This window comes from Brevibacillus sp. M2.1A, assembly GCF_013284355.2.
Classification (GTDB): Bacteria; Bacillota; Bacilli; order Brevibacillales; family Brevibacillaceae; genus Brevibacillus.
The window spans coordinates 5485344-5600686 of record NZ_JABSUY020000001.1 but is presented as its reverse complement, the minus strand read 5'-3'; the positions used below and the strand labels follow the sequence as shown (position 1 = coordinate 5600686).

The following is a 115343-nucleotide window of genomic DNA, read 5'->3' as shown; positions in this document are numbered from 1 at the left end:
TGGATGCCCGTGTCGTTCAGAATACAGATGCGAAGACATGGATCTTTACGACAGATGCAGCCCCAAGGGAAAAGCAGGAGCTGCTTGCAGCAAGAGGAGTTAAGGTCATCACAATGGTAGGGCCAATTCGCGTGGAAAAGGTGCTGGATACGTTGGGGGAGCTGGGGATTACCTCGTTGCTTGTGGAAGGCGGACAGGAAGTAAACGGCTCCTTTTTGCAGGCGAGAGCGATTCAGAAGGTCGTGAGCCATATCGCGCTAAAGCTGATCGGAGGAAGCGGTGCGCCCTCGCCGTTCGGTGGTCAAGGCTTTGCAACGATGGGAGAAGCAGTGCAGCTGACAAATGTCATGATAACTCCGATTGGGAAAGGCGATGTACAGATTAGCGGGTACCCACAATGGGAGGATCAGACGTAGCAGGTGAGGAGGAGAGAGCATGTTCACGGGACTGGTCGAAGAAGTGGGCGTGATGGAATCGATTCAAGGGAACGAACAGGCGAGCCGACTGGTCATCCGCGCACAGCAGGTACTTGAAGGGGTGAAGCTCGGCGACAGTATCTCGGTCAATGGCATTTGCCTTACGGTTACTTCTTATACCAATCGTCAGTTTTGCGTCGATGTGATGCCAGAGACAATGAATAAGACGAGCTTGCGCCAATTACGCAGTGGACAGCGAGTGAATTTGGAAAGGGCGATGCGGCTGGGGGATCGATTCGGCGGGCATATCGTCTCCGGACATGTAGACGGGACCGGAATAGTTGCTTCACGAGAGGTGAATGCGAATGCAGTTGTGTTCCGGATTGAGGCCAAACCGCAGCTGTTGAAGTACGTCATTGCCCGTGGATCGATTTGCATAGATGGCATCAGTCTCACCGTGGTGGACGTAAACGATAACGGTTTTACGGTTTCGATCATTCCGCATACGCTGGCGAATACAAGTCTTGCAGACAGACGACCTGGGGACTTGGTGAATCTCGAAACGGATGTCATCGGCAAATATGTGGAGCGCTTGTTAGGTTATCAAAACCATGGCGGTACAGAAAAATCTGGCGGGCTCAGTCTAGCCTTTTTGCAGGAAAATGGCTTCGCGTGAGTAGGAGGGAGAAAGTATGTTTCATCGCATAGAAGAAGCATTGGAAGATTTGCGTCAGGGCAAGGCAGTCATCGTGGTAGATGATGAGGATCGGGAAAACGAAGGAGATTTTGTCTGCATGGCCGAAGCGGCTACGCCTGAAATGATCAACTTCATGGTCACGCACGGCAGGGGACTCGTGTGCGTGCCGGTGACAGAAGAGCACGCAACTCGCTTGCAGCTGGCTCCGATGGTGAATGCCAATACAGACAAGCAAGGAACGGCTTTTACCGTGTCTATCGATGAAGGGAGCACACACACAGGGATATCCGCTCACGAGCGCTCTCAAACGGTCTTGGCGATGCTCAATGAGCAGAAGACCGCAGAAGATTTCCGCAGACCGGGACATATTTTTCCGTTAATCGCGAAGTCTGGCGGTGTATTGCGCAGAGCGGGTCACACGGAGGCGGCAGTTGATTTGGCTCGCTTGGCGGGGGGCATTCCAGCGGGAGTCATTTGCGAAATTATGAACGAGGATGGCTCCATGGCACGTCTGCCGGAATTGGTAGAGATTGCACGCCGCTTTGAGCTCAAGCTGATTACGATTGCAGACCTGATAGCGTATCGGATGCGGACGGAATCCATGGTGAAAAAGGAAATCGAAGTGCAGCTTCCGACCGCCTACGGTGATTTTCGAATAGCGGCCTATACGAACGAGCTGGATGGCAAAGAGCATGTGGCTCTCATTAAGGGAGAGATCGGACCGGATGAGCCCATTCTCGTTCGCGTGCACTCGGAGTGCTTGACAGGCGATATTTTCGGGTCATACCGCTGCGACTGCGGTCCACAGCTGCACGCTGCATTGGAACAGATCGAAGCGAACGGACGCGGCATTTTATTGTACATGCGCCAGGAGGGCAGAGGCATTGGCTTGATTAATAAGCTCCGTGCCTACAAGCTGCAGGAGGAAGGCTTGGATACGGTTGAGGCCAATGAAAAGCTAGGATTCGCCGCTGATCTGCGAGATTACGGTATTGGTGCGCAAATTTTGCGGGATTTAGGTGTGCAACGCATGCGGCTTTTGACCAATAACCCACGAAAAATCCGTGGGCTTACTGGCTACGGTTTGACAGTAGAAGAACGGGTGCCGATTCAAATGCCGGAGCATCTGCACAATAAACAGTACCTGACAACAAAACAAGAGAAGCTGGGCCACCTGCTTCATCTGCACAGATAAGGAGAGGGAATAAGCGATGAGAACATTCGAAGGACATTTGGTTGGAACAGGTTTGCGTGTAGGGATTGTGGCAGGACGTTTTAATGAATTGATCGTAAGCAAGCTGGTCGGAGGGGCCCTTGATGCCTTGAAGCGTCATGGCGTAGAAGAGGAGCAGGTAGACGTGGCATGGGTTCCGGGGGCATTTGAAATTCCGTTGATCGCCAAAAAAATGGCGGAATCCGGTCGCTATGATGCAGTTGTTACATTGGGAGCTGTCATTCGTGGCTCCACTCCACACTTCGATTATGTCTGCAATGAGACCGCAAAAGGAGTCGCGTCCCTATCTTTATCCACTGGGGTACCCGTTATTTTTGGTGTTTTGACGACAGACAATATCGAGCAAGCCATCGAGCGAGCAGGAACCAAAGCAGGCAACAAAGGCTGGGAAGCCGCAACGGCAGCGATCGAAATGGCTAACTTATCTAAGCAGTTCGCCTAATCATTTCATATGGGTAGCGAGATAGTTCAACGGGGGCTTTGGCTCCCGTTTTCTATTTTTTTGGATAAAATCACCACGGGTAGGTCAAAGTAAGAAAGATTTTCCTGAAAAAAAGGGGGATCTAACGTGAAGCCGACTGATTGGTGGAGAGCGCAGGTAGAGGCCATACAAACAAAGCGGCGCATCAGTTCGGTACAAGCGCGGCGAAGCGAACAAATTACACCTGAAATGGTAAAACAGTGCATGCAAAACGTGGATGACCTCAGCAGCTTGTCATTGAAGATGAATGACGAAGAGGTACACGTTTTTTTTCTCGATACGCTGGTGGATGTGTCCCAGATTTATGAGAATGTCTTTCTTCCGTTGCAGCGTTCCGACGGGAAAGACCCGATGCAGGTGCTCCCTTTCTCACAGGAATGTCTTCTTGACGATATGGAGACGTTGATGAGTAACTTGCTACGCGGTCATACCATCTTGTTTTTCCTGGAAAGGGATCTCATTCTGCATGTGAATACATTTCAGGTCGCGCATCGTTCCATTACGAAATCCGAGACGGAGGCGACCGTCCTTGGACCGCAAGATTCCTTTGTTGAAATGCTGGAGATCAATTTGTCCTTGCTTCGGAGAAGAATGGCTACGCCTCATCTGAAAGTATCGAGCTACTCGATTGGCACCGAGGCGCACAACAAGGTAGCTGTGATTTATCTGGACAACATCGCGAGCGCAGAAAATGTGGAGCGCGTGAAAAAACGGCTCGACAATGTCATTTACCCTGGATTTGTCGGGATGCCTGTCTTAAAGCAAATGCTGGAGGACAAGCCGTACTCTCCGTTCCCGCAATTTGGCTTGACGGGTCGGCCTGACAATGCAACAGCAGCCTTATTGGACGGCAGAATCGTGATCATGCTGAATGGCAGTCCGGATGCTGCTATCTGTCCGACTTCCTTTCTGGAGATGTTTAGCAGCCCCGAAGACTTTTACAATCGATGGTCAACGGCGAGCTTGCTGCGGATGATTCGCTTTTTCGGTTTATTTATCACCATCATGCTTACCTCCAGCTATGTCTCTGTCTTGACGTATCATCCGGAAATGCTTCCACCCGCTTTGCTGACGATTTTGTCTGAATCGCGCAGTCGGGTGCCTTTTCCGCCAGTGATCGAGGTGCTCATTATTGAGCTCGTCATCGAGATTTTGAGAGAAGCAGGGATACGCATGCCGACTAAAATCGGTCAAACAATCGGTATCGTTGGCGGTATCGTGATCGGGACAGCCTCCGTACAAGCAGGGTTAGCCAGTAATATCCTGATCGTCCTTGTTTCTGTATCAGCGCTGCTTTCTTTTGTGCCACCCAATTTTTTGATGAGTAATGCGATTCGGCTCGTTCGCTATGGTTTTATCTTGATGGCAGGCGTATTGGGCATGTACGGCCAGATGCTGGCACTGTCGTTTTTATTCGCGCATTTGCTCAATCTGACTTCGCTCGGGACTCCGTACATGACCCCGGGAGTTCCGCGTCAATGGACCGATTTGATGAATAGTCTCGTACGTGCGCCATTGAGGTTTATCGTCAATCGAAACCGCATGTCCCGGGCAAAGCAAAAGCATGTCCGGCCAGTTGGGGAGGACTAGGGAGATGGATAGAGGGAGAATTCACAGCCTGAATCCGATCCTGGTAATCGGATTGATTATGAATACGATGGTGGGGGTCAATTTACTTGGACTGGCTCATTCTGCCAGCAAACTAGGCTACAATCTGTGGTGGTCTCCGATTTTGTTGGGATGCATCGTCAGCTTAACGTTAATTCCGATGATGGCCTTGTGCCGTCGCTATCCAGAGGATAATCTGTTTCGGATTCACGAAAAGCTGTTGGGAAAATGGCTGGGACGCTGTTTCAATATCTTGATTATCGTCTACGCCATTCTGAATGTATCTACCGCCAATGAAGGATATGTCAGGCTGGTGCAAACCTCCATGCTGAGCAATCAGACAGCCACATTGCCGTTGCTCGGATTGACTTTGACGATGGTCTACATTACAAATGGCGGCATCAAATTAATCGCGCGTTTTTGCCTGCTAACCTTCTTTTTTACCGGCTGGATGGTTTTTCTTTTGCAGTACGGATTTCAAAAGGGAGGATTCACACATATTTTTCCTCTATTTAATACAGATTGGCGCAGTATAGCCGAAACCGTGCACAATTCTTACGCGAGTATGCTTGGGTATGAATTGGTTCTGTTTTTCTACCCGTATATCCAAGAGAAGAACAAGGCACACAAGCATGTGCTGATTGGGGTATGGATCGTGGTTTTGTTGTATGTCATGGTCTTGCTCACAAGCGTAGCTTATTTTTCCGAATGGCAAATGGAAAATCTCATTTATCCCATTTTGAATTTGTTTAAGGCTGTAGAGCTGTCTTTTTTGGAGCGGATCGAAAATCTCGGGATTGGTCTCTGGGTCTTCCTCATTCTCAGCACGAGTACGGGATATTTGTGGGTTGCGCGTACAGGGCTTGAAGAAATGGCAGAAAAGACTCGGCTGTGGCATCTGCTTTTACCGACCATCATTTCGTTTTTATTCATTGTGGGGCCATTATCTGTAGAAAAACAACGCTACATTTATGACAAGGTGACTGTTTACATAGCCTATGGATTGATCTTATGGCCTATTTTTTTGTTATTGCTTCATTCCTTGAAGTTCGGTAGAGGAGAGCGGGTATCATGAAGAGGGCAAGCTGGTTCATTGTTACGGTTATCCTCTTACTCAGCCTTTGCGGGTGCGGACGCGAACTCGAACGGCCAGCACTGGAAGACATGGCCATGATTGGGGTTATGGGCTTCGATTATGTAGATCGTGAAAAAATAGATGTCACCGTATCTGTACCGGTTCCCTCCAAAAATAAGGAATCCACGCAGGTGTACTCGACTTTTGCTTCGATGACGAGCGAGGCGATGCTGAATCTCGCGACAAAAGCAGAGAGGAGCATGTCTCTCTCTCAATTGCGTGTGATTTTGTTCAGTGAAGAATACGCCCGCAAAGTAGGGATCGGAAAAGTCATCCTTGATCTCTACCGCAATCCGATTGTAGGAGAAAATGTATACATTGCCGTCGTACAAGGAAAAGCGAAAGATGTCATCAAAAAAACCTATAACCATAGGCCGGAAATCAACACGTATTTGAACAGCTTGCTTCGTCCGCGAGTGGAAACGGCCTTTTCGTCTTTTGCGACCATTCACGATTTTGTTTTTATGATGACCAGCAACACGATGGACCCCAATCTTCCTTATCTCATTCAAAGTGACGGAGAGATTCAGATCACCAAGGCTGCCCTTTTTCGAGTGGACAGGATGATCGGAATGTACTCACAGCGAGAGGGGAAGCTGGTTCAGGGCTTTCTGGGAAGAGAACGCTTGCCACGTATGAGCTTCGAGTTCCAGCACGAGACGAAAACAGGTAAAAAACAAAGGGAAAAGGTCGTCTTCGATTTTGTGCGGGCAAAAACGAAAGTAAGAAGCGAAGGCAGCCTGAAAAAGCCTGTTATCCACATCGATCTTAAGGTAAGAGGAATGCTGGTAGGCTATTCAGGCAACAAGGATTTGGAAAAGCGGGCTCAATTTCGGACCTTGATTCAAGAGCTTGAGAAACGGATCAAAAAGGAAAGCATGGAGATGTTGGTGCGTTTTCAAAAGCAAGGGGTTGACCCGGCGCAGCTAGAGGAGAGCATTCGCCAAAAATATTATGGCAAATGGACACGCGAAACGGGTCTCGCCCTATATAAAAAAGCGAAATTTAATGTCAGAGTTCATGTGGATATAGTCGGTTTTGGCACACTGAAATAAGGAGCAGCAGGATACCGGTGTGGTTAGAACAGACGCTTGAATTCGCGCCAGATCGCACCCAAAGTCCGGCGATTTACATTTTGGAGCTTGCCGTATAACAGGTTCGTCAAACCGATGAAGGTGAGCTCTTGATCTTTCGTATACGGATACCAGTTGAACTCGCGTTTGCGCTTGCCCGGATCGTGGATGACAGAGATGCTGTGTGTAAAGGCTTGCAGTCCTGAAGGTCCACGATAACGGCCAATACCGCTCTGTTTGACCCCGCCAAAAGGAAGATGGGGATTGGCGTAGCTGATAATGACGTCGTTGATGCACACATTGCCACTGTCGAGCTGACGAGCTACGCGATCCGCTTTTGTTTTATCGGCTGACCATACGGAGGCATTCAGTCCGTACGGTGAGCTATTAGCCAGGCGGACAGCCTCCTCTTCGGTGGAAAAAGTCATGATGGGCAGCACTGGACCAAAGGTCTCTTCCCGCATGATTTTCATTTCAGTCGTCACGTTTGTGAGAATGGTCGGCGCGATATACATGCTGTCAGAGGAAGGAAGTCCTCCGGTGACTGAAGTCGCGCCCGCAGCCAGCGCTTCGCTCACATGCTCACGGACAATGCCGATTTGTTGGGAAGACGTCATCGAACCGACCTCGGCCTCATTCGGATAGCTTTGGCGCAATGCTTTTGTTTTTTCAGTGACTAGCTTGAGAAACTCAGGATATACCTTTTCATGGACAAAAAGACGTTCAACAGACATACACACCTGTCCAGAGTTCGTAAAAGCCCCCCACACCGCGCCATTTGCTGCCCGTTCCAAATGAGCGTCTTCAAATACGATCATCGGGTCCTTCCCGCCCAGCTCCAATTCAACAGGGATCAAATGCTCCGAAGCTGCCGCCATAATTTTTTTGCCTGTCGCAACAGAGCCTGTGAAAAATATTTTATCTGGGCGCGCAGCTACCAGCGCCTGTCCAGCTTCGCGTCCTCCATGCAGGACGGTTACGACTCCATCTGGCATAGAAACAGCGGAAAAAACCTCTTCCATGAGCAGTCCGGTAGAGGCAGTCACCTCGGAAGGTTTTAAAATAACGGTATTGCCTGCTACCAGCGCAGATAATACGGGAATGATAGCAAGCTGAAACGGATAATTCCACGGAGAAATGACCGCGACGACACCCATCGGTTTGTAGTGGATATACGATTTCTTCGGCCATAGTACGATAGAGGTTGGTACTGGCTGATCGGCCAGCATCTGATAGGCATGTTTTTCATAAAAGCTGATCGTGTCGACAGTGACGAAAATTTCGGTCATATACGCTTCCAATGTAACTTTTCCGGTAGCCTCACTAATTTTTCGGGCGATTTCTTCGCCGTGATCGACTAAATAATGCCGCAACCGTGCCAAATAGTCCAGACGCTCGGCCAACGATGTCGTGGACCAAGCTGGAAAGGCAAGACGCGCACGTGCCATCGCGTCTTCTACTTGTTCTGGAGTCGCTTCCTGTAAAGCGCCAAGCAGTTCTCCAGTGGCGGGATTTTGCATGGACAGGACTGCCATCCTAATTCACCTCGATTCAGGAGATAAAGATTCAGAAGAGAAGAGTGTATCCATCAAATGGGCAAAGGCCTGTTCAAAATGAGCAATCGCTTCTTCCGGCTTCTGCAAGTCATCGAGCAAAAATTGAAAAAGGAATCCGTCGATTGCAGAGTAGATGAGTGAGATTGCGGAGTTTTCGTCAATGGTCAACGGTGATTGTTCTTCGCGCTGCAACCGTACGAGCATACGAGAGATGAGCTGATGCAGACGGGTTCGAATGATTTTTACCTGTTCACCAAAGGCGGGAACGTACATGGCCTGTACCTGCAAGTCATACCAGAGCCGATGCAGATTTCGATCCTCTTGTAGACTACGGCACAGGACACGGGCTAGAGCTGCTGACCATTTTCCAGATGGAGCTGCGAGCACTTCGCGTTCCAACTCCTCCATAAAACGTCCCTTGTAGCTAGAGATTACAGCGAGCAAAAGCTCTTCTTTGCTTGCAAAGTAATAATGCAGAATGCCAAGTGAGACGCCAGATTCCTTGGCAATGTCGCGCAAGGAAACATGAGCATACCCTTTTTCAGCCAAACAAGCAGTCGCTTGCTCAATCAAAAATGCCCGTTTTGCTTCGGCTTTTTTTGGGGTAGTCACTTTCTCACCTCGTTTTTGGACGACTGTCCAGTTTTTCTGTTTTTATTGTATTTTTACGGATGATGTCTGTCAATGAGAGAGCTGCCCATAAAAAAGAAGCGGCTTCATTACCGCTTCTTTTGCCGCTCCCAGCGTCGTAAATACGGATAAGGATCAAATGACCAATCCGCGCCACCTGTTTCTCTGTACATCCCGTAGTGCAGATGGGGAGGGAATTTTCCTGAAGTACCAGGCTTCCCATAACCAGAACTGCCGACATATCCGATCACTTCACCCGGTTCCACGATGTCACCCGGCTTCAATCCCTTTTTAAACGAGGACAGATGTGCGAAGTAATGATACACATTGCCCATGTCACGCATGCCGATTCTCCATCCGCCATACCTGTTCCAGCCGAGTACCTCAATGACTCCGTATGCTGTGCTGAGTACGGGAGTGCCGTGACTGGCAAAAATATCGGTCCCCTCGTGGATGCGACGTCCACCCCAGCCGCGTGGCGCTCCCCATGTACTGCGGTAGCTGTATTCGTACCTCGTGGGGATAGGAAAATGCCTCTCTTCTAGGGCCAGGTGCTGGTACTTTGCATACACCTGCGCGAACTGCCTGATCGTCTTCACGGACCGATCCCGCTGGTAGTAAGACCAGAGACCAATTTGCCAATCTTCATCGGAGAAGCCGTATTGAGATAGGTAATGAATGAAAGTAGTGAGTGCATCGAGATCGTTGTGCCGATCCGCTAGCCCATCGCCGTCGCCATCCATCCCGACCCCTTGAAAAAATTGAATGGATACCGGATTCGTATCTTCTGCATCGGGGTTGAACGCACCTGCCCAACGATCGCCTGGAATGTCCACGGCTGTTAGTCGCGAGACGTTTTCTTGCTCCTGCTTCTTCTTGCGTATTTTCATGGTTCGCTCGTATTGATCAACGGCTGCCAAATAATTCCACGGGATGCCGTACATCGATTCCAAGCGGAAAAAGAGTTGCAAACGTTCTTGAAGAACCGGGTCTTGTCCTTTGGCGGACGGAGCGATTCCGGCGGCGGATTCTAGTGGCGAAATAGCTGCAACCACGCACAAGCTGATCTGAATGATTAGGCGGAAAACTCGCATGCCGTCTCCCTCCAGCTTCTAGTCTTTTGTTGTAGTTTCTGCCAGTTGGAGTGGATTATCCAAGATACTTTTGGAAGAGCTTTTGGTTGTTATTGAGGAAAGTTTTGTAAATTTGCGGCAAAAAGAGGCAGGAGCACACCATATCGTCAAAGAATTGAAATCAGGAGGAGTGTATTCCTTAAAAATCGTCATGAGGAGGCTGTGTGATGAGCAAAAAAGTGTTGATTGTAACAGGCGACGCTGTAGAGGCACTGGAGGTTTTCTATCCGTATTACCGCTGCTTGGAAGAAGGGTATGAAACGGTTATTGCAGCACCCAGCGTGAAAACCTTGCACACCGTTTGCCATGATTTCGAAGCACACAGTGAGACGTACACTGAAAAGCCAGCTTATCAGCTTCCCGCCCATGTTGCATTCTCAGACATTAACCCGGAGGCGTTTGACGCCTTGATTATCCCGGGGGGACGAGCACCTGAGCATATCAGGCTCAATGAGCATTTGAAGCCGATTGTGGCGCACTTTTTCGAGACGAACAAGCCAGTCGCAGCCATCTGCCACGGCTCCCAAGTATTGACCATCGTTCGCGAGCACTTAGCCGGTCGTGAAATCACAGCTTACCAGGCTTGCAGACCCGACGTAGAAGCGTGCGGAGCGATCTACCAAACGGAAACGCTCCATGTCGATGGCAATCTTGTTTCCGGACATGCATGGCCAGACCTTCCAGGCTTCATGCGTGAATTCCTCCATTTGCTCAAGTAAACAACCAGTCCTCCAAACTTCCGTCATTGCTGGCGGAAGTTTTTTCGTTCTGACAGATGCTTTTCATCCAGCCTTTTCCTCTGTATCATAAAGGGAAAGTATGTTCGTCTGTTTTATGTGAGGAGTGGAATTGATTGTGCTGTCATTTATCCATACAGCGGATGTCCATCTGGATGCGCCGCTTCAAATGTTGGGGGAGCGTTACGAACTGCGTCAGGATGATTTTCGTCAAACGATGAAAAGAATCCGTGACCTCGTTCGCGAAAAGGAAGCAGACTTCTGGCTCATAGCCGGAGATTTGCTGGAATACCACGGAGGAAGACGATCCACTGCGATGTTTTTACGCGATCTTTTTTCCAGCATCGCACCAATCCCTGTCGTGATCGCACCTGGCAATCACGATCCGTGGCGAGCGGATTCGTTTTATCAAACATTGGAATGGCCGGGGAACGTCTACTGGTTTACACCCGAGTGGGGCGTGTATGAATTTCCCGAAAAGTCATGCGTGATCTACGGCTGGGGCTTCGGACAGCCACATGTGTATGAGTCGCCACTCGATACGTTTCCAGGCAAATTGGGAGGGTATGCCCATCATCTGATGGTTTTGCATGCCAGTGTGCTTTCCAATTCAGGAAATGAAGAGCATCATCCGTATGCGCCTGTCACCTTGCAGCAGCTCGTACAGACGGGCATGGACTATGTTGCGATGGGACACATCCACAAGCCGGAACAATTCATGCATCCTGTCAAAAAACAACCGCTTGCCGCTTATCCAGGCTCTCCGGAAGGGCTGACGAGCAAGGAAGCGGGAGAACGACATGTTTTGTATGGAGAACTGGATCATGACGGCAGATTGCAGCTCACGGCGATTCCTGTCCAGTCACGCAAAATTCAAAAGCTGGAAATCAAAGCGAATGGAGTCGAAACGACTGAGCAGCTCATTGATCGGATGGAGGAGCAACTCGCAGAGGAAAAGGATTCCGCTATCATGCACATCACGCTGACAGGGGAACGCGCAGCCCATTTTCAGCCTCCCTTGTCTGTCCTTCAACAGCGATTTTCACGTTTTTTTGTGCTGCAGCTGACAGACCGGACCTGGCCTGATGTAGATGAGGACAAGCTGATCGCAGATGGTGGCGTCTGGGGGAGATGGCTTTCCAAGCTGGCAGAGGCGGAGGCCCGTGCGCAAAATGAGGACGAACGAGAAATCGTCAGGTTAGCGAAGCAAGAGGCTTTGGCTCGGATTGGAGGAACCATTCGATGAAAATGGAGGAGCTAGTGCTAAGGGGCTTCGGAAAATGGCAGGATGCTACCTTCCGTTTTGCTCCAGGCATCAATCTGTTTTATGCCCCGAATGAGTCAGGAAAATCAACCATCCTTCATGGGATATTCGCTGCCTTGTATGGGATGAAGCGCGATTACGTCAAATCGTCGCGATACTTGCCCGAATATGAAAAGTACCGTCCGTGGCAGAGTGGCTCGTATGAAACGATCATTACATACAAATTAGCGGGCAGAACCTATCGTCTGCACCGTCAATTGACGAAGGAACGAGAGGAGGCGCGCCTCTTTTTGGACCCGGAATGGACGGAGCTGACTGATCTTTATTTGGAAGACAGGCGCAAGGAAAGGAATTTTATTGAAAAGCATACGGGCCTTACACGCAGTCTATTTACGGATTTGACGTGGATCAGGAGAGAACCGCTTCAAGCGGCTGAGCATTTGATTCCGACCTTTACGACTGCGGAAGAAGCCAATCCGGCTGTCCAACAAATTTTGGCGGAGCTGGATCGAGAGATTGCCCTCATCGGCAAAAAAGAACGGGCCGAAAATACACTTTTGGGAAAAGCCGCTACGAAGGTGGCGCAAAAAGAGCAGGAGAAGGAAAACGCAAAGGCAGCTTGGCGAACGATCAGCCAACTGACGCTACAAATAGCGGAAGCCACAGAAGAATGCCAGCAATTGGAACTGCGCCGCGAACGATTGCAGCAGCGTCTGGATCGCTCAACTGGACAAGCAAAAGCGTTGCAGGAACGATGGCAACGAAGCTATGCTCCCGTCAGTCAACAAGACTGGTCGTGGTGGGAGCAAACAGCTCGTTCAGAGGACGAGTTGGCCATTCATGAAGAGGCAAGACGAGCTCTCACTCAGGTAAACATGCAGACGGTAACTGTACACCAGGGGGATGACCAGCTCATTCCCTTACAACACGATTATGAAAAAGGAACACAATTGCTCAGACAGCGAGAAGCATTGCATATTCGTTTGGCGACATTGGCTGTATCCGCCCTTTCTTCAAGTCCGCGAAGATCAGCATCACGCAGCACCCGACAAGGCAATCAGGCAAAAAGGAAGCGCGGGGCTGCCCTTATGTGGGGCGGCGCAGGGATATTGTCTGTTCTCGGGTTAATCGGCTTCGTGAGTGGACATCCCATTCTGGGAGGAATTTCTGCGACTGCCGCTTTGTTGCTGTTCGGCTTTGGGGTTTTCTTGTTGCGAGTAGGCGCAAGTACGGGCGGAGCCAAACAGACAGAAGATCATGATGCGGTACAGGAAAGTCAAAGGATACAAGAAGAGATCGCCTCCATCGATGCTGAAATCGCCATACTCGTTCAGAGATGGGGGGCGAGTAATTGGGATACATTTTTGGAAAGACGGGAAGAGCTACTGAAAAGCACAAGCAAACAACAATCTGAGCATCTTCTATCGGAAATGGAGAAAACGAAGCGGGAGGCTGATCTGTCTGCAATCTGGGGTGAGGGACTTCGGAACTTGCTGGATCAGGAAAAAACCGCGCTTGAGACCGAGCAAGGAAAATTACGCATCGAGATAGTGGAGATTGAGGAGAGACTACAGGAGCTGCGAGAACACATGGCCAGAGGACATGGGGAGATGGCGGTTCATGAGAGCCTGTCATTAGCTCGCGCGACAGATGAGCTTGAGGAAGCGCAGGCAGCACTTCGTCAGCTGCAAAATAAGCGAGATGCTCTTCAGCTGGCACGGGAAATGTTGCAGGAGGCAGTAGGGGAATGGCAACGAGATAGCACACCCGCTGTGAATCAGCAGGCTTCGGAGATCATCGGGCATATTACAGGGGGAGCGTATCGGGATGTCAGACTCGATCCGCGTGACGGATTTGCCGTTCGTTTGCTTGATCCGACCAACCAAATGGTGCTCGAACAGGCTCAATGTTCCACTGGGACCGCCGATCAGCTATACCTTGCCCAGCGCTTGGCATTGGTGCATCATGCCAAGCAGTCGGAGCCATTGCCGCTCTTTTTCGATGATCATTTTGTCCATTATGATGAAGAGCGTCTGCATCGAACGCTTGACTATATCGCGATGCTGGCACAAGAACATCAAGTGTTTCTTTTCACCTGTCATGAGCGAGAGCTGCGCATACTTGGGCCATTGCTTCATAAAGGGAACCGCCATGCCGTGCATCGGATCGGGTAATTGTTTCCGGGGGAGGAAAGAGGTTGCCCCTCCGAAATCCAACCTCTATAATGGAGATTGTTATTGTCTTGTACCATGATGTCACATGAGGAGTGAGCCCTATGACGCAACGCAAGCCGGAGTGGCTCAAGATCAACCTTGTTTCAGGATCAGAACTAGCCAGCTTTAAAGAGCTTAAGCAAACCATGCGCACGAAGACGCTACATACCGTTTGTGAAGAAGCAAAATGCCCCAACATTCACGAATGCTGGGCAAGCGGTACAGCAACTTTCATGATTTTGGGTGATATATGTACCCGTGCCTGTCGGTTTTGTGCAGTAAAAACTGGACTACCTACGGAGCTGGATACAGCCGAACCAGAACGTGTAGCAGAAGCAGCCGAACAAATGCGTTTGAAGCATGTCGTTGTGACTTCCGTTGCTCGTGATGATTTGGCAGATGGAGGCGCACAGATTTTTGCCGATACGATCCGTGCGATTCGTCGTCGACTGCCGTTTGCCTCCGTAGAAGTATTGATTCCCGATTTTATGGGGAACTGGGATGCGCTAAAAGTGGTCATGGATGCAAAGCCTGACGTACTAAACCACAACATTGAGGCGGTTCGCCGAATGTCAGATCGCGTACGGGCAAGAGCCAAATACGATCGGACGCTGGAACTGTTGAAAAAGGCGAAGGAATTCCAGCCGAGCATTCCGACGAAGTCCAGTCTGATGATTGGGGTAGGCGAGACGATGGAGGAAATCATCGAAACGATGGATGACCTGCGTGCTGTCGATGTCAACATCATGACGATTGGTCAGTATTTGCAGCCGACCAAGAAGCATTTGAACGTAGAGAAATTTTACCACCCAGATGAATTTGCTCGCTTGAAGGATGAAGGAATGAAGCGTGGTTTTAGCCACGTGGAGTCAGGGCCATTGGTGCGTAGTTCGTATCACGCTCACGAGCAGGCGAGTGCCGCGAAGGAAACGATTGCGAAAGAATCCATGCCGAAAGCGCAATAATAAGTAACCCCCTCAGCCGCCCAATTCGAGCGGAAATGAGGGGGTTTTTTACTACCGGGGGAAGGGCTTTAGCGACTGGTTGTTGCCTTTGCGTTATGAGATGTTCCACCCATACGCTTGACGAGTGTGTCAATGCTTTTCGCATCTTCTGTACGCGCTGTACTCACGTTGCTGGAGCGACTTGCTACACGAGCGATTTCTTGGATGTCATTCGGATTATCGGTGACATACACTTTGTAATAGCGTGGTGACACCGATTCGGCGTTCATTCTTGCCTGTTTTTTCGCTGTGTGCGCATCTGCTCCTTGTGTGTGTAAGCCGACAAAAACTTCTTTGTCCGTTACCAAGACGGTAGAACGCTGTACGCCAGGGCAGCTGGCAGTGACATTTCCTACAGCTTTTGCCAATGCTTCACGGTCTACATAGACGTTGGCGACACTGGCAGTTCTCACATGCTGACGATCCGTCTGCACATAGCCCATGCGTGGCATTCCAGTTTGCATGACACCTGCTCCACCACGGTTTACACCATGCTGCTGATAAATAGAATGGTGTGTACCAGTTGGCGCATTGTAAACACCTGTGGTACCCATACCAGCTTTATGATCCGTAAAGGCATTGTACGGTCTCATTCCACTCGTGTAGGCATTGTAGTTGTTTACATGCGGGTAAGTACCATTTGGATATGCACCATAGTTATACCCAGCATTGTTGGTCAGTCCCATGCCATTGCGGACGTGAAGTCCATCACGAATGCCGTCGTAGTTGCGGACGTGGAGCCCGTCGAAACTAGTGGTTCCAGCACCAGTGGTGTAATTACGATTATGGTGGTACCCGTCAAAGTTCGTCGAGCGCATGCCATCGTAGTTACGGACGTGCATTCCATCAAAATTTCGAACGTGCGGAGCAGACTGGTACGACATCGTCTTGTTCGGATGCGTGTAATTAGGCGCAGCATTGTTGTTACAACCAGAAGCCAAGAGCACAATACCTGCAATTGCAGGATACAACCATGTCTTTTTCAATGGTAACACCCCCTACACGATAGAATGTCCAAAGGTACAGGTCAGTTATCGTGGGAAATTTAGCTCATGTTACGCGAAATATGATAAGATGGACATAGTATACATGCGTAAGGAGGAAGCGAGTTTGATTCGCACGCAAGCCGGTACTTATGAAGTCATGGAAGTAAATCGAGACGGCTGGAACCTTGAAGCGTTCAAGGAGCGCTATAGCGACATCCTCGACAAGTACGATTATATTGTAGGGGACTGGGGCTATGGTCAGCTTCGTCTTCGTGGGTTTTATACTGACGCTAATCGCAAAGTACCGTTCGAGCAGCGGATCGCCGCTTTGGATGAGTACCTGCATGAGTTCTGCAATTTTGGTTGTCCGTACTTCGTTTTGCGCAAGGTAAAAGCAAACGTCGGCAACAGTGACGACCAAAGCGGGCAAGACGAAGCTGGCTTTGATGTCATCATTGATATTCGTCAGGACATTCCTCGTGAAGAGGGTGGCTCTTCGCCTTATGTAGAACGAAAAGAACGCAGACGCTATCACCCGCGTCAAAATAAACAGGATCGCCAGAACAATGCTGGCGCTGATCGCAATGGGGCAGGGAGGAACGAACGCGGGGAGAAGCCAAAGTTCCAAAAGGATCGCCCCGATAAAAACGGTAAGGACTCCAACTCGCGAGAGCGCCGTCCCAATCAATTGAAACCCAATCGTGAACGCGATAAAGTCCCAACAGGACCAAACGCACCGAAGCGCGATTCCTAAAAACGCTAAAAAGAGCCCTGTATGCTAGGGCTCTTTTCGTTTTTCGATTTAATAACCTCCGCCAAAACCTTCAGGGGTTCAAAAACCACCGGGTCCACCGAAACCACCGGGTCCACCGAAGCCACCAGGTCCACCGAAACCACCAGGTCCACCGAAACCACCGGGTCCACCGAAACCGCCGGGTCCACCGAAACCGCCAGGTCCACCAAAACCACCGGGTCCCCAACCAGGCCAGCCCCATGTGGGCCAATAACCAGGCCAGCAAGTACTGCATCCCCACCAAGGATATGGCTGTGGGACGACAACGACCTCAGGACCGCGTCTTCTACGGAAAAAAACTGGATGAGCCTGATCTTCTGGAATGTATTGAAAATCCTGGTCTGCTGAGTAATAAGGTGGCTGGTCATATTGTGCAGGAACAAAGTGGTTTTGATCGTATTCGTTTGAATCATATTGAGTTTGATCGTATTGGTTTTGTTCATAAGTTTGGTCGTATGGATAAGATTGCATGATGCGATTCGCACTCCTCTCGTTATCTGTCTGTGCATCTGTGCAGTAGCAGTATACGAGGCATACGCCTGTAAGGAGCATTGTCCCGCAGGAAATGGGCGGGGGCTTCAAATAAAAAAGGAAGAGCCCGCAATAGCTCTTCCTTTCGGTGAATTAGATAGCTGCTTCCAAAAATGCTTTCAATTCTTCGGCTTCACGCTCATTCAAGTTGAACGCGAATTCCAGATAGCCTTCTTCTTCCAGATCATCATGTCCAATAATAGCGGAGCGTCCATTTTGAATGTTGATGACAATCGCCTTTCCATAAAAACGGTTAGTCGTTGTAATCGCCAGGTCAAAACGAGTAGCTTCGCCCGTGAAGCTGACGAAGCGCGTTCGAGTATCCTCCGCTTCGTCGTACAAGTAGAACAAATCGTTTGCCATATGGGTGTCCCTCTACTTCCATAAAAGATTTGGTTTGTGTTCGGTATTGTGTACAGCGCGGACAAAGCGAATGGTTTTGGTTTGGGCACGCATGACGATCGAGTGAGTTTCCACCATATCATCACCGAGGTAGCGCACGCCTTGCAACAGCTCTCCATCAGAAACGCCTGTTGCTGCAAAAATGGCATCATCGCCTTTTACCAGATCGTTCAGCGTCAAGAGCTGCTCTGGATTGTCGAGCCCCATTTTGATGCAGCGCTCGCGCTCGCTGTCGTTTTGCGGCTTGAGCTGGGCTTGCATGTCGCCACCCAGGCACTTGATCGCTGCGGCACTGATCACACCCTCTGGTGCACCACCGATACCCAAGAACAAGTCAATCCCTGTATGCGGCAGACAGGCAGCAATCGCAGCACCCACATCGCCATCTCCAAAAAGCTTCACTCGCGCACCCTTTTCACGAATGGCGTCAATAATCGCCTGATGGCGGTCGCGTTCCTGAATAATGACCGTCACATCTTGCACGCGCTTGTTGTTTGCTTTTGCTACAACCTCTATCATTTTATCCACGGGATCGTAAAGGTTGATTTGTCCGGCAGCACGTTTGCCGACGGCCATTTTCATCATGTACATGTCTGGTGCATGCAACAGTGTTCCACGGTCCCCGATGGCGATAACAGACATGGCATTGTTGTGACCCTTGGCGACAATCGTCGTTCCTTCCAGCGGGTCAACCGCCACATCTACCTCAGGCCCGCCTGCTTCCGGGTTACCGAGCTTTTCACCGATATAGAGCATGGGGGCCTCATCCAGTTCACCTTCGCCAATAACGACGGTACCCCTCATGTTGATCGTGTCAAACATGGCGCGCATGGCGCTGGTCGCTGCTCCATCTGCTTCATTCTTTTTCCCGCGTCCCATCCAGTGAGAAGAGGCAAGTGCAGCCATTTCCGTTACCCGCACAATTTCCAGAGCCAATTCGCGTTCCACAGTGTGTTCCTCCCCTTATGCTTGCCGACAAAAATTCACCCCATCATTGTAACATAAAGTGAACGATCAAAAAGTCGTCTTTTCAGCACCGAACGTGATTCGTGACAGGTCGTACAAATTTGGTATACTGAGGGATGAAAAGAGGTGAAACCGGTGAGCAATTCCTATTTGCAGGAAGGGGAATTGGTGCTTCTCGTCCTGGTGCTAACATTTGTGTTTACCGTTTACTACTCAAAACGCAAATCAAAAAAGCGAAAGTAAGGAGAAATATATGTACGACGTGAATACAAAACGAATCGACCAAGTATTGGAACATATGTCTCGTATGCTGGATCTGTTGGACAAGCTCAGCGAACGAGGGGCCAAAGCGGTTTTGGCAGATGAAGTAGCTGTTGCAGCGATGGAGCGAGCCCTGCACTTGTCTATCGAAGGAATAGTGGATGTCGGAAATGCACTGATCGATGGATTCATTATGCGAGATCCAGGTAGCTACAGCGACATCGTGGAAATTTTGCGGGATGAGCAAGTCATCACGGATGAACAGGCTTTGATCCTGACGCGTGTGACCGATTTCCGCAAGCATCTGGTCAATGATTATACAAGTGTGCCGGCTAATGAAATGTACAGCCTGGTAGAAGAAGCTGCTGGTACCATTCGTCAGTTTGAGCCACAGGTGAGAGCCTTCTTGAAAAAAGAACTGTTTTAAAAAGTGTTTTCAATCCATCACCAACGTAGCGGATATTTTATACAAAAGACTTTCGTTTGTTTACTAAAACGTCTTCATCCACTACAATAGGGAGAAAGGACGGTGATACGTATGACAAACGAAGGAACGTCCACTCGTGATCAAATCCTGCACATGCTCAAGGTCAAAGGTTCACTCCCTGTCAGCGACATGGCCGTCGAGCTAGGGATTACTGAAATGGCGGTACGGCGTCATTTGAACACCCTGGAGAGAGATAATTTGATCAAGTCTACGCTTGTTCGCCAAGCGATGGGACGCCCAACGAATGTTTATTCATTGTCGCAGGAAGCAGACGAACTGTTCCCGCGCAATTATTCTCATTTGACATTAGATTTTTTACAGGACATAAAGGAAATCGATGGTTTGTCCAAAATCGAAATGCTATTTAGACGCCGCGAGAATCGCTTGGAGGAGAATTATCGCTCCCACATGCAAGGCGACTTGGAAAACCGTGTAGCCAAGCTTGCCGAGCTGCAAAACGATAAAGGCTACATGGTGGAATGGGAAAAGGACGAAAATGGAGACGGCTATCGGATTCAGGAGTTCAATTGCCCAATCTCGCAAGTAGCCCGTGAATTCAACCAAGCGTGTAGCTGTGAGCTTTCCTTGTTCCGTCGGGTTTTGAAAGCCAATGTCGAGCAAACCACGTGCATGGCAAAAGGCGGAGACAAATGCGTGTTTCACATTAAGGAAGCGAAATAAATAGCCATAGCGAAGGTCCACTCAAGTCCGGGTGGATTTTTTCTTTTGTTTACTGGATTTTCCTGATATTGGGAGGATGGTGTAATACATTGGTGGTATTGTAATATGAAATTTAAAAAAGGAAGAAAACACCTCATGAAGAGATCATTCTCCATCATATTTGGTTTATCCCTCATTTTGGCCTCTTGTAGCACAACATCGTCGGAGCCTACGCATAATCAATTCCAAATTACTTTGAGCGACGTATTCAAACATCAACACACATCCTCTGTCTATCAGTTTGAACTTATTACGAAAGAACTCTCCAATGTAAAAGACAAAGAGAGGTTGGCATATTTATCAGGAATGATTGATAGCTATTTGATTCGTGACGTTGTACTGGAATAAAAAAGAATATCTAAAAAAGATTCAGTCATTAGTAAATGAGAATAACCTTATGGAGATCCAAGGGAAACAAGATGAATTCAAGAAACTTAGTGAACTTATGGGGAAAATAAATGATGATCGGCTTTTCAGTAAAGATAAGCAAAAGGTTGATTCATTTAAGAAAGATCTAGAAATTGTTATTCAGGCATTCCCAAAATAAGAAAATGATATTTTATAGAATCAAAAACAAGGGAGGTACAGGATTGGGTTAGGGTCCTGTGCCTTTTTTTCTATAATCAAGCAGGCATTAAGTACCTTTTTTCGTTATTCTCGCAATCTTAATGTTGGTTTAATGTTTTCTTTATGTTGGACATTTATTATTTGTGGTGTAAGAAAACAACCAAACACACATGAAAACAATTGAAAGGTGGAGTGATATCAGGAAAATACTAGAAAACCGGATAGCCGTCTTGACGAAAAACAGATGAGGAGAAATCCGTAATGAAAAAAATGGTATCTAGTATAGCTGCTTCTGCCATTTTGTTGGGTGGAATTCTGCCAGTCGTTGATTCCGCTCATGCAAAAGACAAATTTTCTGAGAAAAAGATGACGATGACATTTGACGTGATCAGTGACATCCAGGGAGACCTCAGAGATTTTAGTCACGTTTTGCAAGACATCGATGAGGAAAATCCAAAGTCCAAAGCGCTAATCATTAACGGTGATATTACTCCTCGCGGTTACGATTTTGAATATCAAGCCGTACAAGATGTGCTCGATAAAAATCCTCATCCTGAAAATGTGTGGTACAGCATCGGTAATCATGAGTTTTATGTGCCGAAGTGGAAGAATCCCCAAACGCTTGCACAAAGTAGCTGGCCAAACGGGACAACGGAAGAAGAGTTGTTCGATAACTTCTACCAATTCAGCGGAGAAGACAAAGTCTATCACCAAAAAGAAATCAACGGATATCCCTTTCTCTTCCTCGGCACAGAAAAATACATGAAATACCACGATCCAAAATTGTGGGATGAAGTATACATGAGTGACGAGCAACTGGATTGGCTGAAAGATAATCTGAAGCGTTATAGCAAGAAGGACAAGAATAAGCCCATTTTTGTATTCTCCCACCATGTGCTCCCGGACAGTATCTCGGGCTCCAGACAAAGTCCATACACGAACGATTACCTGGATGTGGACAAGCTCCTTGACATCTTGAAAGACTATCCGCAAGTTGTTTTCTTCTCAAGCCACACCCATTGGGACCTGAATCTGCCGGACTGGGCAGGCAAAAAGAAAGTCAAAGGCGGAGACAAACGCGGCTTTACCGTCGTAAACACGGCTGGCATTGAAACGGGATGGATGTCAGCAGGTCCAGACGGTGGAGAAAAAGTCACGCCGGATGGAGGGGCTTTCAAGCAAGGGCTGCGCTTGCAGGTGTACGGTAATGATGTCGTCATCCAAGCGTATGACTACCAACACGATAAAGTCATTAAGAAGCTCAGTATCCGTAATGGAAAAATCGAGCAGTTGCCGCCTGATGTACAGGCGGATGATGATAACAATGTGCTTGTCAACGCAACCCAATACATGGAGTACGCAGTTGGGAACCAAAAAAAATGGCGGGATTTTGATCCCGAAAATCCACCGACATTTCCAGGAAACCAGGTCGTGTATGTCCGTCATAAAGGGGAAATGAACCTGGAAGACGGCACGCCAATCATGGTCAAATTCAAGAAATAACGGAACTGCGGTGTATTGTTCGTCATAAGAGGGCCGATCGGGTCCTCTTTTATTTGTGCCCCACTCAACTTCGTTCGAGTATTCATACCAGTAGATGAAGAGCAGCTAGACAAAAAGCAGGGAGCGGTAGAAGGCCGTTTCCTGCTTTTTGCGATAGGAAGGACGAAGGTTTACACTAAGAGAGGAGAGCTTACGACAACAGATGGGAGATGGAACAACGTGAAACAATATAAAGGCTATTTGCTAGATTTGGATGGGACAATTTATCGGGGAAAAGAAGCGATTCCGGGAGCAGCAGCATTCATCACCCACTTAAAAACTCACCAGATCCCGTATTTGTTCCTGACAAATAATTCTTCTGCCTCTGCACAGCACGTCGCAGAACGGCTGGTAGCAATGGGCATAGAGGCACAGGCTCGGGACGTGTATACCACGAGTATGGCGACCGCTACCTATTTACAAGAGCAGGCACCAGCGGGTACACGCGTCTACGTGATTGGAGAGGCAGGCTTGCGTGATCAGCTGACGGATGCAGGCTATGTGGTGACAGAAGAAGATCCGGCTTATGTCATTGTCGGGATTGATCGTGCTTTCACGTATGAAAAGCTGGCGATCGCCGCACGTGCTATCCGTGCAGGAGCAGCTTTTATCGCTACAAATGCAGATGCAGCCCTGCCGACGGATGCTGGTCTGTTCCCTGGCAATGGTTCACTGGTGGCAGCCGTCTCCGTTGCCTCCGCGACCAAACCAATCGTGATTGGCAAACCAGAGTCCATTATCGTCCGTTACGCTCTGAATCAGCTTGGTACTGCTGCGGCTGACACGCTGATCGTCGGGGACAATTTATATACAGACATTGAGGCAGGTGCCAACAGCGGCTTGGACAGCTTGCTCGTTTTGACAGGCTATTCCACCCGCGAAGAAGCAGACCAGCATCACGTTGCGCCAACCCATATTGCGGAAAATTTGCCGGAATGGCAGCAGCGAATCTCCCTATGATTCAGCGCATTCTTCCTGCTGCTTCTGGCGGTGGGCAATGCGGCTGGAGGCAGCTGCTGCGACCGCACCGACGAGATCGTCCAAAAAAGTATGGACACCAAAACGCTTGTCGTTGAGATCAGCGAGTTTGCCGTGCTTCAGCTTGTCTACATAACCGAAGTTGGTGAATCCGATGCTCCCGTACAGGTTGACGATGGCGAGGGCGAGTACCTCGTCTATGCCGTATAGCGGCTCGTCTGTTTCAATAATCGCCTGGAGCGGGGGCAGCAGCTGCTTTTGTTCGGCGAGGATGTCGAGCTGAATCCCGGTCAGCAATGCGTTTTGGACCTCACGTTTTTTCAAGACGGACCCCACACTGTCGAGACACAAGTCCAAGGTGATGTCCGGGATATATTTTGACTGTAGGAACATGACAATTTCAGCAATGTCGTTCAAGCTGACTCCTCGTTTTTCCAACAGCTCAATAACGAAATCCAGACAACTCTCGCTATTTAGTGGATGCTCGCTCATGCTTGTCGCTCCTCCTTTTCGGCATGAATGTATCTAGTATCTGCATACAGATAGGCACCTATCCCGATCTACCGACATACAATGCCAGAAGAGCAGTATGCAAGGAGGGTGAACAACTGTATGGAAGAAAAAGAGCTACTTCAGGAGAAGTACGGTTTTGAACTCCAGGGATATCGCACGTCGGGGGCAAGCAAGATACTGGAAACGGATCGAGGCCTTTACTACATGTTCGAGGCGCCAGCCGGATATAAATACAAAAGCAAGTTTATTGAGAAAGTAAAAACGCATTTAAGCCAACAGCAAAACATTCGCTTGTTAAAGCTGGTGAACACAACAAGTGGGCAGGCTCACATCGTTGATGATGAGCAGCTTTACTATTTATACAGAGGCGTACGAGAGGCGGTTCCTGATAATCCACATTATGCCAGCGGGCAGTCGCTCGCACAGTTCCATCTGGCTACGAGTGATTTTTCATCTGACAAGATGTTTATCCCCTACAGCTCTCTTGGTAACTGGCCCAGCACGTGGCGCAAAAAGCTGCGGAATTTTCATGAGTATCGGGATGAGATGGATGAGGAAAATGTAGAGCTCGCGCCAATGGATGAATATTTGTTGACCTGCTTCACGTACATTACTCAGCTCGGGGAATTATCCGTTCAATATTTGTTGGATGCTGGATACGATAAAGTCGTGAAGGAAACAGCTGGTCTCGGTAAAGTAGCCTACCAAAATTTTGATCAAGGGTATATGCTATGGAAAGAGAAGGATGTACGTCTAATGGCCGGTGAATGGAACTGGGTTCTTGACATGCGTACTCGCGATGTGGGGCAGTGGATCAAAGCCGAGACAAAGCGAAACGGCTGGAATGAAGAGGCTGTATCCAGCTTTCTCGACGGCTACAACAGCGTCTCTGCTCTGCTGCCAGCTGAATATGCCGTGATTTATGCGCTCATGCTCTACCCCGGCAGATTTTTGAAGCTCGTGGAGACTTATATGGAGTTGCCGATAGAAGAGCGCCAGGAAGTCAACATCCAAGCATGGCAAACGCAGTTGGAAGACGAGCTAACCAAAATGGAAGACGGACTTCGAAAGTACCCGCTATTCATTGCCCAGCGTTATGACGTATCCATTCCACAAATTGATTGGTTGTGGAGGAAAAAAGATGATCAAGCAACAAGTTTTCGTAACGAGGAAACTCAATCCTGAAGTGATCGCGATGCTTGAAAAAGTAGCCGAGGTCGAGCAATGGACAAAAAATGCGCCGATCCCGCGTGAGTTGTTGCTGGAAAAGATTAAACATGTAGATGCCGTCTTGACCATGCTGACAGAACGAGTGGACGAAGAATTTTTGGCAAGTACAAAACGACTCCGTATCGTGGCAAACATGGCTGTCGGTTACGACAATATTGATTTGGAAGCGTGCAGACGACACGAGGTCATCGTAACCAACACGCCTGATGTGCTGACAGAGTCTACAGCCGATTTGGCTTTCGCTTTACTGATGGCGACAGGCCGCCGATTGACGGAAGCCAACCGATTTTTATTGCAGGGGGAATGGACATCGTGGAGTCCGACCCTCATGGCTGGGCAAAATGTATATGGTTCGACTCTGGGGATTATCGGGATGGGGCGAATTGGAGAAGCTGTGGCGAGACGCGCCAAAGGATTTGGCATGCGAATCTTGTATCACAACCGGAATCGCAAAACGCAGGCTGAGCAAGAGACAGGAGCACGGTATGCCGATTTGGCGGAGCTTCTGCAAGAGTCCGATTATGTCGTTCTGCTTACACCGCTGACAGAGGACACGCGCATGTTGATGGGGGAAAAACAGTTTTCGCTCATGAAAGGAACCGCTGTGTTTATCAATGTTTCTCGCGGTGGGACAGTCGATGAGTCCGCACTGTATCAGGCGTTGGTAGATAAAAAAATATGGGCGGCTGGCCTGGACGTTTTTGCGGTCGAGCCTGTCCCGATGGATAACCCGCTTTTGCAACTGCCGAATGTAGTCGCCTTGCCACATATCGGTAGTGCAACTGTGCAAACAAGGGCGGAGATGGCGAGGCTGGCTGCTGCTAACATCGTAGAGGTGCTAAGTGGAAGGGGACCACTGACTGCGGTATGACCACGTTCTTTGTTTTGATTTCAGGACTCTTCGTGCTTCTCTTGATTGCAGCAGTAGCCGTTTCGTTTCACGTAACCTGGCGCTTGACGCATCCTGTACGAAAACCGATTCACATGGAACCCAAAGACTTTGGAATCGAACAGGTGGAGCCTGTTGTTTTTTCGAGCAGGGAAACGACGATTTCGTTGGCTGGATGGTACGTGTCGGCAGAAAAAAATGGGCAGGTTTCAAATGGAAGTACGCTGGTCTTTGCTCACGGGTACAGTCAAAACAGATTAGAGCCACATCTGCCTGCTTTGTCACTAGCTGCAAAACTGGTTCAGGCCGGCTTTGATGTTTTGATGTTCGACTTTCGCAATGCGGGAGAGTCCAGCAAAGCACTGACTACAATTGGTCTTCGAGAACAGCAAGATCTCCTTGGGGCCATCGATTTTGCAGCAGCGAAGAAGCCGGAGCACAGACTCGGTCTCGTCGGATTTTCTATGGGCGCGGCAACCTCTTTGATGGTTGGTGGAGTGGATGAACGCATCACAGCAATTGTGGCAGATTCACCGTTCTATTCCTTGCGTGAATACTTGACTGAAAACTTGCCGCAGTGGACGGGCCTGCCCCGGTTTCCATTCAACTGGCTCATTCTGACCTTGTGCCCCGTTTTGCTCGGAGCCAATCCGCGAGACGTCAATCCGTATCAGGCAGTCCAGCAAGCGAGAAAACCGATTCTTTTTATACACGGGACAGGCGATACGACGATTCCTATGGTAAACAGCGAACGACTGTATGAGCTGACCCAAGACGACGATTCCGAGATTTGGATCGTACCGCGGGCGGGTCACGTCCGCAGTTATGCGTTAGTTCCTGAAGAGTATGAGAATCGTGTCATTGCCTTTTTGGAAAAAGGAATGGGAAAGGGAAAATGAAAAAAGCAGCTACGCGGTTGCTGTAGCTGCTTTCATGTCGATGTGACTGGATTAGAATACTTGTTGAACTTCTTTGATGCCTGGTATTTCTTCCACCAGTGCACGCTCGATTCCTGCTTTCAGGGTGATGGTAGAGGAAGGGCAGCTACCGCAAGCACCCATCAGGCGCAGCTTCACGATGCCATCTTCTACATCAACGAGTTGTACATCTCCGCCGTCACGTTGCAGGTAAGGGCGCAGTTTATCGAGAACTTCTTGTACTTGATCCATGATATCCATGTTACATTCACTCCTTTCCAACCTCTCCTTTATTATAATCATACCATGGTGAGAAATCCATGGCTTACATGCCCTGTTGACACTTTGAAGTTCAGTTGGCACACCGAAGTTTAGCAGCATGGACTTTTTGTAATCTTTGCATGTTATAATGAAAAAGAAAGAAGCAAGTACTTCAATATAAGGAGTCAGATCTTCGTGAACGTATTTCGCAATGTGAAGGAACTGATTGGTAATACGCCGATCGTCGAAATTACTCAATTTGAGCTTCCAGAGGGTGTCCGCTTGTTCGCCAAGCTGGAATATTTTAACCCGGGGGGCAGCGTAAAAGACAGACTGGGCATGGAGCTGATTCGTGCCGCAGAAGAGAACGGCCAATTGGCCCCAGGTGGTACCATTATTGAACCGACAGCAGGAAATACAGGAATTGGTGTAGCGCTGGCCGCTGTAGGAACTGGTTATAAAGTCATTTTCTGCGTACCAGCGAAGTTTTCCGAAGAAAAACAAGAGCTGATGCGCGCCCTCGGAGCAGAAGTCGTCAATACACCGACAGAGCTGGGGATTAAGGGTGCAATTGCGAAGGCAAAAGAACTCGCAGAATCGATTCCAGGTGCTTTTGTTCCACAGCAATTTGCTAACCCGGCAAATCCAGACGCACACTACAAAACAACAGGTCCGGAAATTTGGAGTCAAATGGACGGACAAGTAAACGTATTTGTGGCAGGCGCGGGTTCTGGCGGTACTTTCATGGGGGCTGCTCGCTACTTGAAAGAACAAAACCCAAACGTAAAAACGGTCATTGTCGAGCCAGAAGGTTCCATCTTGAATGGGGGAGAATCCGGCCCGCATAAAACAGAAGGGATCGGCATGGAGTTTTTGCCTCCGTTCATGGATACGAGCTACTTCAACGCCATTCACACGATTCTCGATGTGGAAGCATTCGATCTGGTCAAGCAGTTGGCTGCCAAGGAAGGCTTGCTAGTAGGCAGCTCCTCAGGTGCAGCCATGGCAGCGGCATTGCGCGAAGCAAGAGAAGCAGCTCCAGGGACGAATATCGTTACACTGTTTGCCGACGGCAGCGAACGTTATCTAAGCAAGAAAATTTACCAGGGAGGAATTTAAGATGCGTATCAAAACTCGTCTGATCCACGGCGGAATCGATGGAGATCCACATACAGGAGCCGTATCCGTTCCAATTTACCAGGTAAGTACGTATAAACAGGAAGCCATTGGCGTTCACAAGGGCTTTGAATACTCCCGTACCGGGAATCCGACCCGTCACGCATTGGAAACATACATCGCCGAAATCGAAGGCGGCGCACGCGGCTTTGCATTTGGTTCTGGTATGGCGGCACTCTCTACCATCCTCTCCATGTTCAACAAAGGTGACCATCTCGTGGTAGGTGACGATGTATACGGTGGTACTTACCGCGTCGTTACACGCGTATTCTCCCGTATGGGTCTGGAAGCAACCTACGTAGATACGAGCGATCTGGCAGCAGTAGAGGCGGCAATTCGCCCGGAAACCAAAGCAATCATCATGGAAACACCGACAAACCCTCTGCTGAAAGTGAGCGACATCAGCGCGCTGGCAGGCATCGCGAAAGCAAAAGGCGTGCTTCTCGTGGTAGACAACACGTTCATGACGCCATACTGGCAAAATCCGCTGGATCTCGGTGCTGACATCGTGTTCCACAGCGCAACGAAATATTTGGGTGGACATAGCGACGTAGTAGCAGGTCTGGTCGTAGCAAAAGATGCGCAAGTGGGCGAAGACCTCCATTTTGTACAAAATGCAATCGGCGGTGTGCTTGGACCACAAGATTCTTGGCTCTTGCTCCGCGGTATGAAGACGCTGGGTATTCGAATGGAAGAGCATGAGCACAATGCTCGTACGCTGGCAAAATGGCTGTCTGAGCGCAGCGACATCAAACGCGTCATTTATCCTGGTTTGTCTAGCCATTCCGGTCATGAGCTGATTAAAAAACAAGCGCGTGGATTTGGTGGCATGATTTCCTTCGACGTAGGCAGCGCAGAGCGTGCTGACGAAGTGTTGGCAAAGGTAAAATACTACACGCTGGCAGAATCGCTGGGTGCGGTGGAGAGCTTGATCAGCGTACCTGCACGCATGACACATGCTTCTATCCCGGCAGAGCGTCGTGCTGAGCTGGGCATTACGGATGGCCTGGTGCGCATCTCTGTTGGTATTGAAGATGTTCAGGACTTGATCGAGGACCTCGACCAAGCATTGTCCTAAGCTAGCTGACCCGGGGGAGGGCGGATATAGTGACTGTCGATATCAAGGTTTTTGGGACAGAGCAATTGTGCGCGAGCTGCGTCAAATTGCCATCTGCAAAGGAAACAGCCGAGTGGCTGGAGGCGGCACTCTCTCGCAAGTATGGGAGTGACAGCATCCGCATCGTTTATAGTGACTTTCAACAGCCGCAGACAGACGATGACAAAAGCTGGGCGAATCGCATTATCGAGGAAGATTTATGGTATCCGCTTGTCGTAATTTCCGGGGAAATTGTCGGTGAGGGAAATCCGAAATTAAAGGATATCTATGAAAAGCTGGAGAGCATGGGCGTGCAGCCGATTGCTTCGACAGCAGATGCCGAATAACAGCATAAGAGCAATGACAATTATCTTTTACAGCGACCAGATGCATGAGCCTGGTCGCTTTTTTCAATTGCGTATGGGACTGGAGCCGCGATCTCATCCACCAAAAGCAAAAAATCGTAGATGCCGTCTATCAAGCGGTCAGACAGCAATACCAAAAGTGTGCTGGATAACGACAAATAACGTGCTGTTTACTTTTTGTATATCATTCGTAAACATTCTGTAACGAACTAGAGCAGGCTTCGTCCTATAGTAGTAAATGTAACCAATAACTTACCATCTAGTGGAGGCCATAACGATGAATAAAAAATGGATGAAGCCTGTTACATATTTGCTGCTCGCAGGAGTTGTAGGCGTTACTGGATTTTCTGCAATGAATACACAAGTAGCTCACGCAGACTCTGAAAAAGGAAAGCTGTTCTCTGCCGCAACTGAATTGAAGCTCGCGAAAAACACCTATGTGATCGATCAAAAAACGGCTGACGTGAATGGCGATAAGAAGGATGATGTCGTATATCTGATTGGTGAAAAAGAAAAAGCGGATGACATCTATTCCTCCAATATGAACATTGTAGTGAAAGACGGAAAATCAGGCGCTTATAGCCAAACCGATATCAAAGAGCTGGGCGGCTATGAAGGCGAGCTGACTCTCGTAGACTTCACGGGTGATCATGTTGCGGATGCTTTCGTGAAAACAGCGACTGGCGGAAGCGGCGGTGTCTACAATCACGTAATCGCTACCTTTGAAAACAGCAAACCAGCCGTGATTTTTGGTGAAAAGGAAAACGAAGGAATTCGTTACGAGGGGAAATTCGTAGATGGCTTTAAAGTAGAGGGCAAAGGCTCCCACCTGGATAAGCCCCTGACGCTTGACGTAAGTGCGAACCAGGATGTATACGTAGCTGCCAAGCTGTATGACAAAGCAGGCAAAGTGCAGCCAACAGAAGATGCTGTTTCTGTATTCTCCTATCCATTCGGCTCTTTGACTCCAGTCGATATGGATGCGAACGGCACATTTGAGCTCGTCGGGGAGCAACGACTTGTAGGGATGAACAACACAGATACCGTTTCCCGCATCAATTCCGTATGGGGCTACCAAGGGGAAGGCAAATGGAATCCATGGGAAGTAGAGTATTCTACTTTCTTGAAAAAACACCCGGGTGAAGCGATCAACACGATAATTGAAAAATAATAATGGCAGAGCTTGACCGCAGCCTCCTATAAAAAAGGAGGCTGTTTTTCGTTGCCAGCGAATGGTTCTGCCAACGGACTTTTCCTCATAAGGATTTTGGGTACAGGGGTAACTAAAGGAGGAAAAGCGGATGGACCAACCGATTGCTCGCTACTACGAGTTGAAGGAAATTCAGAAGCAGGTAGAGGAAGAGTTGAACGAGCTGCGGAGTAAACTGATTGAAGCTTACAGCGAAGCAGGCAGCGCAGAAGAAGGCGAATACAAGCTGCTGATCTCCTATCAGGAGCGGCGAGAATACAACGATGATCGCCTTTACAACGCCTTGCCCGATCCTTCGCTTTGGCGCCTCATGTCGAAGGCGGATACCGGGAAAATTTCGAGCTTGCTCAAGCTGAATGTCATTCAAGAGAAGATACTGGCAGACACCTTTGAACCGAAAAAAGTGCCTGTTTTACGTGTCCAAAAGAGATAAAATAGCAAGATGAGAAAACCGTCAGGATTAGTCTTGACGGTTTTTACGTTCAAAGAGTTATCTTGTATAATGGGATGATATTTCCAATTTTTCTGAGAGGAGGATCGTGCAGATGAAAGTCCTATTTTGCGGTCAACCATTTCAAGAAAACAAAGTCGATGAAACCTATGAATATGAGTATACGTGCGCAAAACAACTCGGCTTGGACATTCATCTGATCAGCTTGGAACAACTGATATACCAGGACAACCCGTTAGGGGCAGTGAAACAAATCCAACCCTCTCCTGAAAAAGTAACGGCTATCTACAGGGGATGGATGCTAAAGCCGTTCCTGTACCAAAAATTGTACGACGCGCTGCTAGCCAAAAATATAGAGTTAATCAATACACCCGAAAAGTACGTGCATTGCCATTACCTGCCTGAATCTTATGAGATCATCAAAGATTTCACCCCGCTGTCGGTCTGGCTGCACAAAGAAGAGATAGACGCGTCATTTGAAAACGTGTATCGGATTGTAAAGAGATTTGGACAGGCTCCGATCATGATCAAAGATTTTGTGAAATCTCGAAAACACGATTGGAATGAGGCCTGCTATATTCCCGATGCCTCCGATAATGAAAAGGTACAGAAAGTGACAAGCCGATTTTTGGAGCTGCAACAGGATGAGTTGAATGAGGGAGTCGTCTTTCGAGAATTTCTGAAGCTTCAATTTTTGACCCATCACTCGCAGAGCAACATGCCATTATCCCAGGAATATCGCGTTTTCTTTTTGGATGGTGAACCCATGTACATGGAAAATTACTGGGAGGAAGGACAATATGACGAAACGCTGCCAGATCTCAAGCCATTTTTAGAGGTAGCGAAAAAAATCAAGAGCCGCTTTTTTACTATGGATATCGCCAAGCTGGAAAATGGCTCGTGGACCATCCTTGAGCTAGGGGATGCACAGGTGTCTGCTCTGCCTGAACAGGCTGATAGATTTGAATTTTTCACGAGGTTAAAAAGAAATTTTCTATAGAAAGAGGGATTTCCCATGAAAATAGGCCTGGCTCAGACGAGGTTCCCCCAATCAGCGGCGGAGGGGCTTGCAATCATTAAGCAGCAGATGATAAATGCTGCGCAAAACAATTGCGATCTGATTTGCTTTCCTGAATCGATGATTCCGGGGCTGCGCGGTGTTGGCTATGAAGTGGAAGCATACGATCATGAGGTACAACGGAGAGCTTTGGAAGAGATTCGTGCTCTGGCGAAGGAACGCCAGCTCGCCGTCATTTTACCGATGGAATGGAAGGATGAGCGCGGCTATCATCTAGTCGCCTTTGTGGTGGGGAAACAGGGAGAAGACCTTGGGCTGCAAATAAAAAATCAGATCGATCCAGATGAGGATCAGTTTGACTATATTCCCGGCGAAGGGCGGCAAATGTTTACGATAGAGGATGTGGCGTTTGGCATTGTCATTTGCCATGAAGGATGGCGATATCCAGAGACGGTACGGTGGGCGGCACGCCGTGGGGCGAGCATCGTTTTCCATCCGATGTTTACAGGAGAAGTCAGCAATCCCGATTTTTACAACGGGGCAATGGTTTGCCGAAGCTTGGAAAACAACATCTACTTCGCCAGTGTGAACTACGCGATTCCAAATCAACAAGTGACGACAGCTTTGATCTCACCGACCGGGGAACGGCTTTGTGTGGCGGTTTCAGGGAGCGAAGAGCTGCTTGTGTTCGAGATTGATCCTGCGAAAGCTACGCGATTATTGGCCCAGCGATTCCAGCCCAGGTTGGTTGAGTAGGAAAAGGCATCTTCTTACCAACCATAAAAAGCTGACGTCCATACGATCCCGACGTCAGCTTTTGTACCAGTCTACATCTCCATATCCACGTATCGTCCATACTTGGGAACAGCTATCCGATCAAACTCAGCAACCAATTGGACCAATCCATCGGCCAATTCCTGGCCATACATAGGTGGACCGTGACCAGTGATTGCATACGCAGGGGCGAGATTGGCAAGCTTTTCGACGGATTGCCAAGCTGCCTGCCAATCGGTTGTCAAATAAACAGGGGGACCGGTCAATTGCTGTTGCTGAGTCACGACTTGATACAACGAATCCTGCTTTACCGTAACAAAAGCGTCTCCTGCGAGAAGAGTTCTGTCTTCATCACGAAAGAACGAAATGTGCCCGGGCGAATGTCCAGGCGTATGTATCCAGCGCCATCCAGGCATTCCGGGAACACTCCCGTCTTCGGGCAAAGGATGAACATGGCTGCCCAAATCGATTGGTTCATTTGGAAACAACGGTGATATCTTCGCAAGCAGCCCGCCCTCAACCGTTCCATCTGGCTCCGGATAGTATTTTTGACCTGTCAAATAAGGGATTTCAAGCGAATGGGCATAGACGGGAACCCTCCACACTTTTACGAGCTCGACGACTGCCCCGACATGATCGAAATGACCGTGAGTGAGCAGGATGGCTCTTGGCTTTGCTTCTTCACCAAAGCGCTCCCGGGCAATCTCGATGATTTGTTCCGCCGATTGCGGCATCCCCGCATCTATCAGAACCCATGAATGTGAACCTCCGACCAGCGCGATGTTCACAATTTGAATGGTGTAGCATGCTACATCTGATCTGACTGTCTCTTCGACTCCACTTCGAAAGGAAGTCATCGGCATGTAGTTGTCAGCCAGCGTATCATTCATATCCTCATATGTGCTTGATTCCACTAAAAAAACCTCCAAGCTGGTTATTACGGTCTACGATATTATGCCGATTCAGCTTGGAGATTATATACAAAAAGAAAACCTGTTAGACCATCCGGCCAACAGGCTTGTACACTATCCCATATGCTTTTTGTACATCCATAGCTGACCGCTCTTGATGACACGAGCCATCTGACCGACCAGAGACATTTTCCCCATGCTGGCAAAGCCTTCCTTTTTGCCGAGGGAACCGAGGAAGCCTTTGTGCTTGAGAACAGGCAATGAGGCTGGATACTCCTCACCTTTGATGTCTTTTTTCAACATCAGGGCAATTTGATCGCCTTGGATCTCAGCTGTTTGTGCGCTCGGCGCAATGATGGTGCTTGCGCAGTCGCCTACCACATACACGTTCGTATGGGATGGGATTTGATGATACTGATTTAGTTTGGCGCGTCCGATGTTGTCTGTTTCGATCGGCAGAGAGCGCACGATTTTGTTCGCTTGAATACCTGCTGTCCATACGATAACATCACTTTCAACAGGCTGGTTGTGGTTGTACACGATCCCTTGCTCGATACCAGTGACATTCGCCATGGAAACAAGCTGTACATCGTGCTCAATAAACCATTGAGAAGCATATTCCTGAAGTTTTTTCGGGAATGGGCTCAAAATGCTTTGACCGCGGTCGATGATGCGTACATTCAGGTCGGGACGGCTCTCGCGCAGCTCAGCAGCCATTTCCACCCCGGAAAGACCACCGCCTACAACGCTAACCGTGCCGTATGGGTTCACATTATTGATTGCCATGTATGTGTTGCGAGTAGCTCCCATGGTTTGAATCGAACACGTAAATTGATCAGCACCAGGGATATCATGGTAACGATCCTCACAACCCAATCCGATTACAAGCCAGTCGTAGGAGAGGGTGTCCCCGTTAGCAAAATTGACGACCTGCTCGTCCAATTCCACGCCAGCAATTTCTCCGTATTTGACGGTCAGGCGTGGATCATTTGGAAAAGTAACACGCAGGTGGGATTCCGGTGTAGTACCTGCCGCCAGAGCGTAATACTCTGTTTTCAAGCCATGAAACGGCATACGGTCTACGAGGGTTATAAATACGTCATCTGGTAAATCAGGGGACAGGACTCGCTCAATAATACGAAGACCCCCGTATCCTCCTCCAAGGATCACAAGTCGTTTCATAGAAGGTCTAGTCCTTTCTTCTGTCCGTTTTTTACAGCACCCACTCTATTTTTAGTCTCTTTCACTAAAAATGCAAGCAGAATCTTTTTCCCGTTTTCTCCGCTGGATTTTTATCAAAGTCGCGGTACAATAAAGTACGTGATGATGTCGAAATAATCGGTAGGTGACAATAGATGAAACCACTAGTAGAATTTTGCGCGAGCAATGTTTCCTCTTATACGCAATCCGTCGTGGATGCATTGGAAAATGATCCTGATCTGGATGTGGACGTACTCGAGTACGGCTGTCTAGGGTATTGCGGTGAATGCTACATGGAACCATTCGCGCTTGTAAACGGCACATTGGTACAAGCTCCAACAGCGGATGAATTACTGGTGAAAATCAAGAATAAATTACGGGAGGAAGAAGAACTGCTGGATGCAGATTTTCCTCTGTAGATTGTTCTCTTAGGATGTTCATCGGGGAGCATGATCAACCGTGCACGTATCAAAATAGTAAAGCTGATGCCCAAGTGATTTGGAGCATCAGCTTTTTTATGGATTAATGTTCTTTGATCACGTTGTAGAAGGTATCGCGTTCCAGGGCGCGTTTTCCTGCGCCTTTGATCAACCAAACCAACTCATCTACTGTCAGAGCCTGCTGGGTAAGTGCACCGGCTGAGTGGCTGATTCGCTCCTCGATCAAGGTTCCGTGAGCATCGGAAATTCCCATTTGCAGAGAAAGCTGTGTGAGCTGGGTACCGATGTTGATGAAGTATGCTTTGATATGTTGGAAGTTATCGAGCATCAGACGGCTGATTGCCATTGTTTTCAAATCATCAATGGCAGAGTTGCGGCGTTTGATGCCAGCTGTTGCTTTGATCGGTTGAACAGCCAATGGAATGAAAACCATGAAGCCGTTTGTGTCATCTTGCAGCTCGCGCAGGCGGAGCATGTGAATCACGCGCTCTTCCAACGTCTCAATGGAGCCGTACAGCATGGTGGTATGTGTTTTCAAGCCCAACTCATGAGCCGTGCGGTGTACTTGCAGGTACATGTCTGTGCTTGCTTTTTCCGGGCTCATTTTCATACGATAGCGCTCAGTCAAAATTTCAGCGCCACCACCAGTAAGACTTTGCAGACCAGCTTTCATCAGCTCTTGCAAAACCTCGCGGATGGATAGACCGGAAATACGGGAGAAGAACTCGATCTCAGCACCTGTATACGATTTAATCGTCACATCCGGGTACGCTTTTCTCAAGGTACGAAGGGTGTCGAGGTAGTATTCAAATGGCTTGTGCTGGTTATGTCCGCCAACGATATGGAATTCACGGATACCCGGATGGAAGCGCGTTTCTACATAATGAAGCAACTCTTCCATGCTCATCGTGTAGGCACCTTCATCCCCTTCATCGCGGCGGAAGCCACAGAATTTGCAATGAGCTTCACATACGTTGGTTGGGTTGATGTACAGATTTTGCAAAAAGTAAACGTTATCCTGATTCTTGCGATAGTTAACAACGTTAGCCAATTGTCCAATCGTCAAAAGATCGTTGGAATTAAAAAGGGTGACACCGTCTTCCAAGGTAAGTCTTTCGCCATGCATAACTTTTTCTGCAATTCCGGCGAGAGATTTGTCTTGTATGGCAATCGTTTCAAGCGCCATTCCAAACACTTCCTTTCAAAGTCAATGGTTCTTAGATGAAAGAGCTTTAATCCAGTCGTACCCAATCGATATTCGTTCCATGGGAGTGGATAAGCTCTTAGGAATAAAGCGAATCTCGGGCAACAAGAGCACCTATATTATAAACCTCTTGGTAAGTACGAACAATATCATAAGTTCTCCAACTCTACACTCGGCTCCTCTTCGCCCGATTTTCCACTCCATTGTTCATGAAAAGTCGTTATTTCTATGTACGGAATATTGTAAAAAACTAACAAATATCGGCATTAATTGGGGAAAGTAGGAATTTTCCGTTTGCGAAATTCTAGCTGTTCTTGTAAAATATAGTAAGAAAGCCTGATCTATTATTAGGAGGAGCTTCAAATGCGGGACGTTTTGCTCGAGAAAATCGAACTCCTTCGACAGCGTATGGTATATATGGGGTTAGAGTTTGGGTTAGATCATCCAGATGTCCTAGAATACAGTATACAAATTGATCAACTACACAACGAACTGAACCAGATCGATCATAGTCTGTCTAAGGCAGGGAACCGGAAGAAAGCGTATAGATTTTATTTAATGGAAAACAATGCACATTTTGCATAGGAAGGGGAAACCCTTCTTTTTTATTTGGAAAGAGAGAATGAACGCGTAAAGTGCAGGGGAACCTTGTGGGAAGAAGCGTTTCTTAGTAAACTGAATATACTGGTTGTAACAAGTGCAGGAATGATGAGCCTGTGAAGGAGGGAAAGAAGCATGATTACATTGACAGAGCGCGCCAGTCTGAAAGTAAAAGAAATGCTGGCAGCAGAAGGCAAGCCCGATGTGTTTTTGCGGGTAGGTGTCAGAACTGGTGGTTGCAGCGGCTTTACCTACGGGATGGGCTGGGACGAAGAGATGAAAGAAGGCGACGAGACCTTCGAGCAAAACGGTGTGAAAATTGTTGTCGATAAGGACAGCTACCCATACATTAAAGGTACAGAGATCGATTTCAAGGAATCGATGATGGGTGGAGGCTTCTCCATCGAGAATCCGAATGCAGTCGCTTCTTGTGGCTGTGGATCTTCGTTCAAAACAGCGTTGGCTGAAGGAAAAGCGGAGAAATGTGACGACTAAGAAGGATAAGGACAGAACCCCTTCGACTTGTGTGAATGATTGCGCACGAGTTGAAGGGGTATTTTTTTGTACGAAATAAAAGAAATTTACAAAATATGAACTGACATTTATAGTTGGTAATAATCGGAAGTGAAATGAAAGGATGAGGGGCAGGATTGTTATGGTGAAGAAATTCAAATGGCTTACTGCTTGCGTATTTTCGACTATCCTTTTGTGTACGGCTATTCCAGCTACCATTGACGCGGCACCACAGATGAAGTCAAAAGGATATGTGGCAGGCAATCTGACGTTATTTCCACAACTCGATGTAAATGTGGGTGAGAAAGTCACGGTAACAGCAACGATTGCAAAACACGGGAAGATAAAAGGGGATGCGGAGTTTCACTTCACTGGTCCTGATGAGGATCTCGTGATGGAAGACGTGAAGGTCACGGAAGGAAAAGAGAAGTATGAGATAACAGGAACCTTTACTCCCTCGGAAAAAGGAAAATATGAGATTAAACTCACACTAACCATGAAGGGCGAGGACAAGCAGGAGATACAGGGTGCGGCGTCTGGCATCATTCGGGTAGGAGACGAGTGGAAATTCTTCTTTGTCGCAGATGCTGACAGCAAGCTGAAGGGTACGATCTACAAGGATAAATTGGTCAATGAGAGTCCGATGAAAGTGACTCCAGCCAATCAGGTGACCGGTAAAATCTATCGAGGAAATCAAGAGATTTATTACTTGCAGGTCAACGATCCAGCAGCGGAAAAAGGGCTGCAGCAAAGCTCTCTTTACAAAGTAAAGCAAGGTAGCAGCACGCCGGAAGCTGTGAAATTTGTGGGAGACAAGATTACGTCCTTTGTCTTGGATGAAAGCGATATGTACTTTACGGCTTATACGGACGACAACCGCGCGATGCTGTATAAAGCGAAAACCAATTCGGACAAAATAGAGGAAGTGCTTGAAAATGTAGACTTAGCAACGGTTTCGAATGGCTGGTATTACTTCCATGACAGCCTTGATCACGGACTTTATAAAATGAAGCTGAATGGGTCAGAAAAAACGAAGCTTACAAAAGATGACACGAAAATAGATGTAAGTAAAGGCGGCAGCTTTGAGGTTTATACCGACGCGATTTCCTACGTAGATAGCAACTTTCGGCATGTACTGATTTCAAAAGAGGGTAAACACTTGCAAGATGGCAAGCAGATCAAGGGAAAAATCGTCGATGTCGTAGGTGGAAACATTTTCTATCTGGACAGCGACAAAGCTTTATACCGGACACAGCTCGCTTCAGATCAAACAGAGAAAATCATGGACTTGAAGAGCGATGCGATTGTAGAGATAAACGTACCCGCACAATACATTCTTTATGCCAAAACGAACAATGAGCTTTACAAGGTTCAGTGGAAATAACACAAGGAATCCATACTTCGGTATGGATTTTTTTTTGCGGCAATCTGTCACAAAATGACGCCTTTGTTTGTTATACGTGCGAATCGGAGGTGAGAGGGCTTGGATCATAGGGAAATGGAGCAAGTGCTAAAGGAGGTCAGATCCGGGGATATCGACCAATTTGGTTTGATCATCGATGCGATGCAAAAGCCGTTGTTCGTGTATTGCTATCACATGCTGGGACACCGACAGGAAGCGGAGGATGCTGTCCAGGAGGTTTTCTTGAAGGCATTCGAGCAGTTGGACAGCTATCGACACAACGTTTCTTTCTCAGCATGGATGTATAAGATCGCGTATCATCATTGCTTGAACTTGTTAAACAGGGCGAAGCTCAATCGCGTGGTCACTTTTTTGCGAGCGGGAATTCAGACGGTTAGTCGCCATGAGGGTGAAAAGAAGATAGAAGATACCGAGTACTTGAACAACCCTCTTCATGTAGCGATATCAAAGCTATCCGTAAAGGAGCGGAATCTCCTGATCTTGCGGGTGGTGGAAGAACGCAGCTACGACGAGCTGGCCTTGTTGTTCGATACAAAGCCAGCTACGCTGCGAAAACAGTATGAGCGTGCATTGAAAAAATGTAAATCTTACATGCTCGTGAGTGAAGGCGGTGATAGACATGACTCGATCTCAGCAACCCGATGAATGGAAACAGCAGTTACTTGCAGCCGCCGATGATTTCGATGTCAAGGATCAAGTCCTTCAAAAAATCAAGGAACGAAAAAATATATCGGAGGGAAAACAGATGAAAAAAAGATTGGGATTACTGGTCGCTGCTATTCTTGTATTTGGAGGAACATCTGCATATGCAGCCATGAAGGTATACGAATTGAAGAATGAAAAAGGGGAAGCAGTAGTGAAAGTGGAGCAGACTACGACTCCACAGGAAAAAAGCAGCGCTGAAACAATGAAAACTTTTGAAGACGCACGAAACTCGCTTAAGCAAGGAGAAGGGGCAGCTATTTATATACCTGGACCGGACAATCCGAAAAAACGTGTTTCCTTCACATATATTCCTGTTGAACATTTGGCCACACCACCGTTGCAGAAAGAAGTGGGCAGCTTTTATGAGGTACCAGCAGAGATAGCGGGTGGCTACAAATTCTTAAAAGGACATGTCGAGTATCCATTTGATTATAGCCAACCAGAATTATTCGCAGAAATGCACAAGGAGGCGGAGAAGGACAAGAAACAAATCGTCATGCGAAAAGTATCTCCTAAGCCGACAATAAATAGAGTCTTTACGTTGTACAAAGGGAGTGAAGGAGCAGGGACGGACGGGGACGTGTACATTGCCATCACGAACTTTGAAGGTGTGAAATGGATCGAAGAAGCAGCAGGAGAGGATGCAATTGTAGAAAAAGTGAAAGTCCAGAAATATGAGGGAATGTATGTAGCTCAGAAGCTATTGGATGGAACCGAACAAAAACTTGTAAAGGTTTATCAAGAGGACAAAAACAGGCTCATTGAAGTGGGTGCCATGAATCCAGCGTTGACGAAAAAAGAATTGCTGTTGATTGCCGAGAATTTAAAGTAAAAACAGTTTGGGTAAAAATTGTAACATTTAACCAATTACGCACGTACTTACAAGAGCAGCTCTTTTATGGAGTCTGCTCTTACGTTATTTTTGGGGGCAAAAAGTCGTAAGGAGTGAAGAGCTTGGCTGATGTTACGCAAGAACAAAAAGGCTTGCAGTGGCTTTTGCTAGGGGCATTTGGGATCGGCATACTGTTTGACTGGATGTTTTACGGGAAAGGCTTTGGCATCTCTTATCTGTTGTTCGTAATGGGCCTGTACGGTCTTTTTATTTGGCAGGCTAGGCAACGCATTCATTTACGCTTTTCTCGAAAGCAAGTATTCGACTGGATATGGACGCTTCCGATTTTTCTACTGGCGCTAACCTTTTTTCTATTTTCCAATCCTCATTTTCATCTGTTCAACCTGGTACTGATTCCGTTTTTATTTGTGATCCAAACGATTCTAATCACCAAGCGTCATCAAGCGAAATGGTACGAAGCAGGCTTTTTCATGGAGATGGTGGAGACATTGCTCCTTTACACCCCGAAGTATACGCGCCTGCCATTTAGGCTGACAAAGGAACGGATCAAGGACAGGGTGGACCAGGAGAAGTATGGCGTAATGAAGAAGGTTTTCATCGGAATCGCCATTTCGGTGCCTCTTCTGGTGATTGTACTCTCCTTGCTTTCGAATGCGGATAGTGTGTTTGGACATTTTCTGGGGCAAATCCCGCGAAGAGTGATTGATGTCGATTCACTTGAAGCAATCTTTCGAATGATGCTAATCGGGCTCATTACGATCCTTGTGTTTGCTTACATGTATTCTCTTTTCGGGAAACGAGAAGAAGTAGTGGAACTGCCGGTACATGACAAAAAGATTGTCTGGGATGGAGTTATCCTTGTAACGATTCTGGCGATCATCAATATTGTGTATACAGCGTTTACATACATTCAGATATCGTATTTGTTCATCGGGGCGAAGCGAGTTTTACCAGATGAATTGACGTACGCCGAGTATGCTAGAAATGGATTCAATGAGCTGGTGACCGTCACTGTCATTAATTTCTTGATTCTCCTATGTACGATGCACTTTGCATCACGGGCAAAGCCAATGCTCTACCAGATCATTCAAATTCTGCTGAGTATGCTGACGATTTGTACGGGCTTCATGCTTGTGTCCGCCTATTTTCGCCTCTCGCTGTATGAGGATGCTTACGGGTATACGCATACGCGGCTGTTAGCTCACGTTTTCATGATCTTTCTGTTTGTGTTGTTTATCATTGCTCTTTTGAAAATTTGGAGAGACGGTTTCTCCTTGATCAAGTATTACGCGATTGTGACACTCGTGAGTTACGTTATTCTGAATTACATGAATATGGACGTCATTATCGCCAAAAACAATGTACAGCGCTATCATGCTACTGGACATATCGACATCGAGTATTTGAGCGAGCTGTCTTATGATGCCATACCAGTAGTTATGGAGCTTGTTCGGGATAGAAAGGTAGAAGAAAGGTTTATAGAGATGCTGCAAGAGCGGAAAGAGATTTTGTATGAGGACAATACCTGGCAATCCTTTAATCTCTCGGAGTACCGGGCAAAAGCTTATCTGAAATGAATTTAGAGGACGGAGACGATGGAGTTATCGTCTCCGTTTTGTTTGAAACAAAAAGAGATAGAACAAGATTCCTCCTGCGATGATGATGACAATTCCAGTGGATAAATAATTATTCCAATCGAGATTTGCTGAACGGACAGGCACTGTACCAGACCCCAATGCTTGCAAGTCTTCTCCTGCATCCGCTTTGAGGGCTGTTCGTGTACAGATATTGGTTTCTAGCTCATTTAGCTCCCAATAAGAGGCATAGACAAGATATTCTTGACCCGGTTGAAAAGGAATGCCGCATGCACCTCCAAGGCCGCTGGTGACGATCTGAACTTGTGTCTGATCTACTCCTTTCCACGTGGACTGCACCTCGAAAATAACATCAAAGCCTCCCCGCTCTGGTTTATCCCAAAAGGGGAGCCAACGAAGCCAGTCTGTTCGCTCATTTACCTGGAGCACCTTGCCTGTAAATACAGCAGCAGACTGATCTTTTGCTGTTAAAGGGTCAGGAGGTCTGGCACAACTACAGGCAGACGCAGGAAAAGGTTGGACGAAAAAGGTGAAAAGAAGCATGAACGAGAAAACGGTAAGAATACCTTGAGTGTTCCTCAAAATCATCACTGATCCACTCCTCTAAACCATAAGACGGAAGAAAGCGAGGATTGTTCCGAAAATGATGACAACGACAATTATGTGTATCCTGGTGGGAATAATCTTTCTCGCCTACCATACGACTTACGTCAAAACATCGACAGTGAAGCTGACAATTCCTTCTGTCCCTCCACTTACATTGGTCCATCTTTCCGATCCTCATGGACGAATACGATTTTGGAATGGAGAGCTGCACAAGCTGGTGAATGTCCACGATCCCGATTTGGTGATGGTCACGGGAGATTTGACACAGCACAGCGGGCAGTTGACGCGTGTGTTGAGCGAGCTAGCGAAAGTAAAGAGCAGGGATGGAATATTCTTCGTTCCTGGCAATTACGAGAGAGAAGCGGGGAGACTTCACAAAAAGGTCTATTCCGATGCTGCCTACCATTCGCAAAAAGAGGCCTGGGAGCAGGTAATGAAGGTGTTGGAAAACGAGAGTACCGTGATAGAAAAGGGCGGCCGTCGCATTTGGATATATGGCTTCGATAATTCGATTTACGGCAATGAACAGCGTCCGGAACAAGAGATCCAGCAGGCGAACATGACGATATTTTTGGCCCATTCCCCCAATATAATCTCATTGATTCACAACGAGGATTTGAAGGCTGATCTTCTCTTGAGCGGACATACCCATGGTGGACAAATTCGCTTGTTCAATCGGACTGTTGGCGCCTACAAGCATTTTCATGTCGGGCAAAAAGAGGATCAATCCGTTGGTGTATTTGGTATCAGTCGCGGACTAGGTACTTCCAGGCTGCCAATCCGGCTGAATTGCTTTCCAGAGATCACGGTATACATGATCAATCCAACATGAACGCTCATGTTCAACAATCGTTCCCCAATTCGTCACTGTTCGTTCACAAGATGTCAGATTTTGGATTGATCTCATCGAGTAAGATGGAAGTGTAGAAAAAGAAGAAAGAAGGGGTCAAAAGTGAACAAGAAGTGGGGTCTATTGATTTCTTCAGTTGCATTGTCTGCAATGTTGATGACAGCATGCGGTGGAGACAAGGAAGCTGCTAGCACGGGTGCAGCGACTACTGCAGCGACTACAGGCACACAAGTGAATATCGAAGCTAGTAACTGGAAATTCAATCAAGAAACCTATGAAGTAAAAGCAGGCGAAGAGTTCACGATCAACTTCAAGTCGACAGAAGGCTTTCACGGTATTGGTATCCAAGGGCTGGATGTAGACCTCCAGAAAGATGGCAGCAAAACGATGAAAATCGATACAGCTGGCGAGTACACCATCTTTTGCAACGTGATCTGTGGACCAGATCATGCCAAGATGGTAGCAAAATTAGTCGTGAAATAATTCGATTTTCTTATTGGCATAGATCAACAAACAAGCACTTTGGCCTGCTTAGCGGGTCAAGGTGTTTTTTCATTTCACGGGTGGGGACATACTACATGGGCAGCTACTCATCGAGTAAGGGAGGGAACTACATGTCCAAGCACAACAACAAAGACAAGCGCCCAACGGAAGCATCCGCCGGCTCACGCAGCACTCCTCCGAAAACAGGAGAGAACACCGGGCATAATTTGCGGAAAGAAGATCGATCATAACGTACAGGCGAAATTGAAAGCAGGAAAGAGTCCTCCCCTGATGGAGGGCTTTTTTGCTTGTTAAATACATGTTTTTGCGATTTTTGCACATGGTAAGGAGGAAAAGTTTTCAAGTCGGTGATACGATCCAAAAAGGAGATGAGTGACACTGGATAAGAAACACTACTACGTGACCTTGCAAGCGGGAACGACCGTGGCAGAAATCCGCGATGAAAAAGGCTCCGCCACATACGATTTTGAGATCGAAGCGACCGACGTACAAGTGGGCATGATGCGCGATCTGTTCAATAACTGTGTTCACGGCGATTTCATGATGTGGATGCATGGGCATACGCTATGGTCTGACATGCCGGATCGGGACAACGACGAATACGATGACAACCTGCGGGCCATCTACCAGCTTATTTATCAGTATGGCACCGAAAAAACGAAAAGCGATCTGGAGCAAATGGGCCTCGTAAAGCTATTGGGGCTGGATAGAGAAGAGTTGCGTCCTTTTTAACGGATCAATCATAGACGTTATCTACTAGAAGGAGTGAATAGGATGAAGATGTGGAAGCAAGGAATGATGACAACAGCGTTGCTAATGGGTCTCACCATGCCAGGTGTCGCGTTGGCCCAAGATGTGACTGCAACAGTTGCCCAGGTGATCAAGCCGACTCACAGCCATGATGAGCATGGGGAGAAGCACATGAAGGTGCGACACAGCTCAAACAGAGGCGTTCATCAAAAAATGTACATGCTCTTGCTAGCGGAAAAATATGCACCGGATAGCGTGGGGAAATGGCAGGCAGCGTTTAAAGAACGAGATCGTTTAATGAGCGAGTTCGAGACGTTGAGTGATGACCCGAAGTGGCAGGCGAAGCGTGAAGAACGGAAGCAACTGATCAATAAGCTGAATGAAAAAGTCAAAAAGGGCGAAATCACCAACGAACAGATGGAAAAGCAGTTCAAGGAATGGAAAGACAAAAACATGGGGCCAAAAGAAGAGCGTGACGCCCGAAAAGCTCGGATCGAGCAAATGAAAAAAACACACGAAGCTTTTGACTCTGCGATTGAATCTGGTGATACAGCCAAGATTAAGGAGTCACTTCAACAAATGCTGGAGCAAATGCAAGCAAACAATTCTCGCATGGCGGAAAAGCTGGCCATGAAGAAAAAATAACGTTTCGAACAAAAAAGGACGTGACCAACTTACTGGTACGCGTCCTTTTCCATATCGGTTACAAGCATAACGGGGGTCCATTCATCCAGAAAGACCATCTCTTCGGATTGGCAGGAGGGACACCAGCCTGTATGAATGCATTGGTGGCGCTTCCGATCTAGGTAACCGTTGTCCATCTTGGCATCGTCTATCTCCCGGTACGGGCTGTAGCTCCCATAAAAGTCATAAAGTCGGCCTGCATCTTGCATAGCTTGACCGCACGTTGAACACGCTTGTTGGAGCGGCGTAAAGCCATTGCAGACTGGACAGAGATGATTCAAAGCGTATCGCCTCCTCGTTGCTTCTACTGTGCGCGCCAACAAAAGCCGTTATGCAAGGAATTAAAAATCCCTGTCGCAGCCATCGGAGGCAACAACAGGGACGAAACATTTTTACGATTTGAAGTTGTCCATGCTTGAAGAATGACCAGGCTGCAGTTTTGCATCCGGATTAAAGTAGGAAACTGCGTTGTTTACAGCGGTAGGGGCCTCACCAAATCCGACAGCGATCAGCTTGACCTTACCGGGGTAGGTTGCGATATCGCCTGCTGCAAAAATACCCGGGATGTTTGATTCCATGCGTGTATCTACTACGATAGAGCCTTTTTCGAGTTCCAGCCCCCAGTTCTTGATCGGACCGAGAGAGGAGATGAAGCCGAAGTTGACAATGACTGCATCGACTTCCAGATCGATTTCTTCTTTTGTCGTGCAATTGGCCAGTGTGAGTTTTTCGATGCGCTCCTCGCCGTGCAAAGCTGAAATTTCGTAAGGTGTCGTGACGTTTACTTTGGAGGACATAAGCATTTCTACGCTGTGTTCATGTGCGCGGAACTTGTCTCTGCGGTGGATGAGGTGTACTTCTTTTGCGATAGGTTCTAGCATGAGGGACCAGTCCAGAGCGGAATCACCGCCGCCAATAACAGCTACACGCTGTCCCTTGAAGGAGTTCAGATCGGTAACAAAATAGTGCAGATTGGATTTTTCATATTTGACGGCATCTGGGTGTTCCAGTCTGCGAGGTTCGAACGCTCCTACCCCAGCAGTGATGATAACGGATTTGGAGTAGTGAGTGCCTTTGTCCGTTGTAATTTCAAACACATCGTCTACTTTTTTTACGACATTTTCCACTTTTTCTTCCAGGCAAATGGTCTGCTGAAAGCGGGAAATCTGATCTTTCAGATTATTGATCAAATCTTGTGCTAAAACCTTTGGAAATCCGGCTACATCATATATGTACTTCTCCGGATAAAGAGCAGATAATTGCCCGCCTAACTGGGGCATGCTCTCAATGATTTTTACACTGGCCTGCCTCATCCCGCCGTAAAAAGCGGTAAATAACCCGGCAGGGCCTCCACCAATGATTGTAATGTCGTAGATTTGCTCGTCCTTTTGCAGAAAATTCAATCCAAAGCACCTCCGAATTAATCGTAAGCGAACTCCTCAACCATTATAACCCATACAAGTGGAAAAACAGGAGAAAAATTCGAAAGATGATAGGCAAAAAAACCTTGCAAATCCAATCGGTTGTCGATAAGATGAGGATGACTGTAAAGAAATTGTCACATTTTTCTATGGCTGACTTTGTGCATTTTTTCACAGAGTGGTTCGGATGGCATCACAGGGCAATAATTCCGATACTACCCGGATCATGAATTGGGGCATCTTAATTTGTACCAGACCACGTGAAAAATCGCACAATCTTCCTTAAGTTACCATGAACAATGAAATCATACATGATTGGAAGGGATACTGATGGGTACACCCAAAATCCTGATTCTTGGCGCTGGATACGGTGGTTTGCTCACAACGTTGCAGCTTCAGAAAAAGCTCAACTACAATGAGGCAGAAATCACCTTGGTCAACAAGCACAACTATCATTACATCACGACTTGGCTGCATGAGCCGGCTGCAGGCACCGCACCAGCGGATCACGCCCGCGTCAGTTTGGATAGCATTTTGAACAAGGACAAAGTCAACTTTGTCAAAGGAACGGTGCAAGCCATTCAGCCAGAGGAGCAGACCGTCACGCTCGAAAACGGCGAGGTGCTGTCGTACGACTATCTCGTCATCGGATTGGGCAGCGAGCCGGAAACGTTCGGAATTGAGGGACTCAAGGAGCATGCGTTTAGCATTCGCAGCATCAATGCGGTCCGCAATATTCGCGAGCATATTGAATACATGTTCTCCAAATTTAAAAATGAGCCGGATCGTACGGACTACCTCACATTTGTTGTGGGTGGAGCTGGCTTTACAGGCATTGAGTTTTGCGGAGAGCTTGGCGACCGTCTGCCAGAGCTGTGCCGGGAATTTGATGTCGATCCAGAACTGGTGAAAGTCTACTGCATTGAAGCAGCACCCACTGCATTGCCTGGCTTTGACCCAGAGCTGATCCAATACGCAATAGATGTATTGGAGAGAAAAGGCATCGAGTTCAAAATTGGAACACCCATCAAGCAGTGCACCCCGGATGGCGTACTGTTGAACACTGGAGAAGAAATCAAATCAAAGACCGTTATCTGGGCAGCAGGTGTCCGCGGCAACAGCATCGTGGAAAAAGCAGGCTTCGAAGTCATGCGCGGTCGCGTCAAGGTAGACGAATACCTGCGTGCGCCTGGTCACGAGAATGTTTTTGTCGTAGGAGATTGTGCCTTGATTTTCAACGAAGAAGGACGTCCGTACCCGCCAACTGCGCAAATCGCGGTCCAGGAAGGCGAGACGCTGGGTGAGAATCTCGCTGCCTTGGTCCGTGGCGATCTTCCACAAAAATTCATTCCGCATCTGCAAGGGACATTGGCCTCTCTTGGAAAAGGCGAGGGTATCGGGCAAGTTGGTTCGAAAAAGCTGTTCGGCAGCACAGCAGCCATGATGAAAAAAGCGAGCGACCTGCGCTACTTGTACAAAATTGGCGGCGTCGGTCTCGCACTGAAGAAAGTAAAGCTGTAAAACGATGCGACACGCGAGCATTCAAGTCCGGGGGCTCATGGTCCGCGAAGAGATGGATCGGTACAATGCCTTGATGGAAGTGGGCCTTTATCTGGAGGAGCAGGGGCGACACGATTTGGCATGGCATGTACAGCGTGAAGTAGATATTCTCATCCTGCCTGCCATCGAACGGCTCAAGGAAAAGGGCCGCGAGAGGGATCGGGAAAATCTGCGATACATGATCGATAATGGGCTCCTAGATGACGAGGATGATTGATAGGTACCCCCGGCGAAGTAGAGCCGGGGGTTTCGTTTAGCTAGATGTGGAAGGAGAGAGTTGGATGCGCGAAGGAAAGGTTTGGCTAGGCGCTTGCGGGATTGTTATTCGCGGGCAAGAAGCATTGGTTGTCAAAAAAACGTACAGCGGACTAAAAGGACAATGGTCGTTTCCAGCAGGATTCGTGCAGGAGGGCGAGACTGTAGATGAAGCAGCAGTGCGTGAGGTGATGGAAGAAACGGGTATCGAGGCGGTCGTGCGACAAGTAGCGGGAATTCGTTCGGGCGTCATTCGTGAGTCCATTAGCGACAACATGGTCGTTTTTTGGATGGATTACATAGGGGGAGAACCACGTCCGCAGGAAGGTGAGATTGCGGAGGCGAAATTTATGCCGATACAAGAACTGCTTCGTGATCCGCTGTCTTCGACTTATTTGAAAATCATATTGCCGGACTATATCAAACGGGAGCAGGGAATGACAGGTCAATCATTTGCTATCGATCCCGTTTTTCAATACACTTCCTATAAAATCTTTAAGTAATCCTGCGAATAAGCTAGATAAACCACAATGTTTCCGCTTACATTGCGGTTTTTTTATGTTTTTTCGCAATGAACTGCATTGTGAACCAAGGGGAGATTCTGATATAGTTAGATACATCTAAATAATCTGAATATACATGCAATTAATTTTCACGCATGTATGCCGAAAGGGGAGCTCAACATGAGACAAAAACAAGAACAGTGCCCGTACTGCCATGGCCAAGGGTATTTCCAACTGCTCCTGGGGGGCTCGGAGAATTGCCCTAACTGTGACGGAGCTGGTATACAGGACGCTCAGAAGGAAGCTGTTTCTTCTCATCCATATGAGTAACTAACCTCGCATAGAAAACCGTCGAAGCAAATGCATCGGCGGTTTTTTCTGTCAGGCATGCAACACATAGGCTAGGCTTCTCGTATTGACCGATCCCTCGCCTTTTTGCTACACTTAATACCGAAAATAGCCCGTCTTTCCTGTATTTGCTGAAAAGGTGGCAAAAGGTGGAGAAGGTGGCAGGAGGTCTTTTTCGTCGATGAACTTGATGCAATTTATGGTATCCATTGTTCTGTTCTCCGTGCTAGGGTTTGGCATTGGGTTTATTTTAAACATGATTTTGAAAACAACATGGTTTCCAGTTGTGATCGGGGTTGGTGTAGTCGTAGGTGCACTTGTCTATCAACAAATCGTTCCGGGAATTTGGGATTCACTCATTCTCGGCTGCGGCATGGCAGGTACAGTGGCGAGTGGCTGGACCATTCAAACGCTTCGCAAAAAAGGATATCGGATGTTTTAAAACAAGTACAAGCAGGCCTTTGTTTCGGGCCTGTTTTTCTTTTGGCATTTGATTGGAAAAATGGGCAACTAACTGAATATTTCTGTAATCAACCAAAATTTGTGTATACTTTCCTCCTCGTCGGGACATGACTAGAAACGAGAGGAGGTTTACCAAGAAATGAATGGAAAGCAGTTCGTAAGTATCATCGCGCTGTTCATCCTGGTCTTGACGGCCTTCGCAAGCGATGGATACAGCTATAATGTTGTGGGAGACTACGGTGTCTCATCCACTTTTGGAATCAAGGAAACGAAAGAGGGGCAACGTGTCGTCAAAAAACGGACGGTATCTGCCAGTTCTCTTACTCAAGTGATTGATAAAGCGGATGTATTTCACGAACAATATCCAAAAGTACGTGTAGTAGCGACAGGCTACTATGCAGGATACGAGTCGACGGGCAAAAATCCATCTCACCCGTCCTATGGCATTACCTATTCAGGTGTGAAAGTACGGAGAGACGACTATTCCACGATTGCAGCTGATTTGCGCGTTTTCCCGCTGGGGACCATTTTGTACATCCCAGGTTACGGATATGGCGTCGTAGCTGACAAGGGTGGAGCGATTCGCGGCCACAAGATTGACCTGTATTTCGAGACCAAGCAGGACGTATTCTCGCAATGGGGGAAAAAATCGGTGGATGTGTATATCGTAAAAAAAGGTGAAGGCAAAGTAACGGAAGCTTTTCTGAATAGCTTGAATGAAAAAGGAATCGCAGCCATGGCGGAACCCGTCAGCGGTCAACAACAAATTGAATAGCAAGTAACGAAAACGAATGGATGCCGCATAGGTGGCATGGAAGAAAAAAAGAAAAAACGTTCAAGGCACAGGCTTTGAACGTTTTTTGTGTCATTTTGTATGAATCAAATCAACCAGCTTCTCCAGTCCTTCCAAAATGCGAGGAGAAGGGCGGCAATAGAGGCCTTCTTCCAACAAGTGGACCTGATTGTTTCGAATCGCGGTCATGTTGATCCACTCTGGGCGGTTTGTGATCATGTCAGGCTTGATTCGCTTCAATTCAATTCCGCACCAGACGACGCAAATATGATCCGGATTACGTTCCATGACCATTTCCCGCGTAGCCTTGACGTTTGCGACAGGATAGTCTGCAAAAATATTGACGGCACCCGCAATTTCACTGACATCCGTCAACCAGTTTTCCTGACCGGGTGTGTAAATGGGATTCGGCCACCATTCCCAGTACAGTTTGGGGCGTTGAGCGTATGTCGCTGCCTTTTGTCGGATGCTTTCAATGGTTTCGTCAAATTGGATCGCAAGCTGCTCGGCTTGCCTCTGTGTTCCTGTCGCCTCACCGACGAGTCGGATATCATGAGCGATTTCCCCGATCCGAGAAGGATTCAGGATGATATGAGGAATGTCTCTGTTGCGCAGAGCTTCTATATTATTCTCCATGCCAGGAACAGAGAGCGACGCTACGACCAGATCCGGCTGGAGGGCAGCGACCCGGTCCATATCGATTGTCAAATCGGGTCCAACCCGGGGGAGGTGCTGCCACTCCTGCGGCCAGTCAGAGTGATCATCCAATCCGACGACATGCTCATGCAGGCCTAAATAATACAGGATTTCGGTATTGCTGGGACAGATGGAAACAATGCGCATGGGAGCCCTCCTTTAAAAAAACGGATGGAGCAATAACGCAATCATGACGCCTAACCAACCGCCGATTAATACCTCGATTGGTTGATGACCGAGCAGTTCTTTCAATTTTTTCGCTTTTTCCTGGCTAGGACGTACTTTTAATGATTTCATTCCTTCTAACAGATGGTTGAATTCATCGACCAGCTTATTTAAGACAACGGCTTGCATACCGGCATGGCGGCGGACACCTGCGGCATCAAACATCACAATCACACCGAGAATGGCGGAAATAGCGAACATGTTGCTGCCAAAGCCCTCACGCAGTCCCACGGCTGTCGATAATGCTGTCACGGCAGAAGAGTGAGAGCTGGGCATACCGCCTGTACTCATGAGCAGTGACCATTGCCACGTTTTCGTTGCGAAAAAATGGAGGGGAATTTTAATAAATTGGGCGATCCCTATGGCAAGCAGTGCTGCCCATAAGGGGAAGTTTTCAAAAAAATCCGCCACGGAAAATCCATTCCTTTCTACTGTGCGCTTATCTCTAGGATTATTGTAACAGAAGGGCGTTGTCTTAATCCGTGAAGTTTTTGTTTGGATGTAAAGTCACTGCCAATCTGTGTTACCATGAAGACGGAAGGTTCGAAACGGAGGCATGCATCCATGGGGTATCCCGAGCAGTATTTACAGTTCATTGAAAAATTCAATGATGGAGAATACTACGAATGCCACGATCTGTTGGAAGACATCTGGATGGAAGACAAGTCAGACAAGTTTTTGCAAGGATTGCTGCAATTGTCAGTCGGACTGTATCACCAAGAGTACGGCAATATAAAAGGTGCTCGCTGGATGTTAGGCAATGCACGAAAGTATTTGACTCGTTACCAGCCAGTTCATTGGGGACTAGACGTAACAAGAGTTCTTCGCTACATAGATGAATGCGAGAAATTGTTGCCGGAAAAGGATGTCATTTCTTACACAGAGGCAAAAGCCATGACGTTTCCACCCTTGCGCTTATATGTCGACACATCGTGTTAAACAAATGTGCCCATATTGTATCCTACCACACAGAAAGAGGGAAGAGTATATGAAAGTAGCAGTAGAAAAACGCATACAGCTTGTGAATATCTCATGTGATGAGCTGATTGTCCCGCTATGGAAGGGCGAGGAAATTTCGCAAGTATACCCGGAATTGGACGAAGCTTTTGGTGGCAGTCTGAGTGGCTTGCAGCAGGACAAAGAAGTAACAGGTGAGGCGAAGGAAATTACGGTTGTCCACGGAATGAACAGCGTAGCTGCAAAAAAACTGGTGATCGTCGGGATGGGTGAACCAGGAAAATTTGATTTCGTCGCAGCCCGAAATGCATGGGGACGTGCAGCCAAAACGGTTGTGGGAAAAGGCAACGGCAAAACAGTGGTGATTGATTTGCCTACAACAGAGCATCTGAGTGCTGATCGTTTGGCACAGGCAGTGACAGAAGCCTTTGGCCTTGCCGAATACAACTACGAGGGCTACCGTCAAAAGGCAAAGCGTGAGTTTGACCCAATTGCGACGGTGCAAATTTTGGCAGCAGATGCCGATGCTTCATTGGTACAGGCAGGTGTTGCACGTGGTTCAGCGCTCGTATCCGGGACGAATCTGGCTCGTACACTCGTCAATGAACCAGCCAACTACTTGACTCCACGCGCTTTGAAGGATGCGATGGTCGAGGTAGCAGAGCGACATGGCATGACTGTGGAAGTAATGGAGAAAGCGAAGCTGGAAGAGCTGGGGATGGGCGGAGTGCTCTCTGTAGCAAAAGGCAGCGAGCTTGAGCCTTATGTAGTCGCAGTCAAATATCAAGGAAGAGACACGTGGGACGATGTCATTGGCTTGGTCGGTAAAGGCGTGACATTTGATACAGGTGGGATCTCCATCAAACCAGTAGCAGGCATGGAAGACATGAAGTCGGACATGGGTGGAGCGGCAACGATGATCGGCGCATTGGAGGCACTGGGACAGATTAAACCAAAAGTAAACGTACTGGCTGTCGTCGGTACCGTGGAAAACATGCCATCCGGAACGGCATTCCGTCCGGGCGATGTCATCACAACCATGAGCGGCAAAACGGTAGAGATCATTACGACAGATGCAGAAGGTCGTCTCGTACTGGCTGATTGCATCACCTATGCAAAAGAGCAAGGAGTGTCTTGCCTGGTGGATGCTGCTACCTTGACAGGTGGTATCGTGGTCGCACTCGGTCATTTCTGCTCTGGCGCCATGACCAACGACAAAGCACTGTTGGATGAGCTGATGAACGCAGCAGACGTGGCGGGTGAGCGTTTGTGGCAACTCCCGACCTTCGATGAGTACCGCAGCCTGAACAAGAGCCGTTTTGCCGATTTGAAAAACTCTGGTGGACGTTATGGCCACGGCATCATCGGCGGTGTTTTCCTGCAAGAATTCGTTGGCGACACACCATGGGTACATCTGGACATCGCGGGTACGGCGTACACAGCAAGTGCTGGCGACATGCAACCAGCTGGCGGTACCGGAGCGATGACCCGCACCGTTGTTGAGTTTGTTTCCAGCCGTAGTGAATAAAAGGTAGTTCAATATTTCATTTCAATATAAAAGAGGAGTGTTTTCACATGGCACAAAATCCAAGCAATGAAGTACGCCGTCAACTGCTGGAGGATGCAAAAACGATCGCAGTAGTAGGTCTGTCCAACAAGCCGGACCGCACCAGCTATATGGTATCGCAAGCCATGCAGAACGCGGGCTACAAGATCATTCCGGTCAATCCTGTCATCGCGGGTGAAACGGTTTTGGGTGAAAAAGTGGTTGCCAGCCTGTCTGAAATCGATCAGCCAGTCGACATCGTCGATGTGTTCCGTCGCAGCGAAGACATGATGCCTGTTGCCGAGGATGCATTGAAAATGCAGAACAAGCCAAAAGTGTTCTGGATGCAACAAGGCATTGCCAACGAAGAAGCGGCTAAATTGGTTGCCGATCAAGGCATTGAGGTTGTGCAGGACATGTGCATCAAGGTAGATCACGCCTTGCTGCGGGTTGGGAAATAATCGAGAACACTGATCAGCGAGGGGAGTGGAAACAACATGTTTATTAATCCATCATCAGACACCAAACGCGACCGTATTCCCCCTAATCAGAAGCAGACGACAGGTTTTCCTGTCCTGCACTACGGGGAGGTTCCTGAATATACAGACCTGTCCACCGAGTGGAGCTTTCGTCTTTTCGGTCTCGTCGAAGAAGAAGTAACACTGACCTACGAACAAATGATGGCTTTGCCAAAAGGCGGCACGACCAACGATATTCATTGCGTTACAGGCTGGAGCAAGCTGGATAATGAATGGGAAGGTATTCCGGTCGAGGAAGTTCTGAAGCTGGTTAAGGTGAAGCCGGAAGCGAAGTACGTCATGCTGCACGCCGAGCACGGATGGACGGTGAACATTCCGCTTGTTGACTTCATGAAAAGCGGCAACCTGTTCGCTACGAAACATAACGGCGAGGATTTGACCCCAGAGCACGGCTGGCCGCTGCGTTTTGTTATCCCGCATCTCTACTTCTGGAAAAGCGCCAAGTGGGTGCGTGGGATTGAGTTTATGGAGAAAGACAAGCAAGGGTTTTGGGAGAAGAATGGGTATAATATGTATGGAGATCCTTGGAAAGAGCAGAGGTTTGCTTGGGATTGATTGGGGAAAAGAGGCGGTGATTATCCGCCTCTTTTTTGTTTTCATGGGCTTAGTCTTAGCGACACAAGTTTACACTTCGGCAAAAGCGCAAAATCATACCCATTCAAGTTTTAGGACAATAAATCAATTTCAAGATTACAAAATTAACATAGCCTTCCCCCGTGGAGAAATCCATGGTAACAAGCGATTTTACTACTTCCGATTATCTTCAGGAAGTAGCTGTAGATTTCATTCCGTCTGCATAGTGTTGCCTTGGATAAGATTATCGTATTAAGAGCAAAGTAACATCATGGTTCCACTTCAGGCCTGCAAACAAAAATGCGACGGTCTGAAAAATTATTCTCAGATTGACAATACAGCAAGGGGGTTCTTCAAGTGAAAAAGTTGAGGGTAATTATGTTAGCTTTAATGTTAACTGTAACAATGAGTTTAACTGCATTTGCTGAGACTGGTGGTACAGGTGCAGGGAACACAGGAGGAACAAACACCCCAAATACAGGTGTAGGCGTTACAGGAAATGGGGCACCCGCTAACACGGGTATTAATAACAACACGTACAGAACGACAGCAGTAGACACTGATTCAGACTGGGAATGGATAGGGTTGCTTGGATTAGCTGGTCTTTTTGGTTTGAGGGGAAGAAATAGAGAACGAAATCCACAGAAGTAACCAAAATCAACAACCCGTCCCTATTTTGAGGAGACGGGTTTGTTTAATTAATAATCTATAAATAGTTACATAAGTGATTCTTGTAACTACTCGGAATATTTTGTTTCGTCCCAATTAAAAGGAAAAATGATACCGTCCATCCCCTCAGATGAAAGGCTTCCAAGCGTACTCGTAGTCCCTTACCCGTATGTAAGACACGTTTATTAGGAATTGGAGATTTGAATAAATTGAAGGATTATAGGTACACCTTGGAACGGGATATCACTAAGCATCAAGACGCCCGGCTGGACTACATACGTATTTGAAGGCTGGAGTATGCCGTTGATAAAAAGATTGATAATCGATACGGTGCTGGGGTCGAGAATTCCGGAAGTACTAAATTGTAGGGAGGCGTCGGCATTTGTATATACATTTTTTTGACCATCTGAAAAAGTTGTGTATTGAGAAATTACTGTCGTTAGCAGTCCAGGCGTACAGGGGCACGGCGGGCAGGGAAGACAGGGTGGACAGGTCGGGCAAGGTTGCCCGGGAAAAATATCAGGGCACCCGAGTGGCGGCATTATTGGGTAACAGGTGCTCAGATTATTAGATCGAGTCACTACTATTCTTTTACTGGTTTTTTGCTGCATGGTTTCCAGCCCTTTCTCATAGTAATGAAGATGTACAAGAATCTGAGGCTACAACATGTTCTTGACATGTTACTCTTTTATGGAATATTCCCCAGGCGTGTATCCTCTCCTGGGGAAATTCTTATTTACTTTCTGGTTGTCAGTTGATGACGAATTCTACGATCAATGGTGTTCCGCCATTTTCGGCATCACCATTAGGAATCGTGATCGCTGTCGTTGTAATTGTGGAAGTATTTCCTGACTGAAGCACCCCATTAATGTAGAGGTTGTAAAAAGCAAACGTACTAGGGAATGCTGTAGCAGCAGCACCTGCATCATTCGTAAATGATGTTGCGGCAATGGCAAATGTTGCTCCAGTCCCTGTTCCAGCCCCCATCGTTGAAGTGAACCTGAGCGACGTCATAAATGGTTTGGTAATCGGCATTCAACCAACTCCTATAAATGGTAATGTAAGGAAAAACCTTACACTTTTTATTTAATGCGTAATGTTTTCTTCCCGAAACGTACAAACACCCTTCTAGGAAACCTTTTTTAAGGAGACGGGTTTTCTTGGTTACTAACCTCTTAATCGTTACACAAAGATATGTACGGTGATTCATGGAAAGAGCAGAGGTTGCATTGAGCTTACACTTCGTGACACAAGTTTACACTTTCGGTGTTTTCAGTGAGTAAAAAATAATCGGTAAATGGAAGTGTAGGATTTGGTAATGGGGAGGAAAATATTTACTCCTTACGGGTTGAAATCACTAATTAATTCAAAGTTAAACGATCCGCAGTTAAGTAGTTTTTCTGCGTCACGTTCTTAGATTATAATTATTTTAGGAAGGATAAAGGCTAATACTTAAAAAAGGATGGTGAGTCAATATGGTAGCCATCATATTTGTTCTATGCACCTTGGTGTTTTTATTGCTTGTATCATTATTAATTTTTAAAAAATATAAGAATCAAAAGGAAGTATTTTCCTATATTGTATTGGCTCTAATAATGTTACATCAAGCCATCGATTCGCTTAGGAAAATGCACCAATGATATCATTGAAACGAAACCATAAAGTGTGAAGTGTATAATCCTTCGTGAAACAAGGGGTTATTTTAGCTGGCTACAAAATAACCCATCCTTTTTTTGGATAAGACCCCAATTAGGTAGACATTGGCCTTTAGGCAGATAGCGGACGTCTGAATTCTACGGGCGTCCGCTTTTTTAATTTTCTTCGCGGCCGAAGGGAGACCCGTGAACGTCCCCCTATTCACTCAGGGCACCCCCGGCTGAGATAGTGGAAACCCGTTGCCACGGAGGATTCAAGCCACTATCTCGTTTTCCATCAGCATCAACAAGCGTCATAAAATTGCGAGGCACCTTCCTGTTTTACAGGAGGTGCCTCGGCGTATTATTTGATATATTCCATAACTTCAAAGGATTGAATCTTGCTGAAAGCGACATAATCTTTTCTAGAAGTAAATGGCCCCTTGTTAAAGTCCTTATCGAACATATATGTTTCTTTGCCACGTCCGTCTGCACGGCCATTGTACCAGTCGATGAAGTCCTGTACTTCGGGTGCAGTTAGCTCAAATTCTTTCTCGAGACCACTGATCATTTTAATAACTAGTAGAGCTTTGTCGCCGGTTGGATTAGGTTCAGGGTTAGGCTCAGGATTGGGCTCTGGTTCTGGTGATTCACTAATTTTTGCCATCATTTCCATTTCTCCAATTGTGACAAATTTGGAGGAACCGTTGTTCTTTGTTACGTTTATGCGATATTCGAGATACTCAGTGTCGTTATCAAAAGTGAATTCCTTTTTTTGACCCATTACCCAATCTTTAATGTTAGAACGTGTATCTAAAATTATCCAATCTGTGCCATTCCTACCCTCGAAAGTCCAATCTGTAGGGAGTTCCAATAGGTTATCAGTATTATTAACCCGAGGCTTTATCGTATACTTTTGAATCTTAGTTGGAGCAGAGAACTCATATGAAACCCATCCATAAAGCGTACTTTGAGCACTAGACCAACCATAGTCTGCATCTGAATCATTAAAAACATTAAAAGGTTGGTGGTTGTTCACGCTCCATATACTACTTGAACGTACTACACCGCTTGGTGAATTATTACTCGTCATCTTAGGAACTAAATCATTGGTATAATGATCTTCCGCATGACCAATGCTTTGACCAGCAAATAAAATGGCAGTGATTAGACCCATACATACAATAAGCTTACTGCACGTCTTTACAAAAATCATAAGATCCTCCTTGAACTGTTAAAAATGGATAATTCAACTTGGTGATATATATACAATTAGATGATTTGGGCAAAATAGTAAAAGGAATAAAGGAACAGTAAGCTAAGATGTTCTTATAGAGTTCAAAAGTAAAAACCAGTCCCTGTTTTAAGGAGACGGGTTTGATTGTTTAATAATCACTTAATGGTTACACAAGTATATGCACGGTGCCCCGTAGAAAGAGCAGAGGTTTGCTTGGGATTGATTGGGTAAAAAGTGGAGAGGCCTCCTTATTTTTAGGGGGGCCTCATCGCGTTATTTAGTATATTCCATCACTTCAAAGGATTGAATCTTGCTAAATGCTACATAATCTTTTCTAGAAGTAAATGGCCCCTTGTTAAAATCCTTATCGAACATATATGTTTCTTTGCCACGTCCGTCTGCACGGCCATTATACCAGTCGATGAAGTCCTTTACTTCGGATGCAGTTAAATCAAATTCTTTCTCAAGTCCACTGATCATTTTAATAACAAGAAGTGCATTGTCCCCAGTTGGTTCTGGATCTGGATCAGTACCTGGATCAGTACCTGGATCAGTACCCGGATCGGTGCCTGGATCAGTGCCAGAATTGTTCTTCTCAAACATCTCCAGTTCAGCAATAATGCTAGCGTTACCTTGGGCAAATACAGATGCTGTAATGTTGAGGCGGTACTTAATATAGGAGTTATCGTTACTAAATGAGAATTCTTGCTTTTTGGATGGGATAGTATACCAATTTTTGATGTTTACTTGCTTATCGAGTTGAACCCAATCTGTACCATCCCAGCCCTCAAAAGTCCAATTTGCTGGCGCAGTATTCTCATTCCAATAAGTAATGGAGTACTTTTCGATTTTTTGGGGAGTTGGAAACTCATATTCTAGTGCTCCAGGAAGTACAGTAGCATACCAAGCTGTATTAGGATTACCGTCAAAGGCTTTCCATGGATAAAAAGCATCCCAAAGTTTGGAGGTAGAAGAAGCATGACCAGAAGGTGTAGTTTCCCCAGTCATAACGGGAATTACGTTATCTGTATACTCATCATCTGCCGCTTGTACGAAACTATGACCAGAAAAAATAATGCCTAACATTAAAACCAGTGCTAAAACATTTCGAGTACCTTTCCATCTTCTTTTTACAAAATTCATAAAAACCTCCTTGAACTGTTAAATATGGATAATTCCACATAGAAATATATTACAGTTCGTTAAATTGAGCAAAACAGTAAAAGGAATAAATTCAAATCAAAGGAATAATCGGTTAAAAAATTCATTACATGTTCAAAAAATAGCAAACCCGTCCCTGTTTTAAGGGAACGGGTTTGCTTGGGATTGACCATACAAGAAGAGCAGATTCACATTCACACCTAAGCAGCCATATCATGATCAAAGACATTTGCAATGTATACATCACATGCATTTTTTAACCTGTATTTATGTTTTGAGTGAAGCATTTCGATCAGGAATGACTGCCTGTATTCCTGTAAGAAAGGGTGAATCCAATTTGGCCTGCCCGTTTTTTCAGCCCGCAGTCGAATATAATACGGGAGGAACATCTCCTTCCAGCATTACTTCTGCCGATTTTAACAAAGACGGTCGCATCGATTTGGCCGTAGTGGACAGTGGGTCCAATGATGTTTCTATTCTTCTGAACAATGGGTCCGGCGTATTTTCCGTGTCACAAACGATCCCCTTCAGTACTTTGTTTCCCGGGTCTTTACTAGGTCAAATTGTAGCAGCTGATTTAAATGGAGATGGTTCTATCGATTTGGCTGTTACAGATCAATCCTCCAATAACCGGGTTTTTATCCTTTTAAATATGGGGGACGGCACTTTTGCTGCACCTGTAGCCTATAGTACCGGTGTATTTCCTGCTGTTTCCGAATCTTTTGCGATTGCTGTAGGTGACTTTGATGGTGTGAACGGTTTGGACTTGGCTATAGCAAATAGGGGCCAACTTGCAGGAACTAGTTTTATTACTGTCTTGTTGAATGATGGATCAGGTGTATTTAGTATGGCTCCAGGGAGTCCTTTTGACACAAACCCAGGATTGGCCCCAACTGATATTGTAGCGGCTGACTTTAATGGAGATGGCAACCTTGATCTGGCCACTGCCAATCGAGACACCAATGATGTAACAGTTTTTAGAGGGAATGGAAACGGTACGTTTCAAACTCCTGGAGTGAGTTTCTCTGTACTTCCCGGCGGCTCATCCCCCAGTAGCCTTGTATCTGCTGACTTAAATGGTGATGGGTTTATTGATATTGCTGTCGCAAATAACGCAACGAGTAATGTAACCGTTTTTCTAAACAATGGATTAGGTTCTTTTACAGAAGCAGCAGGAAGTCCCTTTTCCTTGGGTACTGATGCGTTTCCTTTTGATATAACAGCAGCTGACTTTAATTGTGATGGAGTCATTGATTTGGCTACCCCAAATGCAGGTTCTGATAACGTTTCTATTCTCATAAACAACGGGTCAGGAGGGTTCTCGACTCCCTTTCAGTTCCCTACAGGAGCAGGTCCGCTCAGCATTACAGTAGCTGATTTTAACGGAGACGGAAGAATTGACATCGCTACTGCAAACGAGGATTCGAGCAATGTTTCTGTTTTGCTCAATGGCTGCGTGCAGCCACCAACCTGCCCACCTGACATGGTAGTACCTTGCCCTATTGTAAACTATCCAACACCTGTTGCGACCTGCCCCGGAGTCACTGTTACCTGTTCTCCGCCTTCTGGCTCGCTTTTTCCAGTGGGAGATACTGTTGTCACCTGTACGGCACAAGATATATTTGGGAATACGGAAGCATGTTCCTTTACCATCACGGTGATTGACGAACCTCCAACCATCACTTGCCCTGAGGATATCACAGTCCCTGTTTTACCTGGGCAAACCTCCGCTACTGTTACCTATGAAGTCACTGCCACTGATACTTGTGGGGTAACCTCAATTACTTGCCATGGGATGACACGGCCTTTTTCCCCTCCTGCCCCAATTGCAGTTGCCACTTTTACCATGGACTTTCCTGTAGGGATGACGATGCTCACCTGTACAGCAAGGGATCAGTCAGGAAATACGGCCTCTTGCAGCTTTGTGGTTACCGTCACTTCTGGAGTCTCGAATAGTATTCAGCCAGAAATCATTCGCGTAAAAAAAGTGTATGATTGGGTAGTCATTCAATCTAATTTTAGGCTCATACTGGATCTAAATAACAGTCGTGATGATCAAGGTAAAAAATGATGGAACCCGTCTCCTTACAAAGGGACGGGTTTTCTTCGTTGTTTATGGCTTACTGGATCCTGCTTCATTTCTTTAATCGGTATGGAACCGTAGCAATTTTTACATCTTGGCGGGCGAATAAATATGCCCGGATTAATAAACTCGTTTGGTTATGAAGTAAGTTATGCCACCAGCGCTTGGTAATAAACTGCGGTATCATGACGGTAACATGATCCGTTTCTGCTTTTTTCCACTCAACCGTGTCTATAAACTTAGACAAAGGTCTTATAATACTGCGATAATGGGAACGCAAGACAATCAAACGTACTCCGGGATTCCAGATCTCCCATTTTTCCTCCATTTTTTTCATGTCTTCATCATTGAACCCGATGTAGACTGCGACAATGTCGTCTGACAAGGATTGCGCATAACTAATGGTGTTTTTCACCACCTGCGAAATCCCCGCCACAGGAATAACGATGACACTCCCTTTGGGTTCGGGTTTGTCTGTTTCCATATCAAGTCGTAGCTCATTTGCCAAATCTCTATAATGCTGATTTATCTTCCTAAAAATGAAAATGACGATAGGAAGGAACACAAAAATCGGCCATACCTGCGAGAGTTTTGTAATGAAAAAGATCAGGCAAATCGTAAGGGTCGTTAGCATTCCTAACGTATTAATAACAAAAGGTGTGAACCATCCACGGGGCTTTTTGGAAATCCAGCGTTTCATCATTCCTGCTTGTGACAAGGTAAACGGGATAAAAACACCAAGCGCATATAAAGGGATTAAGTTTTCCGTTTCTCCTTTAAACGCAATCACTAATAGTGCTGAAAGAATGGCCAAGAAAATAATCCCGTTTGAAAACCCAAGACGATCTCCTCGAACCATGAACATATTTGGCATGAATCTGTCCTTGGCTAACATAAAGGCGAGTAAAGGAAAGGCTGCAAAAGCGGTATTAGCCGCCAGGAATAAAATAAGCGCTGTAACAGCCTGAATCGCGTAATACATAATTCCTCGTCCAAAAACTGTAGAAGCAATTTGAGATACTACTGTTTCCTTTGGAGTCGGTGAAATACCATACAAATAAGCCAAAAGGCTAATGCCCATGAACATAACTCCGAGGATAAGTCCCATCATGATAAGCGTTAATGCAGCATTTTTCGGTGCGGGGTCCCGAAAGTTGGGAATGGCATTGGATACGGCTTCTACCCCTGTTAATGCCGAACACCCTGAACTAAATGCTCTCAATAGAAGGAATAAAGTTATTCCTGGAACAACCGCCCCATATTCTGGGGGATGAGCTTGAACATTTCCCACCATCCATTGATATCCGCCGCTAATAATTAAGACGAGAATTGCGACAACAAACAAATAAACCGGATACATTAAAATCGTTGCCGATTCTGTGATTCCACGTAAATTTAATACCGTTACGATAGCAATCATGAACAGAGCAATAAGAACGCGATGTTCATGTAGGACTGGGAATGCCGAAGTAATAGCGTCTGTAGAAGCAGAAGTACTAACAGCAACCGTTAGAATGTAGTCCACGAGCAACGAGCCACCAGCAACCAGTCCCGTAGTGGTTCCTAAATTGTCCTTTGCGACAATGTATGCTCCACCACCAGTTGTATAAGCAAAGATGGTTTGGCGGTAAGACATAATGAGGATGGTTAACAGACCAACAACCGCAATGGAAATGGGAATTGAGTACCACATTGCTACTGCACCCAGAGTAATTAACACGAGGAGAATCTGTTCTGTTCCGTAAGCGACAGAAGATAGAGCATCAGATGAAAGAACCGCCAAAGCTTTTACTTTATTTAACTTTTCTGCAGCAAGTTCACTTGATTTCATAGGTCTACCGAGTAAAAATCGCTTGAATTCTGAGATCATGTGTATTCCCCTATCTGCCATTTCTCGTTAGTTTTCCCTCTCCCGCAATAAAATTACTCAACCTAATCAGAAGGAACTTGTATACTTGATGATCGAATAATTCAAATACCATAATGTCAAAACTAAAAATTGACATGACACCAACTAGATGAGGGGTGTTCCTGATGACAACAAGTAAAACGAATCCGAAGGTTGATGAATTTTTAAGCAAGGCAAAAAAGTGGAGGGCAGAATACGAGAAGTTGAGAAGTATTGTGCTTGACTGTGAGCTGACCGAAGATTTTAAGTGGATGCATCCCTGTTACACGTTTGAGAAAAAAAACATCGTTTTAATACATGGATTTAAAGAATATTGTGCACTACTGTTTCAAAAAGGTGCCTTGTTAAAAGATCCACACGGGATTCTCATTCAACAAACGGAGAATGTACAGGCTGCCCGCCAGATCCGGTTCACCAATGTGGAAGAAATCATGGAAATGGAATCTATTTTGAAGGCCTATATTCAAGAAGCCGTTGAAGTTGAAAAAGCCGGTTTGGAAGTGAACTTTAAAAAGCATGAAGAATACAGCATTCCTGAAGAATTTCAAAATAAATTGGATGAAATGCCTGCCTTGAAAACTGCTTTTGAAGCATTGACTCCGGGACGGCAAAGAGCCTACCTTCTCTATTTTTCAGCACCCAAACAAGCCAAAACGCGCGAGGCAAGGGTTGAAAAATGTATGCAGCAAATTCTCGAGGGAAAGGGATTAAATGATTAAGAGGCGGAAACTACCGCCTCTTTTTCGTGCTTCGCCATACAGGTCGTTGCCTTTTGCAAAAAAAATAGTAAGAAAACCGAACCTTTTTCCGATCGAGAGACAATATAGGGTGTAAGCTGCTTACTCAGGAGGGCCCTCTGAATGAAAAATGAAGAGATGTACCAATTACTTATACAAATGAAAGAGGGTGATCAACAGGCGTTTCATACGATGTATGATGCCACTTTTCAGGACGTGTACCGGACCGTCTCCTTTCTGGTGGATCACAAGCAGGATCGGGAAGATGTCATGAATGAAATTTATATGCAAATGTGGACCTCACTTCCAAATTACGATACGAACCGCCCTTTCCAGTTCTGGCTGCATGGCCTGGTAATCCGTCAAGTACAGAGATTTCGGGTCAAGAGCTGGAGGAGATTCCGCATATTTGAACGCATCCGTGCCTTCTCCCACGAAGAGTCTTATTGGGATGAACATACCGCGTTGATGGATGCCACAAACCAAATGATATCCCAGTCCATACGAAAGCTGACCGACAAACAGCGGGCAGTGATTATCTTTCGCTTTTATCACGACTATACTCTTGAGGAAATTGCGACTTTGCTCGATATTCCGCTAGGTACAGTCAAGTCCAGATATCATGCTGGCCTCCAGGCGCTTCGAAAATACTTAGGGAATCTCCCCCTGGAAAGGATGGAAAAGATCAATGACTATTGAACGCAAAATCCGTGAACATCTGCACGAAGAGGCAGAAACGATGGAGTGCCCGCCGGCCATTTCCAAACGAATCGAACAATCCTATTCTCACTATTTGCAACGAAAAAGGAGTGAAATAACGATGAAAAAACGCTTGATTGGTGGAATTGTTGCTGCTGCGATTTTGATTCCAACCGCAGCATTTGCGGCCCCTGTTGTAATTGACATGCTTACTCGAGCACCAATGACTTCTGAACAAGTCAAGCTGGATGAGGCTGGAAAAGCGACACTTGAGAAGCTGTATCTGGCCATTCCCGAAACGAAATCGTTTGAGATTATGAAAGCAAGCTACCTTGGAGACCCCAATGATTCAACCAAAAAGGTCCAACTAAGCATCGTCCTTCAGGAAAAAGGGGGAACTGGCAAAAAGATTACCCTCCATACAAACGGTATTACGGATGAGATTCAAGACCTGACGCAAGAGAATTGGGAGCCTAAGGAGAAACCGCTCATTACTTTACCCGATCAGGAAATCAAGGGGAAGGTAGATCAGCTTATTGATAAATTGTACGGCAACATCAAAGATTACGAGGTTGCCATGGAGCAAATGGAGAATCCAGATGAAAAAACATTTATTTTGAATTACACCAAGAAGGGATTAGAGGGAGAGGGTTACCAAGTATTTGTTCAGGGGAATACAATTAGTCTTGCTCGAGTAGATTTTGAACCATCAAACAATAAAGTAGAGGGCTTTTTCTCTTTGAATGGTAAGCCTGATTATAGCGCTGATTCCATTTTAAACGATGAAAAACTGCTTGCTTTACTAAAAATGAGCGCGACAGAGTTAAAAGAAGAACTAGCCAAAGGGAAAACTGTTGTTGAGATTGCAGCATCTAAAAATGTCTCGAGACAACAAGTGATCGATGTGATTGGAAGAACAATGGCTGAAGGACAACTTCAAGACGGAAAAAATAAAGTAACGATCAGCGATGAATTACTGAAACAAATGATAAAAAGCAGTGAACAAAAAATCATACCCATAATTGAACACAAAACGGAAACAGAATGGAAGTAATAGAGAAGAGGCGGGGAACCGTCTCTTTTTTCGTCAAAAATAAAGTTGTGCTTCCGCCTACGGGAAGATTCATCATGGCTACGTATACTGTAACGTACTATTTTGACTTCGCGCTTAAGTCAATCGAAAGGAGAGGTCGACCGTGGCAATTGGACAGACGACTCGGGTCAGTTTGCCGTACCCCTCAACATGGGAAATTCAAGCGAGCTTCGGTGGAAGACCCACTACGTTGGGCACATTGATGATTTCCAATGTCGTAAATGGCAGGGTCAGTGGAACCGTTAATTTCCGTGGTACTCCGATTCCCATACAAGGAAGTTGGGATGAGAGGTCCAGGCAAATCACGATTGAATCACCTTATGCCAATTTTGTTGGCACCTTTGCTTACAAAGACGAGCCAACACTTGGGTTGCGACATTATGTATTACGAGGAACGGTTCGAATGAAGCCCCCATCTGTGCGGGCAGGAGAAGTGGGAACATGGACGGCTGTTACGAATTTGCCGCTGTAAGGAAATAGGAGGGTCTTATCTACCGATGGATAGGGCCTTTTTTTAAATTCCATAAGAGTGAGGCACCTTCCTGTTAGAAGAAGGTGCCTCCTTTTGTGATTTGTGGCCACAGGTGATAGCTTATTGCGTGATTCCGAGCATTTGCTTCATATCTTCTTGGGCATCGCCAATCAACTGAATATGGAACAAGTCTTGCAATACTTGCAGAACACCCGGTTGAATGAACTCAGGCAATTTTGGACCGATCCGTATATCCTGTATCCCCAGGCTAAACAGACCAAGCAGAATGGCAACCGCTTTTTGTTCAAACCAGGAAAGAACGATACTTACCGGCAACTCGTTCACTTCACACTCGAAGGCATCGGCTAATGCAGCCGCAATCGTAATGGTAGAAACCGAGTTATTGCACTGTCCCAAATCGATATATCGTGGGATGTCGGTACCTGGCACGGTGCCGAAATCTACATCGTTAAAACGGAATTTTCCGCAGGAGGTCGTAAGAATGACTGTTTCTGGCGGTAAGGACGTAGCCAATTCACGGTAATACTCGCCTCCCTTGCCAGGAGCGTCACAACCAGCGATGACGAAGAAGCGTTTGATCTTTCCTTCCTTGACTGCCTGAATAATTTCAGGGGCAATACCGAGGACCGTTTTGTGATGATACCCGGTCGTCAATGTCAGTTCCGATTCGATGGAAACCTCAGGAAGAGACAATGCTTTTTCAATGAGCGGTGCAAAATCGTTTTCTACAATTTTCGTCACATTTTCCAAACCGGTTATATCATACGAAAAGAAACGATCTGCGTAGCTGCCTCGAATAGGCATCACACAGTTTGTTGTAGCCAGGATGGCGCCTGGAAATTTCTCAAACAACTGGCGTTGATCGTACCATGCTTTCCCGATGTTCCCTTTCAAATGAGGATATTTCTTCAGTGCGGGATAGCCATGTGCAGGCAGCATTTCGGAATGCGTATACACATTGATTCCTTTGCCCTCTGTCTGTTTTAACAGCTCTTCGAGAGCAAACAGATTGTGTCCCGTAACAACGATGCATTTTCCTTCTATTTTATTTTGCGAGACGGTGATTGGCTGTGGCACTCCGAAATGATCTGTATGGGCCCGATCCAAAAGCTCCATGACTTTTATCGCGGCTTTCCCTACTTTCATAGCCATTTGCAAATGTTCATCCAAGTTAAAATTCACATTCGTCAATGTAAAATAAAGTGCTTCCTGTGTAATCCCATCCACTTCAGGATCGATATATCCCAGTTGTCGAGCATGTGTGGCATAAGCTGCAATTCCTTTTAAAGCAAAAATAATTGTATCCTGAATACTCGCAAGATCTTCATTCTTTCCGCAAACGCCGATGACCTTACAACCACCTGATGGAGTCTGTTCACATTGATAACAAAACATGTATAATTCACTCCTTCGATTCAAGATTTCGCTTTGATTATAAGCGGATTGCCTGGAAGGAGCTGTGATTAAAATCACAACGAAACCAAACTTTGCCTCTTATCATAGTGGATGAAGAAGATTTCCCAAGTGAGGGGTGTTGTTTATGGTACGAAAATGGCAGTTGCCATTACAGACGTTAAGTCTTACGGTCGGTTTCATGGTATGGGTCATTCTGTCATCGCTTATGCCTTTTATCAAAGAAACCGTACCCATGAGTGCAAGCGAAGTGGCGTGGGTGACAGCGATTCCTGTTCTTTTAGGATCGTTGCTGAGAATCCCTGTTGGATATTGGAGTAACCGATTTGGGGCGAGGATATTATTTAGCATAAGCTTTCTCTTGCTGCTGGCTCCTGTTTTTTATATTAGTCAGGCGACCACTTATACAGATTTGTTAATCGGCGGGTTATTTATAGGGATAGGCGGAGCGGTGTTTTCTGTTGGTGTTACGTCTCTACCTAAATACTATCCGAAAGAAAAGCATGGTTCTGTAAACGGAATCTACGGTATGGGGAATATTGGTACAGCGATCACCACTTTTTCAGCGCCAGTTCTGGCTAAATCGTTTGGATGGGCAACTACTGTACAGATGTTCATGTTATTGCTTGTGGGATTCGCCGTTCTAACCTTCTTGATGGGGGATAAAAACGAACCTAAGGTAGTGACTCCTCTCGGTCAGCAGATAAAGAGTGTCTACAAAAACGAAAAGCTATGGTTAATCAGCTTGTTCTACTTTATTACGTTTGGTTGCTTCGTCGCTTTCACCGTGTATCTCCCGAATTTTTTAGTGAGCCATTTCCAACTGGATAAAGTAGATGCAGGTATGAGAACGGCAGGGTTCATTCTTTTGGCGACACTTGCGAGACCAGTGGGAGGTTGGCTAGGTGATAAGTGGAACCCCTTCAAGGCATTGATGATTGTGTTTGCCGGGCTCGCCTTGTCTGGTATTGTCTTATCGTTTTCGCCATCGATCTTGATGTATACGGTAGGATGCTTGTTGGTAGCGCTATGTGCCGGAATTGGTAACGGTGCCGTGTTTAAATTAGTGCCGATGTATTTCTCACGACAAGCGGGGATTGTGAACGGAATCGTATCTGCCATGGGGGGATTAGGAGGATTTTTCCCGCCGTTGATCTTAACGATGCTGTTTAATCTGACCGGGCATTACGCGATTGGTTTCATGGCGTTATCTCAGTTTGCGCTGGTAAGCTTGGTCTTGGTAATGTGGATGTTTTATCAAGAGAAGCTGCAGCTCGCCGCAACCATTATGGAAAAGACGGGAGAGGCGATACTGATTACCGATACACGTGGAGTCATTAAAAGTGCGAACCATGCTTTTACGAAAGTGACCGGTTATGAAATGAATGAAGTGATTGGCAAGTCTCCCAATATTTTAAAATCTGGCAGGCAGAATGCCGATTTCTATCAAAAGATGTGGGATTCGATCAAGAAGAATGGCTATTGGCAAGGAGAGATCTGGAATCGCCGGAAGAATGGAGATCAGTATCTCCAATGGCTAACGATCAGTGCGATACTGGACGATGCAGGAGACGTCGAGTACTATGCTGGCATGTTCAGCGAGCTCGCAGAGCAAAGACATGGATAAAGAAGCTTGAATCACTCATGAAAAAAAGTCTTGGACGGACAAGTCCAGGACTTTTTTTATACAGGAGGTATGAAGACTTTGCTCACATTTGGCAAATATCTGGAGGGCAGTCATCACAATAAATCGCCTCTTTTAAATAGGCAAGGTCTTTAATCAAGATATGCCCGTGCGGAAGCAAATCGATGGAATCCTGTTTTTTTAGATCGGAAAGCATTCGGTTGACACTTTCTCGTGTCAGACCAATGAATTGTGCCAAGTCACGATTGGTAAGGGAAAGGTCGATGAGGATTCCGTCGGGGTGTGGCTTGCCGTACGTGTTACTCATGCGGATGAGCGTTGAATACAAGGCGCCGATTTTGCCATTGAGTAACAAATCGCGAAATTTGGACTGCATCCGCCTGTTCATCAATCCCATCCAACGCAGGAAGTCTACACAAAATTGACCGTTTTTGATGAGCATTTTTTCCAACTCTTGTCGCGGGATGATCCATATCTCACCCTCCATCAACATGGTGCCTGTGGAGGTGTACGTCAATTCCTGTTCGAAGAGACCGGAGACGCCGACGAGCTCTCCTGCACCAAATACTTGCAGTGTTAATTCTTTTCCATCGTTCGTGTTTTTTGTGAGCTTGATTTGGCCAGACGAAATTAAGAATAGCTGATCGGCTCTTTCACCATCCAAAAACAGAACGGCTCCGGGGACGAATTTTTTCCGAACAGAAAACGTTTCAAGGCTATTCACAAAATCGGAAGAAATCTGCTCCACAAACGTTGTGCCATTTCCGGTCATGTGGGTCCCCCCTACAACAAGGATACAAAGGTAACTCATTATATCATCCGAAATCGAAGGTTGGGGGTAGGAAAATCGTCCTGATTGTGGCAAGGGTGTGAGGTAAATCACAACCCGGGTTACGAGCCGTTGCTACAATGGTCTCGAGCGAAAGGAAAAAATGAGCAGCAGCAGGGAGGGTGTTGTATGAACTATCTATTTGCTTCCAAAGTGGCGAAGCGTGCTTTTATCATCATTGCTTGCTTGTTCGTCCTAAGTTACGTGGGAACACGTTTTTTCACGCATATTGATTTGGCGCTTTACGGGTATATGGTGGGGACTCTTGTCTTTATCGGAGGTTTCCTTTATCGATTTTCTGCGTGGGCAGACCGCCCGCCAACGAATGTCATTTTGAAAAAGGGGCTGCGTCTTCTCTTTCGTAAAAGCACGGCGAATACAGCCGTGGATCATCTGGCCATCTATCGCTTTATTTGGAATCGGGGATGGTATCGCTGGACACAGCACATTTTGCTGGGATGGGGATGCATCTTGGCCGCGTTTGTCACCTTTCCGTTAGTGTTTGGCTGGATGTATTTCACGATGACAGACAATGGCTACTATCAGGTCGTGTTCATGGGTGTGGATGTTCTTACCGTACAAGCGGATGGCTGGGTTGCCTTTCTCTTTTACAACGCGTTGAACATTACGGCTTTTATGGTCATCGGTGGAGCAGTCATGGCATTGTATCGCAGATTTAAGAATATGCAGGCACGGGCTGAACAATCCTTTGTCTACGACTTTTTGCCATTATATCTGCTGCTGTTTATCAGCGTGACAGGCTTGATGCTAACTGCAAGCAACATGTTCTTAGGGGGCTTTGGGCACCCGGTCATATCCGTCACTCATCAATTTGCAGTGATTGTGACATTGATTTATCTGCCATTCGGAAAACTGGCTCACATACCGTTCCGTCCCATGAGTGTGTTCGCTCGCAATTATCGCGAGCACTATGGCGAGCAGGAAATGAAAAAGTGCAAAGTGTGCAGCAAAGAGTTTGTTTCTGCGGAACAGTCGGCAGATGTAATCAACGTGCTGGGTAAAAACGAAATGGCTTTTCAAATGGAAGAAGGTTTCCACTTGGCTGAACTTTGCTTGCCGTGCCGCAGAAAATACCGGATGTTCCGCTTCACAGGAGTTCCTACGCACGAGATCAATGCCAGGGAGGCAAATCAACATGCCAAAGGATAAATTTTTAAAAGTAATTGAAAACAAGGTACATCCCAATGAGAAATTGGTCAGCACACACTGCAGCTACTGCGGTATGCAATGCGGGATGAACCTGCGTGTAGATACAACGACGAACAAGATTATCGGAGTGGAGCCACGGTACGATTTCCCTGTCAATCTGGGGAAGATGTGCCCAAAAGGGGTAACGGCTTATCAGCAAGTGAATCATCCGGATCGGATACAGCGGCCGTTGATTCGAACAGATGCTTCATTAAAAGGAACGGCGGAAGGTTTTCGGGAAGCGTCTTGGGAGGAAGCACTTGACTTGATCGTTTCCAAGTTCAAGGAGTTGCAGCACAACTATGGCAAAGATACCTTGTCTGTTTACTCTGGCGTTTCCATGACGAACGAAAAATGCTACCTCACGGGTAAGTTTGCGCGGGTCGCCTTGCAAACCCGCTATATCGACTACAATGGCCGCTTCTGCATGTCCTCGGCTGCGGCAGGATTGAATCGAAGCTTGGGGATTGACCGAGGTTCTACCATTCCCTGGACGGACATTCACCAAACAGACTGCTTGTTCTTGGCCGGATCAAACGCGGCTGAGTGTCACCCAACCAGCATGTTTCGTATTTGGGAAGTGCAAAATCGGGGCGGCTATCTGATCGTAGCCGATCCAAGGGAAACACCTTTGGCACGTCGCGCTGATATCCATCTGGATCTGCGGCCCGGTACAGATTTGGCGCTGGCAAACGGAATCGTCCATCTCCTGATCAAGAACGGGCATATCGATGAAGACTTTATTCGAAATCATACGAATGGTTTTGAAGAAACAAAAGAAGTGGTTGCTACCTTCACACCGGAGTATGTCAGCGAAATAACAGGGGTTTCGGTGGAGAAGATTGTGCGGGCTGCCGACATTTTCGGTAGGGCACCCAATGCGATTGTGATGTTCTGCCGTGGTGTGGAACAGCAGTCGAAAGGGACAGACAACGTATCGGCCTATACCAACATGTCGCTCGTCACAGGCAAGATTGGCCGACCAAAATCAGGTGTGGCAACCCTTACTGGTCAAGGAAACGGTCAGGGGGGGCGGGAACACGGGCAAAAAGCCGATCAATTGCCTGGCTACCGCAAGCTCGACAATCCTGAACATGTACGTGAAATAGCGTGTGCCTGGGGCATTCCCGTGGAAGAGATGCCGCAGAAAGGCGTCTCTGCCTACGAGATGTTCCAGCTCATGAAGGATAAAACCATTCGCAGCTTATACTTACTCTGCTCCAATCCGGTTGTAAGTGCGCCAAATCTAAACCATGTCCGGGAGTCCCTGAAAAGTCTGGATTTTATGGTTTGCTGCGACTTTTACTTGTCCGAATCGGCTGAATACGCCGATGTCGTTCTTCCCGTTACGACTTGGGCAGAGGACGATGGAACGACAACCAATCTCGAAGGACGCATCATTCGTCACCGTCAGGCACAGGAATGGTTTGCCGAATCCAAGCCTGACTGGTGGATTCAGATAGAAATCGCCAATAGAATGGGGCGCGGACAATTCTTTACTCACTTGAAGTCTCCCCAGGATATTTTCAATGAAATACGTCAGGTCTCCAAAGGCGGAATAGCTGATTATTATGGGGTCACCTACGAAAAAATTGATCAAAACAATGGTGTCTTCTGGCCGTGCCGCGAGGAAGGCGACGAGGGGCAGCCGCATTTATTCCTGGATAAAAAATTTTATCACCCGGATGGAAAAGCCAAAATATGTGCGCTGCCTTACCGCCCGCCAGCGGAGGAGCCGGATGAAGAATATCCTTTGCGGTTAACGACGGGACGAGTTGTGTTCCATTATTTGTCCGGGAACCAGACAAGACGAATCCCGTTTTTGAAGGACATGTATCCTGATCCTCTGCTAGAGGTTCACCCAAAAACAGCGACACGTTACGGTATTGAACACGATGAGCTGGTCACTCTGAAAACGAGAAGAGGCGAGGCGCAGTACCGTGTGAAAGTTATCGAGGCGATTCGAGAGGATACGGTGTTTGTTCCATACCACTGGGGAAAAGAGCAGTCTATCAATCTGTTGACCAACCCGGCATTGGACCCTTACAGCAAAATGCCTGAGTTTAAAGCGTGCGCCGCGAAAATCATCAAGCACAAACATGGAGGAGTTCGCCATGGGTAAACAAGTCTTATACATCGAAATGGATAATTGCATCGGTTGTCGAAGCTGCTTGGCGGCGTGTACACAGTGTGGAGGTCATGACAACCGAAACCGAAACTACGTACTGGATGTGGACCCGTTTATTAGCAGACAAACGATTCCGCTGATGTGCTTCCATTGTGTCAATCCTGCTTGCGCCCGCAGCTGTCCTGCTCAGGCGATTCAAATCGCAGATAATGGGGCCGTATTGTCAGCCTTGGTAGAGAAATGCATCGGTTGTCAAAATTGCACGATTGCTTGCCCCTATGGGATTCCTAAATTTGATGAAGAGCAGAATCTCATGTACAAATGCGATCTATGCTACGACCGTACGAAAGAGGGAATCCCGCCGATGTGTGCTTCGGTTTGCCCGACAAACACCTTGCAGTGGATTGAGGAAGCAGAGCTGGAAGAAAAACGGGCACAGATTCCTTTGGCCAATGGCAAATGGACTGCCAGCCACGACCCGGATGTGCTCGAAGGCGAAACCAATGTGAAAATTAGCCTGCCTGGCATTCTGCAGGGCAAACAGAAGCTATTTTAGAGGGGAGATATACCTTATGGAGAACGAGAAAACCCGCCCCATTCCGTTGAAGGATGACAATTATACCCATAACATCAATCGTTCCAATGAGCGCAGTCTGGATCGACGGAGTTTTATGAAAACAATGGTAGGAGCAGCAGGTCTTTTCGCGGCATCTACTCTGCCATGGGGGGCATTAGCTGCCAAAGAGCTGATGAGTTCATCCAGCAAGTCGTATCCCACACAAAAAATTGCGAATCTCAGCGATATAAAACCCGGAGATGCGATCGAGTTTGCTTATCCAGGAGAGCATGACAGCGCGTTGTTCGTATATGTGAAGGAAAAGGAATACAAGGCGTATCAAAATGCGTGTACCCATCTGCGTTGTCCGGTATTTTGGGATCGAGATGAGAAAGAGCTGCTATGTCCTTGCCATCATGGGAAATTTGATATCGCTACAGGTAAGCCGCTCGCTGGTCCCCCAAGAAGACCACTTCCGGAAATTGTGCTTCAAGAGAAAGATGGAGCCGTATACGCTGTAGGGGTGAAGAGTTATGAAGAGCAGCTATAGAGGTGTCATCCTATTAGCATTGATCTTGTTCGCCAGCATTGTTTGCACCCAGTACACAGTCAATATGTATTTTGCCCAGCGATATATGGAGGTGCTTTTGCTCAGCGGTGCAACGGTAGTGTTGTTCCCACTGGCATGGATGGTATTGAGAAAAGATCAGCGAGACCGAAGAGAACAAGGGAAATAATCCGGGGAAGGAAGTGTGATCAGTTGCCATGAATCCTAGTAAGCGAACGATTGCCGAGCTTCACCAGGAGCTGCCTGCCTTAGTGGATAAAAAAATGGGGATACTCATTCACGATTTGGCGGATGATGCCGAACCACACAGTCAGGCTCTCTTGGAAAGGCAGCTGGCAAAATGGGAGATCACGGAGGATGAGGAGCATCTGCGACTCTATTTTAATCCTTGTCAGTTTGTAGCGATTCCCATCCAGAATGGACCGGTTGTTTTTTCGCAAGACGATGACTGTATTCGAATGGTTGCTAGGGACAACCGGGGACAGCTAGCATATCATATTTCTTTTGGTAACTGACTCCCACTAGTAGATGGAGGGATTGTAATGGGACCACCGCCTATAGGATGTATGGGGATGATGCAGGAGTTTGAAGGGAGAAGAAAGCTGTGTCCGGCTCTGGAAAAACTGAAAGAAGAACACCTATCATTAGCTGAGCAGATGAATGAGCTTGTACATCTAGCAAATAACCTGAAATCTACTGCCGAACCAACGAAAAGAAAGAAAGGCTTAACAAAGCTTCATGAGCTGGCGTCCTCGTTTCGGGCGGAACTGGAGAAACACTCCAGACGCGAGGAAGAAGACCTGTATCCCCTGATGGCTAACTATATCGAACGGGAAATGGGACCGATTGCTGTCATGGAGGAAGAGCATGATCTTATTCATGAAAGTCTGATGTCGTTCATGCGAATCGTAGAAAAGGAAAAATCTGAACCTGTTGAAGTAGAAGCTGTCCACACCCATTTGCTGAAATCAATAGAAATACTCATGGAACATTTCTTTAAAGAAGAGAGTGTACTGTTCCCGATGGCAGAATACGTATTGAGTGACGCAGAGAAAGAGCAGTTGCGAGTACTGTTTCAAGATTAGAAATCATGTAGCCCTCCTACTGGTAAAAGTAGGGGGGTGGTTTTATTTTCCAAATAGCTTCTTTTGAGGGAAAATGTGCGTGATTCTCCTGTCATTTGTCGGTTTCAATCGGATGAATCCAATCATTTACTAGTAGGGATTCATTAGAGGAGGAGATTCGAAGTGCCGATTGTTAAACCGTATCTAACCTCATTGAGATTTACGTCCACCATGGGTGCTGGAACTGGTACTGGTGCAACGTTTGCCATTGCGGCAACTGCATTTACCACTGACGCTGGTGCTGCTGCGACAGCATTTCCTGGTACGTTTGCTTTTTACAATCTCTACATCAATGGGGTGCTTCAGGCAGGTAATACTTCCACAATCACAACGACAGCGATCACGATTCCAGATGGAGATGTCGAAAACGGTGGTACACCCATAGTTGTAGAGTTTGTCGTTAACTAAGATGAATAGGATGGTGGCCCCAGGTGGATGAAATGTGTCTGGGGTTACTCATATGTGTAAATGATTAGTGAAGGGTTGAAGCATTTCGAGAAAGGACGAGTGATTTCATGAGGCACTATGTCACACAGTCATACACAGTGAGGAGACAGAGTCTGCAAATCGTGCCGCCCTGCCCCCCATGCCCATGTACGCCTGGTTTAATACGAACAGAAACCTATCAGTATACAGCAATTTCAGATGGAGTCAAAAACATGTATACCAACAGTGATGCTGTCATGCTATTCAGTACTTCAGGGATTCTGGACCCGAATGAAGTTTCTATTGTGAATCTTTTCATCAATGGAATGCTACAACCTCCCAATGTATACGCTGTCCAGCCGGGAGTTTTGATTCTGAGTGACATTCCTGTACAAGGAGTTCCTCTTATTCTTCAGTTCATCAAGATGATTACCTCATAAATGGTAGCTTCCACCTTGGGAAAAGGTCATGTCATACATACATGTCATTTTCCTTCTATGTTGTGCCCTTGATGGCGTACACAGCGCACACCAAAAAGGGTAGGCGAATATCATGGCGATATCGACTGAATCTGTACAGGAGGTATTTTCCATGTATCCGAGATACCCATATTACAGTTACAAGACTACTTGCGAAGAGACGCCCCTTACGTTTCCGCCACAGCATCAGGATCGACAACCGGGGATGGAATACTTGATGGTTCCGCGACCGATTTTCGATAATCCTGACTATATAGGAAGCGGCAAGCTTCGGGGAAAGGTAGCGATTATAACAGGTGGAGACAGCGGGATTGGCCGTGCTGTAGCGGTTGCTTTTGCGAAGGAGGGGGCATCTGTAGCGATTCCTTATTTGGATGAGCACATCGACGCCGAGGAGACCAAGCAAGTTGTTGAGTATTACGGAGGGCAATGTTTGCTGCTGCCGGGAGACTTGCGTGACGAGGCTTGGTGTCGGGAGGTTGTACGCCAAACGATTGGCTGTTTTGGCAAGTTAGATGTACTCGTTTTGAATCAAGGCGTACAGTTTCCACAAGAAAGCATCCTCCAGATAAGCCGCGAGCAACTGGAAGACACGTTTCGGACCAACCTTTTCCCCTTATTTTACATCACACAAGAGGCGTTGCCGTATTTGCAGCCAGGCAGTTCCATCATTAGTACGGCATCGGTTACTGCCTATGCTGGTCATCCGCAATTGGTTGATTATTCAGCAACCAAAGGAGCCATCGTCTCCTTTACCCGCTCCTTGTCCCTTCAATTGGTCAAGCAAGGCATCAGGGTGAATGCAGTGGCTCCTGGACCAATCTGGACACCGCTGCAAGTATCCAGCTATTCGGCAGAATACATCACGACTTTGGGTGTCGACACGCCGATGCGTCGTGCAGGACAGCCGTTCGAGCTGGCTCCGACCTATGTTTACCTGGCCTCGGATGATTCGGGATATGTAACGGGCCAGGTATTGCATGTCAATGGTGGAACGATGACAGAGACGTAGCGGTAATCAAAAGTCTCTCGTTTTCGATTTCGTAGGCAAGATCGCTTGCTCTCCTTTTTCATAGAGAGCAAGTAGAGTATGGACAAAATTCAATCTCGGCACGATTATATAGACGGCGAAGGCAGACCCAATGCTGATCAGGGCACCTACAATGACATCTGCCGGATAATGAACGCCTACTAAAATGCGAGAAAGCCCGACACAAGCAGCAAGCAGCATCCAGAGTGGCCCCGTCGTCTTTCTAAAAAGCCAGTAGGTCATGCAAAAGGAAAAAAACAGGATCGTATGGTCGCTGGGAAATGAATTGTCGACTGCTTTTTGTACCAATTGATTGACGTTCGCAAGCTCAGCGAATGGCTGATTATTCGCATGAAGGCTTCCAGCTACTTTCCCGAAAAGCTCAGCGATGGCAAACGTAAACGTCGCACAAATGACCATGATGCGATTCTCATGTTTTCTCGTAAACCAATACACCAAAGCACTCAAAGCCAAAATAAACACCGTATATTCCGCTACGTAAAAAGATACGGGATTGAGAGCCGGATACTCTTTTCCCAAGTCATTAATCAAGCGAAAATAGTGAATGTTGATTTCCATGCCATTCATTTTTGGTGATCCTCCTTTACATGTAACAGGAGAATCGTAAACGATAAGAGAAAAATGGGAAATTGATTTACCTTACGAAATATTACAGGGTTGTAAGGTTGGTTTCGCAGCATCAAATAAGAGACGGCAGAACCGTCTCTTTTTCATTGGACCAAAGGTTCATGCTATTTTCTTTTGCCCGCTGCTTTGGGGTAGATGTCTTTTTTGACAGCCTTTAATTTTCCGACACGATCCAGGGTCACGTTGATGGAATGATCCGGGGAAGTGTAAATCACGAGAATCTGTGTCTTGTTATCCTGAACAGTAGAGGAGTTAATTTGTGAGAACTTGTATTTTTCTGCTTGCTTTCCAAACAGAAGTTTGAGAAACTCCTTGCCTTTTTTGATCGCTTCCTCATCACCTAACACTTCTTTCGAAGACGAGAGTCTGTTTTGAATGTCGATGCTGATCAGCTCTCCTGTACTTGCGTTTACATGGACAACTCCAAAGTCTGGGGTAGTACCCTCTGGTGTGCTCGACAAGATCACTTCCAGACGTTCGATCGGACCAGAAGTGGTGTCGACATTCTCCTTTACGATGGAGGTGATGGGATAGTCCTTCAGGTCTGGGATGACTTCTTTGACGTGATTCAGAGTCGCTTTTGTTTTTTTATTCAGATCGTTTATGGAAAGCTCCTCCAACTTGGTCGCAGTTACAGTTGCTTTCGCTTTGTAGGAAGAGGCTGCTGCGGCTTCGTTTAACAGAACAGGTGTGATTGGCAAAAGGAGTGCCGCTATCAGGGTGAATGCGAGTGCCTTACGCTTGGTCATTTTGATCATCCCCATTATTTGTCAGTCGGGTGTACATGGATTAATACGAAAAGAGATTCGTATTAGTAACGGTAAAAATTGTGAAAAATTTATAACAGAACGAAGAGAAGGAGAAAGTGTCGAAAAATAGTTTTGAAATTTTATTTCAAATCTGACAATTAAGCTTGATATTTTATTTCAAGTGTCTATAATACAAAATATGTAATCAATTACCAAAGTCACACTAGAATGTAAGCGCTTAATAACTTTATGGACTAAAGGGGTGGTATCGTGTTGAATGGCGGGTTGCTGCGCATCCGCGAATCGTTGCACAATATCAAGCGTTCTGAACAAAACGCAGCGCATTACATTTTAGCCAATCCGGATGAGGTGATTCGTCTTTCCATCAAGGAACTCGCGGAAAGAAGCGAATCCAGCCAAGCTGCCATCATACGCATGTGCAAAAGTATCGGTGTGGATGGTTTTCAGGAGTTGAAGATCAGAATAGCGGGTGATTTGCAATCGTCTACCGCTCAGGATGAATACAAAGAGATTCTTCCCGATGCTGATATGTATACCTTGATTGAATCCGTTTCGCTCAACAACATCCTCTCCTTGCGGGAAACGATTAAAATTTTGGATACAGAAACAGTAGAGCGGGCGATTGGTGAGCTGTTCCGAGCCACCCGGATTGATTTTTACGGGGTGGGTGCTTCGCAATTGGTTGCCCAGGATGCCCAGCATAAATTTTTGCGCATCAATAAAATGTGCACGGCCCATTCGGATTCCCACTTGCAGCTTACTTCGGCAGTCACCTTGACGGCTGGAGATGTGGCAGTCGGCATCTCGAATTCTGGGGAAACCTCGCAGATTATAACCACGATGAAACAAGCCCGCAAATCGGGAGCTGTGACCATTGGCATGACCAAATACGGCACAAACTCCTTGGCGGAATGCGTGGATATTCACTTAACCACGTTTTCAACAGAAGCGGATGAACGCAGTGCCGCCACTTCCTCACGGATCGCACAACTCAATGTGATCGACATCTTGTTTAGAGGTGTTGCTGCCAAAAATTACGACGTCTCTGCTGCGTACTTGCGCCAGACGCGTAAAGCTGTTCGAGAGCAATACAAATAAGCAAATCCTCCTTAGACTACACAAACTCCTGCCTTTATCCTTTTATCCTTATCAGTCAATAAAGAGTCCCTATCTTCAAAGTATCTACATGGAGCTAGATGTACGTGAGGCTTTTAGAGATATCGTTAGCTATGCAAGTTTTCCACTTATTGCAATTGGGGAGGTTTTCCATGAAAAAGAGAAGGTTTCTCTCAGTACTCGGTATGATTGGCTTAGCAGCGGCATTGCTTATTTCTGGATGTAGCAGCCAGTCCTCCACACAGCAGGGGGACAAAGTCGAATTGTATATGGGCTACAGCTCTGATCCACCCACGAAGAAAAAGATGGAAGAAATTATTGCAAAATTCGAACAATCGCATCCTCATATCAAAATCAAAACGATGACAGCACCTTATGATGACTTTTATCAAAAGCTGACGACTCAGATCGCGGCCGGGAATGCGCCTGATTTATGGCAGAGCGACGGGACAAAAGTATTTGGTTACGCCCAACGTGGCGCGATTCTCGACATCACCGACTACGTCACAAAAGAAATCAACAAAGAGGAGCTCAACGGTCTGGAGTTCAACAAAGACTCAGACGGGAAGTATTGGGGCGTGCCACAGGGCATTCAAGTCGGAGCCCTTTTCTACAACAAGGATTTGTTCGACAAAGCGGGCGTGCCATACCCAACGGCTGACTGGACCTGGGATGATTTGAAGGCGGCTTCCGTCAAGCTGACCCTCGATGCCAACGGGAAAAATGCAGACGATCCTGCCTTTGACAAAAAATCAGTGAAGCAGTACGGCTTCGCGTTTTTCGGTAGCTCACGCGGGGCGTTTAACATCTTGAAAGCGTATGGTGGCGGGGTATTGGACCCGACCTTGACAAAATCGATTATCAACAGCCCTGAGAACAAAAAAGCGGTCGAGTGGATGGTCGACGGTATGCAGCGCAAGCTATTCCCGAATCCGGCTGATCTAAAGGCGTTCCAAAGCAACTTCAAAGCATTTTTGAGCGGGGCTGTGGCGATGCAAATCGATATTTATGCAGCAACAACCTCGATGAATGGTGCAGGGTTGAATTACGATGTCGCTCCTATGCCAAAAGGACCGGACGGAAAACGCTTCGCACCCGTCATCGCCAACTCATGGGTCATCAACAAAAAAGCAGAGGAACAGAAAGTCAAGGCTGCTAAAGAATGGATCACCTACTGGACGACATCTGATGAAGCACAAAAGGAATGGACAGAAGTAGGGGAAGCGATCCCGGTGAAAAAATCAGTGGCGAATTCCGAAATGTTCCTAAACCCAGCCACGAAACCGGAAAACAAAAAAGTGTTCCTCGACACCCTGGAGTTCGCAGGCACGATTGATACCAACGCTGTCTTTACCGAGTGGGTGAAGGTGTTCACGGATAATCTGGCGGAGCTGTTCATGGATAAATACGGAACAGATGAATTCATTACGAAAACAGACCAAGGCATTCAAAAAGTTCTGGATGATTTCTTCAAGAAGCAGTAGTCATCTATCAGTGAGGATGTGTGCCAACCATGCTAGAGCTGCAAACCGAGCAACAGGCGAAGCCTGCTGTGAAAAAGAGAAAATGGTTGGATAGTGAGGGGAGATGGGGACTGCTCCTGGTCTCCCCTTATCTTATCCACTTTCTCGTATTCGTCGTGGGAACATCGGTCGCGTCATTGTACTTCAGCTTTTCGGACTACGATATTTTAAATCCGCCTAAATGGACGGGCTTGGACAACTATGAAAAGCTGTTTGAAGACCCGCTGTTTTATCGCTCGTTATGGAATACGGCCTATTTTACGATCCTGTACGTCCCGGCCAAAACATTTTTGGCGTTGCTGTTAGCCGTTGCCCTGAATCAAAAGCTGAAGGGCCTGAAATTTTTCAGGATGGTTCACTTTTTGCCGGTCATCTCCTCGTGGACGGTGATCGCGTATGTAGCGGATGCGGTATTTAACCAGCGGATCGGTTTTGCCAATGCTTTTCTGTCCAAACTGGGCATCGCCCCGCAAAACTGGCTGATTGATGAATTTTGGGTCATCCCGGTCTTGGTTCTCATCGCCATCTGGAAATCAGTCGGCTACATGATGATTATTTTTCTCGCCGGGCTGCAAGGAATTTCTTCTGACATGTACGAGGCAGCCTCGATTGATGGAGCGAACGCTTGGCAAAAGTTTTGGCGGGTGACGGTCCCGATGATTTCCGGCACGACGTTTCTGGTCATCATCTTGAATACGATTTACTCCTTCCAAAACTTCGAGCAGATTTTTGTCATGACCGGGGGATCTACGGAAGCAGGCTCGACAGGTGGTGCGAACAACGCCAGCCTCGTCCTGATGCTGTTCATGTTCCGCCAAGCATTCAGCTTTTTCAAAATGGGCTATGCCTCTGCTATCGCGTGGGTGTTGTTCCTCATCCTGCTTGCCATTACGCTCATCCAATTCAAGCTGCAAAAGAAATGGGTTCATTATGATTAAGAGGCAAGGAGGTAGCCATGCAAAAGCGTTTTCCTCTCAATAAAATCGTCGGATACCTGTTTGTCATAGCCAGTGCGTTGATTATGCTGGTGCCGTTTTTGACGACTGTGTTTAACTCGCTGAAAACCTACAAGCAGTACATGCAATTTCCGCCGGAATGGCTGCCCAATCCTGCACAGTGGAGCAATTATACAACCGTGTGGGAACAGGCGAATTTTAGCAGCTATACGATCAACAGTCTGATTGTCGCGATTCTTTCGGTTATCGGGGCCTTATTGTCCAGCTCGATGATTGCCTTTGCTTTTGCCAGGCTGCGTTTTCCATTTCGCGACACGCTGTTCATGATTGTGCTCGGAACGATGATGATCCCGGGGATCGTCACGATAGTCCCGCAGTTTATTATCTTTAAAAATTTGGGACTGCTAGACACGTTGGCTCCACTTTGGATTTTGGAGTGGCTCGGACAGCCGTTTGCCATTTTTTTAATGAGGCAAGCATTTTTAAATATCCCGAAGGATTACGAGGAAGCGGCAAAGCTGGATGGCTGCAATCCGTTTCAAATTTATTGGCGGGTGTTTTTGCCGATGTGCAAGCCTTCCTTGGCAACACTGGCGGTCTTTACGTTTATGGGGAAGTGGAATGAGATTTTGGCGCCAGTCATTTATCTCATTTCGGACGAGAACTTTACGCTGCCGATCGGGATTTTGTCTTTGAGCGGTCAGTACAAGACAGAGGATCAACTGCTAGTAGCAGGGGCATTGATCAGCTTGATCCCGATTTTGATCGTGTTTTTGTTTGCGGAGAAATATTTTGTGGAAGGCTCCAAAACTTCCGGATTGAAATAGGACGTAAGGGGGGAAGCATCCGATGCAATACGTACCTTGGGACGATCAATATGCGGACGCTCTGTGCGAGCTGTGGAATCAGGAGTTGGGTGATCGCTTTCCCATGCGGACGGAGCTCATGCGGCAAAACAGCTTTGAGGATCAGAATGTAGTCAAAGCCGGGTCGTGGATTGCGATCGATGCTGTGACGCAGCGTCCCGTCGGCTTTGTGGTGGCCAAATGCTGGCAGGAAAGGCTCGACATTCAGTTGGGAAAAGACATTGGCTGGATACAGGTCTTGCTCGTGGCTAGCGCACATCGCGGGCAGGGGGTCGGGCGTGAATTGCTGGCAAGGGCAGAGAATGCGTTGCGAGAGCAAGGGGTGGAAAAGGTCTTGCTGGGACGCGATCCGTATCATTATTTCCCAGGCATACCCGATGAATCTACGGATGTAAAAGCGTGGTTTGAGCGACAAGGGTATCACTCGGAGGATCGGTTGGAAAACGATCTGTTAGGCCGGTATCTCGAACCAGCCGAGCTGGAATTGCCAGAGGTACCAGATGGTCGCTTTCGACTGTTGACGAAGGCGGACCAAGCTGCCTTTTTGGCCTTCTTGCATCGATGCTTTCCCGGACGCTGGGAGTATGAAGCCATTCACTATTTTAAGCGGGGAGGAACCGGACGCGAATTCGTCGTGGTGGAGCTGCGCGGAGAGATCGTCGGTTTTTGCCGGATCAATGATGCCGATTCTCCGTTTATTGCTCAAAACGTCTACTGGGCACCTTTGTTTGCAGATGGGCTTGGCGGCATCGGTCCGTTGGGCGTAGATGCAGAATATAGAGGACGGGGTTTGGGACTGGCGATTGTGGAAGCGGGCATTGTGGCTTTGCGGAATCGCGGTATTTCAAACATTGTCATCGATTGGACGACGCTGGTCGATTTCTATGGGAGGCTCGGGTATCACAGATGGAAGCAGTATGCGAAGTACGGCAAAGCATTCTCTTAACAAGAGCAATTCGGTAGGGAGGAGGATTCCATGCAAGCCGAACATATGACGGTGGAACAGAAGGTCGGGCAACTGCTGATGATCGGTTACCCTACGCTGGATATTCCCGAAGAAATGGAAGTGTGGATCAAACAAAAACAGATTGGCAACGTGATTCTTTTTAGCCGCAATATCGGGACACCGGAAGAGACTTATCAACGTGTACAGAAACTCCAGAGCTGGGCGTATGAGTCTTGGCATCCCTATCCGCTGTTGGTCGGGACTGATCAGGAGAATGGCGTGGTTTCCCGTCTGCAAAAAGGGGCGACGCGCTTTCCCGGAGCGATGGCTTTGGGGGCCACAGGCAATCTCGATCAAGCCAAGCGCATCTACCAGGCAACAGGTGAGGAGCTGCGTGCAGCAGGGATTTCAGTCAATTTCGCTCCGACGGTCGATGTGAACAACAATGCGGACAATCCAGTCATTGGGGTGCGTTCTTTTGGAGAAGCGCCAGAGCAGGTGGCGCGGTTTGGTGAGGCCGCCATTCAAGGCTTGCTTGAGAGTGGTGTCATTCCCTCTATCAAGCACTTCCCCGGTCATGGTGATACGAGCACCGATTCTCATGAAGCCATTCCTGTGCTTGGACATGATCGGACGAGACTGGATCAGGTCGAGCTGGTTCCATTCCAGCGCAGCATTGCGGCAGGAGTCCCCATGGTAATGGTTGGACATATCAGTTTGCCCAGTATGGATGAGTCAGGCTCTCCTGCTACGTATTCCAAGGAAATCGTGACGGGAATATTGCGTGAGTCCCTCGGCTTTGATGGGGTTGCGATTACGGATTGCATGGAGATGGCTGCCATTGCGGATACCATCGGGGTTGCGGAAGCGGCGGTGCGTTGTGTGCAGGCTGGGATCGATCTTGTTCTGGTATCCCACACGCATGAAGTTCAGCAAAAAACGTACGAACGACTCGTTGCGGCCATTCATTCGGGGGAGCTGTCAGAAGAGCGGGTCAACGAAGCCGTAAATCGCGTGCTTCAAATAAAGAAACGATTTCTGTCCTGGGAGCATTGCTTGCGAACAAAAGGCCCTTCCTTTGACCGTCTCCAGCATGCAGACATGGCGAGAAGTGCGCTCGCCCAAGCCATAACCTTGGTGAAAAATGAACATCAGCTGCTTCCTTTACAGAGCGGGACGCAACCGCTAGGCGCGATTTTTCCGGGGATTTCCAACCTTACTTTGGCAGAGGATGGGCAAGCAGCTTCTGGTGATTTGGTCGAACCATTGAGAAAATACCGTGAAGTTGAATACCATATGATGTCGACGCTCAACCCGACAGAGGATGAAGTGGAGATGGTGGCAAACGTGATGTCAGCCACGGAGCAAATCGTCGTTTTTACGTACAATGCCCATATCTTTAAAGGACAATCGCTGCTGGTGAATCGGCTAGTTCAACAGGGGAAAAAGGTCGTAGCTGTCGCCCTGCGAAACCCGTATGATCTCTTGGCAATGCCAGAGGTCGATGCGTATCTCGCCGTTTACGACCATACGTATCATGCCATAGAGCTTGTGGCAGACATTTTGTTCGGGGAACGAAAGGCCGTTGGACATCTTCCGGTCAGCCTGTTTCCGTCGGAGAAAAAGCAGCATGGTGTGGGGTAGAAAGAGAAGATGAGTGCAAATGGGTGGGAGGTAACTGGATGAAGTTTCACCTTCGTGATTTAACGACAGAAACAAGAAATCGAAATACGGAAGAGCTGGATAAATTCTCTACGATGGAAATTGTCCAGATTATGAATGAAGAGGATAAAACAGTTGCGTTTGCCGTTGAAAAGGAGCTGGCTTCGATTGCAGCGGCCGTTGATTTGATCGCAGAATGTCTGGAAAACGGCGGAAGACTCTTTTATTTTGGAGCGGGAACGAGTGGGAGATTGGGCTTGCTCGATGCTGCTGAATGCCCCCCAACCTTTGGGACGGACCCCACATTGGTGCAGGGAGTCATAGCAGGCGGGGAAAAAGCTATCGTCAGAGCTGTCGAAGGAGCCGAAGACGTGGAGCAGAACGGCAGGGAAGATGTGATTGCCTATGGCGTAAAGGCAGGGGATGCCGTGGTGGGAATTGCAGCGAGTGGTCGGACACCCTATGTCATCGGAGCATTGGCGGAAGCAAGAAGACAGGAGGCAAAAATCATTTCGTTGTCCTGCAACCAGGCGGCGCAGATCAGCCAAGGTGTGGATGTGGCGATTAATGTTGTAGTAGGGCCAGAGGTAGTGACCGGATCTACCCGCTTAAAAGCAGCGACGGCGCAGAAGATGGTTCTCAATATGATTACGACCGGATGCATGGTACGGTTGGGGAAAGTGTACAAAAATTTGATGGTCAATGTGCAGGTAACCAATGAGAAACTGAAGGAACGGGCAAAACAAATCGTGGCAGAAGCGACCAACATCTCTACCGATGAGGCAGAGGTACTGTTGCACAAGGCAGACGGTGACGCCAAACTGGCAATCGTGATGCAAAAGACAGGGCTGCAAGCAGAGGACGCAAGCCGCTTGCTCACCCAGTACAAGGGCAATATCCGGCGAATTTTGGAAGCGAATCACACTCAGGAATGACCAGCCTAATCCTTTTGGATGAGGCTTTTTTTGTCTTGGTACGACATGACTGGTAATGAAAATCACTTGTATGATCCATAAAATGTTCATTTGAATATGGACGAAAAAGAGGATATGATTACATTAATTCTTACATTATAATTTTTATAATTTGAATGGACAGAGGTGATAGGTATGAAAAAGGGTGATTTTCACCATCTTGATCATGTGAAAGAACAGCAAACATCGAAGAAAACATTGTGGATTACGCTCCTATTGACGTTGTTTTTTACGATCGTGGAGGTTGTGGGGGGCTTGATGTCCAATTCACTCGCGCTCCTGTCTGACTCCGCCCATATGATTTCTGACGTCTTTGCTTTAGGGTTGAGTATGACCGCTATTTATATGGCGACACGTAAGCCGACTAAGAAGTATACGTTTGGATTTCTCCGTTTTGAAATTATTGCTTCGTTTTTGAATGGCTTGGCTCTTGCCGTGATTTCGATCGGGATTGTCATTGAAGGGATCAAACGGATGATCAATCCGCAAGACGTTGATTTGCAGTTGATGCTGACTATTGCATCCATCGGTTTGGTTGTAAACATCGTGCTGACCATCGTACTTTCCCGCAGTATGAAGGAAGAAGACAACCTCAATGTAAAGAGCGCGTTATGGCACTTTATTGGGGACTTGCTCAGCTCCGTCGGTGTGATTACGTCGGCGATTCTCATTTACATGACCGGCTACTACTTGTTCGACCCGTTGATTAGCTTGGTGATTGGGGGCATTATTTTTACAGGTGGTGCCAAAATCATTCGTGAGTCGCTGCTCGTGTTGATGGAATCTGTTCCAGAGCAGTTTGATCTTGATCAAATTCGTCAGGACCTTGGTGAAGTAGAGGGCGTGGAGGATGTTCATGAGCTGCACCTGTGGGCAGTATCCACGGAACATTACTCCCTGACAGCGCATGTGTTCGTTCGTGAAGGCATCCAGCCGTATTGTGTCATTCTGGCGATTAATCACATTTTGCAAACGAAGTACGGAATTGACCATTCGACGATTCAGATCGAGCACCCGACGATTCTGGATCACGGGGAATATGGCAAGCAGTTTTTGCTTAAGCAAGCATAATGATCATGAGAAAAAGGCTATTCTCCAAGCAAGCTCAGGAGATAGCCTTTTTTTATTTATCTCCCCATTAAAGAAACTGATTACATAGGGTGAACGTCTTACTAGAAAGGGGAGGTTTTTTTATGAGAATCACAACCAAATTGCCACAGTATCATGAAAATGTACATGTTGAGTTGATGAAAAATGAATGGGTTCCACTGAATGAACCACAGAGTTTGGGCAGGGCAACTCTTTTATCGATTCCTTTCATGCTGATTAACGCACTCATCGTTTTTGGGATCATCCATATTTTTTCGCCAATAACCTTGGAGGAATTGGGGCTGACATCAGATTCGCTATCCATATCCATTGACTTCAGTGCGATATTCTCTCTACTCGCCTTGGTCATTATTCATGAATGCTTGCATTTGATTTTTATCCCGAATTTCTTGAGATCAGAAAAAACATGGATGGGGCTAACGTTGTTTGGCGGGTTTGTAGCAACGGAAGAAAAGATTCCAAAAGCAAGATACATTCTGATTACCATCGCTCCATTCATTCTCATTTCGATTATGTTGCCTGTTCTTCTAGGTTTTTTGGGGCTGTTCACTACTGTATTAAAATTTATGATTTTGATAAACGCAATCGCTTCTTCGGTCGATATGCTGAATCTTTTCCTGGTGATGAAGCAAGTTCCGAGACAAGCAATCTTGATCAGTAACGGACAAAAAACGTACTGGAAAGCGCCCGGAACCGATTAAAGCCAAAGGAGAAGCAACGAACAAATAAGCATAATTCCTGCATTTATCGCCATGACGGGTTTATGCTTTGCCCGAAAAAGATGGGCATGGATAGCACCGAGCATGAGGATGGCGAACAGGATACAAGCGAATGTTAATACTCCAGGAATCCAAAAGGAGCTAACTACACCGATGACTCCGACCAGCTCAAGTGAGGCAATCACGTCCATAAACCAAAGGGGGTACCCATACTCCTTCCAGTGCTGAAGCATAGAGTTTGCGCGTAAAAATTTCATTAACACAGAGATGGAAAACATCAAAGCCAAAATCAGTGAAAGAATCATGATGAATGTGTTCAACGATTTACACTCCTTTGTTCATTCGAAATCCATTGCTTAACAAGGAGTATAATGGGTGTGATCCATACAATATGTAGTCCAGCCTACAGTGAGCAGGAGGAAGTGCACGGTGATCGAAAAGGAGAAGTTTTTATCCCGCATCAATTTGTTTCAGTCGTTAAGTGAAGCAGAGCTAGCCCAATTGGAACCGGCGACTCCTATGGAAGTAGTCAAAAAAGGAACGATAATTTCCTCTCCTCACCTGGACCTAAAAAGGCTGTTTTTGATCAAGGCTGGGAAGGTTCGCCTATACAAGCTTTCGGCTGACGGCAAAGAGCTGACGATTGATTTGCTCGGCACGGGCCATGTGTTTGGCGAGATCGGCTCGTTTACGATTAGTTCAACCAATATGTACGCCGAAGCGTGGGAAGATTCGGTGATTTGTTCGATTGATAAAGGGCAATTTGAAGAGCTGATGCTAGAGAAGCCGAGGCTTGCCTTGCATTTTATCGAGATTGTCTCGAATCGCTTGCAAGAGGTAGAAGAAATGATGGAGCTCATGGCGTATGGAAGTGTGCGACAGCGTTTAGTATATTTGCTCGGCAGGCTGTGCGAGAAATACGGAGGAGAGCGCCAGGCTGACGCACCAGATTGGATCGAGCTGGCAGTGATCCTGACGCATCAGGAGCTTGCGACGATGATGGGGTGTATTCGTGAAACAGTAACAGAGACACTCCATGAGCTAACAGTAGAAGGTATCGTGAAGAAGGCGGGACTGCGAAAGCCGTTATGGGTGCATCGGGAGCGGTTGAGGGAAGCATTGGGGCAGGTGTAAACCAACAAAATCCCGTTGCCCTGTCAAAAAGGGAACGGGATTTCGTTGGTAGAAGCAGCTTATTTGACAATGATTTTGACAGTGTCAGAGACAGCGTCGTATTTGTTTTTTGCTTCGATGGTAAGCATGTATTCACCAGCTTGATCCGCACTGAATAAGATTACTTTTTTGTTTCCATTGCTGGTTCGGGTTGTTGAAAGCTCTGTAACTTTTGTGTTGTAAGTAAATTTAGGTGTGTACTTCGAAGAGTAATTGATCAGAATAGGAACCTCAGTCCCTTTTTTTACTTGTACGGAACCGGGAGTGACAGTCATTGTAATTTTATTTGGATTTAGTATTTCGATAGTGGCGGTTTCTTTAATTGTTATTTCGCCATCTTTCATTTTTAGTTTTGCTTGGAACTGAACAAAGTACACACCTTCCGAGGATAGTGTCAAGTTACCTGTTGTTGTATACGTTGCATTAGACTTTCGGTATGTAGTCTGAACACTGGTGATCGCATTATTTATACTATCGCCTCCGACAGAGGCCACTTTAAATACTACATTCGTTAGCTCACCACCTGTTTGCGTGTTCACCGTTAATTTCACACGCTCCCCAATGCTATAGCTTTCTTTCAAACTGGTAAACTTGGTTACATATCCTTTTGGGTCGATCGGTTGAGAAGCGAAGGCGTTGCCAGACAAGGTAAATAGCAGAACAATTGCCATTGCAAAACGTAAAAAAGTCTTCATCTTTCCACCCCTAAACAAAATAGTAATTTTCCAAACTTAGTACATTATCTAATTATTTACTTATTTTTACAATGGCATTTTCTATCGTTCAAGAAGAGGGGATTTCCATTTCTCATTCATTCACAAATGTATTCTTCACTCGTTTGGACAAGCGGAAATAGGGAATCCAGATCATTGCGGTGATGCAAGTATGAAGCAAGCTTAGTCCCGATTGCTTGACAAACTGACTTGTGTCTCCGAAAAGATTGTCAAAGCTCGTCCAAGCGAACAAATCGATCATGTTCAAGGTGATATAAAAAAGAATCAGACCAACAAATAAATGCGGAGCACGTTTCTTTTTCTGGAAATAGAAAACGAGAAGGAACAGCGAAAATACGAGTAGTCCTATCTCTAACAAAATGTTGCCGTAGTAATACAAAGTGAATGACAGACTTTGCTCCATAAACGGTGCGAGCCCTTCAATTGCTTCAGTATAATCCTGAAAAATGCCGATAACGGATACAAGCAAGGAAAGTGGGCTCAGAACGACAATAATGGTCGGCCAGATTAACCAGCCGCCCAATCCTTTTGGCTTATTTACATTTGCTTCTGTTTGGACATTCATTCGTGTTTTCTTACCTCTCTGATCGTAATGATATCGATACCAGATAATGGTATATAATCAAAGAGGTAAGGTCAAATGCAAAAATTAAGATTTTTGCGAAGGAAGTTGGCAAGAGTTAATCCCAAAGATACGATAGAAGAAGCACTGTTTGGTCAAGGCTGTATACAGGAGCGGAATGCCCATCAACGAAAGGTATTGATAGCCTCCGTCCAGAAAGAAGAACAAGGACAGAAAGGCTAATCCAACAACGATACGAAGCATTTGATCAAAACGACCGACGTTTTTCATTCTTATCCCTCCGGTTATGGTGTTTGTGATTGATGAGACTTATTGTACCGGAGTACTTTTTGGTTGCATGTAACAAAGTCACATAACGCAAAGCAGAAGGGGAGAAAAGCATGAACCAAATCCGTTACCATCGCAGAAAATACTCGCAGGGTCATACACCAATCGAAAGGCTGGAGCGTTTGTCCAAGGAGTTAGGCGGACCGAGCATTTCTATCAAGCGAGACGACATGCTTGGCTTGACAGCAGGGGGAAACAAGACGCGAAAGCTGGAGTATTTGGTGGCGGAGGCAATCGAGCAAGGGGCAGATACGTTGATAACATGCGGAGCTGTCCAATCGAATCACTGCCGGTTGACTCTGGCGGCGGCAGTTCGCGAAGGTCTGCACTGCCAGCTCGTGCTGTCCGCGCCTGAGACGGGCGACTACCAACCGCAAGCGAGCGGCAACCATCTGTTGTTCCACTTGCTCGGAGCAGAAAAAATCGAGGTCATTCCCGCAGAGGCAGATTTGCTTGCAGCTATGGATGAACTCGCTGAAAGTTTGCGAAAACAAGGGAGAAAACCATACCTGATCCCTGTAGGAGGCTCCAATGAAGTCGGCTCCTTGGGGTATATGGCGTGCGCGGAAGAAATTGAGCAGCAGGCTTGGGAAGCGATGACTCCGTACGATTATGTCGTGACGGCAACGGGAAGTGGCGGTACGCAAGCGGGTCTGCTTGCCGGCTTTATGGTGCGCCAGTCCAACACAAAAGTACTCGGGATCAATGTCAGCCGCGATCGGGCTGCACAAGAAGCAAAGGTGATGGGGTTGCTGCGCAGTACAGCTGCATTGATTGATTTGCAAGGGGACATACGAGCAGAAGCTGTGCTCTGCGACGACAGATTTGTCGGGCCAGGCTATGCGATTCCGACGGATGGTATGATCGAAGCTGTTCAGTTGGTCGCTCGGACAGAGGGGATTTTGTTAGATCCGGTCTATACGGGTAAGGCAATGGCAGGCTTGATCGGCTTGATTCGCGAAGGGCGTTTTAATCGGAACGATCACGTGCTGTTCCTGCATACGGGTGGTGCCCCAGCGCTGTATACCGTTCCGCATTTGTTTTTGCCATCCAAATAGCGTAGCAGGCAGCGGTAGTCTAGGATGTACTTTCAGTTCCATAGCTACCGCTGTCTTTTTAGAAGAAAGCTGACAGACCTAGTGCTTCACAGTGCCTTGGTCAGTCACAACATCGGTGGTGTCTACCTGCTGCATCAGCATACGCATGGAAAAGACGATTCCTAGTGTGGCCGTTACCAGAAGACCTGCCAATACAAGGTAACCGACTGATGCGCCTGTTGAATCTAACATGAGCGTAAATAGAGCGAGCAATAACAGCCGCATGCATGTACCAATCGACCGAAAAAAGCTCAGGACCCTGCCCATAAAACGATTAGGTAGCAGTTCCATATAGATGGTCTGTCGGATCAGTCTGGTTGATACATTGCACCAGCCCATAAAAGCAGAGAGCAACACAAAAACCGAGCCCATTGGGATCACAACGGTCATTACAAGAGCAATCGCCATCAAGATGAAGTTCCCTACCATATAAGGAAAAGCACCGATTTTTCCACGAAACCAGGTAAGAAGAAATCCCGCCAGCACTGCACCGATGGAATACGTAACCTCTCCCATGGAATAGATCCTCACATCTTCCCCCAAAACTTGGCTAACAAAGATAGGGTTAAGCAGGTTCGTCAGCATAACGGCGAGGAATGGTATCATCGCAGCAATTCCGAATACAATAAACCCTGGTTTTTCTTTGATATAGACCCAACTTTGCTGAAATTGTGTCACCCAGGATGTTCGGAGGTGTTTTTCTACTTGTTTTTCTTGTGTAAACACATAATCGATTCCGGTTAAGGTGAGAAAAGCGATCAGATAAGTCAAAGTGGTAAGGATCAGCACGATATGTAATCCGTATTTCCCCAATAAAAAACCTGCGAAAGCTCCTGCGAGGACCAAAGCGGTCTGGTTTTGAATTTCCATGGTAGAATTGATCACATTGTAGTCCTTTTGCTCAAAGGTTTCCTGTATGAAGGCTGACTGTGTAGGTTCGTGAATCTGAAACATGAACATCGACGCCAAAAAAACGAGAACCATCATCCACTCTTGATAAGTCCCCCAAAATCCCCAAGCTGTTACAAGAGCGAGGACCGAGAAGCCTCCTAGCTGTTCCAGCTGTAGAATGGCCTTGCGGGAAAAGCGGTCAATCAATGTACCAAAATAAGGTCCGAGGAGCAGTGTCATTATCGAGGAGAGAAGCATGGTGGAACCAAGTAGGCTGGCTGAGCCTGTGGATTCTACCAAATACCAAGATATCCCGATCATGGTCATCCCCTGGCCAAAGCCTGAAAACAAATTGGAAAGAAACAGCTTGCGAAAATTGCGAATGCGAAAAATCTCGTTCACTCTCGTCACTCCCTTTTCGTTAATAGGGCAGATGAGCAGCCCTATTACAAACATAAAGGAGCCTAATTATTCACGAGGGTTGCCCTTCATCAATAATCAGGCTCCGGGAAGTTCCGAGAGCTCTTTTATGAAATCTTATACCTAAATCGTATCACTTTTTTCTTAAGTCAGCAAGATGGAGAACAAGCGTTACTTATTCAAGATACCCAAATATTCCCGCCAGGGTCCAACATCATCCGTGTACCTTTTGGCCATGACCCGTACGATTTGCGCCGTGTGCGTTAAATCGTGAACGACCCACGTAGAGAGCAATTCCCGTACTTTTACGATCCCAAAAGCGGGATGGAGCCCGGTTAATTCCAGATGCTTTTCCGGTTCCACGAGTGTTCGCAGCTTGGCGATATTTTGGGCACGAAGCGATTTGAATTCCAGCAGCTTTTGCTCGAACGATCTAACCGAGTTGTCCTGTAAGTGAGCGTATCGATCAAATGGAGGAAAAGGTTTCATTTCTCCCTCTTCCAGAATGATCTCCAGACGTGGTAGCCAATTTGTTTTCTCCGCCAGGGTCAGGTGTTCAATGACCTCGGTAGCATGCCAGGTGCCGTCGCCTTCGTTGTGCAGCAACCACCCATCCGATAAGCCTGTTAACAAGGATTCCAATGCTTGTGGCGTACGCGCTAGAACCTCAATCGCTTCATCCAGATTAAAATTCATGGTACGACTCCTTTCAGTATGGAATCCGGAGTTATTCGCCTTTCACTAACGTCATCCCTTCCCATTTGTTTGGAGAAGGGTGGATTTGTTTGCGTGATTACGTATAGAATGGTCGTAAGCAAGGCTCGTCTAAATAGAAACGCAGAGGTTGATAGATGGATGTTTAAAATCGGCGTGGTTGGTCCCAAGCAATCAGTAGAAAGGATTCTGGCGGTTGCAAAGGAATTCGAGGAAGGAATGAATTTTGTTCCGTATCCGTATACAGAGACAAAAGAGACAGAGAAAATCGTCTTGGAAAATGATCAGTATGTGGATCACTGGCTTTTTTCCGGACCGATTCCGTACTTGATTGCCAGGCAAGCATTGGATGATGACAAGCGGATGGAACATATTTACCCGACGGAGTCCAGCATCTATAAAGGCTTTTTGGAAATGGTCTACACTCATCGGAAATTAATTGATCGCGTCAGCATTGATATGCTTTTATCCACAAAATTCATGGAAGATTCCCTTCACAACATCAACATCTCTGTGAGCGATATGTATATGAAGACGTTCGAAGCTACGATCGATCCGCAGGAACTGCTGGATTTTCATCTTGCGCTATGGAAGGAGAAAAAGACAGACGCTGCCATGACCTGCTATCCGACAGTCTATCAAACGCTAGTAGAAGCAGGTATCCCAGCCTATTGGATCTCGCCTAGCCATATGGAGATCCAGCAAACGATACGCGTGTTTGTGGAGAAAGTGCGGACGTCGTATTTCAAGGATACACAAATCGGGATCGAGATGATTGAGGTCGAGCAATTTGACAGAATCAAGGAAAGCGCAAAGACCCCGTATCATTTGCAATATTTGGAGCTGCGAATAAAGCAAGCGCTGATCAAGCTGTGCGAGCAGGTGGATGGATCACTTCTGGAGCAGGGGAATGGCCGATACGTTATCTACAGTACCCGTGGGACGATTCACAGAGAGATCCCTACCTTGCAAAACACAGTGGAGTTTTTGGCGAAGGAAGCAGATACGACGGTCGCTGTCGGAATCGGTTTTGGAGAGACGGCTTTTGCAGCAGAGATGAATGCCCATCGCGCCCTGCGCCAATCGAAGGAAAAAGCAGCGCGAGATATTGTCATGATTCAGGATGATGGAACGATCGTGGAGTGGGTCGGGCAGGAAGAGGAGCTCGTCTACTCGTATCGTGCCGACGATGATGAGGTTTTGGAAAAGCTAAAAAAGGGGAACATCAGCGTCAAAAGCTATAAAAAGCTCGATGCCTTGCTGCAAAAAATGGGTTGGACCGATTTCACGACAAAGGACCTGGCCAAATATTTGCAAATGAGCGAGCGAAATGCACAGCGAATCGTCGCGGATTTGTGTGCCGTTGAGCTGGCGGAGAGCTCGGGGGAGGAATCGCAATCAACCCGAGGAAGGCCCACCAAACGATACCGACTTTTGTAAGCACCCGTTACGGGTGCTTTTTTCATTGCCGAGAAATCGAAATGTTAAAAAAACCGTTGCCAATAGTCTCAACATTTCGTAGAGTATATATAACGACATGTCGCAATATATGCGGTAAATAAGAGGGCTGGACCATATTGGCGCGGATTGTCGGTCATCGAACGAGATGAATGCGCTTTCGCCAAAATGAAAGACTAGCTTAGTAACGCAACTAGAAGGAGGTATCCACACATATGGTATCAGCACGAACGAGAAACTGGATTTTAGCGCTACTCTTTTTAGGCTGGGCATTAGGGAACCTGGATCGATACGTCATGAACTATGCCATTTTGTCGATCACAGAAGACTTGCAGCTTGGTGCTTCTTCCACGGGATTATTGCTCAGTAGCTTTTTTGCTGGTTATGCACTCATGCAAATGCCTGGAGGTTGGCTGGCAGACCGATTTGGTGCCAGAAAAGTACTCATTGCTTCTGTTGTCATGTGGTCTATTTTTACGGGGCTGACCGGAGCTGCTTGGTCTATGGCTTCGATGATTCTCATCCGTTTTCTGTTCGGGATCGGCGAAGGTGGTTTCCAACCAGCCAGCTCGAAGATTATCGCTACCATATTTCCTATCAAGGAACGCTCGCGAGCCATGTCCGTGATGCTCTCCTCTAGTGCCATTGTTGGACTTTTCTCTCCGATTTTATCCGTTTGGATGATTCAAACCATGGGCTGGCGAACCATGTTCCTCGTCATTGGAGCTATTGGCGCTATCATTGCTTTCCTGTTCTGGCGCTATATTAAACTTCCACAAGCAGAATCTGCAACGAATACAACTGGCTCCGAGCAATCAAAAACCTCAGTGGCTATGCTGTTTAAAACACCGCTGCTTTGGAGTCTGTTAATCGCTTACTTCAGCATTTATGCAGTAAACTGGGGCCTCGTAACCTGGATGCCAACTTACTTGAGCAAGGTACGCGGACTGGACATGATTTCACTCGGCTGGCTGCAAACGATCCCAGGCTTCGCTACGTTGGTCGGTATTTATGTGAGCGGCTATGTACTGGACAAGCTGCCTAAAGGTCGCGAAAAAATCATTGGTAGTTTCTCCTGTGTGGTAGTGGCGGTCCTCTTGTACTTCATGTTTACTGCATCGAGCGTGACGATGTTTATTACGTATCAAGCCATTGTGTCGCTGTTCCTTTCCTTTGTGATCATTCTGTTGCCGTCTGTTGTCCTGAAAAATTTTCCGGCTGCCGTAGCGGGAACAGGGATGGGCATCGTGAATACAGGTGGACAGCTGGCTGGTTTTATCACGCCGATGGCGATTGGTTTTATCGTCGAAGCGTTTAACGGTTCATTTGATGCAGCGTTCTGGATGCTGATCGGCTTCGCGGTCATCTGCATTGGCGCACTATTATCGTTGAACTATGAAAAAGGCGAGCTGTTAAAGCAAAACGCCGACAGTGCATCCGCCTGAACATCGAGAGAAAGGAGCGTATGAAATGAACAGAACCGAGATCATTTCTGCGTTAATTGAACAAAAAAGAGACGCGTTTATTCGCGTTAGCGATAAAATTTGGGAAACACCAGAGATTTACTTCGAGGAGCATCGTTCTGCCGAGTACTTGTGTCAAGCGCTGGCAGCAGAAGGCTTTGAAGTGGAGAAAGGAATCGCTGGACTGAATACTGGCTTTGTTGCCAGCTTCGGAAGCGGCAAGCCTGTCGTAGCCATTCTGGGCGAGTATGATGCGCTGGCAGGTTTGAGCCAGAAAAAAGGCGCCATCAATCATGATCCAATTGTCACTGACGGTCATGGGCATGGGTGCGGACATAATCTCCTCGGAGCTGGAGCGTTGGCAGCAGCGGTTGGCATCAAGGATTACATGGAGCAAACCGGCTTACAAGGTACAGTTCGCTACTATGGGTGCCCAGCAGAAGAAGCGGGCTCGGGAAAAGCGTATTTGGCAAGAGCCGGCGTATTTGCTGACGTAGATTTTGCGCTCTCCTGGCATCCTGCGACAGCGCCAAGCATCATGAACATCAGCTCGCTTGCGAATTACTCCGTTCGTTTTCAGTTTCACGGAAAAAGCGCGCATGCAGCCGCCGCTCCGCATTTGGGACGCAGTGCCTTGGATGCCGTGGAACTCATGAACGTAGGCGTGAACTACATGCGAGAGCATATGATTCCGGAAGCACGGGTTCACTACGCGATTACGAATACAGGTGGAATTTCGCCAAACGTCGTCCAGCCGTTTGCGGAGGTCGTATACTTGATTCGCGCTCCGAAAAAGCAGCAAGTGAAGGAGCTGTATGGAAGAGTCTACGACATCGCAAGGGGAGCCGCCTTGATGACGGGAACCACTATGGATGCGGTGTTTGAGGGTACAGCTTCTGATCTCGTGCCGAATACGATATTAGCAAAGCTCATGCACAAAAATCTGGTTGAAGTCGGCGTGCCAACGTACGATGAAGCAGATCAACAATATGCCAAACAAATTCAGGCAACGTTATCAGCTGAGGATATGAGAGCATCATTGTTCGGGTTGGATCGTGAAACGGCGAAGCAACTAAAGGACAAGGCGATTGCGGATGTGATCGGGCCACTTCCTACGCACGAGTTTACGCTTGCCGGGTCTACAGATGTAGGAGATGTCAGCTGGCAAGTTCCAACGATGCAATGCATGACGACGTGCTGGGCACTGGGTACGCCTTTCCATACGTGGCAGGTCGTCTCGCAAGGGGCCATGCCAATCGCACACAAGGGGATGGTGCAGGCAGGTAAAGTCATGGCTGCTACAGCGATTGAGGCGATGGAAAACCCGGCGCTGATCGAACAGGCAAAAGCCGAATTGCAGGAACGTTTGGAAGGAGAAGAATATTTCTCGCTCATTCCTGACGATGTTCAACCGCCTCAAAAAGCGTAAATCGACGGTGAAAAGGAAGTTGGTTAGTCAAGTGGCGCAGCAAACAAGAACGATTGAAACAGACTGCTTGGAAAAATGGATCGAGCAATATCGCGGGGAGTCCGGCAAGGGCAAATGCGCTGCTTATATCCCCGCTTTGAAAGAGGCTGACCCAACACAGCTAGGGATTTGTGTGATGGGACCAGATGGACAAATCAGCAGGGCAGGCAACTACGATGCTCCTTTCACCCTGCAAAGCATTTCCAAAGTCATCAGCTTTCTCGCAGCTTGTACGCACCACGGGATTTCGAATGTATTGGAGCAGGTGGATGTAGAGCCTACAGGAGACGCATTTGATTCGATGGTTCGGCTGGAAATGCATAAGCCGGGCAGGCCGTTTAATCCGATGATCAATGCAGGAGCCATTACGGTTTCTTCCTTATTGCAGGGGAACGGAGTCCAGGAGAAATTTCGTTCCTTCCAAGACATGGTCGAGCACATGACAGGACGCAAGCATCCGATCAACGAGGAAGTGTATCACTCCGAGTGGCAAACGGCCAACCGCAATCGTTCCCTCGCCTACTATCTTGCAGCTACTGGCTTTTTGGCTTGTCCGGTAGAGGATGCTTTGGATGTGTACATTCGGCAATGCTCTCTGGAGGTAACGGCGGAGGACATTGCAAAAATCGGCTTGATCCTGGCCTATGATGGCTATGATCCGATACACAAGGAACTGCTTTTCGGCAAAGAGCTGGCTCGTGTAACCAAAGCACTGATGGTCACATGCGGCATGTACAACGCTTCCGGCAATTTTGCCGCTTTTGTGGGCGTACCAGCGAAAAGCGGCGTTTCAGGAGGCATTATGGCTGCCGTCCCTCCGCGTGGGCGTTTTGGTGAGCTGCCTTTTGCTGGCGGCTGTGGAATCGGTGTGTATGGCCCTGCGATTGACCAGTACGGAAACAGTGTGGCAGGGGTAGCACTGCTCAAGCATATGGCAAATGCGTGGGATTTGACGATCTATTAAAAAGAAATGGCTAGAGATCATGTCTGGATCTTTAGCCATTTCTTTTTGTCCATTGTACCTTGATTCATTTATAAACAACTAATTACTCAAGGAAATTGTCATTGTTCCTCTTATTCCTTTACCAGCACTTTGGTTTGTGTGAAGTACAATTTTATTAAAACCATTTGGAATGGATGTATTAGGATAATTGTAATTTTGACCTGAACCAGGTATAGAAATTTCTTTTCGCAAAGCTGAATCTTGATAAAATTGGAGTACGGCTGGTTCACTAGAAAAATTTGCGGTTCCTACTATAGAAATAGGCCGGTTAATTGTATTCCCTTTCCAAAGGGTTTTTGAAAAAGGATAACCTTCCGGAGCATATAGGTAGTATGGGCCTGAAAATAGAGTTTGAACCGGAACAAACTCAATCCGATCAATAAACAGATTACCCTGCGTTTGACTGGTGTATTGTCCGAGACGTACATCGATTTCTCCTAAAGGTAGGGAGATAGGATCAGGAAGAGAGATTGTAAGCAACCTATAGTTTCCATTTTGTCCTGGAATGTATCCTTGATCTTGAACGTTTTTGGTGCTTGGAAATGTAAAATTACCGCCTTGAAGAGTCTGCTTTCCTGCATTGACTGATTGCCAAATATCGATGCTTGAATCTGAAGGGTTCGCATAACGTACACGAATGTGATACTGACCAGCAAGTTTATTGGTAATAGGTACAACGAGGGAAGGGCCGAGTGGGAGTTGAACCGCGTTGGTCCCGTTCAATCTTTCCTGTACAACTTTAAGTGGACTGCCATCCTCAATATAACCTTTTTCAGCTGGAATTCCTTTAATCGTAAATACTCCTGTTGTTGGATCTGATTGGCCTATTACATTTTCAGGATGTAGATTTTTGAAAACAAATGCATTTATCACTGCATCTTGGTCACCCAGCTCGTCTGTCCATGGAAAGACAAAATGAACTTTATGGTTATCAGGTGCTACAACTCTCTTGTCATAGCCATAATTTCCTCCATTGGTAATACTAGTCCCATCTGCAAAATCCATCATGATTCCAACATACGGGCTCATAACCCGTGGTGTTACTCCAATTAATGGATTGTCTCTTGAAATGTTGATAGGGTCATTTGCAGCTCCACCGGAATCCCCGTAAGTATATGTTTGTGATTGATTGTATCCTCTATCTAATACTTGTTGAATCTGATCCACTCGATCCCATGTTCTCGTTGAAATTTGCGTCAGTTCACCAGGGAAATTCCCATACAGGTACGTGCTTGGATCACCAGCGGATGGATAGCCTCGCCAGTCAACCCTTCCTACTAGATCAGAAAATAAGAATCTCGTTTGTTCTATATCTGTTTGTGTCGGATAAACTTCTGGACTGTCATTAGTAGGCCATTTATCAAAAGTAGGCCATAATGCAGCAATATCAAACCCGTATAATGTTGACGTGTAGATAAAGTCGGCGGAGCTAATTTGACTAGATTCATCGTCCTGTATGTTTTGTAACCCTGTTACAAAAAGAGTATAAACATTCTCACTATGCTTTACGATCCACTGTTTTAGATAAGTCAGAAAGTTCGTTTTATCTGAATCACTAATTCCCCAATCTGTTTGTTTAGAAATAGCCTCCTTTAAAAGGCCCAGATGCATGGTTGCTGCTTGAACATATAAAGGAAGTGCATAGGCTGCATAGTCTTTTAGTGTAAATTGGGGTATATCATGAACAAATTGGAGGTGAATCGTATTAACTGTGCTTCCTATAGTCGAGGTCTTCGGATCGGTTAAATTCTTAACTTCTGTGGCTAAAACATCAAGTTCATTTTTCCAACCTTGCAGCAGTGCCTGTAATTTGTTCAATGTGTCTGTTGTTAACGCTTGGTTAATTAAATCTTGAATCTGCTGCCGCAAAATATCAAATAAATCGGGTTGTGAGGGGGGCCAAATTAAATCAATAATAGGAATAAAGAAGCCTATTACAGACCCTACAAAAGGTATGTAAGAAGAAGCATAGCTTAATATTGTTGTGACTAAGGCACGATAATCGATATTATTGTCTGTTGCGAGCTGAAGGTAATCTCGCGTGATTTGTCCATTGTAAACATCATGCCAAACATCTTTTAATAATTGCTCCCAATCAAATCCGTCTGCCTTGCTAGCTAGATTGTTCAACTGTTGATAAGCAGATGTCGATAGTGTGTTATAAGGACCAGTGGATAAAGAGTTTTTTTCCTGCATGGAATAACTCCCCCTTTTTGATAAACTACGCTAATTAATTTCCTTATTTTAACATTTTTGACGAATACTCGTACAGCCGCTGGCTTTCATTGGCAAAAAAAAGAACCTGTGACATACTGGAGCTATCACGGTCATCGGAGGAAATCAACATGATAGATGTGGTCGCATGTGGTGAGCTATTGATTGATTTTACACCTGTACAGCAAAAGGAAAAGCCGGGCAGCATTGCATTTGAGCAAAACCCTGGAGGAGCGCCTGCCAATGTGCTTGCCGCCCTGTCGCGCTTTGGGAAGCGGACTTCCTTTATCGGTGCGGTGGGAAACGATATGTTTGGGCGTTTTTTGCAGCAAACCTTGATCAGACAGAATATTGGCACAGAAGGACTTGTATTCACGGAGGAAGCACCTACAACGTTGGCTTTTGTCCATCTCGATGAGACAGGCGATCGTGCTTTTCACTTTTACCGCAATCCGGGTGCAGACATTATGCTGCGGGAGCAGGACGTGAACGAGGAGCTGATTGCACAGGCAGCGATTTTTCATTTCGGTACGCTGTCCTTGACGCATGAGCCAGCCCGATCAGCAACCTGGACAGCCGTCCAGTACGCGAAAAAGCATCAGCGGCTCCTTTCATTTGACCCGAATATTCGAGCGTCCTTATGGGGGGATCTGGAGGAAGCAAAGGCTTTGGCTCTCCAAGGAATGACGCAGGCCGATATCGTCAAGCTGTCCGAAGAAGAGCTGGCTTTTCTCATTGGGAGCGAGGATGTCGTGGAAGCGACAGCGTGGATGCTTGCGCAATATGATCTGCAAGCTGTTTTTGTCACCTTGGGGGAAAAAGGGTGTTTTTACCGCACACGAAATCAGTTCGGTACAGTCGGTGGATTTCCAGTAACCGCGATTGATACGACTGGCGCGGGAGACGCGTTTGTGGGCGCGTTGCTCTATCAGCTTCTTGAGGTGGGGGAAAGTATGCTGGATATCTCACAAGCCACGTTAGAGGACATGGTGCGTTTTGCGAATGCCGCAGGTGCACTCGCGACAACAAGATCTGGTGCCATTCCCGCCATGCCTACACTGTCTGAGGTCAAAAGCTTCATGGAAGCAGCACGGTAGGAGGGAAGAGTCATGATTTTTGTGGAAGTCATCCTGCCTGTCCTGCTCATTTTTCTCAGCGGCTACATTTTGCAGCGCATTTTCAAAATGGATTTGAAGCCGATTTCTTCCCTGGCGATTTACATCTTGTCGACGGCGCTCGTCTTTCGTACCTTTTACAAAACACAGCTCGACTTGCAATTATTTTATATCGTGGTGATTTCTCTGCTTTTGCTGGCAGCTCTCGTTGTGATCACGCAGTTGACGGCACGCATGTTCAAATACGACAAGCAACAGGAAAGCGCACTGATGCTCGCGACCGCCTTCATGAACAGTGGCAACTACGGGACGCCGATTATCTTGTTTGCCTTTGGAGACGCTGGCTTTACGTATGCGGTGCAAATCATGGTTTTCCACTCGATCATGATGGGCGTATTCGGCGTGTATTTTGCCTCCCGAGGCGGGAATGGGATGGGGACGGCCATCAAGGCGATTTTCAAGCAGCCATCGAATTACGCAGTGGTTCTCGCGATTTTGCTGCAACAGCTGCAAATCGTCATCCCGCAAAGCTACTACCAGGCAATTGATCTCGTTGCACAGGCGGCGATTCCAGTCGTGATGCTCATCTTGGGCATGCAGCTCGCCAATGTATCTACCAAAGCGCTAGAGTGGCAGGGACTCAGTGCTGCGAGTGTCATTCGACTCGTGGCGTCACCACTTTTGGCGTACCTCATCTGCCTGTTATTCCCGATTGATCCGCTGCTGCAAAAGGTGCTGGTCGTTCTGGCAGCCATGCCTTCTGCTGCAACGACTGCGATCTATGCGATCCAATTCAACATGCGACCACAATTCGTCTCCAGCAGCGTGTTGGTTACGACGGTGATCAGTATAGGTACATTAACGTTTTTGCTGAACATTTTGCACTAGTCCTGATGTAGACAAGGGAGGAAGATAACTTGAACAAGGCAGAAGTATTGCGGCTTTTTGACAAGGAGATGAGGGTGAAAATCACCTATCCGCCACTCCGGCGGGAGGAGACAGAACACCTCGTTCGCCACGTCTCACCCACCTCGGATGATTCAGGAGTCGTTTTGTATTCCAGGCTGTCTGAAGAAAATGCAGAGGAAGTTATCAAGCAGGAGCTTGAGTATTTCTCAAGTCTTCAGCAATCCTTTGAGTGGAAGCTGTTTGACTATGACCAACCCGCTCATTTGCTTGAGAGGCTGAAAGCTCATGGTTTTACGGTTGATGAGGAGGAAGCGACGCTTGTGTTGGAGGTGGCGCAGGCAAAGGAGTTGCGAAGCCTTGTCATTCCGCCAGAGATACGGCAAATCACAGACGCGGCGGGCATTGATGATATCATGCAGTTGAAGGAGCATCTATGGGGGAGTGTGAGTGCTGAGCTTGCTGCGAGATTAAAACGGGATTTGGCGGAAGATCCTGAACACCTGCTCGTGTACGCTGCGTACAGTGGCGATCAGGCAGTGAGTGCAGCTTGGATGTACTTGCATGAGGATACGTCCTTTGGCAGTCTGTGGGGAGGCTCTACTTTACCTGAATTTCGAAATAAAGGCTATTATACGGCTCTCGTGGCAGTGCGGGTACAAGCAGCACAGGAACGCGGGTATCCGTTATTGATGGTGGATGCGAGCCCGATGAGTCGACCGATCTTGGAGAAAAAAGGCTTTGAATTTCTCGCCTATTCTTATCCTTGTTTTTATGAGTATAAATAGTATCGTATCGTGAAAATGGAAGCTGCCCAATGCTCTGAGGGGCAGCTTTTGTAGTTGCAGATCGTCGCCTGTGTAACTATTATGAGAATAAGAATCATTTGCAAAATTATCCTACATATGATTAGGCAGGGAGAAGGTCATGGAGCAAGCATCTGTACATTCCATATATGATAGCTACATCAATGCATTGCCTTCTACGAAGAGTGATTGCATTGTGTCCGAAGCGAATCGGTATACACGGACGAATAATGACGGCTACTTTCGGAGAGTGATTCCCCGACCGGGATTGGAGCTGGTTGAATCCAACTATTCCCTCCAGGAAAACCGCGTCATGGATATACAGTCGCAGGCAGCCATGGTGGAGCTTAGCTTTTGTTTGGAGGGGAGCGGGGAGTTCGTCGTTTCGGGAAGTCAGCACGAGTTTTTGCCTGGGAGCTGTTCTCTTCAATTGATGAACGACTTTCATGCGCATTTTATGTACCGGGCGGATGGTTCTCATCAATCTGTCGGCATCGGTATATCCGTGGAGCAATTTAATGATTGGGTGGCCGAGAGCGATGTGGGAGCAGCCTATTCTTTTCAAGGGCTGCTAGGCAATCAAGCCTATCGTCTGTTTCGTATGCCGTTGCAACCATATATGGCTCGGATGCTCCAGCAGTTGAACGATTTTACATCCTCCCATCAGAAGCTGCGGAGATTGTATACAGAAAGCAAGATTCTTGAGATTGTGTCGTCGGCGCTGGATGCGTTTTTGTACGAGCGGGAAGTGAATCGACCGAGATCACAGTTATCTCGGAGTGATCGGGAAAAGATACACAACGCTCGTGACATTTTACTCGAAAATATGGAGTCTCCCCCTTCTCTGATCGAACTGGCGCGTTTGGCGCAGCTCAATGAATACAAGCTGAAGATCGGCTTCAAAGAAGAGTTTGGGACAAGTGCATTTGCCTATTTGCGGGAAAGGCGTTTGGAAAAAGCGCTTGGCTTGCTGCGGGAGGGCGATCTGAATGTCAGTGAGGTTGCACTCATCGTCGGATTCTCCAACTTCAGTCATTTTTCCGAGGCGTTTCGCAAGCAGTATGGACTCAATCCTTCCGAAGTGAAGCGGGGGAGGTTTTGCTAGTTTTACAAGCCATCAGACCGTGTTATACGTCTTCCACAGATATATCGTTTATAGCAGAGCGGTTGTTCGGACAAGAGGTTATTCTCATCCTCGGCATAGGGCGAGCGGCAACATGCCATTAGGCTCCAGGTCCCTAAAGAAAAACAATATTTTCATGCGAATATTCAAAAAAATCCATTTTGCACTTGAAACTTACGTAACGTAATGAATTATGATGTAGATCCCGGTAAAAACCTCACGCGAAAAACGTACGCTAAGCTTAAAATGAGAGGGAGTTGAAGAGAATGACGAAACAAACACGAATTGGTAAAACAGATTTAGTTGTCAATCCAATCGGACTTGGAACAAGCGCTGTAGGTGGCCACAATATTTATCCTGATTTAAATGAAGAAGTAGGGAAAGATTTGGTGCGGGCTGCGATTAACCATGGAGTGAATTTTTTAGATACAGCGTTTTTTTATGGAACAGGACGTTCAGAGGAGCTAATAGGTGAAGTGATAAAAGAAGCAGGAAAGCGTCATGAACTCATCCTTGCAACAAAAGGTGGCCTTACACTTGTCGGCAATGATGTTACCATGGATAATTCGCCTGCTTATTTAAAACAAACCGTTGAAGATAGTTTGAAAAGGCTACAAACAGATTACATAGATTTATTTTATATTCATGCTCCAGATCAGGATACACCAAAAGATGAGGCGGTTGGAGTCTTAAAACAGCTAAAGGACGAAGGTAAAATTAGAGCAATTGGCGTTTCTAACTTTTCACTGGAACAATTGAAAGAAGCAAATAAGGATGGTTATGTCGATGTAGTACAGGGAAACTACAATTTGCTGCAGCGTGAAGCGGAACAAGAATTCTTTCCATATACGACAGAGAATAATATCTCGTTTATTCCATACTTTCCACTAGCATCAGGCTTGCTTGCCGGTAAATACAATAAGGATATGACATTCAATGATCTACGCAAAGATATGCCTCACTTCCAGGGCGATAACTTTATAAGAAATCTAGAAAAGGTAGAGCAGCTCCGTAAAATTTCAAATAAAAAAAATGCCGAAGTTGCTCATATAGTCCTTGCTTGGTATTTCACACATCATTCAATTGATGTTGTCATTCCCGGAGCACAAAGAGCAGAGCAAGTGCTGGATAATTTAAAAACAGTAGACGTCCACCTGACAGAAGAAGAAATCAACGAAATTGATCGTATTTTTAAATAGGTTCTCTGTGGCGAATCTTCGTACTACTGCCCTTTCGTATTAGGAGGTTAGCCAGTTTTTACTGGTTGACCTCCTTAGTAAACGGTTTGGTTGAACTTAGTAGTTGATTTTGTTGGTCTAATCGCTTTAATGCGTCAGTGACTACTTCTTTTGAAAAGTTTTTCACAATTACCTGATTCTCTATTAAGAAAACATTATCGTCCATGTTCCGCTCAATGTAACCCAACAATCCAGCCTTAGTGCAAAGGGAACACCATCTCTTGTCACCTTCACTAAAGGTGACTGTGACCTCAATATGTTCTAAAGATTCTTCACTTGAATCTTGAATCGTATCGTCAAATGTCCAGTTAACTAATACTGGTACACTATTCCCGTCAGGTACGAAATAATACTTTCTAAACCATCTTGCTCGGTTATTGTCACCAACAACCCTTATCTGTTCTTTTGCTTCGTCCTCAGCTAAAACTTCGTAATGCTTACCACGTGTCAGAGCGTCAAAATAAAGACCCACATCATTGCAAATTACTATCGTTCTTTTGTTGTCTGCCACCTTCGTTCACACCACCTGTTCCCCAATGACAATATATCAATATCTAAAAATCATTATACATGAATGCTGTGCTAAACGGCCCTTTCGTGCGCAATCAGCAACCCTAGCGATTCATCGTTCATGTATAGTAGAATGATACAAAAAAGGGAACAGAAGGTGTAAGCGATGTGCAGAAACATCAAAACCTTATTCAACTTCGACCCACCTGCGACAGAAGATGAGGTTCAAGCAGCAGCCCTGCAATTCGTGCGCAAACTCTCGGGCTTCAACACGCCTTCGAAGGCCAATGAAGAGGCTTTTCACCGCGCGGTCCAAGAGGTCTCCGTTGTTGCGAAAAACCTCCTGGATTCGCTCGTGACGAATGCAGAGCCACGCAATCGAGAAGTCGAGATCGAGCGTGCTCGCGCGAGAAACGCCAAACGGTTTGGCACGACAGAGTAGTAAGACGATAAAGAGAAATAGACTATTTAACGGGCAGGCCTTCAAGGTAACTGCCTGTTTTTGTTTCCCGTATCAGAAATTTCAGTATCTTATCATCGTCTTATGAGATGATTTATCATTTCGCTACTATGTCTCTCTCCTGCGAATTATATTATCGTAGAAGGCAAAGGGGAGAGGATCATCATGGAAAAGGTGAACGTCGCACAACATTTATCACGCTTGCAAGATTCCTGGGGCTCTCTGGTTGTCGGAGAGATGAATGATACGTCTATTAAGCTAGAGAAGCTGCAAGGTGAGTATCCTTGGCAACAAAATGACCAGAAAGATGAACTGCTGTTTGTCGTCAAAGGCAGACTGCTGCTGATGTACCACGAGCGTAATATATGGGTCGAAGCCGGAGAGTTTATCGTTGTGCCAAAGGGAGTTTCCTATAAACTGTTTATTCCGAACGGCGATTGTCATCTACTGGCGATTGAACCGAAAAAATTCGCTGCTCTCAAGCGCTGCTCCTAAGACGATCAACATAGAAAATCAAGCGCTATTCGTTTGTGGATAGCGATGATATAGAGCTGTCAATCGACCGGTCACTTTCGTTGGCTGGACAATTGGCGGCTTTTTTGCTATTAATATATGTTCAAAAAAGTGTTGACTTATACGTAATTTGTACTGTAATAAATACTGATAGCTCCAACTCTTTTCGAGGTGATGAATGTTGGACGACGGCATATATGTATTGATCAAAAAGGGAGACCCCGAACAGCTTCAAAAGCGTCAGTTTCTACATAAGGAAGAGTGTACGATTGGGAGACGGGGCAATCAATTACAACCAGACATTGCTTTTTCCAGTCCGTATATATCCAGAAGGCATGCAGTGATACGGAAAATCAATAACCAATATACGATTTCTGATTTGCAAAGCAAGCATGGGACAGAAGTGAACGGAATGCCGATACAGCAGGCACCCCATTTTCTTTATCATGGTGATCATATTACGCTGGCCAAAGGCGTGATAGAAATGATATTTTTCGCAGAGGGTAGCGAGATGGATGTGACACGGGAGTTCTCATTCCCTTTGACGTATCCAAAAGAAACTACCTCTACTTCCGGCTTGGTCATCAATCTGGAACGCAGAGAAATCCGTCTCGATGGTGCGAGAATCCATTTGACCGGAAAAGATATGGACTTGCTCATGCTTTTGTACCAACGTGCGAATCAGGCGGTTAGCTATGAGGAAATCATGGTACTCGTCTGGCCGGAGCGGTTGCTGAATGCAGAGAGCAGTGTTCCCGATGTTGGACGAGCCGAGATCAACGCTCTCGTTTATCGATTGCGTAAGCGGCTGGGCAGATATGGCAAGAATGTCACCACGATCCCGCGCTTTGGTTACATGTGGGAAGAATAGTAGGCAGTACGACAGACACAGGATAAATTTCCTGTGTTTTTTTGCATTTGATGTAACTATCTGACACTTATCATCGTACTATGAGAATAGTCTCATCATGTCATCATCTTTTTTCCATATATTATGGTATCCGACTGTAATATCGTGTGATAGGGAAGGTGAATGACTAGTGAAAAAGACATGGATAGTATTTTGGACGGTTTTTGTCGTTGTTCTTTCAGGGTTTTTCTATCTTTTCTGGGACTTTTGGAAGGACACTACGCAGTCGGAAGGCGAGAGAGCAAAGGCCGCATTCACCGCGTATACGACAAAATGGGGAGAACAGAAATTCTCTGACATGTACGAACAGCTTTCTTTACATACAAAAAGGACCATCAACAAAGAAGAATTCGTTTCACGTTACCAAAACATTTACGGAGGAATCGAGGCCAAAGCGATTGTGGTCGAGCCGATGTACAATGGCGACGTTATGCCAGGTGAGGATGGGCAGATCAACTTTCATTACCGGCTGACAATGGAAACTTTCATTGAACCGATTTCCTTTACGGGAAAAGCGACGCTAGTCAAAGAAACGCAGAACGACTTGGAGGATTGGTACATTCATTGGAATCCTTCTTTTATTTTTCCAGAAATGAAAGAAGGGGACAAAGTAAGAGCCAATACGGTGTATCCCAGACGAGGTGAAATCACGGATCGGGCAGGGCGGCCATTGGCAACAGAGCGTATCGTGGTAGATATCGGGATAAATCCGGGAGAATGGAGCCAGACGTCACAGACCGGGAAAATGGCGGTCAGCAAGCTTTTGCAAATTCCGTTGGATGACCTCACCTCGAAGGTACAAGCTACGACAAGCAAGTCGGCAAAGTTTATCCGGATCGCCACGCTGCCACAGGACGATGAACGCCTCAAACAATTAGAAAAAACAGAAGGGCTCAAATTGCACAAAAAGAAGGTCCGTTACTATCCCTATCAGGACGCGACGGCCCATCTGGTTGGCTATGTAGGAGCGATCAATCAGGAAGAGTACGAGAAGCGAAAGAATCAGGGCTATAAAACGTCCGATGTGATTGGAAAATCAGGACTGGAACAGATTTTTGAGGAGAAGCTAAGAGGGAGTACAGGTGGGCGCATTATCATCACGGATGCAGATGGAACGGAAAAAAAGACCGTGGCGGAACGCTTTGCCAAGCATGGACAGCCACTGGCATTAACTATAGATGCTGAAGTGCAGAAAACGATTTACCAGGAGCTGAAAAACGAAGCAGGCACGGCTGCGGCCATCTCACCAAAGACCGGGGAAATACTGGCGCTCGTCAATTCTCCTTCCTTTGATCCGAATGCGTTTGTGCTTGGGATGTCGGCTACAGAGTGGAAGCAACTGAATGAAAACCCGCAAAAGCCGTTTCTGAATCGATTCGTGCGCGGGTTTGCGCCGGGCTCCACCTTCAAGCCGATTACGGCAGCGATTGGCCTTGAGTCAGGTGCAATTACCTCTTCGGACAGTATCCACGTCCGCGGACTGCATTGGCAAAAGGATGCGTCCTGGGGTGGATACGAGGTAACGCGGGTCAGCGATTACGGGGGACCTGTCAATTTGGAAAAAGCATTGGTGTACTCCGACAATATTTATTTCGCGAAAGCGGCGCTCTCCATGGGGGAGGGGCAATTTGTGAAAAAGAGCGAGCTGTTTGGATTCCATGAAGCTCTCCCGATTCCATATCCACTGGAAAAGTCGAAGCTGTATAACGATGGTTTCAAAAACGAAATTCAATTGGCAGACTCCGGTTACGGTCAGGGCGAGGTAACGATGACGCCGCTTCACCTCGCGTTGGTGTACAGCGCTTTTGCAAATGACGGGAATATCGTTCATCCATCACTGTTGCAGGAAGACAAAAAAGACGGGTATTGGAAGACGGATGTCATACCTGCTGATGTGGCGAGTACGTTGAAGCAGCATTTGATACAGGTTATGGAAGACCCGCGCGGCACAGGACGAGGAGCACGCGTGCCTGGTATTCGCATGGCGGGCAAGACTGGAACAGCTGAGCTAAAGCAGAAAAAAGGCGAGCTTGGGCTGGAAAACGGTTGGTACGCCGTTTTTAATGTAGATGATCCGCGTTTGCTGGTTACCATGATGATAGAAGATGTCCGTGGTCGGGGTGGCAGTCATGTACTCGATGCACGTATCAAACGGATTTTCACGAAGGTACTGAAAAATTAGGGAGAGCAAGTATGAAGGAAGAAAAAAACGATCGTGTGAAACGGCTGCAAATCGTCTATATCGTCGTATTTCTGATGTTTGTGGTTATCATTTTGAGATTGGCGCAAATCCAAATCCAGCAAGGGAGCAGTTATGCAAATGAGCTGGCAGACAGATCGTATAAAAAAGATTACATTCCCGCTATGCGTGGAAACATTTATGACCGCAACGGATATGTCATTGCCGAAAGTCGGCCTTCCCATCTCGCCGTCTTCCGTGAACAAGAGATCATGGAGCAGAAAGTGTACGTTGACCTGGTGGAAAAGCTGGAGAAAATACTGAGCCTCGACAAGGCCACGCTGTTAAAAAAGATGGATGTCGGCTATGCCTACGAGAAAGGCAAGTATGTGGAAGCGGCGCGACAATTGCCGCGCTATTTGGAGAAAGAGCTGAAGGTGGATTTGACGAATAAAGAAATCGCGGTATTGGGTGAGCATCGCGGCGATTTGCCGGGGATTGAAGTCGTGACAAAACCGATCAGAAAATATGATCCGAAGCAAATCGCTGTACAGGCGGTTGGGTATGTCCGGCCCTTTCACATTGCTGAAAATGTGAAGCTCGCCTCCTATAAGGATGAGAGTACGCAGTATTTACCGAACCAGTTAGTCGGGCTGGATGGAATTGAATTGTCTTACGAAAAAGAGCTTCGCGGGAGTAACGGTTACCGGATGTATGAGGTCGCAGCAGATCAAACGGTAGTGAAGCAAGTGGAGGAAGTTCCATCTATTCCGGGCAATCATGTGTATCTCACCATTGATCAACGGGTACAGCTAGGTATCCGGGATTCGATCCGAGAGTTTCTTCCGAAGATGCGTGCAACCATCCCTGAGGCGAGGGGGGCAAAGGGAGCATACGTCGTGGCGGTCGAGGTTAAGACAGGCAAGGTCGTCGCGATGGTCAGCTATCCTGAATACGATCCAAACGTATGGATTGAGGGACCCGATCAAAAAATGTATGACCAGATCAAGCTGGCGGTGACGAATGGGACGATTCGGGAAGCCCCTTACGACACGCGGCCATTAAATGGCGAGTCGGCCATCCAGGAGGGCTACAAGCACCCGGGCTCAATCGTGCCATCAGGGTCTGTCCTCAAGCCGATTACAGTTTTGCTCGGTTTGCAGGAAGGCATCATTACTCCCTACGACCGTTGGAATGATGGAGGTGTGTATCACTATGGACGTGGTACAGATCGGATTAAGAACGACAATTCCAAAGCGCATGGCATCATTACCCCTCCGATTTCCCTGCAAAAATCATCGAATACGTACATGGCGAGAATCGGGGAGGAGCTGTCCCGTCGAAAAGGAAAAGAGTCAGCGTCTGTACTGCAATCGTACTATCATGCGTTCGGATTAGGCGTTCAGACTGGTGTGGATTTGCCGAATGAAAACAAAGGCAAAGAAGACTATTTGGTGATGGATGAAAACTACGGACCATTAGCCGCGATGGTGCAGGCTTCCTTCGGGCAGCAAGTTCGGGCGACGACGATGCAATTGGCTCAGTATGCAGCGACACTTGCAAATAAAGGGGTACGTTTGCAGCCGCAGATGGTAG

124 protein-coding genes (2 of these 124 cut by a window edge) are annotated in these 115343 nt (G+C 46.9%); 90 read left to right on the top strand and 34 right to left on the bottom strand.

Annotated features, from left to right (window positions below; translation table 11 throughout):
* From ribD to HP567_RS26675, 7 genes are all read left to right on the top strand, one after another.
* Positions 1-416, top strand: the end of a protein-coding gene (gene ribD / locus HP567_RS26705; protein WP_173610036.1) for a bifunctional diaminohydroxyphosphoribosylaminopyrimidine deaminase/5-amino-6-(5-phosphoribosylamino)uracil reductase RibD. It extends 691 nt beyond the left edge of the window; the window shows 416 of its 1107 coding nt (coding positions 692-1107); the start codon falls outside the window, past its left edge; its stop codon occupies positions 414-416.
* A gap of 19 nt (positions 417-435) precedes the next feature.
* A complete protein-coding gene (locus HP567_RS26700; protein WP_173610037.1) occupies positions 436-1092 on the top strand; it encodes a riboflavin synthase in 657 nt (218 codons plus the stop codon).
* 16 nt (positions 1093-1108) lie between these two features.
* Entirely contained in the window at positions 1109-2308 is a 1200-nt protein-coding gene (locus HP567_RS26695) for a bifunctional 3,4-dihydroxy-2-butanone-4-phosphate synthase/GTP cyclohydrolase II (RefSeq protein ID WP_173610038.1), read from the top strand.
* Positions 2309-2324: 16 nt separating this feature from the next.
* Positions 2325-2789 carry a 6,7-dimethyl-8-ribityllumazine synthase gene (gene ribH / locus HP567_RS26690; protein ID WP_173610039.1) on the top strand — a complete coding sequence of 155 codons (465 nt, stop codon included), beginning with the start codon at positions 2325-2327 and terminating at the stop codon, positions 2787-2789.
* 126 nt (positions 2790-2915) lie between these two features.
* Positions 2916-4418: a spore germination protein gene (locus HP567_RS26685; RefSeq protein ID WP_173610040.1), complete on the top strand. Its 1503-nt coding sequence runs from the start codon at positions 2916-2918 to the stop codon at positions 4416-4418.
* A 4-nt stretch (positions 4419-4422) separates the two neighbouring features.
* Positions 4423-5511 carry a GerAB/ArcD/ProY family transporter gene (locus tag HP567_RS26680; RefSeq protein ID WP_173610041.1) on the top strand — a complete coding sequence of 363 codons (1089 nt, stop codon included), beginning with the start codon at positions 4423-4425 and terminating at the stop codon, positions 5509-5511.
* Positions 5508-6626, top strand: coding sequence for a Ger(x)C family spore germination protein (locus HP567_RS26675; protein ID WP_173610042.1), 1119 nt, complete (start codon positions 5508-5510; stop codon positions 6624-6626). Before HP567_RS26680 ends, HP567_RS26675 begins: the two co-directional genes overlap by 4 nt.
* 23 nt (positions 6627-6649) lie before the next feature.
* Here HP567_RS26675 and HP567_RS26670 read toward each other — a convergent pair whose 3' ends face one another.
* From HP567_RS26670 to HP567_RS26660, 3 genes are all read right to left on the bottom strand, one after another.
* The gene (locus tag HP567_RS26670; protein ID WP_173610043.1) at positions 6650-8179 is read right to left on the bottom strand and encodes an aldehyde dehydrogenase family protein; all 1530 of its coding nucleotides are present in this window, start codon (positions 8177-8179) and stop codon (positions 6650-6652) included.
* A gap of 6 nt (positions 8180-8185) precedes the next feature.
* Complete coding sequence (locus HP567_RS26665; protein ID WP_173610044.1) at positions 8186-8812, bottom strand: TetR/AcrR family transcriptional regulator; 627 nt, start codon at positions 8810-8812, stop codon at positions 8186-8188.
* 107 nt (positions 8813-8919) lie between these two features.
* A complete protein-coding gene (locus HP567_RS26660) occupies positions 8920-9924 on the bottom strand; it encodes a M23 family metallopeptidase (RefSeq protein ID WP_173610045.1) in 1005 nt (334 codons plus the stop codon).
* 206 nt (positions 9925-10130) lie between these two features.
* Between HP567_RS26660 and HP567_RS26655 the strand changes: the two genes are divergently transcribed.
* The 4 genes from HP567_RS26655 (at position 10131) to lipA (ending at position 15142) form a co-directional block, all read left to right on the top strand.
* Entirely contained in the window at positions 10131-10682 is a 552-nt protein-coding gene (locus tag HP567_RS26655) for a DJ-1/PfpI family protein (protein WP_015893041.1), read from the top strand.
* A gap of 136 nt (positions 10683-10818) precedes the next feature.
* On the top strand, positions 10819-11946 hold the full coding sequence (locus HP567_RS26650; RefSeq protein ID WP_173610046.1) for a metallophosphoesterase family protein: 1128 nt from the start codon (positions 10819-10821) through the stop codon (positions 11944-11946).
* A complete protein-coding gene (locus HP567_RS26645; RefSeq protein ID WP_173610047.1) occupies positions 11943-14138 on the top strand; it encodes an ATP-binding protein in 2196 nt (731 codons plus the stop codon). The genes HP567_RS26650 and HP567_RS26645 overlap by 4 nt, the downstream gene beginning before the upstream one ends.
* Positions 14139-14239: 101 nt before the next feature.
* Positions 14240-15142, top strand: coding sequence for a lipoyl synthase (gene lipA, locus HP567_RS26640; protein WP_173610048.1), 903 nt, complete (start codon positions 14240-14242; stop codon positions 15140-15142).
* 68 nt (positions 15143-15210) lie between these two features.
* Here the strand turns inward: lipA and HP567_RS26635 are convergent, their stop codons facing one another.
* Positions 15211-16176, bottom strand: coding sequence for a YhcN/YlaJ family sporulation lipoprotein (locus HP567_RS26635; protein WP_173610049.1), 966 nt, complete (start codon positions 16174-16176; stop codon positions 15211-15213).
* Between the two features lie 79 nt (positions 16177-16255).
* Here HP567_RS26635 and HP567_RS26630 point away from each other — a divergent pair, with 79 nt between their 5' ends.
* A complete protein-coding gene (locus HP567_RS26630) occupies positions 16256-16921 on the top strand; it encodes a YutD family protein (RefSeq protein ID WP_173610050.1) in 666 nt (221 codons plus the stop codon).
* Positions 16922-16999: 78 nt separating this feature from the next.
* Here HP567_RS26630 and HP567_RS26625 read toward each other — a convergent pair whose 3' ends face one another.
* From HP567_RS26625 to glpX, 3 genes are all read right to left on the bottom strand, one after another.
* The gene (locus HP567_RS26625; protein ID WP_173610051.1) at positions 17000-17431 is read right to left on the bottom strand and encodes a hypothetical protein; all 432 of its coding nucleotides are present in this window, start codon (positions 17429-17431) and stop codon (positions 17000-17002) included.
* A gap of 153 nt (positions 17432-17584) precedes the next feature.
* Positions 17585-17854: a DUF3055 domain-containing protein gene (locus HP567_RS26620; RefSeq protein WP_048034538.1), complete on the bottom strand. Its 270-nt coding sequence runs from the start codon at positions 17852-17854 to the stop codon at positions 17585-17587.
* Between the two features lie 12 nt (positions 17855-17866).
* Positions 17867-18841 carry a class II fructose-bisphosphatase gene (gene glpX, locus HP567_RS26615; RefSeq protein ID WP_173610052.1) on the bottom strand — a complete coding sequence of 325 codons (975 nt, stop codon included), beginning with the start codon at positions 18839-18841 and terminating at the stop codon, positions 17867-17869.
* A 271-nt stretch (positions 18842-19112) separates the two neighbouring features.
* Between glpX and HP567_RS26610 the strand changes: the two genes are divergently transcribed.
* From HP567_RS26610 to HP567_RS26590, 5 genes are all read left to right on the top strand, one after another.
* Complete coding sequence (locus HP567_RS26610; protein WP_173610053.1) at positions 19113-19547, top strand: DUF86 domain-containing protein; 435 nt, start codon at positions 19113-19115, stop codon at positions 19545-19547.
* Between the two features lie 111 nt (positions 19548-19658).
* Positions 19659-20288, top strand: coding sequence for a helix-turn-helix transcriptional regulator (locus HP567_RS26605; RefSeq protein ID WP_173610248.1), 630 nt, complete (start codon positions 19659-19661; stop codon positions 20286-20288).
* Between the two features lie 436 nt (positions 20289-20724).
* Positions 20725-20874 carry a hypothetical protein gene (locus HP567_RS26600; protein WP_229088159.1) on the top strand — a complete coding sequence of 50 codons (150 nt, stop codon included), beginning with the start codon at positions 20725-20727 and terminating at the stop codon, positions 20872-20874.
* 281 nt (positions 20875-21155) lie between these two features.
* Complete coding sequence (locus HP567_RS26595; protein ID WP_173610054.1) at positions 21156-22397, top strand: DUF4073 domain-containing protein; 1242 nt, start codon at positions 21156-21158, stop codon at positions 22395-22397.
* A gap of 219 nt (positions 22398-22616) precedes the next feature.
* Complete coding sequence (locus HP567_RS26590; protein ID WP_173610055.1) at positions 22617-23396, top strand: TIGR01457 family HAD-type hydrolase; 780 nt, start codon at positions 22617-22619, stop codon at positions 23394-23396.
* Here the strand turns inward: HP567_RS26590 and HP567_RS26585 are convergent.
* Complete coding sequence (locus HP567_RS26585; protein ID WP_173610056.1) at positions 23391-23906, bottom strand: phosphatidylglycerophosphatase A family protein; 516 nt, start codon at positions 23904-23906, stop codon at positions 23391-23393. The genes HP567_RS26590 and HP567_RS26585 overlap by 6 nt on opposite strands.
* 120 nt (positions 23907-24026) lie before the next feature.
* On the opposite strand from HP567_RS26585, the gene HP567_RS26580 reads away from it, so the two are divergent.
* The 3 genes from HP567_RS26580 to HP567_RS26570 are packed head-to-tail and all read left to right on the top strand — an operon-like array spanning position 24027 to position 26945.
* Positions 24027-25112, top strand: a complete 1086-nt coding sequence (locus HP567_RS26580) for a hypothetical protein (protein ID WP_173610057.1) — start codon at positions 24027-24029, stop codon at positions 25110-25112.
* Positions 25069-26028: a 2-hydroxyacid dehydrogenase gene (locus HP567_RS26575; protein ID WP_173610058.1), complete on the top strand. Its 960-nt coding sequence runs from the start codon at positions 25069-25071 to the stop codon at positions 26026-26028. Before HP567_RS26580 ends, HP567_RS26575 begins: the two co-directional genes overlap by 44 nt.
* Positions 26025-26945 carry an alpha/beta hydrolase gene (locus tag HP567_RS26570; protein ID WP_173610059.1) on the top strand — a complete coding sequence of 307 codons (921 nt, stop codon included), beginning with the start codon at positions 26025-26027 and terminating at the stop codon, positions 26943-26945. Before HP567_RS26575 ends, HP567_RS26570 begins: the two co-directional genes overlap by 4 nt.
* Positions 26946-26996: 51 nt before the next feature.
* Here the strand turns inward: HP567_RS26570 and HP567_RS26565 are convergent, their stop codons facing one another.
* Positions 26997-27224, bottom strand: a complete 228-nt coding sequence (locus HP567_RS26565) for a NifU family protein (RefSeq protein WP_007715787.1) — start codon at positions 27222-27224, stop codon at positions 26997-26999.
* Positions 27225-27419: 195 nt separating this feature from the next.
* On the opposite strand from HP567_RS26565, the gene cysK reads away from it, so the two are divergent.
* From cysK to HP567_RS26530, 7 genes are all read left to right on the top strand, one after another.
* Positions 27420-28343 carry a cysteine synthase A gene (gene cysK / locus HP567_RS26560; protein ID WP_007715789.1) on the top strand — a complete coding sequence of 308 codons (924 nt, stop codon included), beginning with the start codon at positions 27420-27422 and terminating at the stop codon, positions 28341-28343.
* Between the two features lies 1 nt (position 28344).
* Positions 28345-29478, top strand: coding sequence for a bifunctional cystathionine gamma-lyase/homocysteine desulfhydrase (locus HP567_RS26555; RefSeq protein ID WP_047072990.1), 1134 nt, complete (start codon positions 28345-28347; stop codon positions 29476-29478).
* A gap of 29 nt (positions 29479-29507) precedes the next feature.
* Entirely contained in the window at positions 29508-29843 is a 336-nt protein-coding gene (locus HP567_RS26550) for a YuzD family protein (RefSeq protein WP_173610060.1), read from the top strand.
* A 295-nt stretch (positions 29844-30138) separates the two neighbouring features.
* Positions 30139-31032 (top strand): hypothetical protein, encoded by an 894-nt coding sequence (locus HP567_RS26545; RefSeq protein WP_173610061.1) that lies wholly within the window; start codon positions 30139-30141, stop codon positions 31030-31032.
* A 130-nt stretch (positions 31033-31162) separates the two neighbouring features.
* Positions 31163-31504, top strand: coding sequence for a hypothetical protein (locus HP567_RS26540; protein WP_173610062.1), 342 nt, complete (start codon positions 31163-31165; stop codon positions 31502-31504).
* Positions 31505-31616: 112 nt separating this feature from the next.
* Entirely contained in the window at positions 31617-32522 is a 906-nt protein-coding gene (locus tag HP567_RS26535; RefSeq protein ID WP_173610063.1) for an ATP-grasp domain-containing protein, read from the top strand.
* A gap of 15 nt (positions 32523-32537) precedes the next feature.
* A complete protein-coding gene (locus tag HP567_RS26530; protein ID WP_173610064.1) occupies positions 32538-33296 on the top strand; it encodes a carbon-nitrogen hydrolase family protein in 759 nt (252 codons plus the stop codon).
* A gap of 71 nt (positions 33297-33367) precedes the next feature.
* Here the strand turns inward: HP567_RS26530 and HP567_RS26525 are convergent, their stop codons facing one another.
* Both HP567_RS26525 and HP567_RS26520 read right to left on the bottom strand, forming a co-directional pair.
* Positions 33368-34228, bottom strand: a complete 861-nt coding sequence (locus HP567_RS26525; RefSeq protein ID WP_229088158.1) for an MBL fold metallo-hydrolase — start codon at positions 34226-34228, stop codon at positions 33368-33370.
* 111 nt (positions 34229-34339) lie between these two features.
* Positions 34340-35407, bottom strand: a complete 1068-nt coding sequence (locus HP567_RS26520) for an NAD(P)/FAD-dependent oxidoreductase (RefSeq protein ID WP_173610065.1) — start codon at positions 35405-35407, stop codon at positions 34340-34342.
* A 173-nt stretch (positions 35408-35580) separates the two neighbouring features.
* On the opposite strand from HP567_RS26520, the gene HP567_RS26515 reads away from it, so the two are divergent.
* Positions 35581-35844 carry a DUF1450 domain-containing protein gene (locus HP567_RS26515; RefSeq protein ID WP_047072975.1) on the top strand — a complete coding sequence of 88 codons (264 nt, stop codon included), beginning with the start codon at positions 35581-35583 and terminating at the stop codon, positions 35842-35844.
* Between the two features lie 103 nt (positions 35845-35947).
* Here the strand turns inward: HP567_RS26515 and mqnE are convergent, their stop codons facing one another.
* Positions 35948-37051, bottom strand: coding sequence for an aminofutalosine synthase MqnE (gene mqnE, locus HP567_RS26510; protein WP_047072973.1), 1104 nt, complete (start codon positions 37049-37051; stop codon positions 35948-35950).
* A 381-nt stretch (positions 37052-37432) separates the two neighbouring features.
* Between mqnE and HP567_RS26505 the strand changes: the two genes are divergently transcribed.
* The 6 genes from HP567_RS26505 (at position 37433) to HP567_RS26480 (ending at position 42740) form a co-directional block, all read left to right on the top strand.
* A complete protein-coding gene (locus HP567_RS26505; protein ID WP_017251347.1) occupies positions 37433-37654 on the top strand; it encodes an aspartyl-phosphate phosphatase Spo0E family protein in 222 nt (73 codons plus the stop codon).
* A 150-nt stretch (positions 37655-37804) separates the two neighbouring features.
* Positions 37805-38164, top strand: coding sequence for an iron-sulfur cluster insertion protein ErpA (gene erpA, locus HP567_RS26500; protein WP_007716763.1), 360 nt, complete (start codon positions 37805-37807; stop codon positions 38162-38164).
* A gap of 160 nt (positions 38165-38324) precedes the next feature.
* Positions 38325-39566 carry a DUF5050 domain-containing protein gene (locus HP567_RS26495; protein ID WP_173610066.1) on the top strand — a complete coding sequence of 414 codons (1242 nt, stop codon included), beginning with the start codon at positions 38325-38327 and terminating at the stop codon, positions 39564-39566.
* A 99-nt stretch (positions 39567-39665) separates the two neighbouring features.
* Positions 39666-40250, top strand: coding sequence for an RNA polymerase sigma factor (locus tag HP567_RS26490; RefSeq protein ID WP_173610067.1), 585 nt, complete (start codon positions 39666-39668; stop codon positions 40248-40250).
* Positions 40225-41142, top strand: coding sequence for a hypothetical protein (locus HP567_RS26485; RefSeq protein ID WP_173610068.1), 918 nt, complete (start codon positions 40225-40227; stop codon positions 41140-41142). Before HP567_RS26490 ends, HP567_RS26485 begins: the two co-directional genes overlap by 26 nt.
* Positions 41143-41264: 122 nt before the next feature.
* Positions 41265-42740, top strand: coding sequence for a DUF4153 domain-containing protein (locus tag HP567_RS26480; RefSeq protein WP_173610069.1), 1476 nt, complete (start codon positions 41265-41267; stop codon positions 42738-42740).
* Between the two features lie 24 nt (positions 42741-42764).
* Here HP567_RS26480 and HP567_RS26475 read toward each other — a convergent pair whose 3' ends face one another.
* The gene (locus HP567_RS26475; protein ID WP_217367104.1) at positions 42765-43346 is read right to left on the bottom strand and encodes a hypothetical protein; all 582 of its coding nucleotides are present in this window, start codon (positions 43344-43346) and stop codon (positions 42765-42767) included.
* Between the two features lie 55 nt (positions 43347-43401).
* Between HP567_RS26475 and HP567_RS26470 the strand changes: the two genes are divergently transcribed.
* The 4 genes from HP567_RS26470 (at position 43402) to HP567_RS26455 (ending at position 46113) form a co-directional block, all read left to right on the top strand.
* Positions 43402-44196 (top strand): metallophosphoesterase, encoded by a 795-nt coding sequence (locus HP567_RS26470; protein WP_173610071.1) that lies wholly within the window; start codon positions 43402-43404, stop codon positions 44194-44196.
* A gap of 120 nt (positions 44197-44316) precedes the next feature.
* Entirely contained in the window at positions 44317-44697 is a 381-nt protein-coding gene (locus HP567_RS26465; protein ID WP_173610072.1) for a cupredoxin domain-containing protein, read from the top strand.
* 393 nt (positions 44698-45090) lie between these two features.
* Positions 45091-45450: a hypothetical protein gene (locus HP567_RS26460; protein ID WP_007716752.1), complete on the top strand. Its 360-nt coding sequence runs from the start codon at positions 45091-45093 to the stop codon at positions 45448-45450.
* Between the two features lie 42 nt (positions 45451-45492).
* Positions 45493-46113, top strand: a complete 621-nt coding sequence (locus HP567_RS26455; protein ID WP_173610073.1) for a hypothetical protein — start codon at positions 45493-45495, stop codon at positions 46111-46113.
* Between the two features lie 29 nt (positions 46114-46142).
* Here HP567_RS26455 and HP567_RS26450 read toward each other — a convergent pair whose 3' ends face one another.
* Entirely contained in the window at positions 46143-46433 is a 291-nt protein-coding gene (locus HP567_RS26450) for a hypothetical protein (protein WP_173610074.1), read from the bottom strand.
* Positions 46434-46544: 111 nt separating this feature from the next.
* Complete coding sequence (locus HP567_RS26445; RefSeq protein WP_173610075.1) at positions 46545-47555, bottom strand: NAD(P)/FAD-dependent oxidoreductase; 1011 nt, start codon at positions 47553-47555, stop codon at positions 46545-46547.
* Positions 47556-47903: 348 nt separating this feature from the next.
* Between HP567_RS26445 and HP567_RS26440 the strand changes: the two genes are divergently transcribed.
* The 6 genes from HP567_RS26440 (at position 47904) to HP567_RS26415 (ending at position 51476) form a co-directional block, all read left to right on the top strand.
* On the top strand, positions 47904-49094 hold the full coding sequence (locus HP567_RS26440; protein WP_173610076.1) for an NAD(P)/FAD-dependent oxidoreductase: 1191 nt from the start codon (positions 47904-47906) through the stop codon (positions 49092-49094).
* A gap of 4 nt (positions 49095-49098) precedes the next feature.
* Positions 49099-49350, top strand: a complete 252-nt coding sequence (locus HP567_RS26435) for a hypothetical protein (protein ID WP_173610077.1) — start codon at positions 49099-49101, stop codon at positions 49348-49350.
* 64 nt (positions 49351-49414) lie between these two features.
* On the top strand, positions 49415-49891 hold the full coding sequence (locus tag HP567_RS26430) for an NUDIX domain-containing protein (protein ID WP_173610078.1): 477 nt from the start codon (positions 49415-49417) through the stop codon (positions 49889-49891).
* 159 nt (positions 49892-50050) lie between these two features.
* A complete protein-coding gene (locus HP567_RS26425) occupies positions 50051-50221 on the top strand; it encodes a YuiA family protein (RefSeq protein ID WP_173610079.1) in 171 nt (56 codons plus the stop codon).
* A gap of 199 nt (positions 50222-50420) precedes the next feature.
* Positions 50421-50681: a YuiB family protein gene (locus tag HP567_RS26420; RefSeq protein ID WP_017251331.1), complete on the top strand. Its 261-nt coding sequence runs from the start codon at positions 50421-50423 to the stop codon at positions 50679-50681.
* Positions 50682-50840: 159 nt separating this feature from the next.
* A complete protein-coding gene (locus HP567_RS26415; protein WP_173610080.1) occupies positions 50841-51476 on the top strand; it encodes a 3D domain-containing protein in 636 nt (211 codons plus the stop codon).
* 90 nt (positions 51477-51566) lie between these two features.
* On the opposite strand, the gene HP567_RS26410 is transcribed toward HP567_RS26415, so the two are convergent.
* Positions 51567-52337 (bottom strand): cobalamin-binding protein, encoded by a 771-nt coding sequence (locus HP567_RS26410; RefSeq protein WP_173610081.1) that lies wholly within the window; start codon positions 52335-52337, stop codon positions 51567-51569.
* A 12-nt stretch (positions 52338-52349) separates the two neighbouring features.
* The gene (locus HP567_RS26405; protein ID WP_015892987.1) at positions 52350-52826 is read right to left on the bottom strand and encodes a divergent PAP2 family protein; all 477 of its coding nucleotides are present in this window, start codon (positions 52824-52826) and stop codon (positions 52350-52352) included.
* Between the two features lie 153 nt (positions 52827-52979).
* Here HP567_RS26405 and HP567_RS26400 point away from each other — a divergent pair, with 153 nt between their 5' ends.
* From HP567_RS26400 to HP567_RS26380, 5 genes are all read left to right on the top strand, one after another.
* Positions 52980-53354, top strand: coding sequence for a DUF309 domain-containing protein (locus tag HP567_RS26400; protein ID WP_017251328.1), 375 nt, complete (start codon positions 52980-52982; stop codon positions 53352-53354).
* A gap of 49 nt (positions 53355-53403) precedes the next feature.
* Positions 53404-54900, top strand: a complete 1497-nt coding sequence (locus HP567_RS26395; RefSeq protein WP_173610082.1) for a leucyl aminopeptidase — start codon at positions 53404-53406, stop codon at positions 54898-54900.
* A gap of 47 nt (positions 54901-54947) precedes the next feature.
* Positions 54948-55379, top strand: coding sequence for a CoA-binding protein (locus HP567_RS26390; RefSeq protein ID WP_173610083.1), 432 nt, complete (start codon positions 54948-54950; stop codon positions 55377-55379).
* 36 nt (positions 55380-55415) lie between these two features.
* Positions 55416-56012: a sulfite oxidase-like oxidoreductase gene (locus HP567_RS26385; protein WP_047074928.1), complete on the top strand. Its 597-nt coding sequence runs from the start codon at positions 55416-55418 to the stop codon at positions 56010-56012.
* Between the two features lie 375 nt (positions 56013-56387).
* Positions 56388-56681 (top strand): WGxxGxxG family protein, encoded by a 294-nt coding sequence (locus HP567_RS26380; RefSeq protein WP_173610084.1) that lies wholly within the window; start codon positions 56388-56390, stop codon positions 56679-56681.
* Between the two features lie 203 nt (positions 56682-56884).
* Here the strand turns inward: HP567_RS26380 and HP567_RS26375 are convergent, their stop codons facing one another.
* From HP567_RS26375 to HP567_RS26360, 4 genes are all read right to left on the bottom strand, one after another.
* Positions 56885-57241, bottom strand: coding sequence for a DUF4183 domain-containing protein (locus tag HP567_RS26375; RefSeq protein ID WP_229088247.1), 357 nt, complete (start codon positions 57239-57241; stop codon positions 56885-56887).
* A gap of 208 nt (positions 57242-57449) precedes the next feature.
* Entirely contained in the window at positions 57450-57734 is a 285-nt protein-coding gene (locus HP567_RS26370; protein WP_173610086.1) for a DUF4183 domain-containing protein, read from the bottom strand.
* 963 nt (positions 57735-58697) lie between these two features.
* Positions 58698-59549 carry a discoidin domain-containing protein gene (locus HP567_RS26365; protein WP_229088154.1) on the bottom strand — a complete coding sequence of 284 codons (852 nt, stop codon included), beginning with the start codon at positions 59547-59549 and terminating at the stop codon, positions 58698-58700.
* A 294-nt stretch (positions 59550-59843) separates the two neighbouring features.
* Positions 59844-60713 (bottom strand): discoidin domain-containing protein, encoded by an 870-nt coding sequence (locus HP567_RS26360; RefSeq protein WP_229088152.1) that lies wholly within the window; start codon positions 60711-60713, stop codon positions 59844-59846.
* Positions 60714-60978: 265 nt separating this feature from the next.
* Between HP567_RS26360 and HP567_RS26355 the strand changes: the two genes are divergently transcribed.
* Positions 60979-62802, top strand: a complete 1824-nt coding sequence (locus tag HP567_RS26355; protein ID WP_229088151.1) for an FG-GAP-like repeat-containing protein — start codon at positions 60979-60981, stop codon at positions 62800-62802.
* Positions 62803-62866: 64 nt separating this feature from the next.
* Here the strand turns inward: HP567_RS26355 and HP567_RS26350 are convergent, their stop codons facing one another.
* The gene (locus tag HP567_RS26350; protein ID WP_173610087.1) at positions 62867-64684 is read right to left on the bottom strand and encodes an APC family permease; all 1818 of its coding nucleotides are present in this window, start codon (positions 64682-64684) and stop codon (positions 62867-62869) included.
* A 164-nt stretch (positions 64685-64848) separates the two neighbouring features.
* Here HP567_RS26350 and HP567_RS26345 point away from each other — a divergent pair, with 164 nt between their 5' ends.
* The 4 genes from HP567_RS26345 to HP567_RS26330 all read left to right on the top strand — a co-directional run bounded on the left by HP567_RS26345 (position 64849) and on the right by HP567_RS26330 (position 67724).
* Positions 64849-65442, top strand: a complete 594-nt coding sequence (locus HP567_RS26345) for a YdeI/OmpD-associated family protein (protein ID WP_173610088.1) — start codon at positions 64849-64851, stop codon at positions 65440-65442.
* Positions 65443-65583: 141 nt separating this feature from the next.
* A complete protein-coding gene (locus HP567_RS26340) occupies positions 65584-66159 on the top strand; it encodes a sigma-70 family RNA polymerase sigma factor (RefSeq protein ID WP_173610089.1) in 576 nt (191 codons plus the stop codon).
* Positions 66149-67213, top strand: coding sequence for a hypothetical protein (locus HP567_RS26335; RefSeq protein WP_173610090.1), 1065 nt, complete (start codon positions 66149-66151; stop codon positions 67211-67213). Before HP567_RS26340 ends, HP567_RS26335 begins: the two co-directional genes overlap by 11 nt.
* A 142-nt stretch (positions 67214-67355) precedes the next feature.
* Positions 67356-67724 (top strand): hypothetical protein, encoded by a 369-nt coding sequence (locus tag HP567_RS26330; RefSeq protein WP_173610091.1) that lies wholly within the window; start codon positions 67356-67358, stop codon positions 67722-67724.
* 120 nt (positions 67725-67844) lie between these two features.
* On the opposite strand, the gene hcp is transcribed toward HP567_RS26330, so the two are convergent.
* A complete protein-coding gene (hcp, locus tag HP567_RS26325) occupies positions 67845-69140 on the bottom strand; it encodes a hydroxylamine reductase (RefSeq protein WP_173610092.1) in 1296 nt (431 codons plus the stop codon).
* Between the two features lie 145 nt (positions 69141-69285).
* Here hcp and HP567_RS26320 point away from each other — a divergent pair, with 145 nt between their 5' ends.
* Complete coding sequence (locus HP567_RS26320; RefSeq protein ID WP_173610093.1) at positions 69286-70785, top strand: nitrate/nitrite transporter; 1500 nt, start codon at positions 69286-69288, stop codon at positions 70783-70785.
* An 82-nt stretch (positions 70786-70867) separates the two neighbouring features.
* On the opposite strand, the gene HP567_RS26315 is transcribed toward HP567_RS26320, so the two are convergent.
* Complete coding sequence (locus HP567_RS26315; RefSeq protein ID WP_173610094.1) at positions 70868-71575, bottom strand: Crp/Fnr family transcriptional regulator; 708 nt, start codon at positions 71573-71575, stop codon at positions 70868-70870.
* A 186-nt stretch (positions 71576-71761) separates the two neighbouring features.
* Here HP567_RS26315 and HP567_RS26310 point away from each other — a divergent pair, with 186 nt between their 5' ends.
* From HP567_RS26310 to HP567_RS26265, 10 genes are all read left to right on the top strand, one after another.
* Positions 71762-72802: a hypothetical protein gene (locus HP567_RS26310; RefSeq protein ID WP_173610095.1), complete on the top strand. Its 1041-nt coding sequence runs from the start codon at positions 71762-71764 to the stop codon at positions 72800-72802.
* A complete protein-coding gene (locus tag HP567_RS26305; protein ID WP_173610096.1) occupies positions 72789-74963 on the top strand; it encodes a molybdopterin oxidoreductase family protein in 2175 nt (724 codons plus the stop codon). The genes HP567_RS26310 and HP567_RS26305 overlap by 14 nt, the downstream gene beginning before the upstream one ends.
* Positions 74956-75525, top strand: coding sequence for a 4Fe-4S dicluster domain-containing protein (locus tag HP567_RS26300; protein ID WP_088909171.1), 570 nt, complete (start codon positions 74956-74958; stop codon positions 75523-75525). The genes HP567_RS26305 and HP567_RS26300 overlap by 8 nt, the downstream gene beginning before the upstream one ends.
* A 16-nt stretch (positions 75526-75541) precedes the next feature.
* A complete protein-coding gene (locus HP567_RS26295) occupies positions 75542-76075 on the top strand; it encodes a Rieske (2Fe-2S) protein (RefSeq protein WP_173610097.1) in 534 nt (177 codons plus the stop codon).
* A complete protein-coding gene (locus HP567_RS26290; RefSeq protein WP_048034491.1) occupies positions 76059-76262 on the top strand; it encodes a hypothetical protein in 204 nt (67 codons plus the stop codon). Before HP567_RS26295 ends, HP567_RS26290 begins: the two co-directional genes overlap by 17 nt.
* 28 nt (positions 76263-76290) lie before the next feature.
* Positions 76291-76608, top strand: a complete 318-nt coding sequence (locus HP567_RS26285; RefSeq protein ID WP_173610098.1) for a hypothetical protein — start codon at positions 76291-76293, stop codon at positions 76606-76608.
* A gap of 57 nt (positions 76609-76665) precedes the next feature.
* On the top strand, positions 76666-77178 hold the full coding sequence (locus HP567_RS26280; RefSeq protein ID WP_229088150.1) for a hemerythrin domain-containing protein: 513 nt from the start codon (positions 76666-76668) through the stop codon (positions 77176-77178).
* A gap of 162 nt (positions 77179-77340) precedes the next feature.
* Complete coding sequence (locus tag HP567_RS26275) at positions 77341-77625, top strand: DUF4183 domain-containing protein (RefSeq protein WP_173610100.1); 285 nt, start codon at positions 77341-77343, stop codon at positions 77623-77625.
* A 107-nt stretch (positions 77626-77732) separates the two neighbouring features.
* Positions 77733-78083, top strand: a complete 351-nt coding sequence (locus tag HP567_RS29890) for a DUF4183 domain-containing protein (protein ID WP_173610101.1) — start codon at positions 77733-77735, stop codon at positions 78081-78083.
* Between the two features lie 151 nt (positions 78084-78234).
* Positions 78235-79134: an SDR family oxidoreductase gene (locus HP567_RS26265; protein ID WP_173610102.1), complete on the top strand. Its 900-nt coding sequence runs from the start codon at positions 78235-78237 to the stop codon at positions 79132-79134.
* Between the two features lie 6 nt (positions 79135-79140).
* On the opposite strand, the gene HP567_RS26260 is transcribed toward HP567_RS26265, so the two are convergent.
* Together HP567_RS26260 and HP567_RS26255 are read right to left on the bottom strand one after the other, a co-directional pair.
* Positions 79141-79740, bottom strand: coding sequence for an undecaprenyl-diphosphatase (locus HP567_RS26260; protein WP_173610103.1), 600 nt, complete (start codon positions 79738-79740; stop codon positions 79141-79143).
* A gap of 164 nt (positions 79741-79904) precedes the next feature.
* Positions 79905-80549 (bottom strand): hypothetical protein, encoded by a 645-nt coding sequence (locus HP567_RS26255; RefSeq protein ID WP_173610104.1) that lies wholly within the window; start codon positions 80547-80549, stop codon positions 79905-79907.
* 273 nt (positions 80550-80822) lie between these two features.
* On the opposite strand from HP567_RS26255, the gene HP567_RS26250 reads away from it, so the two are divergent.
* From HP567_RS26250 to HP567_RS26210, 9 genes are all read left to right on the top strand, one after another.
* Entirely contained in the window at positions 80823-81668 is an 846-nt protein-coding gene (locus HP567_RS26250) for a MurR/RpiR family transcriptional regulator (protein WP_173610253.1), read from the top strand.
* A gap of 170 nt (positions 81669-81838) precedes the next feature.
* Positions 81839-83170 (top strand): ABC transporter substrate-binding protein, encoded by a 1332-nt coding sequence (locus HP567_RS26245; RefSeq protein ID WP_173610105.1) that lies wholly within the window; start codon positions 81839-81841, stop codon positions 83168-83170.
* A gap of 29 nt (positions 83171-83199) precedes the next feature.
* The gene (locus HP567_RS26240) at positions 83200-84147 is read left to right on the top strand and encodes a carbohydrate ABC transporter permease (protein WP_173610106.1); all 948 of its coding nucleotides are present in this window, start codon (positions 83200-83202) and stop codon (positions 84145-84147) included.
* Positions 84148-84164: 17 nt separating this feature from the next.
* On the top strand, positions 84165-84992 hold the full coding sequence (locus tag HP567_RS26235; protein WP_048034482.1) for a carbohydrate ABC transporter permease: 828 nt from the start codon (positions 84165-84167) through the stop codon (positions 84990-84992).
* 22 nt (positions 84993-85014) lie between these two features.
* Entirely contained in the window at positions 85015-85977 is a 963-nt protein-coding gene (locus HP567_RS26230) for a GNAT family N-acetyltransferase (RefSeq protein ID WP_173610107.1), read from the top strand.
* Between the two features lie 30 nt (positions 85978-86007).
* Positions 86008-87621, top strand: coding sequence for a glycoside hydrolase family 3 protein (locus HP567_RS26225; protein WP_173610108.1), 1614 nt, complete (start codon positions 86008-86010; stop codon positions 87619-87621).
* A 38-nt stretch (positions 87622-87659) separates the two neighbouring features.
* Positions 87660-88574 (top strand): N-acetylmuramic acid 6-phosphate etherase, encoded by a 915-nt coding sequence (gene murQ, locus HP567_RS26220; protein WP_173610109.1) that lies wholly within the window; start codon positions 87660-87662, stop codon positions 88572-88574.
* Positions 88575-88748: 174 nt separating this feature from the next.
* Complete coding sequence (locus tag HP567_RS26215; protein ID WP_173610110.1) at positions 88749-89684, top strand: cation diffusion facilitator family transporter; 936 nt, start codon at positions 88749-88751, stop codon at positions 89682-89684.
* Positions 89685-89806: 122 nt separating this feature from the next.
* Positions 89807-90424: a DUF3267 domain-containing protein gene (locus tag HP567_RS26210; protein ID WP_173610111.1), complete on the top strand. Its 618-nt coding sequence runs from the start codon at positions 89807-89809 to the stop codon at positions 90422-90424.
* Here HP567_RS26210 and HP567_RS26205 read toward each other — a convergent pair.
* Positions 90421-90762, bottom strand: a complete 342-nt coding sequence (locus tag HP567_RS26205; RefSeq protein WP_173610112.1) for a DoxX family protein — start codon at positions 90760-90762, stop codon at positions 90421-90423. The genes HP567_RS26210 and HP567_RS26205 overlap by 4 nt on opposite strands.
* A gap of 109 nt (positions 90763-90871) precedes the next feature.
* Between HP567_RS26205 and HP567_RS26200 the strand changes: the two genes are divergently transcribed.
* A complete protein-coding gene (locus HP567_RS26200) occupies positions 90872-91576 on the top strand; it encodes a Crp/Fnr family transcriptional regulator (RefSeq protein ID WP_173610113.1) in 705 nt (234 codons plus the stop codon).
* Positions 91577-91635: 59 nt separating this feature from the next.
* On the opposite strand, the gene HP567_RS26195 is transcribed toward HP567_RS26200, so the two are convergent.
* The 3 genes from HP567_RS26195 to HP567_RS26185 form a co-directional block, all read right to left on the bottom strand.
* Entirely contained in the window at positions 91636-92310 is a 675-nt protein-coding gene (locus HP567_RS26195) for a hypothetical protein (protein ID WP_173610114.1), read from the bottom strand.
* A 112-nt stretch (positions 92311-92422) separates the two neighbouring features.
* The gene (locus tag HP567_RS26190) at positions 92423-92914 is read right to left on the bottom strand and encodes a DUF2569 domain-containing protein (protein ID WP_173610115.1); all 492 of its coding nucleotides are present in this window, start codon (positions 92912-92914) and stop codon (positions 92423-92425) included.
* 84 nt (positions 92915-92998) lie between these two features.
* Positions 92999-93202 carry a YgaP family membrane protein gene (locus HP567_RS26185; protein WP_173610116.1) on the bottom strand — a complete coding sequence of 68 codons (204 nt, stop codon included), beginning with the start codon at positions 93200-93202 and terminating at the stop codon, positions 92999-93001.
* A 110-nt stretch (positions 93203-93312) separates the two neighbouring features.
* Here HP567_RS26185 and HP567_RS26180 point away from each other — a divergent pair, with 110 nt between their 5' ends.
* Positions 93313-94317 carry a D-cysteine desulfhydrase gene (locus tag HP567_RS26180; protein WP_173610117.1) on the top strand — a complete coding sequence of 335 codons (1005 nt, stop codon included), beginning with the start codon at positions 93313-93315 and terminating at the stop codon, positions 94315-94317.
* 78 nt (positions 94318-94395) lie between these two features.
* Here HP567_RS26180 and HP567_RS26175 read toward each other — a convergent pair whose 3' ends face one another.
* Complete coding sequence (locus HP567_RS26175) at positions 94396-95649, bottom strand: MFS transporter (RefSeq protein ID WP_173610118.1); 1254 nt, start codon at positions 95647-95649, stop codon at positions 94396-94398.
* Between the two features lie 189 nt (positions 95650-95838).
* Complete coding sequence (locus HP567_RS26170) at positions 95839-96363, bottom strand: DinB family protein (RefSeq protein WP_173610119.1); 525 nt, start codon at positions 96361-96363, stop codon at positions 95839-95841.
* A gap of 159 nt (positions 96364-96522) precedes the next feature.
* On the opposite strand from HP567_RS26170, the gene HP567_RS26165 reads away from it, so the two are divergent.
* The 4 genes from HP567_RS26165 to HP567_RS26150 all read left to right on the top strand — a co-directional run bounded on the left by HP567_RS26165 (position 96523) and on the right by HP567_RS26150 (position 101734).
* A complete protein-coding gene (locus tag HP567_RS26165) occupies positions 96523-97821 on the top strand; it encodes a hypothetical protein (protein ID WP_173610254.1) in 1299 nt (432 codons plus the stop codon).
* Positions 97822-98054: 233 nt separating this feature from the next.
* On the top strand, positions 98055-99284 hold the full coding sequence (locus HP567_RS26160) for an MFS transporter (protein ID WP_173610120.1): 1230 nt from the start codon (positions 98055-98057) through the stop codon (positions 99282-99284).
* 25 nt (positions 99285-99309) lie between these two features.
* Positions 99310-100731, top strand: coding sequence for a M20 family metallopeptidase (locus HP567_RS26155; protein ID WP_173610121.1), 1422 nt, complete (start codon positions 99310-99312; stop codon positions 100729-100731).
* Positions 100732-100750: 19 nt separating this feature from the next.
* Positions 100751-101734, top strand: coding sequence for a glutaminase (locus tag HP567_RS26150; RefSeq protein ID WP_217367106.1), 984 nt, complete (start codon positions 100751-100753; stop codon positions 101732-101734).
* Between the two features lie 78 nt (positions 101735-101812).
* On the opposite strand, the gene HP567_RS26145 is transcribed toward HP567_RS26150, so the two are convergent.
* Positions 101813-103969, bottom strand: coding sequence for an insecticidal delta-endotoxin Cry8Ea1 family protein (locus tag HP567_RS26145; RefSeq protein WP_173610123.1), 2157 nt, complete (start codon positions 103967-103969; stop codon positions 101813-101815).
* A gap of 149 nt (positions 103970-104118) precedes the next feature.
* On the opposite strand from HP567_RS26145, the gene HP567_RS26140 reads away from it, so the two are divergent.
* From HP567_RS26140 to HP567_RS26120, 5 genes are all read left to right on the top strand, one after another.
* Positions 104119-105084 (top strand): PfkB family carbohydrate kinase, encoded by a 966-nt coding sequence (locus tag HP567_RS26140; RefSeq protein ID WP_173610124.1) that lies wholly within the window; start codon positions 104119-104121, stop codon positions 105082-105084.
* A gap of 12 nt (positions 105085-105096) precedes the next feature.
* Positions 105097-105990: an AEC family transporter gene (locus tag HP567_RS26135; RefSeq protein ID WP_173610125.1), complete on the top strand. Its 894-nt coding sequence runs from the start codon at positions 105097-105099 to the stop codon at positions 105988-105990.
* A gap of 29 nt (positions 105991-106019) precedes the next feature.
* Positions 106020-106796 carry a GNAT family N-acetyltransferase gene (locus HP567_RS26130; protein WP_173610126.1) on the top strand — a complete coding sequence of 259 codons (777 nt, stop codon included), beginning with the start codon at positions 106020-106022 and terminating at the stop codon, positions 106794-106796.
* 139 nt (positions 106797-106935) lie between these two features.
* Positions 106936-107919, top strand: coding sequence for a helix-turn-helix domain-containing protein (locus HP567_RS26125; RefSeq protein ID WP_173610127.1), 984 nt, complete (start codon positions 106936-106938; stop codon positions 107917-107919).
* A 284-nt stretch (positions 107920-108203) separates the two neighbouring features.
* Complete coding sequence (locus tag HP567_RS26120; RefSeq protein WP_173610128.1) at positions 108204-109136, top strand: aldo/keto reductase; 933 nt, start codon at positions 108204-108206, stop codon at positions 109134-109136.
* 58 nt (positions 109137-109194) lie between these two features.
* Here HP567_RS26120 and HP567_RS26115 read toward each other — a convergent pair whose 3' ends face one another.
* The gene (locus tag HP567_RS26115) at positions 109195-109686 is read right to left on the bottom strand and encodes a hypothetical protein (RefSeq protein ID WP_173610129.1); all 492 of its coding nucleotides are present in this window, start codon (positions 109684-109686) and stop codon (positions 109195-109197) included.
* A gap of 165 nt (positions 109687-109851) precedes the next feature.
* Here HP567_RS26115 and HP567_RS26110 point away from each other — a divergent pair, with 165 nt between their 5' ends.
* From HP567_RS26110 to HP567_RS26090, 5 genes are all read left to right on the top strand, one after another.
* Positions 109852-110127 (top strand): DUF2277 domain-containing protein, encoded by a 276-nt coding sequence (locus HP567_RS26110; RefSeq protein WP_173610130.1) that lies wholly within the window; start codon positions 109852-109854, stop codon positions 110125-110127.
* Between the two features lie 183 nt (positions 110128-110310).
* Complete coding sequence (locus HP567_RS26105; RefSeq protein ID WP_017251270.1) at positions 110311-110640, top strand: cupin domain-containing protein; 330 nt, start codon at positions 110311-110313, stop codon at positions 110638-110640.
* Positions 110641-110836: 196 nt separating this feature from the next.
* Positions 110837-111529, top strand: coding sequence for an FHA domain-containing protein (locus HP567_RS26100; RefSeq protein WP_173610131.1), 693 nt, complete (start codon positions 110837-110839; stop codon positions 111527-111529).
* A gap of 169 nt (positions 111530-111698) precedes the next feature.
* Positions 111699-113750, top strand: a complete 2052-nt coding sequence (locus HP567_RS26095) for a penicillin-binding transpeptidase domain-containing protein (RefSeq protein WP_173610132.1) — start codon at positions 111699-111701, stop codon at positions 113748-113750.
* Between the two features lie 11 nt (positions 113751-113761).
* On the top strand, positions 113762-115343 hold the 5' portion of the coding sequence (locus HP567_RS26090) for a peptidoglycan D,D-transpeptidase FtsI family protein (protein WP_173610133.1). It continues 428 nt past the right edge of the window; the window shows 1582 of its 2010 coding nt (coding positions 1-1582); its start codon is at positions 113762-113764; the stop codon falls past the right edge of the window.

Excerpts from the sequence above, each read along its gene's own strand:
- HP567_RS26700 (WP_173610037.1), top strand. The coding sequence starts at position 436 with ATGTTCACGGGACTGGTCGAAGAAGTGGGCGTGATGGAATCGATTCAA.
- HP567_RS26695 (WP_173610038.1), top strand. The coding sequence starts at position 1,109 with ATGTTTCATCGCATAGAAGAAGCATTGGAAGATTTGCGTCAGGGCAAG.
- ribH (WP_173610039.1), top strand. The coding sequence starts at position 2,325 with ATGAGAACATTCGAAGGACATTTGGTTGGAACAGGTTTGCGTGTAGGG.
- HP567_RS26680 (WP_173610041.1), top strand. The coding sequence starts at position 4,423 with ATGGATAGAGGGAGAATTCACAGCCTGAATCCGATCCTGGTAATCGGA.
- HP567_RS26675 (WP_173610042.1), top strand. The coding sequence starts at position 5,508 with ATGAAGAGGGCAAGCTGGTTCATTGTTACGGTTATCCTCTTACTCAGC.
- HP567_RS26670 (WP_173610043.1), bottom strand. The coding sequence starts at position 8,179 with ATGGCAGTCCTGTCCATGCAAAATCCCGCCACTGGAGAACTGCTTGGC.
- HP567_RS26660 (WP_173610045.1), bottom strand. The coding sequence starts at position 9,924 with ATGCGAGTTTTCCGCCTAATCATTCAGATCAGCTTGTGCGTGGTTGCA.
- HP567_RS26655 (WP_015893041.1), top strand. The coding sequence starts at position 10,131 with ATGAGCAAAAAAGTGTTGATTGTAACAGGCGACGCTGTAGAGGCACTG.
- HP567_RS26645 (WP_173610047.1), top strand. The coding sequence starts at position 11,943 with ATGAAAATGGAGGAGCTAGTGCTAAGGGGCTTCGGAAAATGGCAGGAT.
- lipA (WP_173610048.1), top strand. The coding sequence starts at position 14,240 with ATGACGCAACGCAAGCCGGAGTGGCTCAAGATCAACCTTGTTTCAGGA.
- HP567_RS26630 (WP_173610050.1), top strand. The coding sequence starts at position 16,256 with ATGGACATAGTATACATGCGTAAGGAGGAAGCGAGTTTGATTCGCACG.
- HP567_RS26625 (WP_173610051.1), bottom strand. The coding sequence starts at position 17,431 with ATGCAATCTTATCCATACGACCAAACTTATGAACAAAACCAATACGAT.
- HP567_RS26620 (WP_048034538.1), bottom strand. The coding sequence starts at position 17,854 with ATGGCAAACGATTTGTTCTACTTGTACGACGAAGCGGAGGATACTCGA.
- HP567_RS26610 (WP_173610053.1), top strand. The coding sequence starts at position 19,113 with ATGTACGACGTGAATACAAAACGAATCGACCAAGTATTGGAACATATG.
- HP567_RS26605 (WP_173610248.1), top strand. The coding sequence starts at position 19,659 with ATGACAAACGAAGGAACGTCCACTCGTGATCAAATCCTGCACATGCTC.
- HP567_RS26600 (WP_229088159.1), top strand. The coding sequence starts at position 20,725 with ATGGAGATCCAAGGGAAACAAGATGAATTCAAGAAACTTAGTGAACTT.
- HP567_RS26595 (WP_173610054.1), top strand. The coding sequence starts at position 21,156 with ATGAAAAAAATGGTATCTAGTATAGCTGCTTCTGCCATTTTGTTGGGT.
- HP567_RS26585 (WP_173610056.1), bottom strand. The coding sequence starts at position 23,906 with ATGAGCGAGCATCCACTAAATAGCGAGAGTTGTCTGGATTTCGTTATT.
- HP567_RS26580 (WP_173610057.1), top strand. The coding sequence starts at position 24,027 with ATGGAAGAAAAAGAGCTACTTCAGGAGAAGTACGGTTTTGAACTCCAG.
- HP567_RS26575 (WP_173610058.1), top strand. The coding sequence starts at position 25,069 with ATGATCAAGCAACAAGTTTTCGTAACGAGGAAACTCAATCCTGAAGTG.
- HP567_RS26570 (WP_173610059.1), top strand. The coding sequence starts at position 26,025 with ATGACCACGTTCTTTGTTTTGATTTCAGGACTCTTCGTGCTTCTCTTG.
- HP567_RS26565 (WP_007715787.1), bottom strand. The coding sequence starts at position 27,224 with ATGGATATCATGGATCAAGTACAAGAAGTTCTCGATAAACTGCGCCCT.
- HP567_RS26555 (WP_047072990.1), top strand. The coding sequence starts at position 28,345 with ATGCGTATCAAAACTCGTCTGATCCACGGCGGAATCGATGGAGATCCA.
- HP567_RS26545 (WP_173610061.1), top strand. The coding sequence starts at position 30,139 with ATGAATAAAAAATGGATGAAGCCTGTTACATATTTGCTGCTCGCAGGA.
- HP567_RS26540 (WP_173610062.1), top strand. The coding sequence starts at position 31,163 with ATGGACCAACCGATTGCTCGCTACTACGAGTTGAAGGAAATTCAGAAG.
- HP567_RS26535 (WP_173610063.1), top strand. The coding sequence starts at position 31,617 with ATGAAAGTCCTATTTTGCGGTCAACCATTTCAAGAAAACAAAGTCGAT.
- HP567_RS26530 (WP_173610064.1), top strand. The coding sequence starts at position 32,538 with ATGAAAATAGGCCTGGCTCAGACGAGGTTCCCCCAATCAGCGGCGGAG.
- HP567_RS26520 (WP_173610065.1), bottom strand. The coding sequence starts at position 35,407 with ATGAAACGACTTGTGATCCTTGGAGGAGGATACGGGGGTCTTCGTATT.
- HP567_RS26515 (WP_047072975.1), top strand. The coding sequence starts at position 35,581 with ATGAAACCACTAGTAGAATTTTGCGCGAGCAATGTTTCCTCTTATACG.
- mqnE (WP_047072973.1), bottom strand. The coding sequence starts at position 37,051 with ATGGCGCTTGAAACGATTGCCATACAAGACAAATCTCTCGCCGGAATT.
- HP567_RS26505 (WP_017251347.1), top strand. The coding sequence starts at position 37,433 with ATGCGGGACGTTTTGCTCGAGAAAATCGAACTCCTTCGACAGCGTATG.
- erpA (WP_007716763.1), top strand. The coding sequence starts at position 37,805 with ATGATTACATTGACAGAGCGCGCCAGTCTGAAAGTAAAAGAAATGCTG.
- HP567_RS26495 (WP_173610066.1), top strand. The coding sequence starts at position 38,325 with ATGGTGAAGAAATTCAAATGGCTTACTGCTTGCGTATTTTCGACTATC.
- HP567_RS26485 (WP_173610068.1), top strand. The coding sequence starts at position 40,225 with ATGACTCGATCTCAGCAACCCGATGAATGGAAACAGCAGTTACTTGCA.
- HP567_RS26475 (WP_217367104.1), bottom strand. The coding sequence starts at position 43,346 with ATGATTTTGAGGAACACTCAAGGTATTCTTACCGTTTTCTCGTTCATG.
- HP567_RS26470 (WP_173610071.1), top strand. The coding sequence starts at position 43,402 with ATGATGACAACGACAATTATGTGTATCCTGGTGGGAATAATCTTTCTC.
- HP567_RS26455 (WP_173610073.1), top strand. The coding sequence starts at position 45,493 with ATGAAGATGTGGAAGCAAGGAATGATGACAACAGCGTTGCTAATGGGT.
- HP567_RS26440 (WP_173610076.1), top strand. The coding sequence starts at position 47,904 with ATGGGTACACCCAAAATCCTGATTCTTGGCGCTGGATACGGTGGTTTG.
- HP567_RS26435 (WP_173610077.1), top strand. The coding sequence starts at position 49,099 with ATGCGACACGCGAGCATTCAAGTCCGGGGGCTCATGGTCCGCGAAGAG.
- HP567_RS26430 (WP_173610078.1), top strand. The coding sequence starts at position 49,415 with ATGCGCGAAGGAAAGGTTTGGCTAGGCGCTTGCGGGATTGTTATTCGC.
- HP567_RS26425 (WP_173610079.1), top strand. The coding sequence starts at position 50,051 with ATGCCGAAAGGGGAGCTCAACATGAGACAAAAACAAGAACAGTGCCCG.
- HP567_RS26420 (WP_017251331.1), top strand. The coding sequence starts at position 50,421 with ATGAACTTGATGCAATTTATGGTATCCATTGTTCTGTTCTCCGTGCTA.
- HP567_RS26415 (WP_173610080.1), top strand. The coding sequence starts at position 50,841 with ATGAATGGAAAGCAGTTCGTAAGTATCATCGCGCTGTTCATCCTGGTC.
- HP567_RS26410 (WP_173610081.1), bottom strand. The coding sequence starts at position 52,337 with ATGCGCATTGTTTCCATCTGTCCCAGCAATACCGAAATCCTGTATTAT.
- HP567_RS26400 (WP_017251328.1), top strand. The coding sequence starts at position 52,980 with ATGGGGTATCCCGAGCAGTATTTACAGTTCATTGAAAAATTCAATGAT.
- HP567_RS26395 (WP_173610082.1), top strand. The coding sequence starts at position 53,404 with ATGAAAGTAGCAGTAGAAAAACGCATACAGCTTGTGAATATCTCATGT.
- HP567_RS26390 (WP_173610083.1), top strand. The coding sequence starts at position 54,948 with ATGGCACAAAATCCAAGCAATGAAGTACGCCGTCAACTGCTGGAGGAT.
- HP567_RS26385 (WP_047074928.1), top strand. The coding sequence starts at position 55,416 with ATGTTTATTAATCCATCATCAGACACCAAACGCGACCGTATTCCCCCT.
- HP567_RS26375 (WP_229088247.1), bottom strand. The coding sequence starts at position 57,241 with ATGCCGCCACTCGGGTGCCCTGATATTTTTCCCGGGCAACCTTGCCCG.
- HP567_RS26370 (WP_173610086.1), bottom strand. The coding sequence starts at position 57,734 with ATGCCGATTACCAAACCATTTATGACGTCGCTCAGGTTCACTTCAACG.
- HP567_RS26365 (WP_229088154.1), bottom strand. The coding sequence starts at position 59,549 with ATGATTTTTGTAAAGACGTGCAGTAAGCTTATTGTATGTATGGGTCTA.
- HP567_RS26360 (WP_229088152.1), bottom strand. The coding sequence starts at position 60,713 with ATGAATTTTGTAAAAAGAAGATGGAAAGGTACTCGAAATGTTTTAGCA.
- HP567_RS26355 (WP_229088151.1), top strand. The coding sequence starts at position 60,979 with ATGCATTTTTTAACCTGTATTTATGTTTTGAGTGAAGCATTTCGATCA.
- HP567_RS26350 (WP_173610087.1), bottom strand. The coding sequence starts at position 64,684 with ATGATCTCAGAATTCAAGCGATTTTTACTCGGTAGACCTATGAAATCA.
- HP567_RS26345 (WP_173610088.1), top strand. The coding sequence starts at position 64,849 with ATGACAACAAGTAAAACGAATCCGAAGGTTGATGAATTTTTAAGCAAG.
- HP567_RS26340 (WP_173610089.1), top strand. The coding sequence starts at position 65,584 with ATGAAAAATGAAGAGATGTACCAATTACTTATACAAATGAAAGAGGGT.
- HP567_RS26335 (WP_173610090.1), top strand. The coding sequence starts at position 66,149 with ATGACTATTGAACGCAAAATCCGTGAACATCTGCACGAAGAGGCAGAA.
- hcp (WP_173610092.1), bottom strand. The coding sequence starts at position 69,140 with ATGTTTTGTTATCAATGTGAACAGACTCCATCAGGTGGTTGTAAGGTC.
- HP567_RS26320 (WP_173610093.1), top strand. The coding sequence starts at position 69,286 with ATGGTACGAAAATGGCAGTTGCCATTACAGACGTTAAGTCTTACGGTC.
- HP567_RS26315 (WP_173610094.1), bottom strand. The coding sequence starts at position 71,575 with ATGACCGGAAATGGCACAACGTTTGTGGAGCAGATTTCTTCCGATTTT.
- HP567_RS26310 (WP_173610095.1), top strand. The coding sequence starts at position 71,762 with ATGAACTATCTATTTGCTTCCAAAGTGGCGAAGCGTGCTTTTATCATC.
- HP567_RS26305 (WP_173610096.1), top strand. The coding sequence starts at position 72,789 with ATGCCAAAGGATAAATTTTTAAAAGTAATTGAAAACAAGGTACATCCC.
- HP567_RS26300 (WP_088909171.1), top strand. The coding sequence starts at position 74,956 with ATGGGTAAACAAGTCTTATACATCGAAATGGATAATTGCATCGGTTGT.
- HP567_RS26295 (WP_173610097.1), top strand. The coding sequence starts at position 75,542 with ATGGAGAACGAGAAAACCCGCCCCATTCCGTTGAAGGATGACAATTAT.
- HP567_RS26290 (WP_048034491.1), top strand. The coding sequence starts at position 76,059 with ATGAAGAGCAGCTATAGAGGTGTCATCCTATTAGCATTGATCTTGTTC.
- HP567_RS26285 (WP_173610098.1), top strand. The coding sequence starts at position 76,291 with ATGAATCCTAGTAAGCGAACGATTGCCGAGCTTCACCAGGAGCTGCCT.
- HP567_RS26280 (WP_229088150.1), top strand. The coding sequence starts at position 76,666 with ATGATGCAGGAGTTTGAAGGGAGAAGAAAGCTGTGTCCGGCTCTGGAA.
- HP567_RS29890 (WP_173610101.1), top strand. The coding sequence starts at position 77,733 with ATGAGGCACTATGTCACACAGTCATACACAGTGAGGAGACAGAGTCTG.
- HP567_RS26265 (WP_173610102.1), top strand. The coding sequence starts at position 78,235 with ATGTATCCGAGATACCCATATTACAGTTACAAGACTACTTGCGAAGAG.
- HP567_RS26260 (WP_173610103.1), bottom strand. The coding sequence starts at position 79,740 with ATGAATGGCATGGAAATCAACATTCACTATTTTCGCTTGATTAATGAC.
- HP567_RS26255 (WP_173610104.1), bottom strand. The coding sequence starts at position 80,549 with ATGACCAAGCGTAAGGCACTCGCATTCACCCTGATAGCGGCACTCCTT.
- HP567_RS26245 (WP_173610105.1), top strand. The coding sequence starts at position 81,839 with ATGAAAAAGAGAAGGTTTCTCTCAGTACTCGGTATGATTGGCTTAGCA.
- HP567_RS26240 (WP_173610106.1), top strand. The coding sequence starts at position 83,200 with ATGCTAGAGCTGCAAACCGAGCAACAGGCGAAGCCTGCTGTGAAAAAG.
- HP567_RS26235 (WP_048034482.1), top strand. The coding sequence starts at position 84,165 with ATGCAAAAGCGTTTTCCTCTCAATAAAATCGTCGGATACCTGTTTGTC.
- HP567_RS26230 (WP_173610107.1), top strand. The coding sequence starts at position 85,015 with ATGCAATACGTACCTTGGGACGATCAATATGCGGACGCTCTGTGCGAG.
- HP567_RS26225 (WP_173610108.1), top strand. The coding sequence starts at position 86,008 with ATGCAAGCCGAACATATGACGGTGGAACAGAAGGTCGGGCAACTGCTG.
- murQ (WP_173610109.1), top strand. The coding sequence starts at position 87,660 with ATGAAGTTTCACCTTCGTGATTTAACGACAGAAACAAGAAATCGAAAT.
- HP567_RS26215 (WP_173610110.1), top strand. The coding sequence starts at position 88,749 with ATGAAAAAGGGTGATTTTCACCATCTTGATCATGTGAAAGAACAGCAA.
- HP567_RS26210 (WP_173610111.1), top strand. The coding sequence starts at position 89,807 with ATGAGAATCACAACCAAATTGCCACAGTATCATGAAAATGTACATGTT.
- HP567_RS26195 (WP_173610114.1), bottom strand. The coding sequence starts at position 92,310 with ATGAAGACTTTTTTACGTTTTGCAATGGCAATTGTTCTGCTATTTACC.
- HP567_RS26190 (WP_173610115.1), bottom strand. The coding sequence starts at position 92,914 with ATGAATGTCCAAACAGAAGCAAATGTAAATAAGCCAAAAGGATTGGGC.
- HP567_RS26185 (WP_173610116.1), bottom strand. The coding sequence starts at position 93,202 with ATGAAAAACGTCGGTCGTTTTGATCAAATGCTTCGTATCGTTGTTGGA.
- HP567_RS26180 (WP_173610117.1), top strand. The coding sequence starts at position 93,313 with ATGAACCAAATCCGTTACCATCGCAGAAAATACTCGCAGGGTCATACA.
- HP567_RS26170 (WP_173610119.1), bottom strand. The coding sequence starts at position 96,363 with ATGAATTTTAATCTGGATGAAGCGATTGAGGTTCTAGCGCGTACGCCA.
- HP567_RS26165 (WP_173610254.1), top strand. The coding sequence starts at position 96,523 with ATGTTTAAAATCGGCGTGGTTGGTCCCAAGCAATCAGTAGAAAGGATT.
- HP567_RS26160 (WP_173610120.1), top strand. The coding sequence starts at position 98,055 with ATGGTATCAGCACGAACGAGAAACTGGATTTTAGCGCTACTCTTTTTA.
- HP567_RS26155 (WP_173610121.1), top strand. The coding sequence starts at position 99,310 with ATGAACAGAACCGAGATCATTTCTGCGTTAATTGAACAAAAAAGAGAC.
- HP567_RS26145 (WP_173610123.1), bottom strand. The coding sequence starts at position 103,969 with ATGCAGGAAAAAAACTCTTTATCCACTGGTCCTTATAACACACTATCG.
- HP567_RS26140 (WP_173610124.1), top strand. The coding sequence starts at position 104,119 with ATGATAGATGTGGTCGCATGTGGTGAGCTATTGATTGATTTTACACCT.
- HP567_RS26135 (WP_173610125.1), top strand. The coding sequence starts at position 105,097 with ATGATTTTTGTGGAAGTCATCCTGCCTGTCCTGCTCATTTTTCTCAGC.
- HP567_RS26125 (WP_173610127.1), top strand. The coding sequence starts at position 106,936 with ATGGAGCAAGCATCTGTACATTCCATATATGATAGCTACATCAATGCA.
- HP567_RS26120 (WP_173610128.1), top strand. The coding sequence starts at position 108,204 with ATGACGAAACAAACACGAATTGGTAAAACAGATTTAGTTGTCAATCCA.
- HP567_RS26110 (WP_173610130.1), top strand. The coding sequence starts at position 109,852 with ATGTGCAGAAACATCAAAACCTTATTCAACTTCGACCCACCTGCGACA.
- HP567_RS26105 (WP_017251270.1), top strand. The coding sequence starts at position 110,311 with ATGGAAAAGGTGAACGTCGCACAACATTTATCACGCTTGCAAGATTCC.
- HP567_RS26100 (WP_173610131.1), top strand. The coding sequence starts at position 110,837 with ATGTTGGACGACGGCATATATGTATTGATCAAAAAGGGAGACCCCGAA.